Source organism: Streptomyces sp. NBC_00271, from assembly GCF_036178845.1.
GTDB lineage: Bacteria > Actinomycetota > Actinomycetes > Streptomycetales > Streptomycetaceae > Streptomyces.
Genome location: NZ_CP108070.1, coordinates 9,354,064 through 9,465,908, shown reverse-complemented (window position 1 = coordinate 9,465,908; position 111,845 = coordinate 9,354,064). Strand labels below are relative to the sequence as shown.

The 111,845-nt window shown below is 69.0% G+C and carries 108 protein-coding genes, 1 tRNA gene and 12 pseudogenes (2 of these 121 only partly in view); 59 read left to right on the top strand and 62 right to left on the bottom strand.

The features are described 5' to 3' along the window. Window positions 1–626, bottom strand: the start of a protein-coding gene (locus tag OG798_RS42985) for an amidohydrolase family protein (RefSeq protein ID WP_328758783.1). The gene continues 766 nt to the left of window position 1, outside the view; only the first 626 of its 1,392 coding nucleotides appear in the window; the start codon lies at window positions 624–626; its stop codon lies off the left edge, out of view. A gap of 83 nt (window positions 627–709) precedes the next feature. Beyond that, the gene (locus OG798_RS42980) at window positions 710–1,567 is read right to left on the bottom strand and encodes an Atu4866 domain-containing protein (protein WP_328758782.1); all 858 of its coding nucleotides are present in this window, start codon (window positions 1,565–1,567) and stop codon (window positions 710–712) included. 347 nt (window positions 1,568–1,914) lie between these two features. On the opposite strand from OG798_RS42980, the gene OG798_RS42975 reads away from it, so the two are divergent. Together OG798_RS42975 and OG798_RS42970 are read left to right on the top strand one after the other, a co-directional pair. Beyond that, window positions 1,915–2,181, top strand: coding sequence for an Atu4866 domain-containing protein (locus OG798_RS42975; RefSeq protein ID WP_054230195.1), 267 nt, complete (start codon window positions 1,915–1,917; stop codon window positions 2,179–2,181). 25 nt (window positions 2,182–2,206) lie between these two features. Further along, window positions 2,207–2,458 (top strand): hypothetical protein, encoded by a 252-nt coding sequence (locus OG798_RS42970; protein ID WP_267063473.1) that lies wholly within the window; start codon window positions 2,207–2,209, stop codon window positions 2,456–2,458. A gap of 1 nt (window position 2,459) precedes the next feature. Here the strand turns inward: OG798_RS42970 and OG798_RS42965 are convergent, their stop codons facing one another. The 6 genes from OG798_RS42965 to OG798_RS42940 all read right to left on the bottom strand — a co-directional run bounded on the left by OG798_RS42965 (window position 2,460) and on the right by OG798_RS42940 (window position 7,502). Then, complete coding sequence (locus OG798_RS42965) at window positions 2,460–3,371, bottom strand: helix-turn-helix transcriptional regulator (RefSeq protein WP_328758780.1); 912 nt, start codon at window positions 3,369–3,371, stop codon at window positions 2,460–2,462. Between the two features lie 120 nt (window positions 3,372–3,491). Next, window positions 3,492–4,370 (bottom strand): helix-turn-helix transcriptional regulator, encoded by an 879-nt coding sequence (locus tag OG798_RS42960; RefSeq protein ID WP_328758779.1) that lies wholly within the window; start codon window positions 4,368–4,370, stop codon window positions 3,492–3,494. A gap of 230 nt (window positions 4,371–4,600) precedes the next feature. Beyond that, window positions 4,601–5,041, bottom strand: coding sequence for a DUF5994 family protein (locus OG798_RS42955; RefSeq protein WP_328758777.1), 441 nt, complete (start codon window positions 5,039–5,041; stop codon window positions 4,601–4,603). A gap of 33 nt (window positions 5,042–5,074) precedes the next feature. Then, on the bottom strand, window positions 5,075–6,076 hold the full coding sequence (locus tag OG798_RS42950; protein ID WP_097224056.1) for an acyl-CoA desaturase: 1,002 nt from the start codon (window positions 6,074–6,076) through the stop codon (window positions 5,075–5,077). A gap of 218 nt (window positions 6,077–6,294) precedes the next feature. Continuing rightward, entirely contained in the window at window positions 6,295–6,921 is a 627-nt protein-coding gene (locus tag OG798_RS42945; protein ID WP_267063470.1) for a hypothetical protein, read from the bottom strand. A gap of 353 nt (window positions 6,922–7,274) precedes the next feature. Continuing rightward, on the bottom strand, window positions 7,275–7,502 hold the full coding sequence (locus tag OG798_RS42940) for a hypothetical protein (protein ID WP_267063469.1): 228 nt from the start codon (window positions 7,500–7,502) through the stop codon (window positions 7,275–7,277). A 533-nt stretch (window positions 7,503–8,035) separates the two neighbouring features. Between OG798_RS42940 and OG798_RS42935 the strand changes: the two genes are divergently transcribed. The 3 genes from OG798_RS42935 (at window position 8,036) to OG798_RS42925 (ending at window position 10,201) form a co-directional block, all read left to right on the top strand. Next, the gene (locus OG798_RS42935; protein WP_328758776.1) at window positions 8,036–8,434 is read left to right on the top strand and encodes an ANTAR domain-containing protein; all 399 of its coding nucleotides are present in this window, start codon (window positions 8,036–8,038) and stop codon (window positions 8,432–8,434) included. Between the two features lie 435 nt (window positions 8,435–8,869). Beyond that, window positions 8,870–9,688 carry a SigB/SigF/SigG family RNA polymerase sigma factor gene (locus tag OG798_RS42930; RefSeq protein ID WP_267063467.1) on the top strand — a complete coding sequence of 273 codons (819 nt, stop codon included), beginning with the start codon at window positions 8,870–8,872 and terminating at the stop codon, window positions 9,686–9,688. A 108-nt stretch (window positions 9,689–9,796) separates the two neighbouring features. Then, entirely contained in the window at window positions 9,797–10,201 is a 405-nt protein-coding gene (locus OG798_RS42925) for a DUF1003 domain-containing protein (protein ID WP_095851579.1), read from the top strand. Between the two features lie 13 nt (window positions 10,202–10,214). On the opposite strand, the gene OG798_RS42920 is transcribed toward OG798_RS42925, so the two are convergent. Next, window positions 10,215–10,736, bottom strand: a complete 522-nt coding sequence (locus OG798_RS42920) for an ANTAR domain-containing response regulator (protein WP_328760152.1) — start codon at window positions 10,734–10,736, stop codon at window positions 10,215–10,217. Between the two features lie 315 nt (window positions 10,737–11,051). Continuing rightward, the gene (locus tag OG798_RS42915; protein ID WP_121414384.1) at window positions 11,052–11,966 is read right to left on the bottom strand and encodes a helix-turn-helix domain-containing protein; all 915 of its coding nucleotides are present in this window, start codon (window positions 11,964–11,966) and stop codon (window positions 11,052–11,054) included. A gap of 96 nt (window positions 11,967–12,062) precedes the next feature. On the opposite strand from OG798_RS42915, the gene OG798_RS42910 reads away from it, so the two are divergent. Next, window positions 12,063–13,595: an alpha/beta fold hydrolase gene (locus OG798_RS42910; RefSeq protein WP_121414385.1), complete on the top strand. Its 1,533-nt coding sequence runs from the start codon at window positions 12,063–12,065 to the stop codon at window positions 13,593–13,595. A 359-nt stretch (window positions 13,596–13,954) separates the two neighbouring features. On the opposite strand, the gene OG798_RS42905 is transcribed toward OG798_RS42910, so the two are convergent. Continuing rightward, window positions 13,955–16,123, bottom strand: coding sequence for a hypothetical protein (locus OG798_RS42905; protein ID WP_328758775.1), 2,169 nt, complete (start codon window positions 16,121–16,123; stop codon window positions 13,955–13,957). A 305-nt stretch (window positions 16,124–16,428) separates the two neighbouring features. On the opposite strand from OG798_RS42905, the pseudogene OG798_RS42900 reads away from it, so the two are divergent. Continuing rightward, a pseudogene (locus OG798_RS42900) lies at window positions 16,429–17,265 on the top strand (RNA repair domain-containing protein); the annotation flags it as partial. Window positions 17,266–17,421: 156 nt separating this feature from the next. Here the strand turns inward: OG798_RS42900 and OG798_RS42895 are convergent. Then, window positions 17,422–18,288, bottom strand: a pseudogene (locus tag OG798_RS42895) (sensor histidine kinase); the annotation flags it as partial. A gap of 3 nt (window positions 18,289–18,291) precedes the next feature. Between OG798_RS42895 and OG798_RS56740 the strand changes: the two are divergent. Next, a pseudogene (locus OG798_RS56740) lies at window positions 18,292–18,483 on the top strand (hypothetical protein); the annotation flags it as partial. Between the two features lie 233 nt (window positions 18,484–18,716). Beyond that, on the top strand, window positions 18,717–19,955 hold the full coding sequence (locus OG798_RS42890) for a L,D-transpeptidase (protein ID WP_413253670.1): 1,239 nt from the start codon (window positions 18,717–18,719) through the stop codon (window positions 19,953–19,955). Window positions 19,956–20,413: 458 nt separating this feature from the next. On the opposite strand, the gene OG798_RS42885 is transcribed toward OG798_RS42890, so the two are convergent. Together OG798_RS42885 and OG798_RS42880 are read right to left on the bottom strand one after the other, a co-directional pair. Beyond that, window positions 20,414–20,498 (bottom strand) — tRNA-Leu (locus OG798_RS42885). Between the two features lie 206 nt (window positions 20,499–20,704). After that, window positions 20,705–21,166: a MarR family winged helix-turn-helix transcriptional regulator gene (locus OG798_RS42880; RefSeq protein ID WP_328758774.1), complete on the bottom strand. Its 462-nt coding sequence runs from the start codon at window positions 21,164–21,166 to the stop codon at window positions 20,705–20,707. A 61-nt stretch (window positions 21,167–21,227) separates the two neighbouring features. On the opposite strand from OG798_RS42880, the gene OG798_RS42875 reads away from it, so the two are divergent. Continuing rightward, on the top strand, window positions 21,228–22,163 hold the full coding sequence (locus tag OG798_RS42875; RefSeq protein ID WP_328758773.1) for an LLM class flavin-dependent oxidoreductase: 936 nt from the start codon (window positions 21,228–21,230) through the stop codon (window positions 22,161–22,163). Window positions 22,164–22,185: 22 nt separating this feature from the next. Here the strand turns inward: OG798_RS42875 and OG798_RS42870 are convergent, their stop codons facing one another. From OG798_RS42870 to sucC, 3 genes are all read right to left on the bottom strand, one after another. Beyond that, window positions 22,186–23,739 carry an aldehyde dehydrogenase family protein gene (locus OG798_RS42870; RefSeq protein WP_097224065.1) on the bottom strand — a complete coding sequence of 518 codons (1,554 nt, stop codon included), beginning with the start codon at window positions 23,737–23,739 and terminating at the stop codon, window positions 22,186–22,188. A 240-nt stretch (window positions 23,740–23,979) separates the two neighbouring features. After that, complete coding sequence (gene sucD / locus OG798_RS42865; protein ID WP_328758772.1) at window positions 23,980–24,879, bottom strand: succinate--CoA ligase subunit alpha; 900 nt, start codon at window positions 24,877–24,879, stop codon at window positions 23,980–23,982. A 14-nt stretch (window positions 24,880–24,893) separates the two neighbouring features. Then, entirely contained in the window at window positions 24,894–26,024 is a 1,131-nt protein-coding gene (gene sucC, locus OG798_RS42860; RefSeq protein ID WP_328758771.1) for an ADP-forming succinate--CoA ligase subunit beta, read from the bottom strand. 180 nt (window positions 26,025–26,204) lie between these two features. Here sucC and OG798_RS42855 point away from each other — a divergent pair, with 180 nt between their 5' ends. The 5 genes from OG798_RS42855 (at window position 26,205) to OG798_RS42835 (ending at window position 34,226) form a co-directional block, all read left to right on the top strand. Continuing rightward, window positions 26,205–27,890 carry a thiamine pyrophosphate-binding protein gene (locus tag OG798_RS42855; RefSeq protein ID WP_095851589.1) on the top strand — a complete coding sequence of 562 codons (1,686 nt, stop codon included), beginning with the start codon at window positions 26,205–26,207 and terminating at the stop codon, window positions 27,888–27,890. Between the two features lie 10 nt (window positions 27,891–27,900). After that, window positions 27,901–29,160 (top strand): formyl-CoA transferase, encoded by a 1,260-nt coding sequence (frc, locus tag OG798_RS42850; protein ID WP_054230194.1) that lies wholly within the window; start codon window positions 27,901–27,903, stop codon window positions 29,158–29,160. 3 nt (window positions 29,161–29,163) lie between these two features. Next, window positions 29,164–31,308 carry an acetate--CoA ligase family protein gene (locus OG798_RS42845; RefSeq protein ID WP_261686605.1) on the top strand — a complete coding sequence of 715 codons (2,145 nt, stop codon included), beginning with the start codon at window positions 29,164–29,166 and terminating at the stop codon, window positions 31,306–31,308. 124 nt (window positions 31,309–31,432) lie between these two features. Then, window positions 31,433–32,821, top strand: a complete 1,389-nt coding sequence (locus tag OG798_RS42840; RefSeq protein WP_328758770.1) for an OFA family MFS transporter — start codon at window positions 31,433–31,435, stop codon at window positions 32,819–32,821. A 1-nt stretch (window position 32,822) separates the two neighbouring features. Further along, window positions 32,823–34,226, top strand: coding sequence for an OFA family MFS transporter (locus OG798_RS42835; RefSeq protein ID WP_328758769.1), 1,404 nt, complete (start codon window positions 32,823–32,825; stop codon window positions 34,224–34,226). A 127-nt stretch (window positions 34,227–34,353) separates the two neighbouring features. Here the strand turns inward: OG798_RS42835 and OG798_RS42830 are convergent, their stop codons facing one another. From OG798_RS42830 to OG798_RS42735, 20 genes are all read right to left on the bottom strand, one after another. Then, entirely contained in the window at window positions 34,354–35,520 is a 1,167-nt protein-coding gene (locus OG798_RS42830) for a sugar phosphate isomerase/epimerase family protein (protein WP_328758768.1), read from the bottom strand. Window positions 35,521–35,675: 155 nt separating this feature from the next. Further along, window positions 35,676–37,076: a nucleotide pyrophosphatase/phosphodiesterase family protein gene (locus OG798_RS42825; protein ID WP_328758767.1), complete on the bottom strand. Its 1,401-nt coding sequence runs from the start codon at window positions 37,074–37,076 to the stop codon at window positions 35,676–35,678. Further along, window positions 37,073–38,242: a metabolite traffic protein EboE gene (eboE, locus tag OG798_RS42820; RefSeq protein WP_328758766.1), complete on the bottom strand. Its 1,170-nt coding sequence runs from the start codon at window positions 38,240–38,242 to the stop codon at window positions 37,073–37,075. Before eboE ends, OG798_RS42825 begins: the two co-directional genes overlap by 4 nt. Before the next feature lie 3 nt (window positions 38,243–38,245). Further along, a complete protein-coding gene (locus OG798_RS42815) occupies window positions 38,246–39,094 on the bottom strand; it encodes a TatD family hydrolase (protein WP_328758765.1) in 849 nt (282 codons plus the stop codon). After that, window positions 39,094–39,798, bottom strand: a complete 705-nt coding sequence (locus OG798_RS42810) for an EboA domain-containing protein (protein ID WP_323138768.1) — start codon at window positions 39,796–39,798, stop codon at window positions 39,094–39,096. The genes OG798_RS42815 and OG798_RS42810 overlap by 1 nt, the downstream gene beginning before the upstream one ends. Further along, the gene (locus OG798_RS42805; protein ID WP_267063451.1) at window positions 39,795–40,772 is read right to left on the bottom strand and encodes a sugar phosphate isomerase/epimerase family protein; all 978 of its coding nucleotides are present in this window, start codon (window positions 40,770–40,772) and stop codon (window positions 39,795–39,797) included. Before OG798_RS42805 ends, OG798_RS42810 begins: the two co-directional genes overlap by 4 nt. After that, window positions 40,769–41,857 (bottom strand): SCO3242 family prenyltransferase, encoded by a 1,089-nt coding sequence (locus tag OG798_RS42800; RefSeq protein ID WP_328758763.1) that lies wholly within the window; start codon window positions 41,855–41,857, stop codon window positions 40,769–40,771. Before OG798_RS42800 ends, OG798_RS42805 begins: the two co-directional genes overlap by 4 nt. Further along, window positions 41,854–42,987 carry an inositol-3-phosphate synthase gene (locus OG798_RS42795; RefSeq protein WP_179857252.1) on the bottom strand — a complete coding sequence of 378 codons (1,134 nt, stop codon included), beginning with the start codon at window positions 42,985–42,987 and terminating at the stop codon, window positions 41,854–41,856. The genes OG798_RS42800 and OG798_RS42795 overlap by 4 nt, the downstream gene beginning before the upstream one ends. 111 nt (window positions 42,988–43,098) lie before the next feature. Beyond that, window positions 43,099–44,442 carry a ThuA domain-containing protein gene (locus tag OG798_RS42790; protein WP_328758762.1) on the bottom strand — a complete coding sequence of 448 codons (1,344 nt, stop codon included), beginning with the start codon at window positions 44,440–44,442 and terminating at the stop codon, window positions 43,099–43,101. 15 nt (window positions 44,443–44,457) lie between these two features. Next, window positions 44,458–46,962: a PQQ-dependent sugar dehydrogenase gene (locus OG798_RS42785; protein WP_179857003.1), complete on the bottom strand. Its 2,505-nt coding sequence runs from the start codon at window positions 46,960–46,962 to the stop codon at window positions 44,458–44,460. A gap of 80 nt (window positions 46,963–47,042) precedes the next feature. Continuing rightward, on the bottom strand, window positions 47,043–48,047 hold the full coding sequence (locus OG798_RS42780) for a sugar phosphate isomerase/epimerase family protein (RefSeq protein ID WP_121414401.1): 1,005 nt from the start codon (window positions 48,045–48,047) through the stop codon (window positions 47,043–47,045). A 13-nt stretch (window positions 48,048–48,060) separates the two neighbouring features. Continuing rightward, entirely contained in the window at window positions 48,061–49,395 is a 1,335-nt protein-coding gene (locus OG798_RS42775) for a Gfo/Idh/MocA family protein (RefSeq protein WP_121414402.1), read from the bottom strand. A 52-nt stretch (window positions 49,396–49,447) separates the two neighbouring features. Further along, complete coding sequence (locus tag OG798_RS42770; protein ID WP_328758761.1) at window positions 49,448–50,506, bottom strand: substrate-binding domain-containing protein; 1,059 nt, start codon at window positions 50,504–50,506, stop codon at window positions 49,448–49,450. Window positions 50,507–50,526: 20 nt separating this feature from the next. Then, complete coding sequence (locus tag OG798_RS42765; RefSeq protein ID WP_267063446.1) at window positions 50,527–51,498, bottom strand: ABC transporter permease; 972 nt, start codon at window positions 51,496–51,498, stop codon at window positions 50,527–50,529. Window positions 51,499–51,634: 136 nt separating this feature from the next. Further along, window positions 51,635–53,176 (bottom strand): sugar ABC transporter ATP-binding protein, encoded by a 1,542-nt coding sequence (locus OG798_RS42760; protein WP_121414404.1) that lies wholly within the window; start codon window positions 53,174–53,176, stop codon window positions 51,635–51,637. A 119-nt stretch (window positions 53,177–53,295) separates the two neighbouring features. Further along, window positions 53,296–54,477, bottom strand: coding sequence for an ROK family transcriptional regulator (locus OG798_RS42755; protein WP_054230091.1), 1,182 nt, complete (start codon window positions 54,475–54,477; stop codon window positions 53,296–53,298). Window positions 54,478–54,706: 229 nt separating this feature from the next. Next, entirely contained in the window at window positions 54,707–55,381 is a 675-nt protein-coding gene (locus OG798_RS42750; protein WP_054230090.1) for a GntR family transcriptional regulator, read from the bottom strand. A 162-nt stretch (window positions 55,382–55,543) separates the two neighbouring features. Continuing rightward, window positions 55,544–56,491 (bottom strand): beta-ketoacyl-ACP synthase III, encoded by a 948-nt coding sequence (locus OG798_RS42745; RefSeq protein WP_095851608.1) that lies wholly within the window; start codon window positions 56,489–56,491, stop codon window positions 55,544–55,546. Between the two features lie 180 nt (window positions 56,492–56,671). After that, window positions 56,672–56,809: an MFS transporter small subunit gene (locus OG798_RS42740; protein ID WP_165853968.1), complete on the bottom strand. Its 138-nt coding sequence runs from the start codon at window positions 56,807–56,809 to the stop codon at window positions 56,672–56,674. Continuing rightward, entirely contained in the window at window positions 56,775–58,112 is a 1,338-nt protein-coding gene (locus OG798_RS42735; protein ID WP_095851609.1) for an OFA family MFS transporter, read from the bottom strand. Before OG798_RS42735 ends, OG798_RS42740 begins: the two co-directional genes overlap by 35 nt. A gap of 426 nt (window positions 58,113–58,538) precedes the next feature. On the opposite strand from OG798_RS42735, the gene OG798_RS42730 reads away from it, so the two are divergent. Continuing rightward, on the top strand, window positions 58,539–58,985 hold the full coding sequence (locus tag OG798_RS42730; RefSeq protein ID WP_413253607.1) for a pyridoxamine 5'-phosphate oxidase family protein: 447 nt from the start codon (window positions 58,539–58,541) through the stop codon (window positions 58,983–58,985). 136 nt (window positions 58,986–59,121) lie between these two features. Here OG798_RS42730 and OG798_RS42725 read toward each other — a convergent pair whose 3' ends face one another. Then, entirely contained in the window at window positions 59,122–59,892 is a 771-nt protein-coding gene (locus OG798_RS42725; protein WP_328758760.1) for a methyltransferase domain-containing protein, read from the bottom strand. Between the two features lie 78 nt (window positions 59,893–59,970). Here OG798_RS42725 and OG798_RS42720 point away from each other — a divergent pair, with 78 nt between their 5' ends. Together OG798_RS42720 and OG798_RS42715 are read left to right on the top strand one after the other, a co-directional pair. Beyond that, window positions 59,971–61,155 (top strand): IS701 family transposase, encoded by a 1,185-nt coding sequence (locus OG798_RS42720; RefSeq protein WP_328758759.1) that lies wholly within the window; start codon window positions 59,971–59,973, stop codon window positions 61,153–61,155. Window positions 61,156–61,374: 219 nt separating this feature from the next. Next, entirely contained in the window at window positions 61,375–61,767 is a 393-nt protein-coding gene (locus tag OG798_RS42715) for a hypothetical protein (RefSeq protein WP_121414408.1), read from the top strand. 18 nt (window positions 61,768–61,785) lie between these two features. Here the strand turns inward: OG798_RS42715 and OG798_RS42710 are convergent. Then, window positions 61,786–62,594 (bottom strand): IS5 family transposase gene (locus OG798_RS42710; protein ID WP_328758758.1). Its coding sequence is split into 2 segments (ribosomal slippage): window positions 61,786–62,244 and window positions 62,247–62,594, totalling 807 coding nucleotides; the frame shifts between segments, so codons are not numbered across the junction. Window positions 62,595–62,725: 131 nt separating this feature from the next. Continuing rightward, window positions 62,726–62,872: a hypothetical protein gene (locus OG798_RS42705; protein WP_183127057.1), complete on the bottom strand. Its 147-nt coding sequence runs from the start codon at window positions 62,870–62,872 to the stop codon at window positions 62,726–62,728. Between the two features lie 275 nt (window positions 62,873–63,147). Here OG798_RS42705 and OG798_RS56735 point away from each other — a divergent pair. Both OG798_RS56735 and OG798_RS42700 read left to right on the top strand, forming a co-directional pair. After that, window positions 63,148–63,369 (top strand): annotated as a pseudogene (locus OG798_RS56735) (helix-turn-helix domain-containing protein); the annotation flags it as partial. Window positions 63,370–63,576: 207 nt separating this feature from the next. Continuing rightward, complete coding sequence (locus OG798_RS42700; RefSeq protein WP_266937699.1) at window positions 63,577–63,879, top strand: helix-turn-helix domain-containing protein; 303 nt, start codon at window positions 63,577–63,579, stop codon at window positions 63,877–63,879. 133 nt (window positions 63,880–64,012) lie between these two features. On the opposite strand, the gene OG798_RS42695 is transcribed toward OG798_RS42700, so the two are convergent. After that, a complete protein-coding gene (locus OG798_RS42695; protein WP_328758757.1) occupies window positions 64,013–64,201 on the bottom strand; it encodes a hypothetical protein in 189 nt (62 codons plus the stop codon). A gap of 803 nt (window positions 64,202–65,004) precedes the next feature. Here OG798_RS42695 and OG798_RS42690 point away from each other — a divergent pair. Both OG798_RS42690 and OG798_RS42685 read left to right on the top strand, forming a co-directional pair. Further along, the gene (locus OG798_RS42690; protein ID WP_121414412.1) at window positions 65,005–65,328 is read left to right on the top strand and encodes a hypothetical protein; all 324 of its coding nucleotides are present in this window, start codon (window positions 65,005–65,007) and stop codon (window positions 65,326–65,328) included. Between the two features lie 208 nt (window positions 65,329–65,536). Further along, window positions 65,537–65,728 carry a hypothetical protein gene (locus tag OG798_RS42685; RefSeq protein ID WP_261692211.1) on the top strand — a complete coding sequence of 64 codons (192 nt, stop codon included), beginning with the start codon at window positions 65,537–65,539 and terminating at the stop codon, window positions 65,726–65,728. 13 nt (window positions 65,729–65,741) lie between these two features. On the opposite strand, the gene OG798_RS42680 is transcribed toward OG798_RS42685, so the two are convergent. Then, a complete protein-coding gene (locus OG798_RS42680; RefSeq protein ID WP_121414414.1) occupies window positions 65,742–65,999 on the bottom strand; it encodes a DUF6197 family protein in 258 nt (85 codons plus the stop codon). A 6-nt stretch (window positions 66,000–66,005) separates the two neighbouring features. On the opposite strand from OG798_RS42680, the gene OG798_RS56730 reads away from it, so the two are divergent. Beyond that, window positions 66,006–66,170, top strand: coding sequence for a DUF6896 domain-containing protein (locus tag OG798_RS56730; RefSeq protein WP_413253669.1), 165 nt, complete (start codon window positions 66,006–66,008; stop codon window positions 66,168–66,170). Window positions 66,171–66,232: 62 nt separating this feature from the next. Here OG798_RS56730 and OG798_RS42675 read toward each other — a convergent pair. After that, window positions 66,233–67,041 (bottom strand): IS5 family transposase gene (locus OG798_RS42675; protein WP_443054019.1). Its coding sequence is split into 2 segments (ribosomal slippage): window positions 66,233–66,702 and window positions 66,702–67,041, totalling 810 coding nucleotides; the frame shifts between segments, so codons are not numbered across the junction. A 127-nt stretch (window positions 67,042–67,168) separates the two neighbouring features. Here OG798_RS42675 and OG798_RS42670 point away from each other — a divergent pair. The 4 genes from OG798_RS42670 (at window position 67,169) to OG798_RS42655 (ending at window position 68,918) form a co-directional block, all read left to right on the top strand. Next, window positions 67,169–67,432 carry a hypothetical protein gene (locus OG798_RS42670; RefSeq protein ID WP_328758755.1) on the top strand — a complete coding sequence of 88 codons (264 nt, stop codon included), beginning with the start codon at window positions 67,169–67,171 and terminating at the stop codon, window positions 67,430–67,432. After that, entirely contained in the window at window positions 67,429–67,863 is a 435-nt protein-coding gene (locus OG798_RS42665) for a hypothetical protein (protein WP_147474143.1), read from the top strand. Before OG798_RS42670 ends, OG798_RS42665 begins: the two co-directional genes overlap by 4 nt. A gap of 118 nt (window positions 67,864–67,981) precedes the next feature. Next, window positions 67,982–68,572 (top strand): hypothetical protein, encoded by a 591-nt coding sequence (locus OG798_RS42660; RefSeq protein WP_328758754.1) that lies wholly within the window; start codon window positions 67,982–67,984, stop codon window positions 68,570–68,572. A gap of 112 nt (window positions 68,573–68,684) precedes the next feature. Then, a complete protein-coding gene (locus OG798_RS42655) occupies window positions 68,685–68,918 on the top strand; it encodes a hypothetical protein (protein WP_121414418.1) in 234 nt (77 codons plus the stop codon). Between the two features lie 646 nt (window positions 68,919–69,564). Here OG798_RS42655 and OG798_RS42650 read toward each other — a convergent pair. Then, window positions 69,565–69,693, bottom strand: a complete 129-nt coding sequence (locus tag OG798_RS42650; protein WP_328758753.1) for a hypothetical protein — start codon at window positions 69,691–69,693, stop codon at window positions 69,565–69,567. A 566-nt stretch (window positions 69,694–70,259) separates the two neighbouring features. Between OG798_RS42650 and OG798_RS42645 the strand changes: the two genes are divergently transcribed. The 4 genes and pseudogenes from OG798_RS42645 to OG798_RS42630 all read left to right on the top strand — a co-directional run. After that, window positions 70,260–70,700, top strand: a complete 441-nt coding sequence (locus OG798_RS42645) for a hypothetical protein (RefSeq protein WP_328758752.1) — start codon at window positions 70,260–70,262, stop codon at window positions 70,698–70,700. Window positions 70,701–70,716: 16 nt separating this feature from the next. Next, entirely contained in the window at window positions 70,717–71,034 is a 318-nt protein-coding gene (locus OG798_RS42640; protein WP_261692214.1) for a hypothetical protein, read from the top strand. Then, window positions 71,010–71,630 (top strand): hypothetical protein, encoded by a 621-nt coding sequence (locus OG798_RS42635; RefSeq protein WP_261692215.1) that lies wholly within the window; start codon window positions 71,010–71,012, stop codon window positions 71,628–71,630. Before OG798_RS42640 ends, OG798_RS42635 begins: the two co-directional genes overlap by 25 nt. Window positions 71,631–71,742: 112 nt before the next feature. Further along, a pseudogene (locus OG798_RS42630) lies at window positions 71,743–72,267 on the top strand (IS110 family transposase); the annotation flags it as partial. Window positions 72,268–72,340: 73 nt separating this feature from the next. On the opposite strand, the gene OG798_RS42625 reads toward OG798_RS42630, so the two are convergent. Further along, complete coding sequence (locus OG798_RS42625) at window positions 72,341–74,152, bottom strand: reverse transcriptase/maturase family protein (protein WP_328756053.1); 1,812 nt, start codon at window positions 74,150–74,152, stop codon at window positions 72,341–72,343. Window positions 74,153–74,686: 534 nt separating this feature from the next. Here OG798_RS42625 and OG798_RS42620 point away from each other — a divergent pair. After that, window positions 74,687–75,133, top strand: a pseudogene (locus tag OG798_RS42620) (transposase); the annotation flags it as partial. Between the two features lie 10 nt (window positions 75,134–75,143). Here the strand turns inward: OG798_RS42620 and OG798_RS42615 are convergent. Then, the gene (locus OG798_RS42615; RefSeq protein ID WP_147474145.1) at window positions 75,144–75,683 is read right to left on the bottom strand and encodes a hypothetical protein; all 540 of its coding nucleotides are present in this window, start codon (window positions 75,681–75,683) and stop codon (window positions 75,144–75,146) included. Between the two features lie 155 nt (window positions 75,684–75,838). Between OG798_RS42615 and OG798_RS42610 the strand changes: the two genes are divergently transcribed. Then, window positions 75,839–76,129 (top strand): RRQRL motif-containing zinc-binding protein, encoded by a 291-nt coding sequence (locus tag OG798_RS42610; RefSeq protein ID WP_328758751.1) that lies wholly within the window; start codon window positions 75,839–75,841, stop codon window positions 76,127–76,129. Window positions 76,130–76,227: 98 nt separating this feature from the next. Continuing rightward, window positions 76,228–76,719: a hypothetical protein gene (locus tag OG798_RS42605; RefSeq protein WP_328758750.1), complete on the top strand. Its 492-nt coding sequence runs from the start codon at window positions 76,228–76,230 to the stop codon at window positions 76,717–76,719. 139 nt (window positions 76,720–76,858) lie between these two features. On the opposite strand, the gene OG798_RS42600 is transcribed toward OG798_RS42605, so the two are convergent. Then, complete coding sequence (locus tag OG798_RS42600; protein ID WP_328758749.1) at window positions 76,859–78,061, bottom strand: IS110 family transposase; 1,203 nt, start codon at window positions 78,059–78,061, stop codon at window positions 76,859–76,861. Window positions 78,062–78,970: 909 nt separating this feature from the next. Between OG798_RS42600 and OG798_RS42595 the strand changes: the two genes are divergently transcribed. Continuing rightward, window positions 78,971–79,426, top strand: a complete 456-nt coding sequence (locus OG798_RS42595; RefSeq protein ID WP_121414423.1) for a Pycsar system effector family protein — start codon at window positions 78,971–78,973, stop codon at window positions 79,424–79,426. Continuing rightward, on the top strand, window positions 79,423–79,779 hold the full coding sequence (locus OG798_RS42590; protein WP_183127061.1) for a hypothetical protein: 357 nt from the start codon (window positions 79,423–79,425) through the stop codon (window positions 79,777–79,779). The genes OG798_RS42595 and OG798_RS42590 overlap by 4 nt, the downstream gene beginning before the upstream one ends. A gap of 133 nt (window positions 79,780–79,912) precedes the next feature. Here the strand turns inward: OG798_RS42590 and OG798_RS42585 are convergent, their stop codons facing one another. Both OG798_RS42585 and OG798_RS42580 read right to left on the bottom strand, forming a co-directional pair. Further along, window positions 79,913–81,196 carry a hypothetical protein gene (locus tag OG798_RS42585; protein ID WP_328758748.1) on the bottom strand — a complete coding sequence of 428 codons (1,284 nt, stop codon included), beginning with the start codon at window positions 81,194–81,196 and terminating at the stop codon, window positions 79,913–79,915. A 169-nt stretch (window positions 81,197–81,365) separates the two neighbouring features. Further along, the gene (locus tag OG798_RS42580) at window positions 81,366–82,610 is read right to left on the bottom strand and encodes an IS110 family transposase (RefSeq protein WP_267060515.1); all 1,245 of its coding nucleotides are present in this window, start codon (window positions 82,608–82,610) and stop codon (window positions 81,366–81,368) included. A gap of 321 nt (window positions 82,611–82,931) precedes the next feature. Here OG798_RS42580 and OG798_RS42575 point away from each other — a divergent pair. Continuing rightward, window positions 82,932–83,910: pseudogene (locus OG798_RS42575) on the top strand (AAA family ATPase). Window positions 83,911–83,987: 77 nt separating this feature from the next. On the opposite strand, the gene OG798_RS42570 reads toward OG798_RS42575, so the two are convergent. Continuing rightward, window positions 83,988–84,500 (bottom strand): GNAT family N-acetyltransferase, encoded by a 513-nt coding sequence (locus OG798_RS42570; protein ID WP_328760151.1) that lies wholly within the window; start codon window positions 84,498–84,500, stop codon window positions 83,988–83,990. Here OG798_RS42570 and OG798_RS42565 point away from each other — a divergent pair. Continuing rightward, the gene (locus OG798_RS42565) at window positions 84,478–84,660 is read left to right on the top strand and encodes a hypothetical protein (RefSeq protein WP_328760234.1); all 183 of its coding nucleotides are present in this window, start codon (window positions 84,478–84,480) and stop codon (window positions 84,658–84,660) included. The two genes, OG798_RS42570 and OG798_RS42565, sit on opposite strands and share 23 nt — an antisense overlap. Before the next feature lie 95 nt (window positions 84,661–84,755). On the opposite strand, the pseudogene OG798_RS56725 reads toward OG798_RS42565, so the two are convergent. The 3 genes and pseudogenes from OG798_RS56725 to OG798_RS42555 all read right to left on the bottom strand — a co-directional run. After that, window positions 84,756–84,848, bottom strand: a pseudogene (locus tag OG798_RS56725) (hypothetical protein); the annotation flags it as partial. Between the two features lie 304 nt (window positions 84,849–85,152). After that, the gene (locus OG798_RS42560) at window positions 85,153–85,854 is read right to left on the bottom strand and encodes a hypothetical protein (protein WP_143687667.1); all 702 of its coding nucleotides are present in this window, start codon (window positions 85,852–85,854) and stop codon (window positions 85,153–85,155) included. 11 nt (window positions 85,855–85,865) lie between these two features. Then, window positions 85,866–87,557, bottom strand: a complete 1,692-nt coding sequence (locus tag OG798_RS42555) for a polymorphic toxin-type HINT domain-containing protein (RefSeq protein ID WP_328758747.1) — start codon at window positions 87,555–87,557, stop codon at window positions 85,866–85,868. A gap of 139 nt (window positions 87,558–87,696) precedes the next feature. Between OG798_RS42555 and OG798_RS42550 the strand changes: the two genes are divergently transcribed. Then, window positions 87,697–88,104 (top strand): hypothetical protein, encoded by a 408-nt coding sequence (locus OG798_RS42550; protein ID WP_121414427.1) that lies wholly within the window; start codon window positions 87,697–87,699, stop codon window positions 88,102–88,104. A 178-nt stretch (window positions 88,105–88,282) separates the two neighbouring features. Here OG798_RS42550 and OG798_RS42545 read toward each other — a convergent pair whose 3' ends face one another. Beyond that, window positions 88,283–89,497 (bottom strand): SMI1/KNR4 family protein, encoded by a 1,215-nt coding sequence (locus tag OG798_RS42545; RefSeq protein ID WP_328758746.1) that lies wholly within the window; start codon window positions 89,495–89,497, stop codon window positions 88,283–88,285. A 297-nt stretch (window positions 89,498–89,794) separates the two neighbouring features. Continuing rightward, complete coding sequence (locus OG798_RS42540; RefSeq protein ID WP_121414429.1) at window positions 89,795–90,286, bottom strand: hypothetical protein; 492 nt, start codon at window positions 90,284–90,286, stop codon at window positions 89,795–89,797. A 319-nt stretch (window positions 90,287–90,605) separates the two neighbouring features. Between OG798_RS42540 and OG798_RS42535 the strand changes: the two genes are divergently transcribed. Both OG798_RS42535 and OG798_RS42530 read left to right on the top strand, forming a co-directional pair. Then, window positions 90,606–91,274, top strand: a complete 669-nt coding sequence (locus OG798_RS42535) for a hypothetical protein (RefSeq protein ID WP_121414430.1) — start codon at window positions 90,606–90,608, stop codon at window positions 91,272–91,274. After that, complete coding sequence (locus tag OG798_RS42530) at window positions 91,271–91,474, top strand: hypothetical protein (RefSeq protein ID WP_095857276.1); 204 nt, start codon at window positions 91,271–91,273, stop codon at window positions 91,472–91,474. The genes OG798_RS42535 and OG798_RS42530 overlap by 4 nt, the downstream gene beginning before the upstream one ends. Before the next feature lie 76 nt (window positions 91,475–91,550). On the opposite strand, the gene OG798_RS42525 is transcribed toward OG798_RS42530, so the two are convergent. Beyond that, entirely contained in the window at window positions 91,551–93,887 is a 2,337-nt protein-coding gene (locus tag OG798_RS42525; protein WP_220788817.1) for a helix-turn-helix transcriptional regulator, read from the bottom strand. A 420-nt stretch (window positions 93,888–94,307) separates the two neighbouring features. On the opposite strand from OG798_RS42525, the gene OG798_RS42520 reads away from it, so the two are divergent. Continuing rightward, entirely contained in the window at window positions 94,308–94,784 is a 477-nt protein-coding gene (locus OG798_RS42520) for a DUF6294 family protein (protein ID WP_121414431.1), read from the top strand. 141 nt (window positions 94,785–94,925) lie between these two features. Here OG798_RS42520 and OG798_RS56720 read toward each other — a convergent pair. Both OG798_RS56720 and OG798_RS42515 read right to left on the bottom strand, forming a co-directional pair. Next, window positions 94,926–95,000: pseudogene (locus tag OG798_RS56720) on the bottom strand (DUF4240 domain-containing protein); the annotation flags it as partial. Between the two features lie 348 nt (window positions 95,001–95,348). After that, window positions 95,349–95,528 (bottom strand): annotated as a pseudogene (locus tag OG798_RS42515) (IS630 family transposase); the annotation flags it as partial. Window positions 95,529–96,076: 548 nt separating this feature from the next. On the opposite strand from OG798_RS42515, the gene OG798_RS42510 reads away from it, so the two are divergent. The 4 genes and pseudogenes from OG798_RS42510 (at window position 96,077) to OG798_RS42495 (ending at window position 100,767) form a co-directional block, all read left to right on the top strand. Next, complete coding sequence (locus OG798_RS42510) at window positions 96,077–96,544, top strand: hypothetical protein (RefSeq protein ID WP_121414433.1); 468 nt, start codon at window positions 96,077–96,079, stop codon at window positions 96,542–96,544. 491 nt (window positions 96,545–97,035) lie between these two features. Further along, window positions 97,036–97,509, top strand: a complete 474-nt coding sequence (locus tag OG798_RS42505) for a hypothetical protein (RefSeq protein ID WP_121414434.1) — start codon at window positions 97,036–97,038, stop codon at window positions 97,507–97,509. 79 nt (window positions 97,510–97,588) lie between these two features. Further along, window positions 97,589–97,999, top strand: a complete 411-nt coding sequence (locus OG798_RS42500; protein ID WP_328758744.1) for a hypothetical protein — start codon at window positions 97,589–97,591, stop codon at window positions 97,997–97,999. A 1,524-nt stretch (window positions 98,000–99,523) separates the two neighbouring features. Then, window positions 99,524–100,767: pseudogene (locus OG798_RS42495) on the top strand (IS110 family transposase). A 5-nt stretch (window positions 100,768–100,772) separates the two neighbouring features. Here OG798_RS42495 and OG798_RS42490 read toward each other — a convergent pair. Continuing rightward, window positions 100,773–101,363 (bottom strand): DUF6461 domain-containing protein, encoded by a 591-nt coding sequence (locus OG798_RS42490; protein WP_328758743.1) that lies wholly within the window; start codon window positions 101,361–101,363, stop codon window positions 100,773–100,775. 33 nt (window positions 101,364–101,396) lie between these two features. On the opposite strand from OG798_RS42490, the pseudogene OG798_RS42485 reads away from it, so the two are divergent. Next, window positions 101,397–101,981 (top strand): annotated as a pseudogene (locus tag OG798_RS42485) (ISL3 family transposase); the annotation flags it as partial. A gap of 51 nt (window positions 101,982–102,032) precedes the next feature. Continuing rightward, window positions 102,033–102,464, top strand: a complete 432-nt coding sequence (locus tag OG798_RS42480; RefSeq protein WP_121414435.1) for a DUF4259 domain-containing protein — start codon at window positions 102,033–102,035, stop codon at window positions 102,462–102,464. 251 nt (window positions 102,465–102,715) lie between these two features. On the opposite strand, the gene OG798_RS42475 is transcribed toward OG798_RS42480, so the two are convergent. Together OG798_RS42475 and OG798_RS42470 are read right to left on the bottom strand one after the other, a co-directional pair. Then, on the bottom strand, window positions 102,716–103,111 hold the full coding sequence (locus tag OG798_RS42475) for a hypothetical protein (RefSeq protein WP_328758741.1): 396 nt from the start codon (window positions 103,109–103,111) through the stop codon (window positions 102,716–102,718). A gap of 162 nt (window positions 103,112–103,273) precedes the next feature. Beyond that, complete coding sequence (locus OG798_RS42470) at window positions 103,274–103,822, bottom strand: DUF4262 domain-containing protein (protein WP_328758740.1); 549 nt, start codon at window positions 103,820–103,822, stop codon at window positions 103,274–103,276. 356 nt (window positions 103,823–104,178) lie between these two features. Here OG798_RS42470 and OG798_RS42465 point away from each other — a divergent pair, with 356 nt between their 5' ends. The 9 genes from OG798_RS42465 (at window position 104,179) to OG798_RS42425 (ending at window position 108,986) form a co-directional block, all read left to right on the top strand. Continuing rightward, the gene (locus OG798_RS42465; protein WP_328758739.1) at window positions 104,179–104,856 is read left to right on the top strand and encodes a GGDEF domain-containing protein; all 678 of its coding nucleotides are present in this window, start codon (window positions 104,179–104,181) and stop codon (window positions 104,854–104,856) included. Then, window positions 104,853–105,143 carry a hypothetical protein gene (locus OG798_RS42460; protein WP_328758738.1) on the top strand — a complete coding sequence of 97 codons (291 nt, stop codon included), beginning with the start codon at window positions 104,853–104,855 and terminating at the stop codon, window positions 105,141–105,143. Before OG798_RS42465 ends, OG798_RS42460 begins: the two co-directional genes overlap by 4 nt. A 40-nt stretch (window positions 105,144–105,183) precedes the next feature. After that, a complete protein-coding gene (locus OG798_RS42455; protein ID WP_328758737.1) occupies window positions 105,184–105,726 on the top strand; it encodes a WhiB family transcriptional regulator in 543 nt (180 codons plus the stop codon). Next, entirely contained in the window at window positions 105,726–105,971 is a 246-nt protein-coding gene (locus tag OG798_RS42450; protein ID WP_328758736.1) for a hypothetical protein, read from the top strand. The genes OG798_RS42455 and OG798_RS42450 overlap by 1 nt, the downstream gene beginning before the upstream one ends. Continuing rightward, window positions 105,968–106,441 carry a MerR family transcriptional regulator gene (locus OG798_RS42445; protein WP_328758735.1) on the top strand — a complete coding sequence of 158 codons (474 nt, stop codon included), beginning with the start codon at window positions 105,968–105,970 and terminating at the stop codon, window positions 106,439–106,441. Before OG798_RS42450 ends, OG798_RS42445 begins: the two co-directional genes overlap by 4 nt. 285 nt (window positions 106,442–106,726) lie before the next feature. Beyond that, window positions 106,727–107,278 (top strand): hypothetical protein, encoded by a 552-nt coding sequence (locus OG798_RS56715; protein WP_443054009.1) that lies wholly within the window; start codon window positions 106,727–106,729, stop codon window positions 107,276–107,278. Between the two features lie 73 nt (window positions 107,279–107,351). Beyond that, a complete protein-coding gene (locus OG798_RS42435) occupies window positions 107,352–108,455 on the top strand; it encodes a class I SAM-dependent methyltransferase (RefSeq protein WP_267063966.1) in 1,104 nt (367 codons plus the stop codon). A 103-nt stretch (window positions 108,456–108,558) separates the two neighbouring features. Continuing rightward, window positions 108,559–108,687, top strand: a complete 129-nt coding sequence (locus tag OG798_RS42430) for a hypothetical protein (protein WP_257016486.1) — start codon at window positions 108,559–108,561, stop codon at window positions 108,685–108,687. 92 nt (window positions 108,688–108,779) lie between these two features. After that, the gene (locus OG798_RS42425) at window positions 108,780–108,986 is read left to right on the top strand and encodes a hypothetical protein (protein WP_267063445.1); all 207 of its coding nucleotides are present in this window, start codon (window positions 108,780–108,782) and stop codon (window positions 108,984–108,986) included. A 352-nt stretch (window positions 108,987–109,338) separates the two neighbouring features. Here the strand turns inward: OG798_RS42425 and OG798_RS42420 are convergent, their stop codons facing one another. Then, window positions 109,339–109,956 carry a TetR-like C-terminal domain-containing protein gene (locus OG798_RS42420; RefSeq protein WP_267063444.1) on the bottom strand — a complete coding sequence of 206 codons (618 nt, stop codon included), beginning with the start codon at window positions 109,954–109,956 and terminating at the stop codon, window positions 109,339–109,341. Between the two features lie 68 nt (window positions 109,957–110,024). Between OG798_RS42420 and OG798_RS42415 the strand changes: the two genes are divergently transcribed. Together OG798_RS42415 and OG798_RS42410 are read left to right on the top strand one after the other, a co-directional pair. Then, window positions 110,025–111,359, top strand: a complete 1,335-nt coding sequence (locus OG798_RS42415) for an alpha/beta hydrolase (protein WP_328758734.1) — start codon at window positions 110,025–110,027, stop codon at window positions 111,357–111,359. 164 nt (window positions 111,360–111,523) lie between these two features. Then, on the top strand, window positions 111,524–111,845 hold the start of the coding sequence (locus tag OG798_RS42410; RefSeq protein ID WP_121413298.1) for an IS5 family transposase. It continues 530 nt past the right edge of the window; 322 of the gene's 852 nt are visible here — the first part of the coding sequence; its start codon is at window positions 111,524–111,526; its stop codon lies off the right edge, out of view.

Below are 111,845 nucleotides of genomic sequence, written 5' to 3'. Positions count from 1 at the left end.
GTCGCCAGGCGCAGCGTGAGCAACTGGTCGTCGCTGCTGAAGTACTGGTCCTTGATACGGGCCAGGTCGCCGGGCCACTGCCGGTCCCACTCGCCGAAGTGCGGGCCCATGGAGGCGTGCACGCCTCGGATGCCGGTGTCGCGGAGCGCCCCGATCGCGGCGTCGGAGTGCTCGCGGGTACGGGAGTTGTGGGAGAAGTCGAGCATGGTCGTGATGCCGCTGTCGATCGCGGTCAGGGCGGCCAGCCGAGTGCCGATGTACATGTCCTCGGGCCGGTAGACCGTGGCGTAGCCGGCCAGGGTGGCCATGACGTAGCCGCCGAGGTCGTCGACGTCCGGCATGATCCGGCGCAGCTGGGCCTCCCAGGCGTGCCGGTGGGTGTCGACGAAGCCGGGGGTGAGGATCGTGCCGGTGGCGTCGACGACCACCGCACCGTCAGCGGTCAGGTTCGCCCCGATCGCGGCGATGGTGTCACCCTCGACGAGGAGGTCGCCGCGGTCGATGACGCCGAGGTCGGGGTCCATGGTGACGATGGTGGCGCCGGTGAACAGGATGCGCCGCCGGTCGGCGGGCCGACGCCGGAGCTCTTCGAGCACGGCGGCGCTGGTGGTGTCGTTGACGTTCATGCGGGGCCTTCTTTCGGTACGGCGGAGGGGGCAGCGGAGACGGAGAGGGCAGGGGATGAGGGTGGGGGCGGGGGCGGGGAAGGTCAGCCGAGCTTCATGACGTAGCCCGCGTGGTGGAGTTCGTCGCCCTGGAACTCTCCGTAGGCCCAGAAGCCGAGGTCGTCCAGGTAGTCGATGCGGTCGCCGTCGATCCAGTACCGGCCCTGGTAGGCGTGCGGGCGGCCGCCCCGGGTCTCGTCGTAGCGGCCGTCGGCGGTGAGCTCCTGGTGCAGGAAGTCGTGTCTGTCGATCCAGACGCCGACGCGCGGGCTGCCGGTCAGGTCATCGGAGGCCGGGATGCCCGCCTCGGGGGCGGTGGCCCGGCCGGGGGCGTCGGTTCCGTCCCACAGGACGGGCCGACCGGCCGCGACGAGTGCGCGGACCTGTTCCGGCCGGGTCATGAGTGTGGCCACCGCGCTCGGCACGTCGGCGGCGAGCTCGTCGGGCACCACCAGGAAGTCGGGGGTGTTGCCCGGGGTCAGCGTCGCGACGTACTCCGAGCGGTGGCCGCGGCCGCCGGCCAGCGCGACGGTGTCCACGACCGCGGGGGCGATGGTCATGCCGGTGCAGTCGACGACGATGGCGTTGTCGTCCTGTGCCGCGGTGACGATGGCGGGGCCGACCCCCACGACCAGGGAGCCGACGAACAGCAGGTCGGCGCCGGTCATGGTCCCGATCAGCGGGTCCATCGTCAGGATGCGGGCGTTGGTGAACAGGACGGGACGCCCCTCGTCGTTCGAGAGGATCACGCCGAGCGCCTTGCGGTTCCAGCTCACCGTGTCGTTGTCGGTGTCGGGGTCAGTGCCTGTGCCGGTCGCGATCTCGGTCTCAGTGCCGGTGTCGGTGCCGGTGTCGATCTCGGTCTCAGTGCCGGTGTCGGTGTCGGTGTCGGTGATGCTCATTGCGTGCTCCTCGGTGGAGTCGGCTCATCGGTCCGCCCGATGCGCGAAGCGAGCGCCGGTGCAGGTCCGAGGTGGATGTCCGGCAGCTACCGCGGCTGCCTGACCACCAGGTTCGTCGCGCGGCGGAGTCGGAACCAGGCCGCCGTGTCCCCAGGTGTCGGGCACCCACCCTCCGTCCCGCCGCGTGCGACGGAGGGGGCATGCGGCGGTCTCGGACGGCCTGCGCCGCAGCCGCCCCGCACCAAGGACTCAGCCGCTCGCGATACCGGGTGCGCGGCACCCAGGAAGCCCTCACCTGGGGAGACGGCGGCCTGGTTGTCACCGGCCGCCGGGCGGACCGTAGAGCCATGACCAGCAACGACACGCCTCGCGACCCCCACCCGTACGTCGGGATGTGGGTGACCGCGGACGGCTTCATCCGCCAGGAACTGCTGCCGAACGGCCGCTACGACGAGGCCCGCGGCAACCGCCGGAGCGCCTACACCGGCAGCTACACCGTCACCGGCAACCACCTCGACTACGTCGACGACACCGGCTTCACCGCGACCGGCGACGTCCGCGACGGCGTTCTGTTCCACGAGCACCTGGTGCTCTACCGCGAGTCTCGGCCATGACCATGTCCGCCAGCCGGAGCCGGTCATGCGGACCCAGCACCACGGGCACTTCATCAACGTCGCCTTGATCGGCGCCCACCAGTTCTCCCCGGGCGTGATCGAGTCCGACCTCGCCGAGTCCGTCTCCGACCCGGAGGGCCGCGAGAGGATGCGTACCTACCGCAGTGTCGCCATCCCGGCCTCGTCCGTCGCGGCGGCGATCGCGTTCGCCATGGGCCAGCACTGCTGGTGTCGACGTCGGCGAGATCATCGTCCGTCCCACGGCCGCCGGACCTGAGTCATTCGGTTGTCCCGTCCCCTCCGAGCGATGGGGACGGGACGGTGTCATCGGCTCGCGCGGGCATCGGGGCCTCGTTGTGCCCGGGCGCCGGACGGGCGGCCCGGGAACGGAGGTCCGCGAAGGCAGCCGCGGTGGAAGAGGCGGGCTCGGCCTGGTAGACGACCAGTTGCTGATGCGGAGCACCGTTGACCGTGAATGCCGAGAACTGGATCTCCAGAGCGCCGACCTCGGGATGTGCGAGGTTCTTGGCCTGCTGGGTCTTGCCCTTCACCTCGTGCCGTGCCCACAGCTCGGCGAATTCCGGGCTCTTCGAGCAGAGCGTGTCGACGACCTCGGTGATCCGTGGGGAATCGGGGTCGTATCCGTAGGCCGCGCGGATTTCTGCGACGCAGGAGTGCGCGGCCCTCTCCCAGTCCCGGTAGAAGCCGCGCCCGGCCGGGTCGAGGAAGACCATGCGGGCCAGGTTGTCGAACCGCTGGAATCCGCTGTGCAGGGCCGCGGCGAGCGCGTTGTGCGCCAGGACGTCCAGGGCAGGTCCCAGAACGAAGGCGGGGGTGTCGGGCCAGTTGTCGAGCAGTTGGAGGAGCTGCGGGCTGATCCTGTCGTGACCGACGGAAGTGCTACGGCGCTCCTGAGGTGCCCTGGCGAGTCTGCGCAGGTGGTCGAGTGCCTCGTCGTCGAGGTGGAGGGCGGCGGCGACCGCGTCGACCACCTGCGGCGACGGGCTGATCTCGCGGCCCTGTTCCAGGCGCATGTAGTAGTCGGAGCTCACACCCGCGAGCATGGCGACCTCCTCGCGGCGCAGCCCCGGTACCCGCCTGCGGCCGTGCTCCGGCAGCCCCACGTCCTGCGGCTTGAGCGCTTCACGCCGTGCCCTGAGGAACTCTCCCAAAGGAGTGCCGTCGCTCATGAACCCCACCTCGTCATGATCCGGGTCATGGCCTCATTCTCCTTCGCGTCCGCCCGGGTGGGGAGTCGTGATCCTGGCCCTGGCACACCCAGGACACACCGGGCCGGCTCGTACGCGGTCTCAGTCGGTGCCCATCGTGGTGTCCTGCGCGGGCACGGGGCCGGCGCTGAGCGAGCCGAGCAGGGCGAGGGCGTCGGCGGACGTGCTGCCCGGTTCGGCCTGGTAGACGATGAGCTGCTGGGTAGGGGCGCTGTTGACGGTGAACGCCTCGTAGTGCAGTTCCAGGTCGCCGACCTGGGCGTGGTGGAAGAGCTTGGCCTCGCGGGTCTTGCCGCGTACGTCGTGGCGGGCCCACAGGACGCGGAAGTCGACGCTCTTCACGGACAGTTCACCGACGAGCTCCCGCAACCGCGGGTCCTCGGGATCGATGCCGGCCGCCCGGCGCAGGGTGGCCACACTCGATTCGGCGGCCCGGTCCCAGTCACGGTAGAAGTGGTGCGCGGCCGGGTCCAGGAACGTCATGCGCAGCAGGTTGTCGGAGTGGGTGAAGCCGGCGTACAGGGCGCCTGCGAGCCGGTTGCGGGCCAGGACGTCCAGGGCGTGGCCCAGGACGAAGGCGGGCGTGTCGCTCCAGGTGTCGAGGAGTCGCCGCAGGTGCGGGGCGACGCGTTCGACGCGGGGCGCACGGCGCGTACGGCGGGCGGTCGGGGTGGCCACGCGGTACAGGTGGGCCACCGCTTCGTCGTCCAGTCGCAGGGCTCGCGCGACGGCTTCGAGTACCTGCTGGGACGGGTGCCGTTCGCGGCCCTGTTCCAGGCGCATGTAGTAGTCGGTGCTCACACCCGCGAGGGTGGCGACCTCTTCGCGGCGCAGACCGGGCACCCTGCGGCGGCCGGTGGTGGGAAGTCCCGTGACTTCGGGGCGCAGTTGGGCACGCCGTGCGCGGAGGAAACCTCCCAGCGCGTTCTCGGCGGCAGGGTCCTCCTTGTCTGTGCCCATATGTCGAGGGTCCATGTGTCGCGGGTCCATATGTCGAGGCTAGGGCTCCGCGGCGCCTTGTCGCGGGGGTGAAGGGGGGCGCGCTTCACCTGGGAGTCGCGCACCCTGGACAACCGCGACCTGGTTGTTTCACCGGCGCCTCACCACGGTGGACACATGTTCCGCATGGCCACCCTCGCGCCGACCGGCGGGCTGGTCATCGCCGCCCGGGGCTGGTCCGGCAGACGCCGTCAACGGACAGCGGTTCCCAACCCCACGCCGTCCTTCACGACGGTGTCCACACTGTCCATGAGCCGCATGGCCTCCGCCTCCGTGGCCGTGGGCGGGACCACCAGCAGGTCCCACCGGCCGCGGCCGGGCGCCAGCAGGCAGACGGTGGACGGGGTGCGCTGCTGGGTGTGCGTCCGGCTCAGGCGTACCACCTGGTCCGCGACGAGCTGCCGCGCCGGGAACGGGGACCACACGGCCCCGTCCACCAGAACGCTGCTGACCTGCCCCCAGGACTGCGGCAGTCCAGCCAGCAGCCAGGGGAGTTCGGACGTCAGGTCGGGCGAACGGGGCCACCAGGCGCCGTCGATGCGCCGGGGCATGTGGCCCTGTGCCGGCTGGGCCACCAGACGCAGGCGCGCGGCGGACGATGAGGAGAGCCTGGGCGGCGGCGCGAGTGTCATGAGAACTCCTGAAGGGGACGCGGTCGATCGGGTTCACGCGCGGCGGGCAGCGATACGGTCCGGGGTGGGCCAGCGCACGTCCCTGACCCAGCCGAGGCGTTCGAAGAGGCGGATGACGGCGGCGGACGGGTCGAGCTGGCCGCGGTCGACGCCGTGCCGGGCGCTGGTGGGGTCGGCGTGGTGGAGGTTGTGCCAGCTCTCGCCGAAGGAGAGCAGAGCCAGGGGCCACAGGTTGGTGGCGCGGTCGTGGCGACGGGTGCGGAACGGACGCTCGCCGATCACATGGCAGAGGGAGTTCACGCTCCAGGTGACATGGTGGAGCAGGGCGATGCGGACAAGTCCCGCCCACAGCAGGGCGGTCAGGGCGGACGTCCAGGTGCCGCCGATCAGCCGGCCCGCGACGAAGGGCAGGGCGACCGTGAGCACACACAGGGCCGGGAAGGCCCGGGACACGGCCCGGATGTCGCGGTCGGCGACGAGATCGGGGGCGTAACGCGCCGTGGACGTGGGGGCGTTGCGGAACAGCCAGCCGACATGGGCGTCCACCAGACCCCGCAACTGGCCGCGCACAGACGTGCCGTAGCGGTACGGAGAGTGCGGATCGCCCGGCCGGTCGGTGAAGGCGTGGTGGCGACGGTGGATGGCGACCCAGCCGATGACGTCGCCCTGGAAGCTCATCGACCCGGCCACCGCGAGCGCGATGCGCAGCGGCCGTACGGCTCGGTAGCTGTTGTGGGTCAGGCCCCGGTGGAAGCCGACCGTGACGCCGAGGCCCGTGACCGTGTAGAGCACCACGGCGAGCAGGACATCGACGGGTTGGATCAGGCGCCCCCACAGCAACCAGCCGGCCAGGCCGAGAGCCAGGAACGGCAGGAAGACGATCAATGCCGTGATCGCCAGGGACAGCCGCTCGCTGCCGGTGCGCTCAGGCGCCGTTCCGTCTCGCGGGAAGGGTGCCGTCCCGTCGTACTCCGGGGGCGGCAGGGTGCTTTCCGGCGCGGCGGCGGACGGGGAACGGAGGGACTGGAAAGACATGGGCGGTCCTTGACCTCGGTGACGACAGTGCGGCCGGGGTCTGGGGCTGCGCCTCTTCGACGGTGGATGCGAACGGCATCGCTGAGAGCGGATGCGTGTCGCACGGGCAGTGGATACATGGGGCGTACGGGGGGGGCTTACGTGGGGCTACGACTGGCTTCGACGTGTCCACTGGTCGAGCTGCTGAGCACGCGGTGCGTGTTCGGTGTTGTGCGACATCAGGTGCTGCTTCCCTTCGCATGACGGCGGGTCGTCAGTGGCCACGGCGCGTGGCCCTGGCCGTCGGGGGACGGCGGGCGGCGCCGGTCCGGGTCGACCTGTCGTTCGGCGACAAGTGCCTCGAAGAGGCCTCGGGCTTCGACCATGGCCTCCCGCATTTCCTCGGTGCCGCTCCGGTCGCGGGCTGCCGCGTGCATGCTGCGGTAGCCCTGAACGAAGTAGGCGTGGTGGACGGAGAGGGCAGCCAGCTGCTCCTCGAACTGCTCGCCGTCCGGGAAACCACGATCCCTCGCCAGGCGCGCCAACAGCGCATCCGCCTCGGTGACGGCCTTCTGCGGTGAACCGACGAACCGCTCCTGGACTGCGTCCCACTGAGCCACGTACTGCTCGCGGACCTCGGGCGACAGGGGCTGTTCCTGGAGGGAGCCGTGGCGTCGCACGCGCTCGCCGAGTTCCCGCTCCGCTGCCCGGGCATCACCGTTTTGACGGGCGACGGCAGACTCGTACTCGGGCCCGAACCGCCGCTTCAGCCCGCGTCGGCCGCTGCCCCGGGCTCGCCCACGCCCGGTGTAGCGGAGAGTGACCAGGACAATGACGAGCACAGCGACGACTACGACGGTGATCATGACTGTCTTCCTTGGCTTTCGGTTCGCAGGAAGGTGTGCTTCATTGCCGTCAATTCCCGTCGGTTCATCGAGCGTCGATGCCTGCCCGGTGGCACCCACGCGACCCGCGGGGTGGGATCGGGCCCGGAACATGGATTACGTGCGGTGGTGCCGGTGACCGCCACGGCTGCGCCCACGCCGACGAAGCCGACGATCCCGAAGACCGGCGGAAGAAGAGAGATCCAGAGCGGCATGGCCGGGCCTCCACACGGTCACAGGGACAGATCCTGCGTTCCGCGGGGGCCGGGCGAAGCGGAAGGTGAAGGCCTTGCCCGGAGATATCCGGAGCGACGCAGCCCCACACCTGCTGTCAGTCAACGCCTGGCACCTTCCTTTGTCAACGTCATGTCGACTCGGGTGAGTTCTGGGTGCTGGGCAGTGGCCGTTGGGGTGGACAGAGCCTCGGCAGGGGCTTCGACCGGTTCGGCGGGGACGTCGACCGGCTCGGCCGACGGCAGGACATGGTCCTCCCACCAGGACAGGCCCATGACGGTGGCGAGCAGGACGAAGGGGGTCGAAGCCGGAACGATCAGCGCGTACATGCGTACCGCCTGCGGTGAAATGCGTGCGACGCGGCGGGCAGTGGGGCGTTGCCCGCATGGGGCGCATCGAGGCTGCGCCGGGATCGCGTAGCGACGGCGAGTAGCGGGAGCGTCCCGTTAGTGGCGGGGCAGGTTCCGGCACTGATGCGCGAGGTGCGCCCTCGAAGGGGCGCGAGAGGTGATCGACGCTGCCGGGGTCATGGGCCGCACCAGGCACGCTAGCCCTCGCCGCACTCCCTGAACAGACGTCAAGTGGCCATCCTGTTCCGGTGGAAGGCGCTGGCGTGGGGTGCTGTCCGCAACCTCTGGGCAGGGATAGGCTGTTCGAACAGGTCCCGGCCCCCGGCAGTGATGCGTTGTTCCGCCCCGGGAAGGCCCGCCGTGTTCGTCTCGCTTCTCATTCTCCTCATGGCCCTGTTCGACTTCGGCCTCCTCCGCCCCATCTCCCGACATCCAGGGGCTCCGGGACAGGTTCAGCCCAGCCGGTGGCGCGACTCACCACCAGCAGACGAGCCGTCGAGAAGGAGAAGGCCATGATTCACGCAGTCGATGGTGTCGATGTCCGCGAGTGGCGCAACCTCGACGACGTGCTGCCCGAAGATCAGTTGTTGTTGACGGCCGTGGCCTCGGCGCGGGATACGGATTTGGCAGCCGAAGTCCTTGAACTGCGGGCCATAAATGAACAGTTAAAGCGGGCGCTGGGGAGCCGTGCGGTGATCGACCAGGCGCGCGGCATGGTGATGGCCCTGACACCATGCTCCAGCGCGAGGGCCTGGGATCTGCTGGTGGACGTGTCGCAGCACTGCAACGTCAAACTGAGGGACGTGGCCGCGGCCCTGGTCGCCACGGCGAAGGGCGAGGCGCTCCCGGAACAGCTGCAGCGGGAGCTGCGGCGAGCGCTGCGGCGTTCTCATGCCGCAGACCGGCGGTGACACCGGGCACGCCCAGTGGACGGCACCGGGAGCTGCGGGCTCAACCCTCCGGTGCCTTCGTCCAGGCCGGCCGTCGGACGCACCTCCTGTGTAGCCCGTCTCGTGGCTCTCAAACACCGGCCTGTCTCTCCCGTGCTCCCGCAGCTGTCGACGGCCAGGTTCCGCAGTGGACCGGGACCTGGATGAGGTACGGGCCCTCCGTCGGGTTCTCTCGTACGGCCGAGTCCATGCCGCGCCCTGCATGTTCTCTGCCCGCGCCCCGTAGGGAGCCCTGCGTAACGGAAACCCTGTTTGAAAGTGGGCTGTCCGGGGAGCCGTCCGGTGTGCTTCAGACCGGAGGCACGCCCGTGGGAGCAGCTTTGGCTGCTCCCCAGTGCGCTGCGGTCGACCGGCTCCCACGGTGAGTGATGCCACTGATCAGGGAGGCCCGTACCCATGACGTACCAACGCACGCGGAGCCCAGGAAGCACGCGTCCCTACGACGACGCACCGGACACCGACGCCGCGTTCCGCCGTATCGCCGCCCTGCCGGACGGCCCGGAGAGGTCCGCGCTGCGACAGGAGGTGGTGTGCGCCTGGATGCCGATGGCCGTACGGCTGGCCCGGCGCTTCCGCCATCACGGTGAGACCTTCGAAGACCTCAAACAGGTCGCGCAACTGGGCCTGGTCAAGGCGGTGTCCCGCTTCGACCCGAGTCTCGGCACCGCCTTCCAGGGCTTTGCCATACCGACGATCCTCGGCGAGGTGAAGCGGCACTTCCGTGACGAACTCTGGGTCGTGCATGTGCCGCGGCGCGTACAGGAGCTGCGCAGCCAGGTCCGCTCCGCCGACCATGAGCTGTGCTCTTCGCTGGGCGGAGGTACACCCGCAGTCCACGAGATCGCCGCACACACCGGGCTGACCGAGGCAGAGGTACGGCTGGGCCAAGAGGTGCCGGAGCCCTTCACCGCCCGGTCCTTGGACGCCGTGCCCGGCCGCTCCGAGGGCCACCCTCTGGCCGACACCCTGGGTGGCATGGAGCCCGGCTTCGACCGGGTCGTGGACCGTGAGGCGCTCCGACCCCTGCTGCGGGCGCTGCCCGAACGCGAGCGGCAGATCCTGTACATGAGGTTCTTCTGCGAGATGACACAGGCCCGCATCGGCCTTCAGCTCGGTGTCTCTCAGATGCACGTCTCTCGTCTGATCACCCGCACCTGTGCACGTCTGCGCGACCAGGTGACGGCCGACGTCCACGATCCCAGGAGGGCATCGTGACGACGTCCCGGCTGCCCGGGCGACAATCGGGCTGACGGGGCCCTACGAGGCCACTGTTGCCGTCGGTTGACTCCGAGGGCACTCCAATTCTGCGAGAGGCGCGTTGCGATGAGCGAGCAGGACAACCAGGCCGTACACCATCCCGCGGTGGTCGCGCACCACCAGAGCCGTGCCGGGGACGTCCAACTGCGTGTCGCCGATGCCATCACGAAGTTCGCCGGTTCAATGCCGTTCGTCTATATCCACGCGGTCGCTTTCGCGTTGTGGATGCTCTTCTTCGAGGCCAACCCCTGGCCCACGTTGACGCTCGTGGTGTCACTGGAGGCGATCTTCCTGTCGGCGTTCGTCATGATCGGCCAGAACCGGCAGGCTGCCTTCCAGCAGATCAAGGCCGATCATGATTTCGTCGAGCAGGAGTTGGAGCTCAAGACCAACACCGAGCTGACCCGTGCGATCCATGCCATGACCACGGAACTCCACAGCCGTTTGATCGAGGACCGCGCGGAAAAGTAGCGGGCCCGGGTGGTCAGGCGCCCAGGCCGGGGAGGGGTTCGGAGTCGTCGATGAAGGCGCGGGCCACGTCGGACAGGCGCCGGTTGTGGGAACGGGCATAGCCGCGCAGGGCGGTGAAGGCCTGTTCCATGTCGATGCCCCGGCGTTCGGCGAGTTTTCCCTTGGCCTGCTCGATCAGTACGCGGCTGTTCAGCGCCGTCTGCAGCTGTTCGTTGAGGACGGTGCCGCGCCGGCTGGAACCTTGTTGTAGCAGGCTGATGGTGGCGACATCGGCCAGGGCCTGGGCGAGCGGCGTCGCAGCCGGGTCGAAGGGGCCGGGGGTCGCACGGAAGAGGTTCAGGGCGCCGACGGTCTCGTCCCGCAGGCGCATGGGCAGGGCCTGGACGGCCCCGAATCCGCTGCGGTGAGCCGGCGTGACGTCATGGCCGTCGCGGCGCGTGCGCGCGAGGGGGCCGTCTCCGGGGCCCCAGGAACAGGAGCTGGTCCTGGTTCGCCACTGGTGACGATCACCGTGCTGTCCCCGACGGCAGACCAGGCGAAGCGGACTGTATGCCCCTCGACATGCCCCTCGACGACCAGATCGGCGCGGGGTCTTGTCCCCATCCGCAGGACCGCGGTGCCGGAGAGCACCTGCTCACTGCTGGTGTCCGCCGGGAACATGGCGGGGATCATGGCGACTCATTCTCTCCCGTCCGCCTCCGCGAGTGAGATGTCGCCCTTCAGTTGATGGATTGTGCGTCCTGGTCGGCGGGCCCCGCAGGGCGCCCGTGCCGACCGTTGCCCGGGACGGGCGAGGCCCTGCTCTCCGGTCGCCAGGGGGAAGGCATCCGGTGGGGGAAAGGCACCCGGTTCAGTCCGCCGGCCCGGCGGTCTGGGTGTCCAGCGCGGCGCAGAGCCAGTCGTGCGCGGCGCCGGCGGTCGGTTCCGACGGGCCGGACAGTTCGGCGGTGAGTTCCCAGTAGCGGTCGATACGGGGATCCGCGGCCAGCAGGCGACTGAGTCCCCGGCGGAAGGCGGGAGTGTCCCGCGTGCCGCGTGAGCGGGCATAGGCGGAGACGAAGCAGTCGAGTGCTTCACCCTCGTGTGGTGGCCGCTGCGCCCGCAGCCGCGGCGATGCCAGCGCATACGCCTCGACGAGACCGTCGTAGAGCACGGCCGGGCGGCCCCCGTCGGGCCCGTGTGCCGCGGGCTGGCCGTGACCGGTGCCGGGGCAGGGGGCGGACACGAGGGCGTGCAGCCGGGTGAAGGCCAGCACCTGGGCCGGCGTCGGGCCTTCGGGGAGCTGTGGAACCGCGTGTTCGACGATGGCGGAGACCAGCCGGGCCGGGAGCCGCGGCGGCAGCCAGCGCCGCCAGAAGCGTGCCAGTGCGGCCGTGCTGGGCGGGACGGACACGGCGCCGATCAGCCGCAGCCGCTCGGCGCGTTCCTCGGGGGCACAGTCCTGGAGCAGCTGGAGGGCTGCCTCCTGCCAGCGCAGGGCAGCCAGCCGCGAGCCGATCTGCCGCAGCTGCCCCGCGACGACGTCCTCCAAGGTGTCCTCCTGGTCGAGGACCCGGCCCACTTCGGGCACCGGCAGGTCGAGGGTGCGCAGGGAGCGGATCAGGTGGAGCCGGTCGAGTGCCTCGGGGCCGTACCTGCGGTGGCCGCCTGCGCTGCGGGCGGCTTCGGGCAGCAGACCGCGGTCCGAGTAGAAGCGGACGGTCTTGACGGTGACGCCCGCGTGCTCGGCGAGCTCTCCGATGCTCCATGTGCTTTCAGGGCCCACGACTTGAACCTCCCTCAGGGGGAGTTCCTACCGTACCCACGAGCGCGGACGGCCGGTACGGACGGCCCTGCGACCACAGTGTGCGAGGAGACATCGATGACGGCATTCATCCTGGTGGCGGGCGCCCACACCGGCGGCTGGATATGGCAGGCGGTGGCCGATCGGCTGCGGGAGTCGGGGGCACAGGCGTATCCGGTGACGCTCACCGGCATGGGTGAGCGCGGCCATGCGGCGGGGCCCGACACGGACCTGGAGACGCATATCCACGATCTGCTGCGGGTGATCGACCGGACGGACGCGGCAGAGGTGGTGTTGGTCGGTCACTGCTACGGCATCTACCCGGTGCTCGGCGCCGCCGACCGGCGCCCGGAACGGATCGCCCGGATCGTCCACCTGGATGCGGGCATGCCCCAGCACGGCGACCAGGCCCTCACCCTGGTGCCCGACCAGGCGGTCCGCGACCGGCTGCTGCACCGAGCCGGGCCGGCCGATGACGACTGGCGGATTCCCCCGCCGCCACTTGAGGAGTGGCAGCGCTGGGGCAGCGTCGCCGGCCTCCCGCCCGCCGTGCTGGCTCGGCTTGCGGCACACGCCGTACCGCAGCCGGTGGGCACGCTCACCCAACCGCTCCGCCTGTCGAAAGCGGTCTCCGAGCTGCCGAAGACCGGCGTCCTGTGCACCGCCAACGGTTCGAGCATCGCCATGGTCGAGGCCCTGGTGGGGATGGGGGACCCGCGCTTCCAGGTGCTCACCGACCCGCGGGTGAGCTTCTTCGAACTCGACACCGGGCACTGGCCGATGCTCTCCCGCCCCGACGAGGTGGCCGAGACACTGGTGCGGGCCGCCGCGGGAGAAGGGCACCGGGTGACCGCGAAGGTGAACGAACAGCCGGCACACCTTCGCCCCTTCCTGATGGATGTATCGGAGCGGCCTCGCGAGCGGGTGGGACGGGTCGATCTATACCTCCCCGACGACCTTCCCGACGACCTCGCTCAAGCCGACCATCCGCGGCCGGCGGTGGTGTTCGTCCACGGTGGCCCGGTCCACCCCGACGTGCGGCCGACTCCCCGGGACTGGCCGGGCTTCGTCGGCTACGGCCGGTACGTGGCGGGTTTGGGGGCCGTCGGCGTGACGCTGGACCATCGGCTGCACGATCTCGCCGACTACGGTCGGGCCGCCGAGGACATAGCCGAAGCGGTCGACCTCGTACGGGCCGATCCGCGCGTCGACGGGGACCGCGTGGCGCTGTGGCACTTCTCCAGTGGCGGGCTGTTGGCGGCGGACTGGCTCGCGGCGCCCCCGCCGTGGTTGCGGTGCGTCGCGGCGAGCTATCCGATACTCGCGCCGCTGCCGAACTGGGGGCTCGTCGATGCCCGGTTCCGCCCGGCTGACGCGGTGCGTACCGCGGGACGACTGCCGATCGTGTTGACCCGGGTGGAGCTGGAGCGCGCGGAGATCGCGGTGACGGTCGAGGAATTCCTGGCCGCCGCCGAGAAGTGCGACGCCGATGTCGAGGTGATCGACGTACCGCTCGGCCACCACGGTTTCGAGACGATCGACCATACCGAGCAGGCGCGCCACGCCGTGGAGCGAGCGGTGCGATCCGTCCTGGAGCACCTGCGGCGCTGAGACATCCCTCGACGAGCCGACCGAGCCCACGGAATGCGTGTCTCACCGCGGTACTTGAGCTATCGGTATAGGGCACATAGCGCTCGGCGCATTGAGCTTGGACGCCGGTCGACATCCCTCACAGGGGTGGTGCTCTCGGGTTCCAGCCTTGTCGAGGGGCGGGGTCAAGGGCCCTGTTGATTCCGGAGCACGAATCCCTCCCTCTTCGGGACATTTTTCACCGATGACGTCGACTCCCAACACTTCGGTGGTGAAGGGCACGGTAACGAGGTCGCTGAGCACGGCATGGAATCCGGTATCCCTGTCATGCGGTCACTCTGCCGCCGACCTCGCCCTTGAGCGCCAGGAGCGCCAAGTCCTCAGCGGGACCGCCTGCCGCCCCGGCTGCCGTTCTCTCGGTGGCCGCGCTGCTGAACGAGGCCGACGTGGGCCTTGCGCTCCCGGGGCCCACGCTCGGCGAGGGCCTGAAGGTCCGCGAGGCCCTCCCGGTCCGGGTGACCGGAGGCCAGAGCCGCCCGGAGGGCCTCTTCGGCCTCGCGACCTTGTTGGCGTAGTACTTCCCTCACCCCGTCGGCGCCGGTCGCCTCACAGAGCTGCAACAGGCTCTCAGCGACCATGAGCAGGCTTTCCGGCTCCGTGAGGTCCTCGGGGGTGAGAATCTCCCGGCGTGCCAGGAGGCTCAGCGCGGTGGGAGCCAGCCAGGAATCCGAACGCAGGCCTCGCAGCAGGAGCTCCCCGTCGCCGAGCGATGAGACGAGGACGTCCAGCATGGCCTCGGCCCGGGTACGGAACGGCATGGTCCGCACCGCGTGGACGAGCTGCTCCAGCGCCGCGGACCGGTCGCCGTGGACGGCGATCCACGCGGCGAGCTCCGCCCGGGCGGACTCTGGATCGTAGTGATCGGCGAGGACGCCCAGCAAACCGGCCGGCGAGGCCTGGGCAAGCTCGCCGATCAGGGGTGCGTCCCGGCCTTCGGCCAGCAGCCGACGGCGCACGGAGTCCGTTCCGAGGTCAGTGAGACGGATCAACTCGACCGGGCCCGAGCTCAGTTCGAAGTTCAGTTTCCGGGCCCGCTGGGTGTCCTCGTCATCCAGCTGAGCGTCCCTCAACAGGGCGTCACCCGACAGGGTCTCGTCCGGCAGGGCGTCGTTCAGCAGCCCGGCAAGTCCGGTCGGCATCCCTGGCAGTATGCCGGACGGCGTCGAGAGGTCGTCATCGCCCTCGGTCGGTATTCCGGCCCACCCCTCGAGGTCGTTCTCGCTCATCGCGAGATCCGCAAAGACGTGGTCGGCCATCCCCTGGTGGCACTCGATCGCCCCCAGGTCCTCCAAAACACCCAGCACGGTGCGTAGATCGTCATCGGCCTGTTCGAACCCGATGGAGTCCGTGGCGAAGACCTCGAGCAGGGAACTCGAGCGGTAGGCGAGGTGGACGCTGTCCCGCAGCCCGGGCCAGGGCATGGGGTACGGCAGGCTGTAGAGGGTTGCCAGTACGTCGGGCAGGACGACGTCGCACATGTCGTACTCGACGAACAGCACGGATTCTCCGTACCTGCCGCCGCGCCCGCGCCTCACTGGGCTGGGCAGCTCGCGGAACGCGTCGAACGCGCGCCGCCACAGTGCAAGCGGGTCGTTCAGTACAGGCTCAGCCTTGGCCACCGCGTACAGCCTCCCCTTGGCGACTCGTATCAGCCTGGCTGTCTTCGCCCACTCCACAAGGAGGTTGAGGCGCGGCAGGTCCGCGGACGAGCGGACCGAGTCCGTGTCATCTCCGGTGTTCAGCCGCTCTACGAGTTCCCGGGCATCTGATAGACGCAGCCTGCCGGAACCGGTGAGCGTTCTGCGGTCGCGCCCGGCCCACTCGGCCAGCTCGCGCAGCTGCCGCAGGACCGGTGACCGGCCGGCCTGCTCCCGCAGGACATCGTCGCCCGGGAGCGCGACCGGGAGCTGAGGCTCGGACCGTACCGGCCCGGAACTCCGCGTGTGCCGCTCGACGATGGTCTGAAGCACCTCCGAGTCGTAGGGCACCTCGCCGCCCTGTGCCCGCCCCACGAAGTCCTGCAACTCCTGCTCGTCGTGGACGTCGACGCCCTGCTCCGCGGCGGTGGTGATCCAGAACTTCGCCAGGCTCCAGAGGCTGCGGTCGGCCATCGCCTCCGCGTAGCGGGGCGCCGCCGCGTCGACGGCCTCCAGCACCTCGGGCAGGGACGCCCCTCGGGGATCGGCAAGATGGACGTCGTCCAGATACCGCAGCAGGCACCGCAAAGTGCCTGGCGCATCGGCGGGCTCCTCGTCGGGAAGTACGGTCACCGTCCACGGAACCCAGTCGAGCAGGAACTCCTCGATGTGCGGCTGGTCCCACAGTCCCAGCCTGCCGTCCGGCGTACCGAGATGGCGGTAGTCCAGCGCGGCTTCGACGACGAACGGATCGGCGTCGATCCCGTTCCGTCGGGCCCACTGTTCGAACCGGTGGACAAGAAGACCACAAACCGCCTGGTACTCGTTCTCCTCCGCGGGATTGAAGATCATCCGCATGGTTTCCCGCTCTTGTCTTTCGCAGGGCTCTGTCTCGTTGCCCACGCTACCGGCCGCGACGAACAGGCCGGTCCCAGAGCCGCGACGAACAAGCCGGTCCCAGAACCGACAGGACGCCGGGAAGAGGTACGGCCACGCTGCCGCGGGTGCTCACCGCACACGCGCACCGGCTCTCCTTGCCGTCCCCCCGTCAGGCGCACCGCACCTGATGCGTCGCGGTGCGAGCGGAACAACCGTCGAAGGCAGGGTGGGCGGCACCCTGGAGGAAGAGAAGGTGTGAAGGCGGGCGAGGAGGCGTGATGCGGACCAGCGACGAGATCTATCACCGGGTCCGCTGGGACCCGCGGTTCGACCCGGGCCGGTTCGTGCTGGGGATCAGCCAGCGCGGAGATGCCCTCAAACGCATCCCGCTGTCTTCCTTCGTGCCCGGGGGCGACTTCCCGTGGCACCGGGTGGTGTTCATCGAGGCGGACGGCGAGGTGGTCTGGGACCGGGCCACGGGTGTGGACCGCATCGACGCTTCGGGCGCCGGCCGGGTGCGGGACCCGCAAGCGGACCTGAGCTTCGACACGAGCTCCGGCAGGCGCGAGCCCGCCGGCGTCCTCGACGTGTCCCCGACGGCCCGCACTGCGGTGGCCTGGGTCCCGCCTGCGGAGCTGTGGCCGCCGATCCAGGACATCCGCCGGGACTACGATCCGCAGATCCACCGCTGGCCGCCGCACGTCAATGTGCTCTTCGGCTTCGTGCCGGAGTCCGACTTCGAGCGGGCGGCCCCGCTGCTCGCCGCGGCGACGGCCGAGACGCCGGTCTTCACCGCCCGACTGGACGGGGTGCACACCTTCCAGCACAGGGCGTACTTCACTGTGTGGCTCGACCCGACGGCGGCCGGCACGGCGCCATGGGCGGACCTGCACCGCGTACTGCGGCAACGGTTCCCGCGCTGTCGTGGGCCCTCCAAGAACTTCACCCCACATCTGTCCCTGGGCCGGACCCGGGATCCGCGGCGCGTCACCGCCGACTGCGCCACCCGGTTCGACGCCATGACGGCGACAGTCTGGGACCTCGTCCTGCTCTCACGCAGGGGCGACGGGCCGATGCGGCCACGGGCCACGGTCGCCCTGCGCACGGGAGAGGTCCGCCGGCTGCCCGAGCCCGGCCCCGAAGCGCCGGGCCCGGAAGACACGGCCTGGCTCTCCGAGATCACCGACAGGTGAGGCACATGGCCAGGTGAGACAAAGTCTCGACGACGGCCGAACGCTGGCTCAGTCAAGCCTGCGCGTCCTGTACGCCGAGAACGGCCGTGAAGGCGTGGAGGCAGCCGCCTCCCCGGGATCGGCGGCGGTGTCCACCCGGACGGGCGTGCGGACCCCGGGCAGGTCGGCGACGGCACTCTCGGTCAGCAGGGACAGCGGCCCTCGTGGGCGGGCCTCGACGACCAGCACGCGGCGCCCTGCGGGTGGCGCGCCGTGGGTGTCCGCGGCGAGGCCGGCTTCGCCGTGGCGTCCCAGGCTGCCGGGTGCGGTGCCGCGGCGGTCGCGTGGCTCGGCGCCGGGCCCTGCCGCCGCAGGGGCTGCGGCGGCTGCCGGTGGGGCCGCCGTGTCCTGGACGGCGGGGTGCGCGGTCGGCAGGTACAGGGTGAAACAGCTGCCCTCGTCTTGGGTGCTCTGGGCGTGGATGGAGCCGCCGAGCAGGTAGGCGATCTCGCGGCAGATGGACAGGCCCAGGCCGGTTCCTCCGTACTTGCGGCTGGTGGTGCCATCGGCCTGCTGGAAGGCACCGAAGATGTTCTCCAGGTGCTGGTCCGAGATGCCGATGCCGGTGTCGCTGACCCGGAAGGCCAGGGCGGGGCTGCCGCGGCGGACGGAGTCGGGCAGGCCGGCGGCGGCCCTGTCGACGGGTTCGATCCGCAGCTCGACATGGCCTGCCTCGGTGAACTTCACCGCGTTGGAGAGCGGGTTGCGGAGTACCTGGCGCAGCCGGGACTCGTCGGTGACCAGTTCGGACGGGACCCCAGGGGCCGTGACGACCCGGAACTCCAGTCCTTTGTGGGAGCTCAGGGGGCGGAAGGCGGCCTCCAGGTAGTCCAGCAGCTGACGCAGCCGGAAGCGCTCGGGGCTGATATCCATGTTCCCCGCCTCGACCTTGGACAGGCCGAGGATTGTCAAGCGCTTCGGCAGTTCGCCAACGGCATCGACGCCGCGAGCCAGCGCGTACACAGGGCCTTCCTCGCCTCCGGGCGGGTCCTCGGGGAAGGCGTCGACCTCACCGGCGAGCGCGGAGTGAAGGCCATCTACTTCGCCGACACCCGCGGCCCCCAGGTCGAGATCATGCAGAACATCGGCCGGGCGCTCCGCCCGGAACCGGGCGCCCCCCGTCATGACCGGCTCCGGGCGGCGAGAGCGGATCGACTACGCGCCATCCGTCAGCCGAGCAGGGCCTCGGCGACGAGCTCAACGGTGCGTGGCCTTCACCACAGTTTGCTCATTTAAGGGCGGATAAACCCATATAAAGAGTTTTATAGCTAGCTGCACTCCCTCGGCATCCAGCTCCAGGGATTCAACGACCAGTGACACGGGAGAAGCACTTGATCACGGCACGTAAAGGACGCACCCGGCTGGTGGCTGCGGTCGGTGTACTCGGCGGTGTGCTCTCGCTCACGGCCCTCGGCGGTACCAGCAACGCTGCTACCAGCGGTAATGACGCCGGGAATCACCCGAAACCGCAGGCGTCGGCGGATCGGGCGGCCACCCAGGAGGCTTCCGACGCCCGAATAAGGATCACGCCCAAGCAAGGTGCCTACGACGTCGGGATCAACAACTCCGTCAAGGTCACCGTCAGCAACGGCAAGCTCACCAAGGTGACCATGACCGCCGTCGCGACCGGTGCCGAGGTTCCGGGCACCCTGTCCGCCGACGGCACGTCCTGGAAGCCGAACGGCCGGCTGGAGCGGGCCACCAAGTATCAGGTCGCCGCGGAGGCCATGGACGCCAAGGGCCGCTCCGTCACCGGGAACGCCACGATCACCACGGTCTCCCCGGCGAACAACTTCATCGGGCACCTCTCCCCCGAGGACGGGTCGACCGTCGGCGTGGGCATGCCGGTGACGGTCAACTTCGACAAGGCGATCAACAACAAGGCCGCCATGGAGTCGAAGATCCAGGTCAGCTCCAGCAGCGGCCAGCAGGTCGTCGGCCACTGGTTCAACAACGACCGCCTGGACTTCCGCCCCAAGAACTACTGGAAGCCCGGCTCCACCGTCACCGTCACGCTCAACCTCCACGGCATCCAGAAGACGGTCACGTTCGAGATCGGCCGGAGCCAGATCAGCACGGTCGACGCCAAGACGAAGCAGATGACCGTCGTACGGGACGGCAAGACGATCAAGACCATCCCGATCTCGTCCGGCAGCACCGAGCACCCGACGTACAACGGTCAGATGGTCATCTCCGAGAAGTTCAGGCAGATCCACATGAACGGTGCGACCGTCGGCCTCACTAAGAAGGACGGCAAGCCCTCCTACGACATCGAGGCCGTACCGCACGCCATGCGCCTGACCGACTCGGGCACCTTCATCCACGGCAACTACTGGGGTACCAACGCGGTCTTCGGCAAGGTCAACACCAGCCACGGCTGCGTGGGCCTGAAGGACGTCAAGGGCGGCGGCGATGGCAGGAAGCCCGCCGCGTGGTTCTTCGACAACTCGATGATCGGTGACGTCGTGATCGTCAAGAACTCCGAAGACAAGACCATGTTGGCCCCCGACAACGGCCTCAGCGACTGGAACATGCCGTGGAGCGAGTGGGTCGCGGGCAGCGCGACCGGCTGACGCCACGTCACTCCCCAAGCATCTGAATACCTGAATCCCTTCCGCCAGGCGGCGGGCGACACGGTGTCGCCCGCCGCCTGCGGCGTCAGGACGCTCGAGCACCTTGCCTCGTGTGGGACCGCGGTAGCGTCACGTCGCCCAACAGACGACCGATGTCGGCGGACCGGTGGGCTGTTCGACACCAGTACTGTGCGCCCATCGCCCGCCAGTCCCGCTTGGCACTGGGCCGGAAGAGGCTGATCGCGAGCAGCACGGTGTTCAAGATCACCCGAGGCCAGCCGACCTCGCCGGCGTCACCCAATGGATCAACCACGCGCAGAGAGACAAGGAAGCGGCGCGGAAGAAACTCGACGCGCTCCGGCATCACCATCAATTACGAAAACGCAACAAGGACCGCGACCGTAAGGTCGAGGCCCTCATCACCGTATCGTCAGTGATCTTCACTGGTTGTAACGTTGTGTCCGAGGGGGGACTTGAACCCCCACGCCCGATAAAGGGCACTAGCACCTCAAGCTAGCGCGTCTGCCATTCCGCCACCCGGACCAGGTGTCTGCCGCCTGGCCGGAGGTGTTCCCCGCGGCGACATGGACAACAATACCAAGGTTTCGGAGTGCCTTTCACCTGCATATCCGGGTCCTGGGAGTGGCTGTACGGGGCCGAAGGTGGGGGCGCCCGGCCGATCACAAAAGGTGACGCGTAGATCACCCAGGGTCCACGCGGAGGAGCCGAGGAGCCCCGGACCCGCACCCTCACTCCGCGATCCGACTCTCCTCCAGCACCAAGATCTGCAGGGCCCGCACGAGCGCGGCCGCCGCCTCCTCGCCCAGTGGGTCGAGGAACCGCCGCTCCATCGCGAGGCGTGCACGCTCGGCCCGGTCGAGGCAGTTCCGGCCCGCGGGCGTCAGCTCGACGATGTTCTTGCGCCGGTCCTGAGGACTGCGGCGCCGCTCGACCAGTCCCTGGTCTTCCAGGCCGTCGACGAGCGCGACCATCGTGGTGCGGTCGACGCCGAGCCGTCCGGCCACCTCGACCTGCGACAGCGGGTACTCGGCGGCGAGCACCGCCAGCACCGCGAGCTCATGGCCGTCGATCCCGAAGGGCGCCAACGCCTTCGCGGACGCCCGCGCCAGCTGCTGCTGGGCATGCTTGAGCAGATAGCCGAGCCGGGACTCGAGGGGTACGGGAGGTACGGGAGGGCGCTCACCGGTCATGCCGGGAACTGTACCTAAGACTGATTGTCAGCTGAGCTGATGATTATCTAGGCTGAGCAATATGAGCGATCGACGCGTGCGCTTCGGTATCAAGACCACCCCCATGCACGTCTCCTACGACGACATCCGCCGTGTCTGGCAGGAGGCCGACGCCCTGCCCGAGATCGAGGACGCCTGGCTCTGGGACCATCTGCTTCCGCTCCGCGGCCCCAAGGACGGCCAGGTCCATGAGGGTTGGACGCTGCTCAGCGCCCTGGCCGCGCAGACCGAGCGGCTGCGGCTCGGGCTCCTCGTCACCAGCAACCGCATCCGCCCGCCGGCCGTCCTCGGGAAGATGGCCTCGACCGTGGACGTGGTCTCCGGCGGTCGGCTGGTCATGGGCATCGGTGTCGGCGGCACCCACCAGCCGCCCGACGCGGGCGGGATCGCCGGCGAGAATCCGGCCATCGCCGAGTACGAGGCGTACGGGCTCTCCCTCGTCCCGCCCGGCGAGGGGGTCGCCCGGCTCGGCGAGACGGTCGCGATCCTGCGCCGGATGTGGACGGAGGACGACCCCTTCGACTTTGAGGGGCGTTATTACCGGTTGCGGGGCACGCGGAACGAGCCCAAGCCGGTGCAGCGGCCCGGGCCGCCTCTGCTGATCGGCGGCTGGGGGACTCGACTGCTGCGGCTCGTCGCCGAGCAGGCCGACATCTGGAACATCCCCGGACCGCCGCACAACAACGTCGCGTTCGTCGCCGAGCGTGGTCGGGTGCTGGACGCTCACTGTGCGGACATCGGACGGGATCCATGTGAGATCACGCGTTCCGTACAGGTCGTCGTCTCGTACGACGATCCCGCCGCCACCCGCGCCACCGTCGCCGACCTCATCGGCATCGGCGTGAACCATGTCGTGCTCAGTCTGCCCCAGCCCTACCCACCAGGTGTCGCCCGCTGGCTGGTGGACGAGATCATCGCAGGAGTCCGCAAGGGTCCGAGAGAGCAGGCGGCGCCCTGAAGCGGGTACCGCCCGCCCCACCTCACGGAACGAGCTGGTACTCGGGGAAGTTGCCCGGCAGCCGCTCCCCCGCCGGCCCCTGCGTGACGGCGCGCACGAGCAGCTCGCCGCCGACGAAGGCGCCGCGCCAGGACGCGCCGAGGCCGCCGAAGAGCTCGTCGCGGTCGCCGCGGGAGCGGGGCTTGCCGCGGCCGACCTTGAACGCGCGGATCTGCGGGGCCAGTCGGGCGTACGTCGCCTCGTCGTCCGTGGACAGCGTGGCGACGAGCGCGCCGTTCGACGCGTTCATCGCGGCGAGCAGCTCCGCCTCGGTGTCGACCAGGACGATGGTGTCGACCGGGCCGAAGGGCTCCGCGTGGTGCAGCGGTGAGGACGGCGGCGGGTTCAGGAGCGTGACCGGTTGGACGTACGCCGCCGTGTCCTGGCCGGGCAGGAAGCGTGCGTCGGTCAGCTTGCCGCGGTGCAGCGGGACGGCGCCGCGGTCGATGGCCTCCGCCACCTGGTCGTGCAGCTCCTTTGCCTTGGCGGCGTTGATGACGGGCCCGAAGTCCAGCGCGGGGTAGGGGTCTTCGGGGTGCTCGACGGCCAGCGGGTGACCGACCCGCAGGGTGCGGACGGCGGGGAGGTAGGCGGCGAGGAACTCGTCGAACAGCGTGCGCTGGACGACGAAGCGCGGGTAGGCGGTGCAGCGCTGCTTGCCGTAGTCGAAGAGCTTGGGGATGACGGCTGTCAGTGCGTCCCAGTCCGTGTGGTTCCAGATGCCCCAGGTGTTGAGTCCCTCCTGTTCGAGTACATGCCGCTTGCCCAGGTCGGCGACGGCGGTGGCCACCGCGGCACCCGTGTCACGGCCGCCGACGAAGGAGACGCAGCCGATCTCGGGCGCGCGGACCAGCGCCTCCGACAGCTCGCCTCCGCTGCCGCTGACGAGGGTGACGGGGATCCCTTCGCGTGCGGCGAGCGCGCCGGCCAGGGTGAGGCAGGCGACGCCGCCGTCGGTCGGGGTCTTGGCGATGACCGCGTTCCCTGCCAATGCCTGTACCAGCATTGCGTGAACGAGCACGCTCATCGGGTAGTTCCAGCTCGCGATGTTGGACACGGGCCCCTCGAGCGGAGCCCGGCCGTCCACCATGGGCTCGATGCCGTCGACGTACCAGCGCACGCCGTCGATCGCCCGGTCCACGTCGGCCTGCGCGAGTCGCCAGGGCTTGCCGATCTCCCAGACGAGGAGGAGGGCGAGCAGCTCGCGGTGCTCGGTCAGGGCGTCGAGGGTGGCCGCGACGCGCGCCCGTCGTTCGGCGAGCGGGACGTGGCGCCAGGCCCGGTGCTGGTCGAGTGAGGCTCGTACGGCCTGGTGGGCGGTTGCGGCGTTCAGGCGGGGCGGGCCCGCGATGGGGCTTCCGTCGACCGGACTGGTGGCGGGCAGTGCCCGGCCGTCCGCCCGCCAGGAGGCGTCCCAGAGATTGAGGACGCGGTCCTCCTGGAACGCCTCGGGGGCCACGGCGAGGCAGCGCTGCCAGGCGTCGGCCCAGGACGTACCGGACTTCAGGACGAGGGGGGTGTTGAGGGTGGATGCCATTCGGATGTCTCCGCTCTCGGTGCACAGTCGGGGGCGGGAGGTGCCTGGCTCCTGCCGAGCTGCATGGTGCACGGGCCCGGACGAGGAGTGGTCGCATCCGTGCGGAGGAGGACGGTGGTCGCGTCCGCACGGAGGGAAGGGTCCGTACGCGGGAGGGTGGTCGCGTACGTACGGAGGAAGGTACTGAGGAGGCTCCGCTCGTGACAGTCACCTCACATCAACTATGAGTGACGTCTCATCTCACTCCTGTGCGGCGACACGCTCCGATTCCCATCGGGTCAGCACCAGCCGGGCCGTCTCGGTCGGTGTGCCGCCCACCCGTACTCCGGCCGCCTCGAGGGCCATCTTCTTGGCCTGCGCGGTGCCTGACGAGCCGGAGACGATCGCGCCCGCGTGGCCCATCGTCCTGCCCTCGGGCGCGGTGAAACCGGCGATGTAGGCGACGACGGGCTTGGTGACGTGGTCCCGGACGTACGCGGCGGCCCGTTCCTCGGCGTCGCCGCCGATCTCGCCGATGAGGACGACGAGTTCGGTGTCGGGGTCCTCCTGGAAGGCGGCCAGGCAGTCGATGTGGGTGGTGCCGACGACGGGGTCGCCGCCGATGCCCACGCAGGTCGAGAAGCCGATGTCGCGGAGTTCGTACATGAGTTGGTACGTCAGCGTGCCCGACTTGGACACCAGGCCGATGCGCCCCGGCTTGGCGATGTCGGCGGGGATGATGCCCGCGTTCGACTGCCCCGGAGTGATCAGGCCCGGGCAGTTGGGGCCGATGACGCGGGTGCCCTTCGTGGCGGCGTACGCGTGGAAGGCGACGGAGTCGTGGACGGGGATGCCCTCGGTGATGACGACGGCGAGCCCGATGCCCGCGTCGGCGGCCTCGATCACCGCGGCCTTGGCGAACGCGGGCGGTACGAACACGACGGTGACGTCGGCTCCGGTCGCCGCCATTCCCTCGCGGACCGAGCCGAAGACGGGCACCACCCGGTCGTCGAAGTCGACGGCCTGTCCCGCCTTGCGCGGGTTGACCCCGCCGACGACGTCCGTGCCGGCGGCGAGCATCCGCCGGGTGTGCTTCATGCCCTCGCCGCCGGTCATGCCCTGGACGAGAATCTTGCTCTCCTTGGTGAGAAAGATGGCCATGTCCTGTTCCTCCTTCAGTCGGCGGTGGCGAGCCGGGCCGCGCGGTGTGCGGCGTCGTCCATGGTGGTGGCCTGCTGGACCAGGGGGTGCGCGCGGCCGTCGAGGATGGCGCGGCCGCGGACGGCGTTGTTGCCGTCGAGGCGGACCACGAGGGGTTTGGTCAACCGCACGGTCTCCAGCGCCCGCACGATGCCGTCGGCGACCGCGTCGCAGGCCGTGATGCCGCCGAAGACGTTGACGAAGACCGATTTCACGGCCGGGTCGGAGAGGATCACGGAGAGGCCGTCGGCCATGGTCTGGGCGGAGGCCCCGCCGCCGATGTCGAGGAAGTTCGCGGGACGGGCGCCGCAGCCCGCGACCACGTCGAGTGTCGACATGACGAGGCCCGCGCCGTTGCCGATGATGCCGACCTCGCCGTCCAGTTTGACGTAGTTGAGGCCCTTGGCCGCGGCCGCCGCCTCCAGGGGGTCGTCGTGCGCGGCCTCCTGCTCACCCCAACGCGCCTGGCGGAAGCGGGCGTTGTCGTCGAGGGTGACCTTGCCGTCCAGGGCGAGGATCTGTCCCCGGGCGGTGCGTACGAGGGGGTTCACCTCGACGAGCACGGCGTCCTCGCGGGTCAGCACCCCCCAGAGGCGTACGAGAACGTCGACGGTCTCCGGGGGCAGCCCCGCGGCCTCGGCGATCTCGGTCGCCTTCGCCGAGGTGACGCCCACGGCCGGGTCGACGGGAACACGCGCCACCGCCTCCGGGCGGCTCGCGGCCACCTCCTCGATGTCCATGCCGCCCTCGGCCGACGCGATCGCGAGGAAGCGTCCGGCGGCGCGGTCGAGGACGTAACCGACGTAGAACTCGCTCTCGATGTCGACCGGTTGGGCCAGCATCACCTTGCCGACCGTGTGGCCCTTGATGTCCATGCCGAGAATCTGACGTGCCGTGAGCTCGGCGGCGGCCGGGTCGGCGGCGAGTTTGACGCCCCCCGCCTTACCGCGCCCACCGGTCTTCACCTGGGCTTTCACGACGACTCGGCCGCCGAGCCGGCGGGCGATCGCGCGTGCTTCCTTGGGCGAGTCCGTGACCTCGGCCCTCGGCACCAAGATGCCGTGTTCCTCGAAGAGTTCCCTTGCCTGGTGCTCGTACAGGTCCATCACCGGCTCCTGACTGCTGTGTCTGTCTGGGGAGCGACCCCCAGACCCCGGGAAAATGCCGCACGCCCCCTGGACACCACCCACCGGATGCGGGATAACAAGCTTCATACAGTATTCGTCGACTGTATGCAATGTACCGCGAGAGCGTTCCAACCCCCTACGAAGGGACAGGACTTCGCCATGCCCGACGACATCAGCCAGGACTTCATCTCCGGTGGGCATCTGGTCGCCAAGGCACTCAAAGCCGAAGGTGTGGAGGTCATCTACACCCTGTGCGGCGGCCACATCATCGACATCTACGACGGCTGCGTCGACGAAGGCATTGAGGTCGTCGACGTCCGTCACGAGCAGGTCGCCGCCCACGCCGCCGACGGCTACGCACGCATCACCGGCAAGCCCGGATGCGCCGTCGTCACGGCGGGTCCCGGTACGACCGACGCCGTGACCGGCGTCGCGAACGCCTTCCGCGCCGAGTCCCCGATGCTGCTCATCGGCGGCCAGGGGGCGCACACCCAGCACAAGATGGGGTCCCTGCAGGACCTGCCACACGTCGACATGATGACGCCGATCACCAAGTTCGCCGCGACGGTGCCGGACACGGCGCGCGCCGCCGACATGGTGTCGATGGCGTTCCGGGAGTGCTTCCACGGCGCGCCCGGCCCCTCCTTCCTGGAGATCCCACGCGATGTCCTGGACGCCAAGGTGCCGGTGGAGAAGGCCCGGATCCCGGCCGCCGGCCACTACCGGGCCTCGACCCGCTCGGCCGGTGACCCCGAGGCGATCGAGAGGCTCGCCGACCTCCTCGTCCACGCCGAGAAGCCGGCGATCCTGCTGGGCAGCCAGGTATGGACGACGCGCGGCACCGCGTCCGCCATCGAGCTCGTCCGCACCCTCAACATCCCGGCGTACATGAACGGCGCGGGACGCGGCACGCTGCCGCCCGGGGACCCGCACCATTTCCAACTCTCGCGCCGGTACGCCTTCTCCAACGCCGATGTCATCGTCATCGTGGGTACGCCCTTCGACTTCCGCATGGGCTACGGCAAGCGGCTCTCCCCGGACGCGACCGTCGTGCAGATCGACCTCGACTACCGGACCGTCGGCAAGAACCGGGACATCGACCTCGGCATCGTCGGCGACGCGGGTCTGATCCTGAAGTCGGTCACCGAGGCGGCCTCCGGGCGCCTCAACGGCGGCGCGTCGAAGCGCAAGGAGTGGCTGGACGAGTTGCGGGCCGCCGAGCAGACGGCCCTCGAGAAGCGGCTGCCCAGCCTGAAGTCGGACGCCTCGCCGATCCACCCGTACCGCCTGGTCAGCGAGATCAACGACTTCCTCACCGAGGACTCGATCTACATCGGGGACGGCGGCGACATCGTCACCTTCTCCGGGCAGGTCGTCCAACCCAAGTCACCCGGGCACTGGATGGACCCGGGCCCGCTCGGCACGCTCGGCGTCGGTGTCCCGTTCGTGCTCGCGGCCAAGCAGGCACGGCCCGACAAGGAGGTCGTCGCCCTCTTCGGGGACGGCGCCTTCTCCCTCACCGGCTGGGACTTCGAGACCCTCGTCCGCTACAACCTCCCCTTCGTCGGCATCGTCGGCAACAACTCCTCCATGAACCAGATCCGTTACGGCCAGGCCCAGAAGTACGGCCTGGAGCGCGAGCGGGTCGGCAACACCCTCGGCGACGTCCACTACGACAAGTTCGCGCAGATGCTGGGCGGTTACGGCGAGGAGGTCCGCGACCCCGCCGACATCGGCCCGGCGCTCCAGCGTGCCCGGGAGTCGGGCAAGCCTTCGCTGATCAACGTCTGGGTCGACCCGGACGCGTACGCCCCCGGAACCATGAACCAGACGATGTACAAGTGAGGTGCCCCCGATGACCCCGATCACCCCGATCACAGGAACGTCGACCAAGGCTCTCGAAGGCGTCCGTGTCCTCGACATGACGCACGTCCAGTCTGGCCCGTCCGCCACACAACTGCTGGCCTGGCTCGGCGCGGACGTCGTCAAGCTGGAGGCGCCGACCGGTGACATCACCCGCAAGCAACTGCGCGACCTCCCCGACGTCGACTCCCTCTACTTCACGATGCTCAACTGCAACAAGCGGAGCATCACCCTCAACACCAAGACCGAGCGCGGCAAGGAGATCCTCACCGAACTGATCCGGCGCTCCGACGTCATGGTCGAGAACTTCGGACCGGGCGCGGTCGACCGCATGGGCTTCACCTGGGACCGCATCCAGGAGATCAATCCGCGGATCGTCTATGCCTCCATCAAGGGGTTCGGGGACGGCCCGTACACCAACTTCAAGGCGTACGAGGTCGTCGCGCAGGCCATGGGCGGGTCGATGTCGACCACCGGTTTCGAGGACGGGCCGCCGCTGGCGACGGGAGCCCAGATCGGTGACTCTGGCACGGGCGTGCACGCCGTGGCGGGGATTCTCGCGGCGCTGTACCAGCGGGAGAACACCGGGCGCGGGCAGCGGGTCAACGTGGCCATGCAGCATGCCGTGCTCAACCTCTGCCGGGTGAAGTTGCGCGATCAGCAACGACTGACCCATGGCCCGCTCGCTGAATATCCCAACGACGACTTCGGCGTCGAGGTTCCCCGCTCCGGCAACGCGTCCGGCGGCGGCCAGCCGGGCTGGGCGGTCAAGTGCGCTCCGGGCGGCCCCAACGACTACGTGTACGTCATCGTGCAGCCCGTCGGCTGGAAGCCGATCACCGAGCTCATCGGACGGCCGGAGCTGGCGGACGACCCCGAGTGGGCGACCCCGGAGGCCCGGCTGCCACAGCTCACCAAGATGTTCCAGCTCATCGAGGAGTGGTCGGCCACGCTCCCCAAGTGGGAGGTGCTGGAGAAGCTCAACGCCCACAACATCCCGTGCGGCCCGATCCTGTCCACCAAGGAGATCATCGAGGACGAGTCGCTGGTCGCCAACGAGATGGTCGTGTCGGTGCCGCACCCCGAGCGGGGCGAGTTCGTGACCGTGGGCAGCCCGCTGAAGCTCTCCGACTCCCCCGTGGACGTGACCAGTTCGCCACTGCTCGGCGAGCACAACGAAGAGGTCTACATCGGCGAACTCGGCCTCGGCGACGAGGAACTTCGCCTGCTCAAGTCGAACGGGGTGATCTGAGTGATGGCCGAAGACCGGATGCTCAGGGTGCGCACGCTCCTCGACGCCGTGCGGGCCGAGGGGCGGACCGCACTCACCGCTCCCGAGGGAAAGGTGATCGCCGACGCGTACGCGATCGCCGTCCCCGGGGAGGAGCTGGCGACGGACGTCGACGAGGCGGTGGCGTACGCGGCGCGCTTCGGCGGGCCCGTCGTGATGAAGATCGTCTCGCCGGACATCCTGCACAAGACCGACGCCGGCGGCGTGATCGTGGGCGTGGAGGGCGCGGCGGACGTACGCGCCGCCTTCCACAAGATCGTCGAGAACGCGCGGGCCTACGACCCGCGGGCCCGCATCGAGGGCGTCCAGGTCCAGGAACTGCTCCCCCAGGGGCAGGAGGTCATCGTCGGGGCGGTGACCGACCCGACCTTCGGGAAGGTCGTCGCCTTCGGGCTCGGCGGGGTGCTGGTGGAGGTCCTGAAGGACGTCACCTTCCGGCTCGCCCCCGTGGACGCCGACGAGGCGCTGTCGATGCTGGACTCGATCAGGGCGGCCGAGATCCTGCGCGGGGTGCGCGGCGCGCCGCCGGTGGACCGGTGGGCGATCGCCGAGCAGATCCGGCGGGTCTCCGAACTCGTCGCGGACTTCCCCGAGATCGCCGAGGTGGACCTCAACCCGGTGATCGCCACTCCGGAAGGCGCGGTCGCCGCGGACATCCGCGTGATCCTCGCGGACTCGGTCCCCAAGGAGCGGCGCAAGTACACGCGCGAGGAGATCCTCACGTCGATGCGGCGGCTGATGGAGCCCTCGTCCGTGGCCGTGATCGGTGCCTCCAACGAGCAGGGCAAGATCGGCAATTCGGTCATGCGCAACCTCGTCGACGGGGGCTTCGCCGGCGAGATCCACCCGGTGAACCCCAAGGCCGATGACATTCAGGGCCGCAAGGCGTACAAGAGTGTCACCGACGTTCCCGGTGAGGTGGATGTGGCGGTCTTCGCGATCCCCGCCAAGTTCGTGGCCTCGGCCCTGGAGGAGGTGGGACGCAAGGGGATCCCCAACGCCGTACTGATCCCCTCCGGGTTCGCGGAGACCGGCGAGCACGAGCTCCAGGACGAGATCGTGGCCATCGCCGAGCGGCACGGGATCCGGCTGCTCGGGCCGAACATCTACGGCTACTACTCGACGTGGCAGGACCTGTGTGCCACGTTCTGCACACCGTACGACGTGAAGGGCGGCGTCGCGCTCACCTCGCAGTCCGGTGGCATAGGGATGGCCATCCTGGGCTTCGCGCGCACTACGAAGACGGGTGTTTCCGCGATCGTCGGGCTCGGCAACAAGTCGGACCTGGACGAGGACGACCTGCTCACCTGGTTCGGCGAGGACCCGCACACCGAGTGCATCGCGATGCACCTGGAGGACCTGAAGGACGGCCGCGCCTTCGTGGAGGCGGCGCGTGCGACGGTCCCGAAGAAGCCGGTCGTCGTCCTGAAGGCGGGGCGTACGGCCGCCGGGGCGAAGGCCGCCGGCTCGCACACCGGCGCGCTCGCGGGCGACGACGCCGTGTACGAGGACATCCTGAAGCAGGCCGGCGTCATCCGGGCTCCCGGGCTGAACGACATGCTGGAGTACGCGCGCGCGTTGCCCGTACTTCCCACCCCCAAGGGCGACAACATCGTCATCATCACGGGTGCGGGCGGCAGCGGTGTGCTCCTGTCCGACGCGGTGACGGACAACGGCCTGTCCCTGATGGAGATCCCGCCGGACCTGGACGCGTCCTTCAGGGCGTTCATCCCGCCCTTCGGGGCCGCGGGCAACCCGGTGGACATCACCGGGGGCGAGCCGCCGTCGACGTACGAGGCGACGATCCGGCTGGGCCTGGAGGACCCGCGCATCCACGCGCTCGTCCTCGGCTACTGGCACACCATCGTGACCCCTCCCATGGTCTTCGCCGAGCTCACCGCGCGTGTGGTGGCCGAATTCCGTGAGCGCGGCATCGAGAAGCCCGTGGTGGCGTCGCTCGCGGGTGACGTCGAGGTCGAGGAGGCCTGCCAGTACCTGTATGAGCGGGGGGTCGTGGCGTACCCGTACACGACGGAGAAGCCGGTGGCCGTGCTCGGCGCGAAGTATCGCTGGGCGCGGGCGGCGGGCCTTTTGGGGGGCGGTTCATGAGGTGAACCAGGGCGGGGGCGGCCGACGGTGCGCGTCGGCCGCCCCCAGGACCCGTGCGCACACGAAAGGCATTTGGACAGGGGGCGCTGGCCAGATCTTTCGACGCAAGGGGTGCTGAACCGACATGACAACCACCGACGTATCGACATCCGTCCCCTACAGGGAGGTGACGGATCGCAACGGCCGCCTGTACCGCATCGGTGAGACCGATCGGGACATCATGGGGCGACCACGCTGGACCATGGTGCTCTTCCCCTGGATGGGGATGCTGGGCATCAGCTCCTCGGAGTACGCGTTCACCTCCGCCGAGGACACCCTGCACGACGCCCATCTCTGGGGCAGTGGGCATATCTTCTGGCTGATGGGCGTCTGGATATTCTTCCAGGCCGCCGTCGCCTTCCCGGCCGGCCAACTGCGTGAGAGCGGACGGCTGCCCGCGCGGTACGCCATGATGCTCGGCGCGCTGGGCACGGTCCTGGGCTACCTCTCGCTCGCGTTCGCGCCGCATGTGACCGTCGCGTACATCGGCTTCGGCATGTTCAGCGGGATCGGCGCCGGCCTGGTCTACGCGACCTGCGTGAACATGGTCGGCAAGTGGTACCCGGAGCGCAAGGGTGGCAAGACAGGCCTGGTCAACGGCGGTTTCGCCTATGGCTCGGTGCCCTTCGTGTTCCTGTTCGCCTCGTACATGGACCTCGGCAACTACCAGGGCGTCCTGGTGACGGTGGGCCTGGTCTGCTGTGCCGTGGTCGCCTTCGCGGGCTGGTTCTTCAAGGACCCGCCCAAGGGCTGGTGGCCCCCGCACGTGGACCCGCTGAAGGTGTCCGACGACCCGAGGATCCGCCGGGCGCTGGAGAAGAACCCGCCGGCGGTGAAGCAGTACACCCCCAAGGAGGCCGCCCGCACGCCCGTTCTATGGATGATGTGGTTCTGTCTGCTGTGCACCGCCGGGATCAACATCTTCGGCATCGCCTTCCAGGTGCCGTTCGGCAAGGACATGGGGTTCGCGGGCGGGATCGTGGCCACCGCGATGTCCCTGAAGGCGATCGTCAACGGCACGGGGCGCGGCGTGATCGGCTGGATCTCCGACCGGTTCGGACGCCGCAACACACTGATCATCGTCTGTCTGGTGCTGGGCTCCGCCCAGTTCGGGGTGCTGGTCTCCGGCCAGATGGGCAGCATGCCGTTCTTCCTGTTCTGTTCCATGGTCTCCGGATTCGGCGGCGGGGCGATCTTCCCGCTGTTCGCGGCCATGACGGCGGACTACTTCGGCGAGAACAACAACGCGTCCAACTACGGCATGGTCTACAGCTCGAAGCTGATCTCGGGCCTCGTGGGCTCGGGCATGGGCGCGGTCGTCGTCGGCGCGTGGGACTACCACGGGGCCTTCGTACTCGCGGGCTCCATCGGCCTCGCCTCTGCTGTGCTGGCGCTGTTCCTCAAATCACCGGACCGGCCGAAGGCCCAAAGGATCGTCCCCAACCCGCAACCGCTCGGCGAGGAGATGGCGTGACATGACGACAGAACCCATCGCCCCCCAGGGCGCTTCGGCCACCGCCGACGCCTCGAACCGCTCGTACCGCGAAGTCACCGACGCCCGGGGCCGTGTCTACCGGATCGGTGAGACGGACCGCGACATCCTCGGCCACTCCCGCAAGTTCATGGTGTATCTGCCGTGGATCGCCATGATGGCCATCAGCGTCTTCGAATACGCGTACGGCTCGGCCGAGGACACCCTGTCCCACGCCCACGGCTGGACGCAGAGCAACACCTTCTGGATATTGAGCGTCTGGGTCTTCTTCCAGGCCGGCATAGCCTTCCCGGCGGGCTGGCTGCGGGAGCGGGGCATCCTCACCGCCCGCAGGGCCATGTACATCGGCGCGGTCATGTGTGTGATCGGCTTCCTGGCCCTCTCGCACCTGAGCAACGTGCTGCTGGCCATCCTGGGCTTCGGCGTCATCGGCGGCCTCGGCTCCGGCCTGGTGTACGCGACCTGCATCAACATGGTCGGCAAGTGGTTCCCCGAGCGGCGGGGCGCGCGGACCGGATTCGTCAACGGCGGATTCGCCTACGGCTCCCTGCCGTTCATCTTCATCTTCAACTACGCGTTCGACACCGGGAACTACCACCGTGTCCTGGACCTCATCGGCTGTTACGTGATGATCGTCGTGCTGTCCTGCGCGTTCTTCTTCAAGGACCCGCCGAAGAACTGGTGGCCCGCGGACATCGACCCGCTGACGTACGGCGGCAACAGCAAGACCTCCGCCGCCCTCGCCAAGAACCCTCCCGCGGTGAAGCAGTACACGCCCAAGGAGGCCATCAGGACGGGTGTGCTGCCCCTGATGTGGATCACGCTGGTCATGACCGCGGGCGTGTCGATCTTCGGGATCTCCTTCCAGGTCGACTTCGCCAAGGAAGTGGGCTTCGGCCCGCTGGTGGCGGCGTCCTCCATGGGCATCATGGCCGTCATCAACGGCATCGGCCGGGCCGTGGTGGGCTGGCTGTCCGACACCTGGGGCCGCAAGCTGACCCTGGTGTTCGTCATCGTCGTGCTGGGGCTCGCGCAGTTCGGGGTGATCTGGGCCGGTGACATCAAGAGCGAGTGGCTGTTCCTGTTCTTCGCCTTCCTCTCCGGGTTCGGCGGCGGCGCGTTCTACCCGATGTTCGCGGCCCTGACACCGGACTACTTCGGCGAGAACTACAACGCCACCAACTACGGCCTGGTGTACAGCGGCAAGCTGATCAGCGGCCTGTTCGGCGGCGGTCTCGGCTCGATGGTGGTCGCGGCCTGGGGCTACAACGGCGCGTACGCACTGGCCGGCGGTATCTCGATGCTGGCGGCGGCGATCGCGTTGCTGCTGAAGCAGCCGGGGCGCGACAGCGACGTGCGCACTCCTCAGCCGCAGCCCGCGAGCTGAGAGGTCTCCTGGCCAACAGGCTGAAAGGTCTCCTACCGGCACAGAGCACCGAGCACAGAGCACCGATCGGGCGGCCCTCCCCACGTGGCGCGTTGTGGGGAGGGCCGCCCGGTGCACTGCCGCGAAGCTAGTGACGCCGCTTGCGGAGGGCCGCGAGATTGTCGTAGCCGATCTTCGCGTGCGTGAGTGACTGCCCGGCGTCCGTCGAGCTCGGGGCGTTGTCCTGCTCGACCATCGGGTTGTGGTAGTTCCGGTCACCGACGCGCGAGAAGAACGTGGTGTAGTCGATGACGCCGGTGCCGAACGGCACCATGTCGTAGCCCATGCCGTTCGTCGTGTTGACGACGCCGTCCTTGGCGTGGAAGAGCGGGTAGCGCTTGTTGTTGCGGACGACAAGCCCGGCGGGATCGAAGACCTTCTCCCGGGTGGAGCCGTCGTGGGCCGTGTACGTGTGGAACTTGTACTGGGCCACGTGCGCCCAGAAGATGTCCATCTCCAGCCAGACCACCTTCGGGTCGGTGATCTTCAGGAAGTACTCCAGCTTGCGGATGCCGGAGCTGCGGGTCGGGTTGCCCTGGGCGTCCAGCGGGCCCCCGTCGAGCAGGAATCCGTACGCCGCGTCGTGGTTGTGGGTGTACAGCTTGAGTCCCTCGCGGCGGGCGATCTGACCGAGCGCGTTCCACTTGTCGGCGGCCGCGTCCCAGTCGGCGCGGTAGGCGCTGCCGGTGGGGTCGCCACCGGTGCCCATGTGCGCCATGCCGAGGATGTTGGCGATCTCCAGGTGCTTCTTGAAGGTGTCCAGGTCGGCCGTGGTGAGGGGCCAGGACGGGGGTATGAAGCCGTGGTTGCCCTGCGCCCGCAGCCCGTACTCGTCGAGCCAGGAACGCAGCAGCTTGGCGCCCTGCACGGACTCCAGGCTCGCGCCGCCGGGAGCGTTGGCGTGCTGGCCGTATCCGGCGAACTCCACCTGCCGGTAGCCGAAGCGCGAGAGCTGCTTGAAGACCTCGCGGAATCCGGAGGGCAGGTCGGTCGCGAGCGGGTCGCGGCCCGTGGCGTCCCGGACGGTGTAGAGGATGATGCCGCGCTTGTTCGCGGGGACGAGGACGTCACCGCCGTGGTCGTGGTCGTGGCCTCTGCCCCGGTCCTGGGCCAGGGCGGGCGAGGCACCGAGGACGGGTGCCGCGATCGCCGCGGTCGCGGCGGCGGTGCAGGTGCTCAGAAAGCGGCGGCGGTTGAGGCCGAGAGCGCGGCGCAGGGCTTCGCCGGTCGCGGGTTCGTCGTGGAAGGCGGTCACGGTTTCTCTCTTTCGGATCGGTGTACGGCTTTGACGGGTGCCGTCGGTCTGCCGCTCGTGCGCAGGTCAGAGGCGTGCGAAGCGCTCGCCGGACGCGTTGTCAGTGGCGCGTGCTTCACTTTCCGTAGTTGCTCGTCACGCCTTGTCAGGTCTCGTCAGGTGAGGCCGGCCAGGTCGAGCAGCAGGGATTTCACTTCGGTGGCCGCGATGCGGCCGGGAGCGGTGCGGGGGGTGGAGCAGATGAGGAGCGGACCTTCGTCGTCGCTCGTGGGAAGGCGGCCGTGGCTGCCGCGAATAGGTGAGGGGTCCAGCGGCACGACCGCCATGCGGTAGCGCAGGCCGAGCTTCTTGCGCGCCAGTGCCGTGGCCGCCTTCACCTTGACGTAGGGGTCGAGGGGATCCATGAAGAGTTCGACCGGGTCGTAGCCGGGTTTGCGGTGGATCTCGACGAGCTGCGCGAAGTCGGGCGCGCGGGCGTCGTCGAGCCAGTAGTAGTACGTGAACCAGGCGTCCGGCTCCGCGACGGCGACGAGTTCGCCGGAGCGCGGATGGTCGAGGTGGTGGGTCTTCTTGCCCTCGTCGTCGAGGAGTCGCTCGATGCCGGGCAGGTCGGCGAGGGCTGCCTTGGTGACCTCCAGGTCCTCGGGGCGGCGCACGTAGACATGGGCGATCTGGTGGTCGGCGACCGCGAAGGCCCGGGAGGCCATCGGGTCGAGGTACTCCATGCCGTCCTGCGTGTGCACTTCGAGGAGTCCGGCGCGGCGCAGGGCGCGGTTGATGTCGACGGGGCGGTCCGCGCGGGTGATGCCGTACTCGGAGAGCGCGACGACGGTGCGGCCTTCCGCCTTCGCGTCGTCGAGGAGGGGAGCCATGGCCGCGTCGAGGTCCGCGGCCGCCTGGAGGGAGCGCGGGTCGTCGGGGCCGAAGCGCTGGAGGTCGTAGTCGAGGTGAGGGAGGTAGCAGAGGGTCAGGTCCGGCCGGCGGGTGCGGTTGATGTGGCGGGTCGCGTCGATGATCCAGCGGCTGGAGACGAGGTCGGCGCCGGGACCCCAGAAGTGGAACAGGGGGAACGTGCCGAATTTCTCGGTGAGTTCGTCGTGCAGGGCCGGGGGCCGGGTGTAGCAGTCGGGTTCCTTGCGGCCGTCGGCGTAGTAGACGGGACGGGGAGTGACGGTGATGTCGGTGTCGGCGCCCATGGCGTACCACCAGCAGATATTGGCGACCGTGTAGCCGGGGTGCGCGCGCCGGGCGGCGTCCCACAGCTTGTCGCCGGACACCAGGCCGTTGTGCTGCCGCCACAGCAGTACGTCGCCGAGCTCGCGGAAGTACCAGCCGTTGCCGACGATGCCGTGCTCGGAAGGGTGGGTGCCGGTGAGGAAGGTGGACTGGGCGGCGCAGGTGACGGCGGGCAGGACGGTGCCGAGCGGGGCACGGAAACCGGACTGGCCGAGGGCCTTGAGGTGAGGCATGTGGTCGAGGAGACGGGGGGTGAGGCCGACGATGTCCAGGACGAGGAGAGGAGTGGGGTCGGCCGGCTCCTGTGGTGGTGGGGTCACGGCAGCTCCTTGAGGCCGAGGTCCGTCAACAGGTCCCGGGCGAGGGTGAGTTCGGCGGCGATGCCGTCGGCGAGCTGGGCGCGGGCTCGGGGGCGCAGCTCCGGCGGAAGTGCCTGCCAGGTGTAGGTCTCGACCTCCAGGTGGTGGGTGAGGGGGTGCGGGCCGCCTACGAGGCGGGTCAGTGCGGCCCGCAGGACGGGGAGTGTGGAGGTGAGGGGTGCGGCGGGGGCCGCGTGCAGCGGGACGTGGAAGTGGGCGCGCCACGGGGAGGCGTCGGGCAGGGCGTCACCGGCGAGGGCCTCGCCGAGGTCGTCGGTGCCGCGCAGACCCGCGGCGGTGAGGGTGCGGGTCTGGTGCAGGAAGCGGGGTTCGTCGAAGGCGGCGAGGGCCGCCCGGACTTCGGGGAGATGGGGGTGTTCGGCGTGCAGGGCGGCTGAGAGCTGGGATTTGACGATGGGGACGCGGGCCTGTGCGAGCGCGTCCAGGGCGGTGTGCGGGTCTTCGAAGGAGGTGGCGAGATGGCAGGTGTCGACGCAGATGCCGATGCGGTCGCGACCGATCGCGGTGAGCGGGGCGAGGGCGTCACGGGTGGTCTCGACGGTGCAGCCGGGTTCCGGTTCCAGGCCGATGCGCAGGGAGCGGCCGGTGAGCTCGTGGAGGGCGTCGAGGCGTTCGGCGAGCGTGGTCAGCGCGGCGTGCGCTGCCGTCGCCCGCTCCTGGTCGTATGCGGTGCGCCAGGCGAGGGGCAGGGTGGAGATGCTGCCTTCGGTGACGTCGTCGGGCAGGAGCTGGGCGAGGACTCGGGCCAGGTCGGTGGTGTGGGCGAGGCGTTCGGGGTCGGCCCAGTCCGGCTGGTAGACGCGGTACTTGACCTCTTCGGCGCCGAAGCCTTCGTAGGGGAAGCCGTTGAGGGTGACGACTTCGAGGCCGCGGTGTTCGAGTTCGGTGCGCAGGCCGCGCAGCGCGGAGGGGTCGGTGACGAGGGCGTGGGCGGCGTCCCTGGCCAGCCACAGGCCGATGCCGAGGCGGTCGCGGCCGAGGCGGCGGCGGACGGGTTCGCAGTGGTCGCGGAGTTGGGCGAGGACGCCGTCGAGGGTTTCGGCCGGGTGGACGTTGGTGCAGTACGCGAGGTGGACGGTGGAGCCGTCGGGGTGGCGGAAGCGCATCGCTCACTCCCCGCCGCGCAGGATGGAGTTGCCTTCGTGGGTGACGTCGGGGGTGATGACGTCGAGGCTCAGTCGGCCGCTGAGGCCGTAGAAGGCGACGGGGTTGCGCCACAGCACCCGGTCGACGTCGTCCTCGGTGAACCCGGCGGCCAGCAGGGCGTCGGCGACGCGGCGGGCCTTGAGGGGGTCGCTTCTGCCCCAGTCCGCGGCCGAGTTGACGAGCACCCGCTCCGGCCCGTGCTCCGCCAGGACGGCGACCATGCGTTCCTCGTCCATCTTCGTGTCGGGATAGACGGAGAAGCCCAGCCAGCAGCCGCTGTCCTTGGCCTCCTTGACGGTGTTCTCGTTGAGGTGGTCGACCAGGACGCGGTCCGGGGACAGGGCGGACTCCCGGACGACGTCGAGGGTGCGCCGCAGGCCGGCCTGCTTGTCGCGGTGCGGGGTGTGGACGAGCGCGGGGAGCTCGTGGTCGGCGGCGAGTTGCAGCTGGGCGGCGAGGGCGGTGTCCTCGGCGGGGGTCATCGAGTCGTAGCCGATCTCGCCCACGGCCACGACCTGGTCCTTGACGAGATAGCGCGGCAGTTCGTCGAGGACCGGGACGCAACGGGGGTCGTTCGCCTCCTTGGGGTTGAGGGCGAGCGCGCAGTGGTGGGCGATGCCGTACTGGGCGGCGCGGAAGGGTTCCCAGCCGAGGAGCGAGTCGAAGTAGTCGAGGAAGGAGGCGACCGAGGTGCGGGGCTGGCCGAGCCAGAACGAGGGCTCGACGAGGGCGCGGACACCCGCGGTGTGCATGGCCTCGTAGTCGTCGGTGGTCCGTGACGTCATGTGGATGTGGGGGTCGAAGATGCGCATCAGGACTCCTTGCCGGATGTGCGGGAGGTGCCGCACGGGCCTGCGGGGGCGGCGGTGGGCTCGGTCAGGGCCAGGACGCGGTGCAGGTCCTCGGGGACGGGACGGTCCGCGGCGGTGCGTTCCCGCGCGTAGTCGCCGAGCATCCGGGCGAGTTCGGCGTCCGCGTGGGCGCGCGGCGCCAGGTCGGCCACGACGTCCACGGGTACGCCGGTGAACAGGCACTTCAGGACGGCGTGCCGCCAGGTGTGGGCGTCCAGGTGGCGGGCGGCGTACGGGCCGAGGGCGGCGGCGACGAGCCGGGTGTCGTTGGTGCGCAGGGCGTCCTCGACGAGGGGCAGTGCGTCGGGGCCGGGCACGAGGTGGGGAAGGGCGTGCAGGACGGCCCGGCGTTCGGCGGCCGTGCCCTGCCGGTAGACGCGGGCGAGTGAGTCCGGGTCGGCGCGGGCGGCGTGCAGGAGGAGCACGCGGGCGGCGTCGGCGTGCTCGGGGCCGCAGCGGCGGGCCGCCTCCGCGATGCGCAACTCCCAGACGGAGATGGGTCCGTGGGTGCCGGGATGGTCGGCGGCCTCGTCGAGGGCCTGGTCCAGCCAGACGCGGGCGGACGGAGCGAGGGAGGTGTTCAGACGGGCGTGCAGGGCGGCGAGGGCGGGTTCGGCCGGGTGGTTCGCCGTGCTGCCGTGGGGTGGGTGTGGGTGGTGGTTCACGGGGTGCTCCCTTCGGCGCCTGCGGGGATCGCCCGGGCCGCGCGGTGGAGGAACGGGAGGGACTGTGCGGCGAAGTGGGGGCCCGCGTGGGAGTGGCGGGGCAGTTCGACGACGGTCAGCGCCTGGTAGCCGGTGGCGGCCAGGGCTTCGAGTACGGGCGGGAAGTCGATCTCCCCGTCCCCGAACGGGAGGTGTTCGTGGTGGCCGCGGCGCATGTCCTCGATCTGGACGTGCCGGAGCCAGGGGGCGGCGGCGCGGACGCAGTCGGCGGGTGGCAGGGGTTCCAGGCACTGGCAGTGGCCGATGTCGAGGGTGAGGCCGAGGGCGGGCGGGTCGCCGAGGATGCGCCGCAGGTGGTGGAAGTCGGCGAGGGTGGCGAGGAGATGGCCTGGTTCGGGTTCGACGGCGAGCGGGACGCCGGCGTGGGTGGCCGCGTCCAGCACGGGGGTGAGTGCCTCGGCGAGGCGCTTCCAGGCGGTGTCCTCGGCCGGGTGGGCCGTGGCGACGGGATGGGCTTGGTCGGCTGGGTTGGCCAGGTGGGTCGGGTCGGCCGGGAGTACGCCGCTGAAGCAGTGGACGGCGTGGGCGCCGAGGTCGGCGGCGATGCGGACGGCGCGGATGAGGAGGTCGACGCGGCGGGCCCGGTCGGCCGGGTCCGGGTCGAGGAGAGAGGGGCCGTGCTTGCGGCGCGGGTCGAGCACATAGCGGGCGCCGGTCTCGACGGTGACGCCGAGTCCGAGGGTGTCCAGCCTGCGGGCCACCTTCCGGGTGCGGGCGGCGACGTCCGGGGCCAGCGGGTCCAGGTGCATGTGGTCGAGGGTCAGGCCGACGCCGTCGTAGCCGAGGTCCGCGAGAAGGCCGAGGGCGTCGTCGAGGCGGAGGTCGGCGAGACCGTTGGTGCCGTAGCCGAAGCGGAGGGGGTTTGCGTTCGTGGCGTGGGACCGGGGGTTCGTGCGGTGGGGTGTCGGGGTCATGTGACGCTCACCTTCCTCGCGAATCTGCGGGCCGCCGGGGCGAGGGCGGCCGTGAGGAGGGCGGAGGCGAGGGCGCCGGAGCGGGCCGCGAGGGCGGCCTGGAGGGGGATCATCGCGCGGATTCCGCCGCCGACGGCTCGCTGGGTGAGCGGGGGTGAGGGGTTGAGTGCGGCGTGGAGGAGGGGGCGGCCCGAGGTGGTGATGAAGGCGGCGGCGAGGACGGTGCGCAGGGAGGAGGCCGCCGCGGGGTGCCGGGAGAAAACCGGGGCGGGGTGCCGGGAAGGGGCCGCGGCGGGGTATCGGGAGGGGGTCGTGCCCGGGGCTCCCGGGGGTCTCGTCAACGTCCAGGCGAGCGTGCCCGTCGTGGCGAGCGCGGCCAGCGGTGCGAGCGGCGAACCGCCCCGGGTCTCATCGCGGGACACCGTGGTCACCGCGAGGGTGTGGGTGGCCAGGGTCAGGGCGGCGGGCAGGGCGGGGCGGGCGCTGCCGCCGGTGGCCGTCGCGCCGAGGAGCAGGTCCAGGCCCCGCGCGGTGGCCATCGCCGCCGGCCCGGCGGGGGTTCGCTTGAGCGCGAGGTCGTACGCCCAGACGGTGGCCGCGAGGGGGGCCGCGACGGCGAGGGCCGGGCGTCCGGCGCGTGCTGCCAGGGCCAGGCCCGCCGCCGTGAGGGCGCCTGCGGCGACGAGGGCCGCGGACGGGTGGATGCGTCCGGAGGGCAGTGGGCGGTGTGGGCGTTCGAGGGCGTCCTCGGTCCGGTCGGCCCAGTCGTTGAGGGCCATGCCCGCCTCGTACAGACAGAGGGAGGAGGCGATGGCGAGCAGGGTGCGGGGGTTGGGGCGGTTGCCGGTGGTGGCGGCGCCGGCGAGGGCGTCGCCCGGGACGGTGAACAGGGCGGGGAGCCGGAGGAGTTCGGCCCAAGCCCTGGCTCTGGCTCCCGTTCCCGCTCCTGCTCCGGCCCCGGCCCCGGCCCCGGCCCCGGATGTTGTACCCGCCCGCGGGCTCTGGCTCCGGCTCTGGCGCGGGATCGGGCTCTGCGGTGGGCTCGTCGTGGTCGGTCGGTCCGGCCTGGGCGAGAGCGGCGTCATCGGGTCCCCCCGGGGAGTGCGCGGAGCCGTCGCGCGAGCCCCGCCAGGGCCGCGTACTGCTCACCCAGCGCCGCGGGCCCGTCGCCCACCGGGTCCTTGAAGTAGAAGCCGAGTTCGCTCAGGGGGCCCGAGAGACCGGCCTCGTGCGCGCGGGACACCAGGCGCGCGAGGTCGAGGACCAGGGGCGCCGCCAGCGCGGAGTCGCAGCCCTGCCAGGTGGTCTGCAGGATCATCCGGGTGCCGAGGAAGCCGTCGAAGGCGATGTGGTCCCAGGCGGTCTTCCAGTCGCCGAGGGCCGGTACGTCGTCGATGTGGACCTCGCCCTGCGGGGCCCCGCCCAAGGTGTCCGCGAGGACCCGTTCCTTGCCGGCGTTCTTGGCCGCTGCGGCGGCCGGGTCGGCGAGGGAGGCGCCGTCGCCGCCGCCGAGCAGGTTGGTGCCGGACCATGCGCGGACCGCCAGCGCGCGCTGCGCGAACATCGGGCCGAGCACCGACCGCAACAGGGTCTGGCCCGTCTTGCCGTCGCGGCCGGCGTACGGGAGGCGGCCGGCACGTGCCGCCGAGGCCAGCGCCGGGTGGTGCAGGCCGGTGGACGGGGTGAAGTTCACGTAGGGGCAGCCGGCCGCCAGCGCCGCCGCCGCGTACAGCGAGCTCGGGGGCAGGGCGGAGCCCACGGGTGCGGGTTCGGTGGAGGCCACGTTCAGCACGACCGCACGGGTCAGGCCCCGGCGTCGTACGAAGTCGCGCAGATCGGCCGCGAAGGCGTCCACGAGCTCGGAGTCGTCCCGTGTGTCGCCGGGGGCGGGGCCGCCGGGGCGGATCTCCGCGTCGGCGGCCTCCAGTTCGGCCGCGATCGCCGAGGGGAGGCCGGGGGGAAGCACACCGCCGGCAGCCAGGGCCTCGGCCCGTTTCGGCAGGGGGCAGTCCACGGTGTCGTGGCCGCCGAAGACGAGGGAGGACAGGGTGGGCAGGCCGCACTCGGCGAAGAGGGATGTCTCGGTGACCATGCCCGTCGGGGGGTGCAGGCCGGCGGTGAGGGCCGCGCAGCCCGCGATGACGGTGGTGGCGACGGAGCCGCGGGCTCCGATCAGCCACACCCCCACCCGAGGCTCGGAAAGGGACGCGGGCATGGGGGACATGGGCAGCCTCCTTGTCGTACGTCAGCCACACAGGGGAGAGGAGAAAGAAGAGGGGTGGGCGAGACGGCGGGCGGGGGTACGGCGTCCCCCGCCCGCCGCCGGTCAGTCGCCCTTCGTGGGCAGTTCCTTGATCCGGACGTCACGGAAGGACACCTGGTCGTCGGCTCCGTGGTTCTGGAGGCCGATGTGTCCTTCACGCAGGCTTCGTACCGGATCGGTGTTGGTGAAATCGTTGATCTTCACGCCATTGAGCCAGACGCGGAGGCGCTCGCCCTCCACGCGGATCTCGTACGTGTTCCACTCCCCCGGCGGGTTCAGCGCACGGTCGCGCTTCTTCAGGTCGGCGGACTGGAAGCTGTACACGGCCCCGGTGGTGCGGTCGGGGGCGTCGGTCGCGTCGATCTGGATCTCATAGCCGTTGTTGACGGCCGACCAGGGGTCGTCGGACTCCGGGAACCCGACGAACACCCCGGAGTTGTCGTCCCCGGCCACCCGCCAGTCCAGCTTCAGCGAGTACGAGCCGAACCCGGAACCGGCGTACCAGAGCATCCCCAGGCCGTCGTGCGACGTCAGCGTGCCGTCGTCGCTCAGCGAGAACGAACCCGGGCCCGCCTGTTTCCACGCCGCCAGCGACCCGGCCGTGCCGTCGAAGAGCGGCCGGTAGCCGTTCTCCGGGCGGCAGTCGGCCTGGGCGGCGCCGATGGCGTACCGGATGCCGCCCAGCAGGTGCTGCCGGAAGGCGGGTTCGGCGTAGGACTCCTTGGTGTGGCCGCCCCCGGTGTAGAAGGCGCGGCCGCCCCGGTACTCCTGGCACCAGGCGATCGGATGGTCGCCGCTCATCGTGCCGCCGGTGTACGAGGACTCGTCGAGCGAGGCGAGGACGTGGGCCCGGTCGCGCGGATTCGAGCGGTAGTTGTACCACTCGTCCGTGCGCTCCCAGGATCTCGGGAGCCCCGAGGTCGCCGGGTGGGAGCGGTCCTCGACGGTGACCGTCGCGGGCTGGATCGCGGGGTGCGACTGGAAGTACGCGCCCGCGAGACCGCCGTAGAAGGCCCAGTCGTACTCGGTGTCGGCGGCCGCGTGGATGCCCACATAACCGCCGCCCTGCTTGATGTACCGCTCGAAGGCGGCCTGTTGGGTGGTGTCGAGGACGTCACCGGTCGTCGAGAGGAAGACGACGGCGTCGTACCGCGCCAGGTTGCGTGCGGTGAAGGCGCCCGCGTCCTCCGTGGCGTCGACCGCGAAGCCGCCCGTGGTCCCGAGCTCCCGTACGGCCGCGATCCCCTCGGGGATCGAGTCGTGCCGGAAGCCCGCGGTCTTCGAGAAGACCAGCACCCGGCCCCTGTCGGGGCCGTCCGCGCCCTTCGACGCCGCCGGTCCCGACACACACCCGAGGAGCAGGGCGGCAGCGGCACCCACGGTCAGCATGCGTAGCGATGTGCGCATGACCGTCACCCCCCGTCAGCTCGTCGTGAAGGTGAAGTCGTCCACGTCGTAGAGCGCTCCGGTGCCGCTTCCCTTGAAGACGAGGTAGAGCGTGGTGGTGCCGCTCGGGGCGTGCGCGAGATCGGCGCTCACGTCCTGGAAGGTGTCCCAGCCGCCCGTCACCGGTACGGTCGCCCGGCCCAGCGTGCGGCCGGTCGGGGAGCCCGCGCGGATCTCGAGGGTGCCGCCCGCGCCGGCGGAGGAGACGCGTGCCGTGATCTTCTGGGCGTCGCTCAGGGAGTAGGGCGTGAAGGAGATCCAGTCACCGTTGTCGATGTCGCCGACGGTCTTGCCGCCGTGCGCGGTGGTCTTCGACTGGACGGTGATGCCGGAGGCCTTGCCGTAGTGCTCGGCCTGGCGGTGCTTGGGCTGGAGCACGTTCTGGTCGTGGGTGGTCAGCGGGGCCTGGCCGCCGCCTCCGCCGTCGGTGTACTCGGCGTCGAGGACTCCGAAGATGTTGGCGTCCTGGTCGTGGCCGCCGTCGGCGCTGGTCTGGAGGGTGCCGGAGCAGCCGTTCGCCGAGGTGAGCGGGTGGCCGTGGCTGTCGTGGCCGAGGATGAAGGTGACCTTCACCTTGGCGCAGTCGATCGCTCGGCCGTCCTCGGGGTCGGTGACCTTCACCTTGAACGGCACGGGGTCGCCGAAGCTGAACAGCTGGCCGTCACGCGGTTGTTCGACCACGACCTTGGGTGCGGTGTTACCGACCACGATCTGCACGCTCGCGCTGCCGGTGCGGCCGGTCGCGTCCTTGGCGGTCACCGTCGCCGTGTAGGTGCCGTTCGTCTTGTACTTGTGGGAGGGGTTCGCCGCCGTCGCCGTACCGCCGTCGCCGAAGTCCCAGCTGTAGGTGAGGGCGTCGCCGTCCGCGTCGGACGAACCGGCCGAGGAGAAGCTCACCTTGAGCGCGGCCTGTCCCGAGGTGCGGTCGGCCGCGGCCTGCGCGACGGGCGAGTGGCCGTCGGTGGCGTTCTCGATGCGGTAGAGGCCCGAGTTCTCGTCGCCGCCGAACCAGGCGGTGCCGTAGTCGAGGACGTACAGGGCGCCGTCCGGTCCGAAGGCCATGTCCATCACCTGCGTGCCGGTCCACGGAACGGAGTTGATGGACTGCACCGTGCCGGCGGAGTCGCTCGCGATCCGCTTGATCCAGCGGCGGCCGAACTCACCGGCGAAGAAGTTCCCGTCGTACGCCTGCGGGAACTTCACGGGCGAGTCGAGCGAGGCGTCGTAGTGGTAGACCGGGCCGCCCATCGGGGACTCCGAGCCGCTGCCGAACTCCGGGACCGAGGCTCCGTCGTAGGGGATCCAGGCGGGCTGCGCCGGGGGCAGGTCCGTCAGTCCCGTGTTGTGCGGGGAGGTGTTCTTCGGGGCGTTGCAGTCGAAGGCGGCGCCGGAGGTCTTCGTCGCGAAGTCGTAGTCCACGTAGGCGTCGTTCTTGCCCGTGCAGTACGGCCAGCCGAAGTTGCCGGGGCCGGTGACGCGGGCGAACTCGACCTGGCCGCCGGGGCCGCGTGCCGGGTCGGCCGCGCCGGCGTCGGGGCCGTAGTCACCGACGTAGACGATGCCCGTCGCCTTGTCGACGCTGAAGCGGAACGGGTTGCGGAAGCCCATCGCGTAGATCTCAGGCCGCGTCTTGTCCGTGCCGGGCGCGAAGAGGTTGCCGTCGGGGATGGCGTACGAGCCGTCGGCGTTCACCTTGATGCGCAGGATCTTGCCGCGCAGGTCGTTGGTGTTGCCGGCCGAGCGCTGGGCGTCGAAGACCGGGTTGCGGTCGGGGCGCTCGTCGATGGGCGTGAAGCCGTCGGACTGGAAGGGGTTGGAGTCGTCCCCGGTCGACAGGTACAGGTTGCCCGCCGCGTCGAAGTCGATGTCGCCGCCGACGTGGCAGCAGATGCCGCGGGTGGCCTGGACGTCGAGGATCTTCTTCTCACTGGCGGTGTCGAGGGTGCCGTCCGTCTTGAGGACGAAGCGGGAGAGACGGTTGACGCCGTCGAAGGGCGCGAAGTCGGCCGCCGTGCCCGTCTCGGGGGCATCGCCCGCCGGGGTGTTCAGGGGCGGCGCGTAGTAGAGGTAGATGAAGCGGTTGTCGGCGAAGCCCGGGTCTATGCCGACACCTTGCAGGCCTTCCTCGTCGTGCGTGTAGACGTCGAGTTTGCCCGCGAGCCTGGTGTTTCCGGCCGCGTCGGTGAGGCGGAGTTCGCCGTCGCGCGAGGTGTGCAGGACCGAGCGGTCGGGGAGCACGGCGAGCGACATGGGCTCGCCGACCTCGGGCTCGCCCTTGGCGAGGGTGACCTGCTGGAAGTCCTCCGCCGCTGCCGTGTTCCCCGGGTCGGCGACGGCTGCGCCGGCCGGGGGTGCGGTGAGGGTGAGCGAGGCGGCCGCGAGCAACGCGCCGCTCAGCAGCGCGAGCGCTCGACGGAATGCGGGGCGTCCTCTGTGGGTCTCGGTTCTGTCGGTGCGGGTGGCGCGGTCTTTCCCGTGCACGAATGCCTCCAGAAAGGGGCTGGTTGTACGAGCGGGTGCTTGCGCCGGGGTGCGCCGTCACCCCGGAGACACAGGAGAAGTCAGTCGTTGCCGCCGAACGCCGCGTCGAAGGATGCCGACGGCGGCTCGAAGTCGTACGCCTTGAGACGGGTCAGGGCCTCGGGTGCGCCCTGGAGCCGGTCCATGCCGGCGTCCTCCCACTCGACCGAGATGGGGCCCGTGTAGTCGATGGAGCGGAGCATGCGGAAGACGTCCTCCCAGGGGACGTCGCCGTGCCCGGCCGACACGAAGTCCCAGCCGCGCCGGGGATCGCCCCAGGGCAGGTGCGAGCCGAGGCGGCCGTTGCGGCCGTCGAGCCGCTTGCGGGCTTCCTTGCAGTCGACGTGGTAGATGCGGTCGCGGAAGTCGTAGAGGAAGCCGACCGGGTCCAGGTCCTGCCAGACGAAGTGGGACGGGTCGAAGTTCAGTCCGAACGCCGGTCGGTGGTCGACCGCCTTGAGCGCGAGCTGCGTCGTCCAGTAGTCGTAGGCGATCTCGCTGGGGTGCACCTCGTGCGCGAACCGCACGCCCTGCTCGTCGAAGACGTCCAGGATGGGGTTCCAGCGCGTCGCGAAGTCCTCGTAGCCGCGCGCGATCATCGACTCGGGGGCGGGCGGGAACATCGCGACCAGGTGCCAGATCGCCGAGCCGGTGAAGCCGACGACCGTGTCGACGCCGAAGGCCGCCGCGGCGCGCGCGGTGTCGGCGATCTCGGCGGCGGCCCGCTGCCGTACGCCCTCGGGTTCGCCGTCGCCCCAGATCCGGGCGGGCAGGATCGCCCGGTGCCGCTCGTCGATGATGGCGTCGCAGACGGCCTGGCCGACCAGATGGTTGGAGATCGCCCAGCACTTGAGGCCGTACTTGTCGAGGAGCGCGTGCCGGGAGTCGATGTAAGAGGGGTCCGCGAGCGCCTTGTCGACCTCGAAGTGGTCGCCCCAGCAGGCGAGTTCGAGGCCGTCGTAGCCGAAGTCACGAGCGAGGCGGCAGACCTCTTCGAGGGGCAGGTCGGCCCACTGGCCGGTGAAGAGTGTGAAGGTGCGCGGCATGTCCGGGGCCTCCTCAGACCGCGATGGGTGTGTAGACGGAGTTCTTCTGGGCGCTTTCCTCCACCGCCGCGAGGACGCGCTGTACCCGCAGCCCGTCGGCGAAGGACGGTTCGGGGCGCCGGCCGACGGCGATGGCCCGCACCAGGTCGCGGGCCTGGTGGGTGAAGGTGTGCTCGTAGCCGAGGCCGTGGCCCGGCGGCCACCAGGCTTCCAGGTAGGGGTGGTCGGGCTCGGTGACGAGGATCCGGCGGAAGCCCGCGTGCGTGCCGGGTTCGGTGTGGTCGTGGTACGAGAGCTCGTTGAGCCGTTCCAGGTCGAAGGCGAGCGAGCCGCGCTCGCCGTTGAGTTCGATGCGCAGGGAGTTCTTGCGCCCGGTCGCGAAGCGGGACGCCTCGAAGGAGGCGAGGGCGCCGGAGGCGAAGCGGCCGGTGAACAGGGCGGCGTCGTCGACGGTGACCGTGCCGACACCCCCGGCCCGCGGGCTCGTCTCCGATACGGCGGACAGTCCGCTCGACGCTCCGGCGGGCAGCGGGCGCTCCCGTACGAACGTCTCGGTGAGCGCGGAGACCCCGACGACCGGCTCGCCCGCCAGGTACTGGGCGAGGTCGACGATGTGGGCCCCGAGGTCGCCGAGCGCACCCGACCCCGCGAGCTCCTTGCGCAGCCGCCAGGTGAGCGGGAACTCCGGGTCCACCAGCCAGTCCTGAAGGTACGTCACCCGTACGTGCCGCAGGGCTCCGAGCCGCCCCTCGGCGACCATCCTCCGGGCGAGTGAAGTCGCGGGCAGTCGACGGTAGTTGAAGCCGACCATGGACATCTGACCGCGGGCGAAGGCTGCCTCGGCGGCCTCCGTCATCGCCTCCGCCTCCTCGACCGTGTTCGCGAGGGGCTTCTCGCACAGTACGTGTTTGCCGGCGGCCAGGGCGGCGAGGGCGATCTCGGCATGGCTGTCGCCGGGGGTGCAGATGTCGACGAGGTCGACGTCGTCCCGGGCGATCAGGGCCCGCCAGTCGGTCTCGGCCGCCGCCCAGCCGTGCCGGTCGGCCATGGCCCGCACCGCGCTCGCGTCCCGGCCGCAGACGGCGGCGAGGACCGGGGTTCGCGGCAGGTCGAAGACGCGGCCCACGGTGCGCCAGCCCTGGGAGTGGGCGGCGCCCATGAAGGCGTAACCGACCATGCCCACCCCGAGCGTCGGCTTGCCCGCCTTCACCCCGGCCGCCTCGGCCCCGGGACCGGAAGCGAGCCCCGCCTCCAGCCCGGGCCCGGAAGCGAGCCCCGCTTCGGCCCCGGGCCCGGCAACGAACCCCGCCTCCACCCCGGCTGCCTCGCCCTGGTGCGGCTGTCCCATACGGATGTCCTCCTCGTCGTCGTGACGCTGTGGGGGGTGTGAGCGGGGCGGATCACCTGAAGCCGGTGGCCATGTACTGGCCGACGTTGTCCTTGTCGACGACGGCCGAGTAGAGCGTGAGCGAGACCGGGATCTCGAACTCGGAGAGCCCTCCGATGCCCTTGCCCTGGCCGAGCGCGCGAGCGAGGTCGATCGCGGAGGCCGCCATGGTCGGCGGGTAGAGGACGGTGGCCTTCAGGACGCTGTTGTCGGACTGGATGGCCTGGAAGGCGGAGAGCGCGCCCGCGCCGCCGACCATCAGGAAGTCCTCGCGCCCGGCCTGCTTGATGGCGCGCAGCGCGCCCACGCCCTGGTCGTCGTCGTGGTTCCACAGAGCGTCGAACTTCGGCTGGGCCTGGAGGAGTTGGGCCATCTTGGCCTGTCCCGACTCGACGGTGAAGTCGGCGGCCTGGCGGGCGACCTTCTTGATGTTGGGGTAGTTCTTCAGGGCCGCGTCGAAGCCCTGGGTGCGCTGCTTGGTGAGTTCCAGGTTGTCGAGCCCGGCGAGTTCGATGACCTTGGCGTCCTGCTTGTCCTTCAGCTTCTCGCCGATGTAGTGGCCGGCACTGAGGCCCATGCCGTAGTTGTCGCCGCCGATCCAACAGCGGTACGCCTGCGGGGTGTTGAAGATCCGGTCGAGGTTGACGACCGGGATGCCCGCACGCATCGCCTTCAGGCCGACCTGGGTGAGCGCCTTGCCGTCGGCGGGCAGCACCACCAGGACGTCGACCTTCTTGTTGATCAGTGTCTCGATCTGGCCGATCTGCGCGGCCGTGTCGTTGGAGCCCTCGGTGATCTCCAGCGTCACGTCCGAGTACTTCTTGGCCCGGCTCTTGGCGTTGTCGTTGATCGCGTTGAGCCAGCCGTGGTCGGCCTGCGGACCCGCGAAGCCGATGGTGATGTGCTTGCCGGGCTTGTCGTCGCCGGCCGGTTGGCTGCTCGCAGCCGCCTTCTCATCCTTGGTGTCGTTGCTGGTGCAGCCGACCAGGAGGGCGCCGGCCGAGGCGGCGGCGGTCCCGAAGAGGAGTCCTCTGCGGCTCGTGAAGCTGGTGGAGCTCGTGGATTCTGGCATGGCGGTGGGGCCTTCCCGTGTCAGGTGCTGCTTGCTGCCGTACGCCGCTGGACCAGGACCGCGGCGACGATGATCGCTCCCTTGGCGATCTGCTGGACGTCGCTCTGCAGGTTGTTCAGCGCGAAGATGTTGGTGATCGTGGTGAAGATCAGGACACCGAGCACCGAACCGGTGATGGTGCCGCGGCCCCCGCTGAGCAGGGTCCCGCCGATGATCGCGGCGGCGATGGCGTCGAGTTCGTACAGGTTGCCGTTGGTGTTCTGGCCCGAGCCGGACAGGATGATCAGCAGGAAGGCGGCGATGCCGCAGCACAGTCCGGAGAGCAGGTAGAGGTACAGCCGCTGGCGCCGCACGTCGATGCCGGCCAGCCGGGCCGCCTCCGCGTTGCCGCCGACGGCGACCGTGCGGCGGCCGAAGGTGGTGCGGTTGAGAATCAGCCAGCCGATGATCGTGACGACGGCGAAGACCAGGACCAGCGGTGGGATGCCGAGGATGTACGAGTCGCGTTCGCCGAGCTTCAGGATCCCGTCGATGGTGACGATCTGGGTCTTGCCGTCGGTGATCTGGAGGGCGAGGCCGCGGGCCGAGGCGAGCATGGCGAGCGTCGCGATGAACGGGACCATCCCGCCGTACGCGATGAGCAGGCCGTTGACCAGGCCGCAGCCCACGCCGACGAGCACCGCGGTGAAGAGGATGCCCGCGAAGCCGTACTCCTGGGTGGCGACCGTCGTGGCCCACACCGAGGACAGCGCGACGATCGCACCGACGGACAGGTCGATGCCGCCGGAGGTGATGACGAAGGTCATGCCCACGGTGACGACGCCGATCACCGAGGCCTGGGTGAGGACGAGTTGGAGGTTGCGGGTGTCGAGGAACTCGTCGGGCTTGGTGATACCGCCGATGACGATCAGGGCGACGAGCACGCCGAGCAGCGAGAGGGTGCGGACGTCGGCGCGGGCGGCTAGAGCACGCAATGGGCCGCCGCGGGACACCGCGCGATCGGACTTCCGTGCGGCCGTTGATCCTGGCGGGTGCAGTTTGCTGAGCACGGGCAACTCCCGTCGTGAACGCCGCTAGATTGGCAAGTGCCTTCAGGCAACGGTCAGGGCTTGACCGTCATGAGGCCGGTCAACGGCCGATTGAGAAGCCACCTCCTTCGGGAAACGGCGGAGTCACGACAAGGTCGAGTACGCGAAACTCGTCCAGTTCCCGCGAAGGGCCGGAGTGGATCACCCGGCCCTCGCGGAGAATCATCACCCGGTCAGCCAGCCCCAGAACTTCGGGAATCTCGCTGGAGACCAGAAGTACGGCGAGGCCTTCGTCGGCGAGGCGACGGATGACCGCGTACAGCTCGGCGCGGGCGCCGACGTCGACACCGCGGGTGGGTTCGTCGAGCAGCAGGACGCGGCAGCCGCGCAGCAGCCAGCGGGCCAGGACGGCCTTTTGCTGATTGCCGCCGGACAGTGTCCGGATCGGGACGGACGGGTTGTCGGGGCGCAGCGACAGCTCACGTGTCGCGGCGCGGGCGGCGCCTCGCTCGGCGCTCCGGTCGATCCAACCCCCGTGTGAGAAGCGGGACATGGAGGACACGGACACATTGCGGGTGACGGACTCCAGCATCAGCAGGGCCTGCGCCTTGCGCTCCTCGGGGGCGAGTCCGAGTCCGGCGCGGACGGCGGCACGTACGCTGCCGGTGCGCAACGCCCGGCCATCCACACTGACTTGGCCGGCGGTCGGCTTGCGGGCCCCGTAGATCGTCTCCAGGATCTCGGAGCGCCCGGAACCGACGAGCCCGGCCAGGCCGACGATCTCGCCGGGGCGCAGTTCGAGGTCGAGAGGTTCGAACTCGCCCGCGCGTGCCAGCCCTTGGACCCTGAGCACCGGCTCGGACGAGGGGCCTCGCGTGGGCCGTTCCGGGAAGACGTACTCGACGTTGCGGCCCGTCATCAGCGCCACCACCTCGCGCGTGGGGGTGGACTTCGCGGGCAGTCCGCCCGCCACCGCGCGGCCGTCCTTCAGTACGGTCACCCGGTCGCCGATGCGACGGATCTCCTCCAGCCGGTGCGAGATGTAGACGACGGCGACGCCGTCCGCGGTGAGGTCGCCGACGATACGGAAGAGGTTGTCGACCTCGTCGGGGTCGAGGGCGGCGGACGGTTCGTCCATGACGATGAGGCGTACGTCGTGGGAGAGTGCCCGCGCCATGGAGACGATCTGCTGCTGGGCGGCCGACAGCTCACCGACGAGGCGCGCCGGATCGATCTCCGGATGGCCGAGTCGGCGTAGCAGCTGCGCCGTTGACGCCTTGGCCGCCTTTCCCCGTACGACGAAACCGGCGGCGGTGGGTTCATGGCCGAGGTGGACGTTCTCGGCCACCGACAGGCCCTCCACCAGGTCCAGTTCCTGGTAGATGGTGGCGATGCCGAGGCGCATGGCGGCGATCGGGGAGCGGAGCGTGACGGGTTCGCCGCGCCAGCCGATGGTGCCGCCGTCGGGCTGGTGGGCGCCGGCCAGGACCTTGATGAGGGTGGACTTTCCGGCCCCGTTCTGGCCGAGCAGACAGTGGACCTCGCCGGCCTGGACGTCGAGGTCGACGCCGTCGAGGGCCCGGACTCCGGGGAACGACTTGGTGATGCCGGACATGGTGAGCAGCGGTGGTTCTGGTGCCATGACGGTTCCCCTTGGCGGGCGTGCGGGCCGGTTTCAGGGCAGGGCGAAGCAGGGCGCTGTACGGGGGGGTGACCTTGGGTGCGGCTCTGGCAGGAGTGTTTCGTGCGGCTCTGGCAGGGTTACGCGGGCGAGAACAGGTGGTCGCTGATGAGCCGGGCCGCGCCGATGACCCCGGCGGTCGGCCCCAACTCCCCGAGCACGATGGGTAGGTTGCCGGTCGCCAGCGGCAGCGACTGGCGGTACACCTGCGTGCGGATCGCGGCGAGCAGCGTGTGGCCGAGGCCGGTGACGCCGCCGCCGATCACCACCAGGCCGGGGTTGAAGAACGAGACGAGGCCGGCGATGACCTGCCCGGTGCGGTTGCCGCCCTCGCGGATCAGTCCGAGGGCGGTGGCGTCGCCCGCGGCGGCCGCGGCGGCGACGTCGACGGCGCTCAGCGTGCCCGCCGCCTCCAGCCGCGCGGCGAGCTCCGCCGAAAGCCCCTGCTGGGCTGCCTCGGTGGCGTCCCGGGCGAGCGCGGCGCCGCTGAAGTGGGCCTCCAGGCAGCCCCGGTTGCCGCAGGCGCACGGACGCCCGTCGGGTACGGCCTGGATGTGCCCGATGTCGCCGGCGCTGCCCGTCGTACCGCGGTAGACCTCACCACCGACGACGATGCCGCAGCCGATGCCGGTGCCGATCTTGACGCAGAGGAAGTCGCCCACGGAGCGTGCGACGCCCGCGTGCTGCTCCCCCATCGCCATCAGGTTCACGTCGTTGTCGACCATGACGGGGCAGCCCAGATCCTGGCTGAGCGCCTCGCGGACCGGGAAGCCGTCCCAGCCGGGCATGATCGGCGGTGCGACCGGAACGCCCTCGGGGAAGCGGACCGGACCCGGGACGCCGATCCCGGCGCCGTCGAATTCCTCCGCGAGCCCCGATGACCTCAACTTGGCGGCCATGGAAAGGACTTGCTCGAAGACTGCGACCGGTCCCTCACGGACGTCCATGGGCTGGTTGATGTGCCCCAGGACCTCCAGTTCCGCGTTGGTGACGGCCACGTCGATCGAGGTGGCCCCGATGTCGACGCCGAGGAAGCGCAGCGCCGGGGCGAGCCGGATGTTGTGGGAGCGGCGGCCGCCGCGGGATGCGGCGAGGCCGTCGGCGACCACGAGCCCGGTCTCCAGGAGCCGTTCCACCTCGACGGCCAGTTTCGACCGGGAGAGGTCGATCTGGTCGCCGAGCTGGGCCCGGGAGTTGGGGCCGCCGTCGCGCAGCAGTCGCAGCAGTCGCGCCTGGTGCGCGTTCGCGGGTCGTGCCGTCATGCGTCTCACGAGCCCCTCCCCGCCTCAATCGGCCAGTGTCCAACGAGTTTTGGCCACATCACCGGTGGCTTGCTTTCGATGGGAACGTAGCAGCGACTGCCGGGGGTGGGAAGAAGTTGCGCAGACATTGCCATCAACTTTCTCCACTGAGTGGACAAAGAGAGACCCGGACGCGGCCGGTCCGGGTCTCAGGGGGGCGCCCGAATGAGGTGGGCTACTTCTCTATGGGCTACTTCTCGCGCTCGTGGTACGTCTTGCGCGTGTGCTCCGTGTGGGCGCGCATGACCTGGGTGGCGCGGGGTTCGTCGCGGGCGGCGATGGCCGCGATGAGGTCGCGGTGCTCGATCCAGGACTGGTGGCCGCGCTGCCGGGCGACCGGGGTGTAGTACCAGCGGACCCGGCGGTCGACCTGGGCGGCCAACTCGGCGAGGACCGCGTTGCCGGCGAGCTCCATGACCTTCGCGTGGAAGCGGGCGTTCATCGCGACCGCGCCGTCCACGTCGTCGGCGGCGACCGCGCGCTCACCCTCGGCGCACAGCTCCTCGAGCGCGGTGATGCCGGCGGTGCCCGCGTTGGCGGCGGCGAGCCGGGCGGCCTCGGCCTCCAGCAGCGTACGGACCGTGAGGAGCTGGTCGGCCTCCTCCTCGGTCGGCTCATGCACGAAGGCGCCCTGGGCGGGCCGAAGATCGACCCACCCCTCCGTGTTCAGCCGCTGGAGCGCCTCGCGGACCGGCTGCCGGGAGACGCCGAGATGCCCGGCGAGCTCGCTCTCGACCAGGTGCTGGCCAGGCTGGAGGGCGCGGGTCGTGATGAGTTCGAGCAGCGCCTCGTAGACGCGGTCGCGCAGCGGGCCTGGCCGTTCGAGCTTGGGCACCGCCCCCGGCGGCAGTCCTGTCGACAACATCGGGGTCCCCTCCTGCCGAGCCTTCCCGTCACCGTCACCGCCACCGTCACCGGAAAGCAGGTGTCAACAGACAGTATCGATTGTCTTTCGTCTACAGTCTACGGCGCACCATGGCCAGGCCCGGGGAGAGTCGGACACGTCACACCCCGTTGTCCGCGCACGTCAGGGGCAGCGGACGACCTGTCCCGCGTACGAGAGGTTGCCGCCGAAGCCGAACAGGAGCACCGGGTCGCCGGTGCTGATCTCGCCGCGTTCGACGAGCTTGGAGAAGGCGATCGGGATGCTGGCGGCGGAGGTGTTCCCGGAGTCGACGACATCGCGCGCGACGACGGCGTTCACGGCGCCGATCTTCGCGGCGAGGGGTTCGATGATGCGCAGGTTCGCCTGGTGCAGGACGACCGCGGCGAGGTCCTCGGGCGCGAGCCCGGACCGCTCGCAGGCCTGCCGGGCGATCGCCGGGAGCCGTGTCGTCGCCCAGCGGTAGACGCTCTGTCCCTCCTGCGCGAAGCGCGGGGGCGTGCCCTCGATGCGTACGGCGTGCCCCATCTCGGGCACCGATCCCCACAGCACCGGCCCGATGCCGGGCTCGGTGCCGGGAGCGGCGGCCTCGACCACCGCGGCCCCCGCCCCGTCCCCGACCAGGACACAGGTCGTACGGTCGCTCCAGTCCGTGACCTCGGACATCTTGTCCGCGCCGATGACGAGGGCGCGAGTCGCCGCCCCCGCGCGCACGGCGTGGTCGGCGGTGGCGAGCGCGTGCGTGAAGCCCGCGCAGACCACGTTGACGTCCATGGCGGCCGGGGAGGGCACGCCGAGGCGGGCGGCGACCCGAGCCGCCATGTTCGGGGAGCGGTCGATCGCCGTGGAGGTCGCGACCAGCACCAGGTCGATGTCGCCCGCGGTCAGACCGGCCGCCGCGAGCGCCTTGGCCGCGGCGTGCGCGGCCAGCTCGTCGACGGGCTCGTCGGGACCGGCGATGTGGCGCGTGCGGATGCCCACCCGGCTCGTGATCCACTCGTCACTGGTGTCGACCAGGCCCGCCAGGTCCTCGTTGGTGAGTACCTTGGCGGGCTGGTAGTGGCCGACGGCCGCGATGCGTGAGCCGTTCATTGGGGGGTCTCCCTCGTTGCCTTGGGTAGGGGGATCCTCCAGTCTGATCAGTGACTCACGGGTACGACGGCAGGTGTTGCCACAGGAAAGCGGCGTCAGGCTTGTCGGCTTCTGTCAGACCTTCGGACGCCCTACCAGCGTCCGCACACCTGCCCGGCGCCGCAGTCCGTACGCCGGGCGTTACCCGGTGAACAGCTGTTTGGCCTTCAGGACGAGCTCGTACAGGCCGTAGCAGAGCGGCGCCCCCACCCACAGCCAGGCGAAGGCGATCAGTGGACGGCGGTCAGGCGGACTGCTGGGGCTGGACGGAGTCGTCATCGGCGGCCTCCCTCGGGGCGGGGATGTGGTGGCGGGCGTGGACGGGTCGCACCAGCTCATTGGCGACGAACCCGACGACCAGCAGCCCGATCATGATCAGGAACGAGGTGTCGTAGAGCGCGGCGCCGTGCTTGCCCGCGTCCTTCTGCCGGTCCGCGATCCAGTTGACGATCAGCGGGCCGAGAACGCCCGCCATGGACCAGGCGGTGAGCAGCCGGCCGTGGATGGCGCCGACCTGATAGGTGCCGAAGAGGTCCTTCAGGTAGGCGGGAATCGTCGCGAAGCCACCGCCGTAGAAGGAGAGGATCACCAGGGCGCAGATGATGAACAGGGGCTTGGAGGAGTCCCCGAACTGCGAGATCAGCAGATACATGATCGCGCCCACGCCGAGATAGACGCGGTAGATGTTCTTGCGGCCGATCAGGTCGGACGTGGAGGACCAGCCGATCCGGCCCGCCATGTTCGCGGCCGAGAGCAGCGCCACGAAGCCCGCGGCGGCGGAGACCGACACCGGGGTGGAGGTGTCCGCGAAGAAGTCCGTGATCATCGGGGCGGCCTTCTCCAGGATGCCGATGCCCGCGGTCACGTTCATGCAGAGCACGACCCACAGGCACCAGAACTGCGGGGTGCGCACGGCGCTGTTCGCGGACACCTGCACCCCGTCGAGCGGCGCGGGTCCGGCCTTGACCGGCGGTTTGTCGCCGCGCGGCACCCGCACCAGCAGGACGCCGAGCGTCATGAAGACGGCGTACGACAGCCCGTGCACGAGGAAGGCGAGCGCGATGCCGGAGGAGTCGGAACCGAAGGACTTCAGCATCTGCGCGGACCACGGCGAGGCGATGAGCGCACCGCCGCCGAAGCCCATGATCGCGATGCCGGTGGCCATGCCGGGCCGGTCCGGGAACCACTTGATCAGGGTCGATACGGGTGAGATGTAGCCGATGCCGAGGCCGATCCCGCCGACGAAGCCGTAGCCGAACACGATCAGCCAGTACTGCTCGGTGGCGGCGCCGAGCGAGGCGATCAGGAAGCCGGTGGAGAAGCAGACCAGGGCGACGGTCATCGCCCAGCGCGGTCCGTTGCGCTCGACGAGGGTGCCGCCGAACGCGGCGGACAGTCCGAGCATGACGATGCCGAGCTGGAAGGGCAGCGCGCTCTGGGTCCCGCTGAGGCCGAGCGCGGATTCGAGCGGCGGCTTGAAGACGCTCCAGGCGTACGCCTGGCCGATGGAGAGGTGGACGGACAGTGCGGCGGGCGGGACGAGCCAGCGGCTCCAGCCGGGTGGCGCGACAGGGGGACTCATGATCCCGGACGATAGGAAGCGGTTGCCCGGTTGTGAAGCCGTTCGACACCAACTCGTCGACGGTATGCGGTGAGCGGTATCCATCACGCGACGAACGGTCGGCCGGCCCTCACGGTGGCCCACGGTGATGTGACCACGAGCGGTGGTCGGCGAGCCAAGCGTTGATGGGTCCGGGTCCTGGCGCCGTGCCGATTCCTTGTTGGCGAGTTCGCCGATTGGTAGTTGGCGAACGGGGAGGTGGTGCGGGGCTCGGGTGGGTGACGGGCCCTGGTGTCCGCTTCGTTGCCCGTTGGTGCGGTGCCCACGGCCCGCGCGTGTTCGACTGGGCCCGCGTCGAGTCTTCTCACCAACAAGATCCACTTTCGAAAACGCGCCCTAGGTCGGAGGTCGGTAGGAAAGTGACGCGTGAAGCCGGAACATGGGGCTGTGGCATCTCGTGATTTCGACGTGGACGCGTTCCTGCGGCGGCCGCTGACTGCTCGCATGGCGACCAGCGGGCCCACGGTGCGTCCCGTCTGGTTCCTGTGGGAGGACGAGGCCTTCTGGGTGCTGACGGGCCCGTGGGCCCGTTTGTTCGACCGGGTGAAGGATGATCCGAAAGTCGCTCTCGTGGTGGATGAATGCGACCTCGCGACGGGACGTGTTCAGCAGGTGATCGCCCGAGGACGGGCTGAGCTCGTGCCTTTCGACGTGCCGAGGGGCCGACGTAAGCTGTCCCGCTATTTGGGCGCGGACGAAGCTGTTTGGGATGAACGGTTCGTGCGCTATCTGTATGACGATCCGGGCGAACGGGGCACGATGTGGCTCCGCTTGGAGCCTGTCTCGCTGACGGCCATGGACCTGAGCTACTCCGTCGCTTCGTCTGGAAAATGATGCCTGCCCAGGCAGGAGCTCATGCCGTGTCGGGTTGCTGGGTTCGGTCGAAGACAGTCGGCCAACTGTGGTGTCTCAAGGCGTTGGTTCCACGAAGTTCTCGAACGGCTTCCGATGCAGGCGGCCGGACGGCACTTCAGGCGGAGGCGGAGGCCACGAAGAACGGGATGGCGACGAGGAATCGGCCGGCCTCGGCGCGTCGGCGCTGTTCGGCAAGCCACTGATCCGCCTGGTCACGGCCGACGGCGCCGCCGGCGCAGGCCGACTCGGCGAGCCTCGCGAGCAGCGACAGCGTCGCGGGGTCGGTGAACACGCTGGTGTGCACCTCGACCGTGACATCGTCGAAGCCACCGGCCAGGAGCAGGCTGCGGTACTGACGGCCGGCGCGGGGCGTGCCCAGGAGGTCGGCGCGGGCGTGCACGATCGTGCGGGTGAGCGCCGCGTCATCCGAGTCGATCATGATGGCGTCCCAGTCCTGACCGATCAGGACGATTCTGCCGCCCGGGCAGAGGATCCGTCGTGCCTCCGCCACCGCGCGCCCTGGCTCCTGAAGTACGTGGAAGACCTTGTCGGCACGGTAGCCGCGCACGCTTCCGTCGGCGAACGGCAGATCCTCCGCCCCCGCCTCCAGGAACTCGGCCTCCGGCCACCGCTCCTGGGCCGCGGCCAGCATCCACGGGCTGGGGTCCACGCCCACCGCGTGGATGCCGCGTTCGGCCAGCTCGGCGACGGCTCGTCCGGCGCCGCAGCCGACGTCCACTACGGTCGAGTCCGGGACGAGAGACAGCAGTTCGTAGGAACGGGCCCGCAGCCGAGTGGCGCTCGGCATCTGGTCCGCAGCGTCGAGGACGGCCAGCAGGGCTTCGGTGCCGCGGTGCTCTTCCACCGCTTCCTGATTCTTGGACATGGACGTCATGCTGCGACTTAGTTAGTACTGCAACGGTCTTTGCCGTGACTGCTGGCCAGTTCGGTCGTTGGTGTGGTCATGGGTGGGGACCTTGCTGATGTCAGGCTGTGGGCGGGTGAACTGAAGGCTCTGCATGAGCGGTTCGTGCACCGGTTCAATCGGGAGGAGCCGCGCCAGTCGGCGTTGACCTATATGCGGGGCCTGATCGCTCCGCTGCAGCGCAAGAACGGCTGGACCCTGGCTGAGGAGGCCGGCCATGCCGGGCCGGATCGCATCCAACGGATGCTGAACCGGATCGAGTGGGACGCCGACGAGGTCCTCGACGACGTGCGCCGATACGTGGTCGACAACCTCGGTGACCGGGATGCGGTGCTCATCGTCGATGACACCGGCTTCCTGAAGAAGGGCACTCGCTCGGCTGGGGTGCAAAGGCAGTACTCCGGCACTGCGGGCCGCACGGAGAACTCCCAGATCGGCGTCTTCGTCGCCTATGCCACTGGCCGCGGACGCACGCTGATCGACCGCCGTCTGTATCTGCCCACCTCATGGACGGACGACCGGGAACGCTGCCGGCGGGCCGGCATCGACGACAGTGTCGCCTTCGAGACGAAGGTGGCCGTGGCCAAGGCGATGGTCCGCCGGGCCATCGCCGACCGGGTCCCGTTCGGGTGGGTGACGGCGGACGCCGCTTACGGCTTCAGCAAGGGCTGGAGGTTCGAGCTAGAGCAGGCCGACGTCTTCCATGTCATGGCCACCACCCGGCACGACACCGTCGTCACCCGCTGGTCCATCGACCACCCCGTGCACGAGCTGTTTCCCGGACTGCCACGGCAGAAGTGGAAGCGCCGCTCGTGCGGGCAGGGAGCCCACGGCCATCGGATCTATGACTGGGCCCGCGTCGAGGTCCGGCCCTGGCACCGCGAGGACCGCCGCCACTGGGTTCTCGCCCGCCGCAGCGTGAGCAGGCCCGAGGAGATCTCCTACTACATCGCCTACTGCCCGGCCGGGACCACGCTGGACGAGCTGATCCGCATCGCCGGAAGCAGGTGGGCAGTTGAGGAATGCTTCCAGACCGCGAAACAGGAATGTGGCCTCGCCGACTACCAGGTCCGCCGCTACCCCGGCTGGCACCGCCACATGACCCTGGCCATGGCCGCCCACGCCTGCCTGACCGTCCTGCGGGCCCGACAACTGGACATGGAGAAAGCAGAAACGGATCCTCCCAGCTCATCCACCTCAGCCTCGCCGAGATCCGACGCCTGATCACCCGACTCGCCAACCGCCGCCCCACCCCGGTCAACCACATCCTGCACTGGTCACACTGGCGACGACGACGCCAGCACCAGGCCCGCATCAGCCACTACAAACGACGCGGACACAGCCCCTGAAAACTGCCCACCACTCAGCACAAACACCGTTGCAGTATTAGACGCCGTTTATTTTGGTGGCTGCACGACGAGCGGGGCTGCCACAGTGATCGGTATGGAGCTGCCTCCCGACACCGTGCTCATCTTCGATCGCGACGAGGACCTGCTCGTCTTCGAGTCCTACATTCACGCTACGAACTGGATTGAGGCGATTGACGTAGATGAGGGTGAGTACAGAGCGGCGTACTCACCGGACGGTGGCGTGTTGACGCTCACTGCCCCCGAAGGGCCGGAGGGGGCGGTCGTTCTGTCCAGGACCGGCAGCGTTGACCTGGGCGATCTGGAGCGGAGGGTGGCCATCTACTGGCACCGCCACCAAACGGGCCAGCCCCCGCGTGACCCGCTGCAGACAGCGCGCTTCTTGATTGGCAGGGACAACCAGCCCAGCAGAGGGTGGCTAGGCCGGGTCACCGACTTGCTGCGACGCGACCGTGCTGGGGACGAGTAGGCGTTATGAGGCGCTGCTTCATCTGATGAGTCGGCGGTAGCCGATGAGGGCTGAGGCTATGCCGACGAAGGCGAGGAAGTGCTCGGCCTTGCGTTCGTAGCGACGATGCAGGCGGCGGCATCCGGCGAGCCAGGAGACCGTCCTCTCCACGACCCAGCGGTGGCGGCCCAGCCGTGTGGAGGACTCGATGCCCTTACGGGCGATGCGGTGGCGGATTCCGCGCTTTCGTAGCCAGCGGCGCAGGTGGTCGTAGTCATATCCCTTGTCGGCATGGAGCTTGGCCGGACGTCGGCGGCGTGGTCCGCGTCGGGAGCGGATGAGCGGGATCCCGCGCACCAGCGGTTCCAGGCCGAGGCTGTCGTGCATGTTGGCGCCGGAGATGCCCAGCGACAGGGGCAGCCCGTTTCGGTCCGTGATCAGGTGGATTTTCGATCCGCTCTTGCCGCGGTCGGTCGGATTCGGTCCGGTCAGTGGCCCCCTTTTGCCGCCCGGACGCTGACGGAGTCGATCGCGCACCGCGACCAGTCCAGCTCACCGCGGGCCCCGAGTTCGTCGAGGACGACCCGATGGAGCCTGGCCCAGACCCTGGCCCGGCTCCACTGGGCGAAGCGCCGGTAGACCGTGGGCCAGGCCGGCCCGAACACGGGCGGCAGTTGCCGCCAGGTGCAGCCCGAGGTGGCCACGAAGATGACCGCCGCGAGGGTCTCGCGGTCACCGGCGCGCCGCCGGCCCCCGCCCTGCGGACGCCTCACCTCCGTCGGTGGTACCACCCGCCAGAACAGCGCCCACAACTCGTCCGGCACCAGCCGCTCAACCAGATCCGCCATGCACAGTTCAACGAACAATCACGCCAAAAGAAACGACGCCTTAAGTACGTTCAGCCGTACTTCCCCGGCTCCTGTTCCAGAACGGCGGCAGGGGGACGACGCCCGTGACGCCGTCCCCCTGCCGCCGGGCCTCAGGCTCGCCGACGCAGTGCGCCGCGCTCAGTACAACAGGTGAGTGCCACCGCACTGGCAATCGCACTGAACAGACCAGTGCATGCGGCGATCTGCACGGCGGGCAGGACCAGGGACAGGCCCACGACCACGATGACGATCACCACGAGGACGCCAACCTCCTTGGATCCCTTGCGCGCCCAGGGGCGCCATGGGAGACGATGCGAGAGCGACTGACCCATGCGGTCACGTCCGTTCTGCCGACAACGTCGGCTGGCTGGGCCGCCAGTCGTCCTCTTGAGCTCGGAGGCAGGGGTCGCTGGCGGCTGGTCAACTGTTGCTTTTCCAGCATGTGTTGCCCCCTGACCCTGTTCAATTGGTCGAGACAATACGAGCACAATCTGCGCTCTATACACGACAACAAACTGCAGATGGGGTGGTCATGCCGAGACGGCCCTCGCACCTGGCGCCATCAGACGGTCCCCTCGCGCGCTTTGCGCTCAAGCTCCGAGCGTTGCGTGACGCCGCCGGCTTCGAGGCCCCCAGCGTGGATCAAATCGCAGCGCGGACTCATATCCCTCGTTCCACACTCTTCGCGGCGCTGCGGGGACGGCGCCTGCCTACCCGCTCCGTGTTAGGAGCATTGGTCACAGCTTGGGGCGGTGACGCAACGGAATGGCTCACCCGGCGCACCGTTACAGAAGCCGAACTGGAAGAGCTACGTGCTGCTCGGCCCTCCAAAGGCCGCGTGACCCCGACAGCAGAGCCGAAGGCCACACCAGCACCAGCCCTAGAACAAGCACCGAAGGCCACACCACCACCAGTCCCAGAACAAGCAGGCGACGAAAGGCTCCGCTCGGCAGTGCAGGACATGGCCGAACAGCTCAGGAGGCTCCGCGTCGAAGCTGGTGCACCCACGTTGCGCCAGCTCTCGAAGAAGATCGAGGAGAACCCCGAGTTTCCAGGAATTGCCAGTCCCTCGACGCTCTCCGACCTGTTCAGCGGGAAGCGACTGCCGAAGTGGCCGGTCCTTGAGTCCGTCGTTCGCGCGCTGGACGGCGACGAGAGGCAGTGGCTGCTCACCTGGGAAAAGCTCGTGATGCTTCGGGAAGTCCAAGCGCTCACCACAGCGACGGACCCGACCCGCCCCTGGGCGCCTTACCCGGAAGAGTGACTTTCTGGTGGTGTGGCCTTCGGTGATCTCAAAAGGTGAAGGAGGGAGCGGTTCTTTGCCGATGCGCGGCCACCAGCCCTGGCCTGTTAAAACGGGGGTTCGTCCGGCCAGGGATCAGCGAATTCGATGCCGATCACGCCACCAGGTCGTGGCATGACTCGTGGACGTAGTTGGCGGGATCGGCCGGGGTGCCGTCGTGGCACTCCAGGCAACTGCCGAGAGTGCGCAGCGGCAGACAGTGGTGATACCGGCGCCGACACTTGGGGCAGCGCGTCCGTGCCTCCATCGCCCGGTCCAGCGCCCGCTCCTGAGCGAGAGTCATCGGCCGGACAGGCTTGGCGCGGTCGATCCGGTACAGGTAGGTGGGCCTCGTGCAGACGCGGCCCGGCCAGTACCCCGCACGGCCGGCACCTCAGGATGATCGGCTCCTGCCCTGCGGGACGCTGGCCGAGAGCGCGTAACTGGCGGCGCGTAGCGAGCCCTTCGGGCGCGGTGCCCCAGCCGTACGCCTCCAGCAGCACGTCTCCGTTGAAAGTGGGCTTTGTCCATCACCGGCTCCAGGCCTGGGCGATGCGGGCGGGGCGGCGCGGGTAGCGGGGGCCGGGTCGCTGCGGGCGGGGCCGGCCTATCCGGCGGCGCGGGCGGGGGATGAGCACGGGCAGGTCCTCCAGATCGCGGTGGGCAGACAGGACTGCGCCCCGCACCGCAAGGAGCGGGGGAGCGGGGCGCAGGAGGTGTCGGGTCAGACCGGGCCGGGGTCGGTGCGCGCGTGCTCCGGGCCCCGGCTGGGGGTGTCCGGCTGTGATGCCGGGGCGCGTGCAGGTGGGTGCCGATCCAGTAGCCGACCAGCAGGCCGACCACCAGCAGCACTTTGTGCCGGTTGGCCTTCCACCAGGTCGGTTGGGGCGGTTCGGTCAGCACACCTAATCCGTAGTCAAGGGCATTCCGAGGGGGCGCAAGCCTCTACGGATGTTCGAGTAGGAGGGCTGCGACGCCTCCGGCGAACCGGGTCTGCTGAGACCTCCGCATAGAGCGGCGCGCGGTCCTCGGGGTGGTGGCAGATGCGCGGGCGCCTGACCTGCGGCTACCTTGCTCAGATCACCCACAGCAGTCGATCATTCAAGGATGAGACCCGAAGTTCAGGCCTTCGTCGCCGATGGCCCCCTCCCCGACTGGGACACCGACGACGAGGAGCTCGTTGACCGCCGATTCCGGCAAATCGAGGCCATCTCCGCGCCAGTCACACCCGACGAGGCTCATGCTCTGGCTGGCTGCTTCGGCCCCGATGACTGCTATGGCGTTGCCTGGTCGCTGCTGCACCTGATCGAGACCAGCTCAGGACCACTGCCAGCCGTGAAACGCCCGGGACCCGACGCCGACGACTGGCATCGCACGCTCTGGAATCGCTGGGGAAGCCACGGACTCACCGACGAGGACTTGACGCGTTAGAACCCTGAGGTGTCCATGACGGCGGGACCCTTTGCCACGACTCATCTCCTTGGATGTCGGTGGGTAGTGCTGAGGCCGGGCGGCCTGCCCCGCGCCCGCCCGCTGTAGCGGCCTACGGGCGTGAGGCAGGTGGTCCGGGGATGGTCTGTTGCTGCGGTGCGGTGGTGCGTCACGCTGGGACGGCCACGAAGGCGTAAGGGGGAGCAGCGTGATCGAGTTCGATGCGGTGATCGACACCGAGGGCTACACGTGGCAGGCGACCACGGACGAGAACGGGGTGCTGTGGCTGGTCGCTGACGAGACGGTGGAAGTCGTCATCAACCGCGCGGTCGTCGGCGGCTACGTGTATCCGGCGTACGTCAACGACGCCGGGCAGCTGATCATCGAGTGGGAAGACTGACCCGCCCTGTCGGTCAGATGCCTCGCGCGTCTGCGGATGAGGCTGCCTCGTGCAGCATCCGGATCGACGCACGTCCGTTGGCCCACGCGTCGTTGAACGCGGGCACGGACTCCACATCGCCGAAGCGACGGCGGATGGTGTCGAGCAGGACGGCCGCAGCGTCGGCCTCCAGGCCTCGGTCCCCTCTCGCTGCCTGACGGATCGCTCCGAGCAGACAGACCGCGCCCTGTTCGTCGGTGAGGGTGCCGGCGCACCATCCAGCGGTGTCCATCAGCTGGTGTGCGCGGGGTGCCGCTTCGTTAGCGACAACGGCACTGAGGTCGATGTGGACTTTGCAGCCGACGGGAGCGAAGTCTTCGACCTGTGGCGGCTGCGCGGGTATGGGCTGAGTCTGCCGGAGCCTCTTGACGTCACGGATCAGGAGATGCGGTCCGCAGTGTAGTCGCTGCAACCGCTTCTGAACGAGGTGCGGCCGGGGTGGTTCGGCGTAGCCAACTGATCGTCTCAGGATGAGGCTCGGAGACGGCGAAGGCATATGAGGCCGCAGGCCAGTTTGAGCAGGCCCTGGTGGAGATCTGCGCGTCGTTCATAGCGGGTGCGGAGCCGTTTGAACTGGTGCAGCCAGGCGAAGGCGCGCTCGACAACCCAGCGCACTTTGCCCAGTCCGGAGCCGTGGGCAACGCCGCGTCGGGCGATCATGGGTTTGATGTCGCGCTTCCACAGCAGGCGGCGGTACTTGTCGAAGTCGTAGCCCCGGTCGGCGTACAGGCGCCGCGGTTTGCGGCGGGGGCGTTCCCGCAGTCCCCGAATCGATGGGATGGCGTCCAGCAGGGGCAGGAGCTGGGTGACGTCGTGCCGGTTCCCGCCGGTGAGCGTGACGGCGAGCGGGGTCCCGTGACGGTCGACGATCAGGTGGTGCTTGGAGCCGGGGCGGGCACGGTCGACGGGTGAGGGGCCGACGTGATCTCCCCTTTGAGAGCCCGGACGTGCGATCCGTCCACGGAGCAGTCGTTCAGGTCCAGCAGGCCCGCGTGACGAAGCTCGGTCAGCAGCGCGGCGTGCAAGCGTGGCCAGACGCCGGCCTCGGTCCAGTCCCGCAGTCGCCGCCAGGCCGTCACCCCGGAGCAGCCCACCGTCTCCACGGGGACATCACGCCATGCGACACCGGTCCGTAGCACGTACATCACGCCGGCGAGTGCCACTCGGTCGGGAACGCGCAACCGTCCCGGATGCCCACGGCGGCGCTCGGGAGTGGGCGGCAGCAGCGGGGCCACCCGCTCCCACAGGTCGTCAGGAACAAGATCAGCACGCACTCCGACACCATGCCCACCAAGATCGTCGAGCACAAGACACGCAGCTCAACTCATTCTGAAACGATCAGTTGGCTCGCGGCGGAGCCGCTGGACGTCGTCGTCTTTGGCCGCCAGTGCCGACAGAGCCATGCTCACCGGCGCGGCCATCAACGCGTCGACGCACGCTGCGATCGACCGCGGAGCCGTTTTGCTGTGGCCGGTGAAGAAGACCGACAAGACCGGCTACATCGAGCACTGCAAGGCCGCCCGCGTCGACGACGACGGCAAGGCCACCTCGGAGCTCACCGGGCTGGGCAGCGCGTGGATGGAGCTGGACGTTCTCTGCACCAAGCGGCGTTTCGCGAATCGAATAGGTAGCAAGCTGACGATATGGAGTGGACAGCACCAGTGAGTACCGCGATCGGCGGTTTGATCGCTCTGGGATCTTCGTTTCTAGTGGATCGCCACCGATCGCGTAGAGATCGGGAGTTAAACAAACGGAGCGAACTGCGGTCGGCTTACGCGGCTTTTCTGCAGGCGACGGCAGAAGCGAGTGAGATCTTATGGAACATCAGCCAAGGTCACGACAACGATGAGACTGCGCGAGCCCGTGCATTGACAGTGCTTCGGGACAGCAGTGTGCTTGCTCGGCGCTTCGAGCTCTCGTTGGTGACGAGCGATGAAATGACGGTTTCTACGAGCCAATTGATCAAACTCTTGATCGCCTACCGCGACGCAGTAGGCCGGGGCATTCCGTACAACGACGAAGAGCTCAGCCGTCCGCGCAAGGAATTCAGCCGCGAACGCGAACGGCTGATACGCGTGATGCGGGAGACCCTCTGACCGCCACCAGGTTGAGCCAGCCGTTGGTGCAGTCAAGTGACCCGGCCCTGCACCGCGCCATCGGCACCGGCGCCGCCGCCGTCACCACCTGGCTCACCACCCGCCCCGGCGCCTGTCGGTGAGCCGCACCCGGCTGGAGCGCGTCCGCGCCTCCGTGGACACCGCCCGACTCGCGCTCCAGCAGATCCAGGACGACCTCGCCGCCGGCGAAGTCATCCTCCAGGCGCTTCAGCAGCTGCTCACCGCCGTGCCCAAGGTGCAGGTCGGCGTCGACACCTCCAGCGGCGTGTTCGCCGTCGTCGACCAGCCGGTGCGTACGTACATCGCATCGCACGCCGCCGGCCTCGCCGTCGAAGCCTCCACCGTCTACACGCTGTGGCTGCTCACCGGCATCGTCGGCCTGGTCCTCGGCTACCTCTCGCGGAACAACGGAGTGCGCGCGATGTGGACCGCGTGGGGCGCGGCCACCGTTTGGATGGTCTGGACGGCCACCCCGGCAACCAGCCGCCCCGTCGCGGCCGGGCTCGCCGTCCTCGCCTGGACGTTCCTGTCCGCGTTCGCGATGCGCGGCCTGACCCTGCGCCGCCCCGTCGGCCGCCCGGCACGCCCGGCGAAGGTCGCCGTCCGGCCCGAGATCCACGTCCACGTGCCCGCCCAGGCCACGCCCGCCGACCAGCACCCGCACAACAGCTGCGCCTTCCGGGACTGACCTCCGGTCGCTCCGCCTGGCCCTCGCCCACCCGTCCCGGGTTGGCGAGGGCTGGACAGGCCGACCGGCCCGCGCACCACCCCAACGCCGCGGATCCGCAAGGAGGTTCGTCATGCCGCAGAACACCCCGCCGAAGCCGGTGCAGGGCTGGTTCATACCCACGCAGCCCACCGCCCCCGCCAAGCCGAAGATGCCGCTCCTGATGCGTCTCGTGCTGATCGCCGCGGCCATCCTCGCTGTGGTCCTCGGCTCCCACGCCAGCGCGGACGGGCAGGCCAACACCCCGTCCCAGAGCCCGTCGGCCACGACGTCGCCCACCACGGCGGCCCCCGACGACGCCCCGTAGCCGCGGCCCACCAGCCGCACAGCACCACCGCGCCCCGCCGGACAGCAACACCGCCGACGGGGCGCGGCCGTCCCTGCCACCGACCTGCTGGAGAACCTGCCCGTGCTCATCCCCCGCCCGCGCCGCCGGATAGGCCGGCCCCGCCCGCAGCGGCCCGGCCCCCGCTACCCGCAGCGCCCCGCCCGGCTGCCCGGCACCTGGAGGCAGTAATGCCGCACGCCAGGAAGCGGCGCCGCCGCGAGGTGAGGCGGGTGACGCGCAGCGAGGCCCTGCTGGCCGTCCTTGGAGCCTGGGAGTACCTCGCCTCGCTCAGCGAGGTGACTGAGCAGGAGGTGAAGGCAGCGGCCGTCAACTACTCGGTGTTCACCTCACTGCGCTCGCTGTTCCGAGCCCTGCGACGCGAGCGTCGAATCTTCCGCGATCCGGCCAGGAACGTGCATCTCACCACCCCAGTCAGGGTCCCCCGGCCCATTCCATCGGACCGGCTCAGAGGACTGCTGAACCAGGCCTGCGGCGCCAAAGACAGACTCGCTCTCGTCCTGATGGCTGTCTATGCGGTTCGTCCCAAGCAAGTCGCCGAAATCCTCCTCGACGACCTCGACCGGTCCGCAGGACGACTACGCATCCGCAGGCCAAACCGGCTCGATCATGAGATCTGCCTTGGCCGGGCGGCGGAGCCCGCAGGCTGGAGCCATCCTTCCAGGGGATCGAGCAGGGCGGCGCCGGTGATGGCGGCCCCGGCCAGGGCACGGGTCGCCGCGCGTCGGTCCATCACGAGATCGCTCCTCGTCAGGTTCGCGGCCAGGTCCACAGTGGCATCCGGCCGCCAAGGGACCTCATTGGTGCTGGGCCGCTCGCCCTCCGGTTCCGCCGAGGACCCTCTGCTCCGAACGTGATCGCCCGTACGAGGATTTCCCGGACGTGAACACAGCCTTCGCCTTGTCCTGTGCTCCGACCAAAGAGGCACCTGACCAGTACGAAGGCCGTCGGGCCATCGCGGTCATACCGGGGCTTGCCGCTCGCTGACACGTACTGGATGTCGCCGACACGAGCCCTGGGGCCAGTTCCGGGTGTGTGGATGGACTCTGGCCACCGCGTTGACACCCGCGACTCGGCCCGACAGGTCCCGAACCCAGGGCTTCACGCCGAAGCTCTGCCCCGCCGACTCGTGGTTGACCTCCCTTTGTTCACCTTGTTCATTTTTTGACCATGTTCCGAATTTCAGTAATCACCTGTGACCATTGGGAGTTGGTCATAGTCTCCTAAGCAGCTACGAGGGGCTCGCCCGGCCAGGGGCAACTACTCCCCTCGTGTCGAAACGGGGAAACGGGGAACCTATTCATGCGTACACGGATGAGAGCTGCCGCGTTGTTTTCGCCGCTCGCTCTCGGCATCGTCGTTGTCGGACCGGCACCGATGGCTGTGGCCGCCGAGGTCGGCCCACTTCATGTAATCACCTGCTCGTGGGACAAGAACGTGGGAACACCGTGGGCGCCGAACAGTGTGACGGTGAAAGGTTTCGTCCGGGTCAGGTGCACGGACAAGCTTGACGAGGCCAACACGCAGGCGCACATTCAGATCTATGACCGCTCATGGAAGGACCGTGGCGACCCGATCGTCAGCCACAACAAAGGTCCGGTCATCCAAGTGAACGATGACACCCTGAAGCGGCCGGGCACCTGGAAGTACCGCACCAAGGGCACCCACTTCGGGCAGCATGGCAACATATGGTCGCTGCCGACATACTATTCGCCGGTCCGCACGCTGACACGAGTGCACTAGGGGCGCAATGAGACACATGACGGCCGATGCGCGCGACCTCATGGTCACGGCTCAGGAGGTCGCCAGGCTTCGGGACGCAGAGCAACTCGAGGTCAGAGATGTCGCGTTGGCCGCGCTGATCCTTCACTTCCTCCGCTCGGAGGAGGAAGTGGAGGACTCGGCGGCTGTGTCGCTCTCACCGGAGATGCTACCGATGGCCGACGAAGTGCAGGAGATCATGACGTCCGGAGAGGGTGCCCTCCGGAATTCCGAACTGGTCGAATTGGCGCGGCGCGAAGAATCCGAACTCTCCGAGTATCTGGGGCCTGTGTGGCGGGCAATGAAAGGCTACTGACCTGCCTCGCTCTGTCGCTTTGTGCAGTTTCGGTTGCGGTTGCGGGCTGCTCCGTCAAAACCGCCGAATCCGCCGAGCGGTCAATGGCTCAGGAATTGGCGGCAACCGGGTGGGTCGAAGAACCAGTGATCGAAGGTATGGAATCCCAGACCCGGGATATCCGCCCGGTGGCATGCCAGGACCTGTTCCAGCTGCTGAACCAGGCCAACGGCGCCGATGCGCGCTCGTTCGGATTCCGTAATTCCGCAACCGGCTCCTACCTCTTGGTCATCGACCAACCCGATGTCCCGGACCCGGGCAACCTCTCTTCCCACCTGAAGAACGCCGCGGAAGCCTGCCCCCGCCTCACCATGGGATACGACTCGACATCGTTGGAGTATGACGTCACGGTGGCCGACACCCGGTCAGGCAGAACAGAGATACGCCTCAATGGAGTCGAGCAGGTCGGCGGGCAACAGGGCGAGCAGGTCGTCGACATGATCGTGAGCGGCGTGAAAACGGATTCAGGAGGACGGCTGATACGCGTCATGAGCAGCGACACGGGTATCGGCCCGACGGAGGAGAAGGCCGCCGAGATCGCGGCTGTCCATCCCTGACGTGACCGGCCCCGCTCCGGCACCACTCGACGGCCGCGATGTCGGCTGGCGTGAGGACTTCGCCAACCGGATCGGTTCGCAGGTCCACTCCATGTCGAAGGCCGGCCCGATTACAGGATCGACTGCGAGAAGGCCAGGCCCTGGGGATTCTTCCCCCACCGACGCCCTCGAAGAGCGCCGCGACCACTACCGGGGCGCCGACCGCGCCGGGGTGCGTTCCCGTGCTCAGCAGGACTCGTTGTGGAACCGGCAGCAGCTGTCCAACCAGCTCCGTTCGCTGCTGCGGGAGTACTACCCGGCCGCCCTGGCGGCCTTCGAGCCCTGGCGCAACGGCCTGTGCCGGCCGGAGGCCCAGGAGCTTTTGAAGACGGCCCCGACTCCGACCCGGGCCGCGCGGCTGACCCGCACGCAGTTAGAGGCTGCGCTCAAGCGGGCCGGCCGCAAGCGCGGCATCACGGCCGAGGCCGAGCGGCTCCGCGACGTCTTCCGCGAGGACTACGCTCACCAGCCGCCGCTGGTCGAGGACGCGGTGGGCAAGCAAATGCTCGCGCTCCTGGTCCAGTTGGAGGCCGCCTGCACCGCTGCTGACGACCTCGCTGAGGCGGTCGAAGAGGCTTTTCCTCAGCACCCGGACGCTGGTGAAGTAGGCCGCCGACGAGGTACCCATGGCTCGGGTCCTTTTCCGACGGCCCCTTCCCGAACCGTGCGGACTAGTTTCCCAGTACACGGCTCTCCGGTGATCGATTCCGAGTGGAGACTGTGGCCCGTCCCGCGTGGATGCGCTGGTGGCATTTTTGGCAAACCACGAGGGTTTTGCGCCTGCGTTCTGCCATCTGGCGAATCCACGGACCCGGGTCCGGTCGGCCTGGTCGCTTGAGGTCTGCGAGCTTCCTGACGTGGTGGACTTGCAGCCCTGTCGTTGCCTCGCACATCTCACAGCGTCCGGCAAGGAGCCGACGAATCAGCTCGTTTTTCCGATTCCCCATGACCGGCTGGACGTCGGACATAACGGTGGTGTGTTGCCGCCGCAGAGTGACTCCGCCGAAGCGGGCGACCAGTGGCTTCCTGCCGTCCTCGCGCTGCACCACGACTGCGAAGCACCTTCTCGGTCCGTCAGGAGTATCGACGGTCGCCTTGTACTTGCGCACCATCTTGTTGACGGTGGAGTCGTGTTTCGCAGCCAGGGTCCTGAGTAAGGAAACTGTCATGACCCAGCGCAGGCGGCTCAGGCGGCACACGTTCTGTGCCATCAGGTAGTACTGGACGATGCCCCGATACTCCGCTCCGTACTTGTCGACGATGGTGAAGTCGGCATCGTGCAGGAGCATGTTGCGGTGCCAGGGCTTGCCCCGCTGCATATAGCGAGCACACCGATCCCGGATGACGGCCATCGGCACGTAGAGCCCAATTTCGCCGTTCACCGCTCGGCGTCCGGCGGTGATCTTCGTGTCGGCATGCTGGGATTTGACCTCATAGCCGAGGAAGTGTGCCGCCTGGCTGGAGGCATGCGTGATCAGCGTCTTCGACTCAGAAAGTTCCAGCCTGAGTTCGTCACGCAGGAACGTACGGATCTGGGACTTGATCTCCTCGGCCTCGTGCTTGGGACCGGCAAACCCCAGGAGAAAGTCATCGCAGTACCGCACGTACCGAAGGCGCCGGTAGCCGGGATCGTCCGGGTCCTGGCTGGGCAGGAGACGGCGCTCACGCCGAAGCGCGTGCAACGTTCCCAGGTCCCCACGCCGTTTCGCCGTGTCGATCCGGTTCTCGATGTCTCGGTAGGGCGGATAGGGACGACGACGCCTCCCGCGGGTGTAGTCCGGGATCAGATGCTGTTCCACGAACTGGTCAAGTCGGTCCAGGTAGATGTTGCACAGGACAGGCGAGGCCACCCCGCCCTGTGGGGCGCCACTCAAGGTGGCGTTCCACTTCCAGTCCTCCAGATACCCGGCCTTCAGCATGTGACCGACCAGCCGCAGGAACCGGCCATCGTGGATCTTCTCCGCCAGGATCGCGAGCATGACCTCGTGGTCCAGGCTGCCGAAGCAGTCGGAGATGTCCCCTTCGATGAACCAGTGCGTCCCCTTCCAGGTATTGACCACCTCGCGTAACGCGGTGTGGCATCCCCGGCCGGAGCGGAATCCGTGGGAATGATCGGAGAACTGGACGTCGTAGTAGGCGTCCAGCAGGAGCCGCACAACCTCGGCGACCAGCTTGTCCGACCATGGAGGTAGGCCCAGAGGCCGCCTCCCGACTTTCTTCGGTATATAAACCCGCTTCACCGCCGACCAGCGATACGACTCCGAGCGTAGGCGCCCGATGATCGCGTCTATTTTGGCCAGCGACATGCCGTCCACGGTTTCTCCGGTGACTCCCGGCGTCATCGCCCCTCTGTTCGAGTAGATGCGCCCGTAAGCCATCAGGAATAGCTGCGGGTTGAACAGCTTCCTATACAGCCTTTCCAGTGGCAGTCCCTTCCTGCCACGCTCTCGAATGACGTCCAGTACCGTTTCGGCATTCTGCATTACGCATACCTCCCTTCACTGGACATCCCTTTCACCTGTGCCCCTTCGCCTTGTGCTCCGGCTTTCCCGGGCTCCTTGGCGGATCGAAACTTCCGCGACTACTACGGGCACTCCGTCACCATGGGGCGCGCGCCCTGTAGGTGATCCCGTGGTACGTCTTCGCTGTACGTGTCGAGCACGACGTAGGCCGCCCACTCATCTCCTTGACCACCCTCGTTGGGCGGCGCCCCGCGCCACAGAGGCTGCCTCAGCCTGATCTCTATGCCGGGGCATGGCGCGGCGTCGGTAACAGGCGTTGTTCCGGCGGGCGTGACAGCTTTACACCTCTTTGGAGATTGGACTTCAAGCAATCCAGCCTTGGCCATATCGCGCGGGTCTCGCGGCACCTCACCCTGAACGCCTCCAGGTGACCACCGCTTTCCTGGCATGCGATTGTCCCCTCGCGCTTTCGCGTCCAGGTAAGCCAGGTGACCCAAGAACATTCCTCTGAGTTCCTCCCAACTGCGTCGGGGATACAACGAAGCGCCTCACGGCGCACAGATCATCCTCAGCTTTCCCGGCCTCGGCGTCCAGCTCGGCGCCCGGGTGCTCGCCGAGATCGACGACGACAAGGCCCGCTTCGCGGACGCTCGCGGCCTGAAGGCATACGCCGGCGCCTCGCCCATCACCAGGGCCTCCGGCAAGAAGTCGAGCATCACCCGGCGCTGGGTGACGAACGACCGGCTCAACCACGCCGGTTACCTAATGGGATGTGAAGGGCGGACCGTCCTCTGGGCCTTCGCCTCCATAACCGCCTCACCCGGCGCCAAGGCCCACTACAGGCGCCGCCGTGACGACCACGGAGACTGGCACGCCGCCGCCCAGCGCAACCTCTTCAACCGCATGCTCGGCCAGCTCTACCACTGCCTCCTGCACGGACAGCTCTTCGACGAGGCCGTCGCCTTCCCTTCGGCACCACCCGCGGTCGTCGAAGCGGCCTGAACGCGGGAACTCACACGAGTCCGGCAGCCTGCCGAAGCTTCGCTCGATCGTCAGGACGGGGCAGTTCCTCCGCCAACATCGCCACTACGCTCGCGTGCTCCGTAAACACAGCCCGGCACTGTTCACGCTCGGGATGATCGCTGTCACTGCCGAACCAGCGCACCATAGCTTCGTTGCGTCCGTCGATCGGCTCGGAGAATCCAGCGATCGAGACCAGGAGATCCAGCAGGCCGGACTGCACAGGAACCCGCGGGTCGCCTGCAAGACGGAACAGGAACGGCAGCACTGTCGGCACAGCCAGGTTCATCTCCCTGACGCTGTCGAGAACCGAGTTGGTGAGTACGCGCTTGGCCTCTGGCGCGGCATCCTGATCGAGAAGACCGTGCAACAGCACCGGGATCGCTGCCGGGCACTCCGGGAACTCGGACCAGCGGACATCCTCACACCCGCGGAGGGCGGGATGACCACGGCCAGCCTCGACCGCCTGCGGGTAGTCCTGAAGGAATCGAGTTATCGCCGTCTCCTTGGCGGCCAGATCCGTGCTGCACACCTGTCTGTCCCCGTCCTGCCGCAACAAACCTTGAACTGCGCGTCAGTCGAACTTTTGCGCGATCAGAGATCCACGCGCAAGCCAAGACAACGAACCGATGGTGTTCGATTCCCCAAGCACCCACACAGCGCGGCTTGACGAGTTGGATGCCTGAGGTGTCTGCGCTGCAAGTACTGCTCGTACAGGCCCGACCAGGCGTGCACCACCCCACACGGGGCTTCCTGCTCCGTGTCGATCTGGCAACGCCCAAACGCATCCCGACGCTCCAGGAGCAGGCCCTGGACCAGGCGATGGCCGCAAGGAGCACATGTCCCCGGTGCAGGCGCCGGTACTACTTCTGCCTCCCGCTGCGGACTCAGGGCGTGTGCGACCCGTGCCACCAGGGCTTCGAGCCCAGCCCCGACACCGTCATGGCCTCCCCGGCCACGCACCGTCTAGCCGCCTGACGGCTCCCCGTGCCGCCCCGACCAGCCTGTTGCGCTGGCCGGGGACGGCGCGGAGGACCGGACAGCCCGGTCGCCCGGAACACCCGAAGGAGCTGCACGTGACCGAGACCTTCACCCCGCCCACCGTCGCCGCCGGCGCGGACTCGCCGCTCGCCGTCCTCTTCGACCTCGCCCTTGCGATCGGCACGGTGGGCGAGGACGAACAGCGCGACGATGCAGAGACGGCCGCCCTGGACCACGTGTGGAGCGTCTACCCCGACACCCTCGGCAAGGTCCTGGACCACGACGACTGGAGCGGCCGGCCCGCCTTGGCCGGAGCCGGACTGGAGCCGTGCGCCGTCGCCTATCTGGACGGCAGCCTGTGGCTGCACCACTCCAGCGACGGCGACCAGGAACAGGGCGTCCTCACCCTCATCGCGCCCTGCACCTGCGGAAACGGCTACGTCGACACCGCCCTGGACGGCGAGCAGGACCTACTGCAGGTCCTCAACGACCTGCGCGCCACCGGCGGGCGTTTCCCGCACGACAGCGGCTGGCCCGACTGCGACAGCCAGCGCCGTCTGCGCGCCTGGGGCGACGCCCGGCCGTGACAGCACAAAGGGGCGGCCGGCGCGCTCGAACCGCGCCAGCCGCCCCAACTCCCCTCGGCCTCATACCAGGCCACCGCCCCAATTCAGGCCGTCCAACACGACGGTCCCGCCCACCAGCAGGAGAATCTCAATGATCGTGTCAAGCCGCCTGCGTGACCGGCGGGGCGGAGGTGAACAGTCTCTTGTCACGCAGCAACGCCCACAGAACGTCGACCCGGCGCCGGGCGAGCGCGAGCAGGGCCTGGATATGCAACAGTCCTTCGGCGCGCTTCTTGAGGTAGTAGTCCCGGGAGGGGCCGGGTCGCATCATGGCGGACTGCGCGGACATGTAGAACAGCCAACGCAGGCGCCGGTTGTAGCGTTTGGGCCGGTGATAGTTGCCGGTGCGGCGGCCGGAGTCGCGGGGCACCGGTGCCAGGCCGGCGTGCGAGGCCAGGCGCCCGGCGTCGCGGTAGCCGGACAGGTCACCGACGATGGCAACGAACTCGGCACCCAGGATCGGGCCCATGCCGGGCATGGACTCGATGATCTCAGCGCGGTCGTCGGCGCGGAAGGTCTCGCGGATCTCCCGGTCGTTGTCCTTGATCCGCTCGTCCAGGGCCAGGAGCTGGTGGGCCAGGTCGCGCACCAGCTTGGCCGCCCGGGCCTCCCCGGGCAGGGCAGTGCTCTGGGACTGGGCAGCCTCGACGGCCTTGACCGCAACGGCGTCGGCGCCGCGGACCTTGCGGCGTTCCAGCCAGGTGGTCAACCGCTTGGCGCCGGTCCGGTGCAGAGCAGCCGGGGTCTGATACTCCGTCAGCATGACCACCGGGCCCTTGGCCGCGGAGTAGTCGAAGGCCCGCTCCAGCGCGGGGCAGATGCCGACCAGCAGGTCACGCAGCCGGTTGATCAGCCGGACCCGGTCGGCGATCAGGTCGCGCCGGTAACCGGTGCGCAACTGGAGCGCGGAGACCAGTTCTGGAGGAGTCTCAATCGGAGCGAAGTCCCGGCGCATGCGGGCCTGGTCGGCGATGACCAGGGCGTCTTTGGCATCAGTCTTGCCCTCACCGCGGTAGGCGCCGGTCATCCGGTTGACGGTGCGGCCGGGCACGTAGACGACCCGCTGCCCGTGCGCGATGAGCAAGGCCAACAGCAGGGCGGAGGCCCGGCCGGAGATGTCCACCGCCCACGCCACCTCGTCGGCCTTCTCCCGGGCCGTGTCGATCAGCGTAAGGATCTGGGCCTCGTCGTTGATCACCTTCGTCGAGAACAGCGTCTCACCGTCGGCGTTCACCGCCACCGCCCAGTGATGCCCCTTGCCGGCGTCAATGCCGACCCATATCCGCGCGTGAGGCGTGCTCAAGCCCGTCGCTCCGTTCCACCGTGACCAGCACTTCCGTGGCCCGGGGAACACTCCGCCGACAGGTCCTTAACCAGCGATGACCGCAGTTCTCAATCAGTGGTCGGAGCATCCCGGAGGACCGGGCGGCCATTCTCCTGGAGCCATCAACAGCAAACACATCATCAGCCACACCCGGTCCTCCCGGACCGCCCAACATTCTTAAGGAACCCACATGACCACCGTCACGACCACCGCCGACGACATCATCCGCCGCTACGCCGACGACATCGCCTACGTAGCCGAGAAGGACAAGGACCAGGCCACCGACATCGGCGTCCTCGCCGATCAGCTGGACACCGCGGCCCACAACTTCTCGATGGCCGGAACAACGGTCACGAGGACCTGGAGACCGCTTCGACCTTCCTCGCCGAGGCCCACCACTCGACCGACAACGTCGAGCGCACCGTGTTCCTCCGTAAGGCCGACAAACTCCTCCACCCCATCGTCTGGGACATGACCCAGGAGTACCGCGACATGGTCGGAGACGACGAGGACGACGACTGACGATCAGCCCGCAGAAGAGCCACGGCCTTCCCAGGCCGGGGCTTTCGCTTCGGGTACGGCGCGGGCGACGCAGCCGGTTCCGGCTGCATCTGTCGGCAGCGTCGACCGCATGCCGCACGACAGCGGCCGGCCCGACTGCATCAGCATCCGCCGCATCCGCACCAGGAGCAGCAACCGCCGTGACAGCCCGGGCGGCGAGATGTGCTGGTGCTGGGACCGCCCCGCGCGGACCTTCCGGACTTCTGCCCGTCCACGGCCCCTGGCCGGACGAACCGCCGTTCTGACACCCGACGCACCGAAGCCACCCCGGGCGGCCCGCACATCACGCGGGCCGCCCTCTCACGTTCGCCAAGGAGAACCCCGCTCATGCCGACCTTCACGGCTCCAGACTTCGTCACCGACAAGAACCTGGACACTGCCTGCGCCTCCGTCGTCAACGAGATCGGACGCACGGACGGCAAGGCGTCCTTACTGCTCGCCTTCAACCGTGCCGTCCTCGCCGGCCTCGCGTCCGTCGCCGACAAGGACCTGTCGCCGGTGACGAAGGCCTTCGGCGCGCTCGCCCTGGGCGCGGCCGCCGTGCTGCTGCTCCTGGTCGTCAGGCCCCGCCTGCGCGGCGACGACCGGGCGTCCTTCCCCCACTGGGCACGCCTGGACGAAGACGAGATCCGCGCCTGCATGGACGGCGACACCCACGCCGCCCGCATCCGGGTCCTGTCCGCCCTCGCCGTACGGAAGTTCATCCACCTGCGGCGCGCGGTCGACCTGTCCCTCGCCGCCCTGGCTCTGCTCGCGCTGGCCGCCGTCGGCCTCGCGCTGTGACGGCGGCCGCGCAGGCCCGCACGCGTCTGGAACGCGTCCGCGCCTCGGTCGCCATCGCCTCCCTGGCCCTCCAGCAGATCGAGGACGACCTCGACGCCGGCGATGTTGACCAGGCGGAGCTCGCCGCGATCCTGCGCGAGCTCATCGAAGACACCGACCCGCCCGGCGGCTTCCTCCCCTCGCTCGCGCAGCTGCTCACCGCCGCCGCGCGCCGGGCCGAGCAGATCGAACCTGACCGCGACGGCGACGCCTCGTGCCCGCTGCACGAGGCCGCCGCCCTGATCACCGACAACGCCGGGCAATGCCTGATCTGGGCGGCCCAAGCCCTTGACCCGCAAGGAGACTCCGCATGACCTCGCTGACCTACCCGGACTTGCCGGCTACTGGTAACCCGGGCTATTGGAAGTTGCGGAATCGCCGATCTTCCTCGGTCTGGCGGAGCTGCTCGTGGGTACGAGTCCTGGAGCGGACGTCGGCCGGCTCAGGTTAGTTGGCCTCCCCCAGGTAGCTCAGGGCTTGGCGGAAGTCGTCGAGGGCGGGCCCGAACTCGCAGGCGGCGGTGTGGAAGGTCGATCGGTCGATCAGGATCCTGGCCAGTGTTCGCGTTCCGTCTGTCGGATCGTGCTGAGACAGCCGACGGGCCAGACCCACTCCGTCGTCGAACAGCGAGCGCACTCGCTCCGCGAACAGATGGGTACGGTTCTCCCAGTAAACGGCGGAGCGGACGGTGAGGACCCGATGCAGCCGGACCAGTTCGGCCAGATGCTGGTCCGGATCCTCGGTGGCTCGCGCAGCAAGAGTGTCCACCTCTTCACGGAGGGCATGACGGCTGTCGAAGTAACGCCGCTTGGCATCGGGCGACCACCGCATGGGCGCCGCCCCCGAAAGCGAACGCGGTCCATCGGGCGCAGGCCGATCGCTTTCAGCACCGGAGAGCATCAGCAGCACCGCCCAAAACGACGCCTGATAGCCACTCCAGGACTTCCGCTCACCGGTATCGGCCAACTCCGTCAGCAAGGCGAGTGCCTCTTGCCGCACGAGGGCCGCCTGCCCTCCTCGGCCGTGGATGTCGAGCATCCGCGCGTACCCAATGAGCGAGTAGAGATGGCAGGCCATCGGGCCGCGGTCATTCGCGGCTTCGGCCGCTTCCATACTGACGAGTGTCTCGAACGCGGCGAGCGCTTCGCCGGACCGGCCGGCGTCATGGAGAGCGGCGATCCACTCCAGCAGTGACCAGGCGAGACCCCCGCTGGCGGGCCCATCGGGCAGGATCGCTGAGACCAACTCGGTCATGGCATCGGCAGCCTCGGTATACCGGCCTTCCTCGGAAAGACCGGCAGCCCATACACGCAGTCCTTTGACCACGGAGTCTCCGGACAGTTCGGCCTGCGCACGCCCAATGGCGAGCATCTCGGCGCGCATGGCCAGCCCTTCGGCGCGTCGCCCCAGGTCGTACAGCTCTCTCTGGCACGTGTTGAGAGCCTCGTACAGAACATCCGCACGGGCAGGTTCGGCCGAATCGATGGACCGCGCCACGGCCACCGCCTCCTCGCACAGCGCGAGGCAGGCCGCATGCTTCTTGCCGGAGCTGGTGTCGTAACTCAGACGTTGCAGCGCCCTGGCCAAGAGCGGCAGGTACGAGGCGGGGCTGACCTGGGCGAGTACTCGGTACGCGTCGACTTCCTCGCGCGGCGTGCGGCGACCCGATGCGAGCAGCACATTCCGCGCTCGCACGATGTCGTCCTGATCGACTTTCCCCGAGTGATTCATAACGGAGATTCTGGGTGCCCCAGAGAGGGCCGAACAAGGCTCGTCACCTGTGCCGTTCCTCCTACGAAAACGACCTCTGACGCGTAAATAGATCCTGGTCAGGATGGGTGTGGGCAGGGCTGAGTGCCCGGTGGTCGCGGTGGGTCGCCGGGTGTCTGGGGCTGCCGGGTCAGGCGGGGTTCTCCCTCGGGTTGAGGGTGACGGTGTAGCCGAGCTGGTTGAGCTGGTTGACCGCGCGGCGGGTGGCGCGTTCGGGGTCGCGTTGGGTGAAGTAGGTGCCGCCGAGTTCCTGGTAGGGCACGTTGTCGGTGAGCATGTGCCAGAGCGCGGTGATGATCGAGTGCTCGACGGCGACCAGCGCTCTGAGGGGGCCGCGGCGGGCGGTCAGGCGCTTGTAACGGGCCTGCAGATAGGTGTCTTTGGTTCTGACCGCGCCGAACGCGGCGAGGCCGAGGGCGCCCTTCAGGTAGGGGTTGCCGGGCCGGACTTTGGTGCTTTTGGTGCGGCCGGCGGACTCGTGGTGGCCGGGGCAGACCCCGGCCCAGGACGCGAGGTGTTTGGCGGTGGCGAAGCGGTTCATGTCGCCGCCGGTCTCCGCGATGATCACTTCGGCGACGGCCCGGTTGATCCCGGGGATGGTGTCGAGCAGGTCGAGGGCGCCACGAAAGGGTGCCATCGCCTCCTCGATGCGTCCGGTGAGCTGGTCGATCATCGTGGTGAGCTGGTCGTAGTGGTCCAGATGCAGGCGGGCCAGGAACGCGTGGTGTTCGCGGAAGCGTCCGGTCAGGGCCTCGGTGAGTTCGGGGATTTTGTTGCGGAGCCTGCGTTTTGCCAGGTCCGCGAGGACCTGCGGGTCACCTTCGCCGCGGATGAGGGCTTCGAGCATGGCCCGGCCGGAGACGCCCATGATGTCGGAGGCGACTGCGGAGAGTTTGATGCCGGTGTCCTCCAGCAGCTTTTCCAGCCGCTGGACCGCCCGGCCGCGTTCACGGGTGGCGGTGGTCCGGGCGCGGGTGAGGTCCCGTAGTTCGCGGACCGGCTCGGGCGGCACGAAGGAGGGCCTCACCAGGCCGTGGGCGCCGAGCTGGGCGAGCCACGCCGCGTCCGAGACGTCCGTCTTGCGGCCGGGCAGGTTCTTGACCTGCCGCGCGTTGACGAGGATCACGTTCAACTCGCAGGCCAGCACGTAGTAGAACGGTTTCCAGTAGTCCGAGGTCGCCTCGATCACCACCAGCGTCACCCGTGCGGCGAGCAGATGATCCCGCAGGGCGAGGACCGCGTTCGTCGTCGATCCCCACGTCGTGGTCTCGGTCGTGAAGGACCCCCGCCGCTTCGTACTCGGGGTGCGGACGCACGCCTTGGCGTCCTTCTTGCTGATGTCGAGGCCCACGCAGCGTTCGTGCAGCACGTCCATGACCTTGCTCCCTCCCTGGCGACGGACCTGTCGTATGCCGTTCCGGGAGGGCCAGGGTGAATCAGGAATTCTGACGCACGTGCTTCGCAGCAACACTCCACGGTTCCCGTGGACGGCCCCCAGCACCACGCTGACCTGCGAGCTCACCAGCATCACAGAAGTATCGGTTTCGGCCGGAACGAACCCCTCCAGCGTCTCGGACCGGCATCAGCCCACGTCAGGGCAGACAGAAGCACCTCCAGCGCGCGCGATGGCATTTACCACGCCCCCGGCGCGCACCGAAGGTGCGCTGGACCGCTGACCTGTCATGATGGGTGTGACATCACTTTCCCGGGGCGCAGCTGCTTGGTGGTCCTCATCGGTGCGTCGGGCGTCGGGAAGAGCACGCTGGCCGGCACCTGGCCCGCCTCGCAGGTCCTGTCACTGGATGCGATGCGCGAGGCGGTGAGCGACGACGCGGGCGACCAGGAGGCGACTGCCGACGCGGTCGACGCCCTGCACCTGGTCCTGGAGCGCCGGATGGCGCGGCGCCGGTTTACGGTCGTCGACGCCACGAACGTCACCAGGGCTGCCAGGGAGCCGCTGGTCGCCGCCGCCAAACGGCACAACGTGCCCGCCATCGCGGTCATGGTGTCCACCCCGGCCTCCGTGTGTGTGGAGCGCCAGGGCCCGAGGCCCGCCAACCGGGCCGCGCCGGACGACACGGTCCTTCAGCAGCACAAGGCGATGGTCCGCTCCCACCCGCAGCTCAAGGCGGAGGGCTTCAACGAGGTCGTCTTCTCCGACAGCCTCTACCTGTTGCTGCCGTACCTGGAGCGGCTGAGCGAGTCCCGGACCGCCGCCCCTCGGGCTGGACGGCGGCGACGGGCTGGGTGGCCTGCTGCTCGTACGCCGCACCTTCGGAGCGGAGATCGTGCCGCTGTGGCGGTGGAAGCCCGGCTCGAACGTCGCTGGCGGCGACCGCGTCGCGGAGATCCGCCTCGGTCAGATGTACCTCACCCTCGCGCTCCGGCAGAACGTCGACGGCGAGGGAGACATCGGGTTCGACGTGATGCTGCCGTGCCCGCACGACGACGAATGCACCGCCTACGTGTGGGCGCCCGCCTACAGCATCACCAGCCTGTTCCAGGCGCTGAACGGCGACCTGGACGGCCACGAGGACATCGTCTGCACCTTCCACGGCAGCTGCGACGACGTCGACCAAGAGGCCGACGACCATGCCAACAACAGCGGTCAGGAGGACGACCCCGAGGGGCACGCCGACCTTGAAGCACAGGCGAGGGAGGCAGTCCGGGGATGACCACCGAGCAGCGTCCTGGTTGGCCGGACGGGGCGAGCGGTTCCGCAACCGAGGCATCGCCGACTGGAAGCGGAAGCTCAGAGCGGGGCGAGGATCATCAGGATCTCGTCGCGATCGTCCCCTGGGGCGAGCCGGAGGGCGCCCGGCCACCGGCCGACTTCCTTCCAGCCGAGCCGCCCGTAGAAGTCTTCCAGGCCAACGTCACCGCGGGCTGCGAGGTGCAACTGTTCCAGCCCCATCTCGTCCCGGGCGATCCTGTGCACTTCATTCATGAGTGCGAGTCCGATGCCGCGCCCGCGTACGGCGGTGCGGGTCTGGACGTGGTGAAGGGTGCCCCAGTGTGCGATCAGCTCGAACCGGTCGCGGCGGAGGTTAAGCCAGCCCGCGAGTTCCCCATCCAGGGTCGCCGTGAGAAGTCGGTTGGTGTCCGGGGAGAGCAGGTCGATGATCCGGACGAGGGTCGGAGCCACCATGGCGGCATCGACCGGCGGAAAGGGGAAGCCAGCTGCGCCGCCGGCGTTGGTGACCTCGACCCAGCACTCGGCAAGGGCGCGCTGGAGCTGGGGCGTGACGTCGAGAACAGGCGGCAAGCACCGCGCAAGTGGTCTCACCGAACTCCTTGCCCGAGCACTTCGCGGCCGCGGCCGCCAGGTCGAAGTCGAACACCTCCACGTCCACTTGCCGCGCGTGCTCAAGACGCCCGCCGACGGCACCGCCCACCCCAGCCCCATGCAGGAGGCCACCCGATGAAGCGTCTCTTCCGCCGCTGCGGCCACGCGCCCGGCGCGCTCAGCCCCGAGACCAGGCCGCCGTCGACCAGTTCCGCGCGCTGCTGCGTAGGAGGCGAGGTGCCCGGCGGTGCGGAAACCGCTGCCGTCACCGATGGCGACGATCACGGCGGCCGTGGTCCTGACGCCCATGCCGGGAAATGGCGTCAGGAGGTGGAAAAGAGGGACGGCCTCCAGCAGGGCCGCGATCTCCTGCTCGGTGGCCTGTCGCTAGGCATGGGCGGCGGCGACCGGGGACGGCAGTCAGCGGTCAAGCGGTGCCCCGAGGCCCGGCGGCAACACCCCCCAGGTCATGCCTGCGACAGGGGGCAAACAGCCATACCGGACCCGGGGGCCAGGCGCCCCGTTGCGGGGCCACGAGAAAGGTATCGGGGTGTCACGTGGGCGCCGGATCCAGGACGGACCACAGGGGCGGGCGGACTTGTGTCTGTCCACCCGCCCCTGTGCCACGGCGTCAGTCGGTCCGGTCGTTGAGCCCTTCAGGTACGACCCATTCCGGGTAGTCGAACCGCTCACCGAGGGCGACGAGACCCGGTCTGTCGGCCGGTACGTGGTACGCCTTCATGGCGCGCAGGAACAGCCGGTAGCCGAGATCCGCGCACGACTCGGTGACCACCCGCTCCAGCGCGGGGACGAGGCCGGTCACCGGAGTGCCGAACGGGGGGTTCTCGACTGCGAGGCTCAGTTGTTCCGCGACCGGGCGGATCACCTGGAGGACGGCCCGCCGAAGTTCCTCGTCCACCACGGGTCGCGGCGGCGGGGGGACGAACGCGGGATCGTTCTGGCGCACCCGGGCAAGCCATGCCTCTTCGGCCTTCTGCAGCCAAGCGCCGGCGCTCATGCCGTACTCCCCCGGATCGAAGACCCCGTGGGTGGCGGCGAGCCAGACCGTGCGGATCGTCTCGTCCGTCAGCGGAGAGCGCAGCAGCCGCTGGACGTCCTGACCGAGCTGCACGGCCTTCGAGCGGTCGAACTCGTCGACCGACGACTCCGCGATCTTGAGCCACACCACGGCGGGGCCCTCGTCAGAGTGAGACTGGACGTACTTCCTGTAGAACTCCTCCAGCACCTCCCATTGCGAGGCCAGCCAGGTCAGCCCGATGTCCGTCGTGTAGACGCCCTCGAGGAAGTCTCCCTCGGCGTCGCTCTCAGGCACGTGTGCCATCGTCAGCCCTCCAGATAGGAGGTGTACACGACCCACTTGCCCTGCCGGTGCTGAGCGACCTTCTTACCGATGTACTTCAGCTGCACGATGACCCACTTGGACGTGACTTCGCTCTTCTGGGCAGTTTCGCCGGTCTTCACCCACTTGTGGCCCAGTGGTTTGCCCCCGGTCTCGATGTCCCTGACTTGCCAGCGGATCGTCTTGAGCTTCGTGGGCAGCTTGCGCCCCATCCTCTGCGCCTGCTCGGTCTCCCAATCGGTGAGCTCCTTCAGGTGCTTCGGGCTGCGCTCGAGCCACTGTGTCATGGCCTTGTTGACGGCGTCCCGGGCGATGTCGGTATTGAACCAACGGGTGGCCACACCCCCTGTGGTCCTCGGGTCGAGAGCCTTCGCCTCCATCTGGGCGTCGGTCTTGTTCACGTGCTCGCTGATCGTGTGAGCCCCTTCGATGTCCTCGTCGGCGACGATGTCCTCGCAGTTGTGGACGAGGACGCTCTGCGGGTGGGCGCCTTCGGTGCTGACGTAGAACGTGTGGATGCCGTCGACCGTCAGGTCGAAGACGTCCTGGGGTGTCAGGCCGGCCCGGTCCTTGACGGCCGTGACGGTGCGGAACGTCCCGTCCGGCGTGCGCAGGCTGTCGCCCATGTGCAGGGCGGAGACCAGGGTCCAGCCACGGCCCTCGACGAAGAACCGGTGGCCAGGCGTGCTGGACAGTCTCCCGTCGGCCACCGTGATGTCGACGAGCCGCCGGGTGTTGTGCCGCAGGGTGTCGGTCACCCGCCGGACCGACGGCCGGCCGGTCTCCGGGTCTGTCGCGCGGACCAGGTCACCGAGGCGTATGTCGCGGATCGCCTTGTGGCTTCCGTCCCCCATGAGGACCTGGGTCTCGCCAGGGAAACTGTTCCTGGTGCACGCGGTCGTCAGGTCCTCATAGAGTTCGACCTCCCTCTCGATCGCGGCGACCGCCGCCGTGTCTATGCCGTCGATGGCCTTGAGCGCTTTGAACGCGTCCCGGACTCCGATGCCGGTGGCGAACGCGGCGTCCACGGCGCGCAGCGCTTCCGCGATGGGTCGGATGATCTTGCCCGCGAAGAGGCTCGCGACGTCCAGGGACGCCCAGGCGCAGCCGCCCCAGCTGCCGCTCTCGAAGCCGGAGGTGAACTTCTGGGCGCACTTGATCCAGCTGCCGAAGAGGATGTCGATGGGATCGACGCCGTCCTGCCACTCGGCGATCGTGATGGTGTGCGTGAACTCCTGGGACAGTTCGTCGGTCTTGACCTCGCCCAGATACGTCGTGGCATCGGTCGGGCACATGAGCTTCTGCGGGTCGATGCCCTCGGCGGCGCACAGGTACAGGCTGAGAACGGCCTTATACCGGATCTTCGAGGTGATCGTGCAGTTGCCCCGGTAGGCGAGGTGGTCCCACCAGTGGTCGCAGCCGCCCGACTTGGTGACGACCTCCGGCTCGCCGATCTTCTCGATGTGGTCGACGACGTAGAAGACGTTGCCGATGGAGCCGCGCTCGTCGGTGATGGTTCCGTCGTCGATCTGCTTGGCCTTGCCCGCCTTCTCGGCCCGATCGGCCGCGTCCTGAGCTTCCTCAGCGAGGAAGACGGCACCCGCCGCACCCCCGACCTCGACGACTGCCGCCCGAACTGCGTCAACATCGCGCGGACCGATCGCGACATCGAACACGTCATCGTCCAGATCGAGCGGCTACGACCGCTCGTCGACGACCCGCTGGCTCCCGCCTTTCGCCACGCCCGCGAACAGCACGAACTCGACCGCCTGGAACGCATCGTCACCGCCCACGACTCGACCGGAGAACCGCACGATGGCCACTGACCACGACGACGAACGCGACGCCATCACCGCAACGATCCAACGGCTCCTCGACGGCCGTCCAACCCGGTCCACCGGGGCACTCACCACGCTGCAACTCGCTGCCGAGGCAGGCGTCAAGCGCTGGGTCCTCACGCACAAGCACGTCGACCTCAAAGAAGAATTCGTCCGCCGAAAGTCCGAAGCGAACGGCATCCCACCCGCGTTCCAGCATCTGCACGCCCGCGCCATCGACGCCGAAGCCGTCGCCCAGGCCCTGCGGGAGGACAACGGCCGGCTTCGCGAGCGCGTCGCCGTCTATGCCCAGGTCATCCATGAACTCCGGGCCGAGCTGGACCGGCGCACCGACAACAACACCCAGCGCAGTCCCGTCCGGAGCCTCCCCACCAGCATCACCTGATGCGCGGGAACGGCAGATGAACGGTGATCGCTTGACGGCCTTGTGCTCAACACGGGTGTGTCTGGCCCAGAACTACACCGTCCGCACCACCGTCGCGTTCTTCGCCCACGGCCTCAAAAGCCGCTAATGGCCCTAACGCAACGGTGCTGAGGCCCCAGCCCGTGGTGACGAGGGGCCTTCACAACGGCGCGCCCGGCCCGAACGGTTCGAAGAACATGACGTCCAGCGGATGCAGGTCCCGGCCGGTCAGACCGGGGAAGCCGGATTCGGCGGGGCCGCCGCGCAACCACGTGAGCAGGGTTGCCGTGAAGTCGCCTGGCAGGGGCGGTCCTTGGTCGCAGTGGCGTGGGTTGACGGCTACGCGCCATGTCTCGGGCGGGCCGTCCGCGCACCAGCCGATCTGGTCCCCGTCGATCGTCGACGCGAACGGCAGGAAGCCGCCGGGCTCGGGCCACGCGGGCATCGGGTAGTACTGGGGATGGGCGGCGCGCAGTTGGCGGTATCCGTCAAGCATGCCCTCGACGGTGGCCGCGAGCCCCTGCTCCCGTGGCCGGTCCAGGGACAGTGGGGCGCTCATGTCCAGCCACCAGCTCCAGTTGCCCGCCCCGTACCGCTCCGCGAGCGCCACGAAGTCCGGCGGCAGCCGGGTGCCGAGCCGCTCGAAGACCTGCTCCCATGTGCCCTCGCCCAGGTACGGCTCCAGGGGCGGTGGAACCAGCGCCATGACGGCGTCGAGGCCCGAGCCCTCGGTGAGCGCCGCGTGCTGCCGCGCGTCCACGGCGGTGCCCGCAGGCGGTGGCGACCAGGGTGCGGCCCCGGCCAGCGGCGGCCAGACCCGTATCTGTGAGGACAGCGGGCCCAGCAGCCCGCCGGGCTCGCCCGGGTGCGGCACGCCGGTGCGCAGCAGCGTGAACAGCAGCTCCAAGAACGGGACTTCGTAGTCCACCCAGGGCTCGCTCACCCCGACTGCCACATTCGTGGTCATGAGCGTGACCGGCCACTCGTCGGGGTCGTCCGACGCGCCCGTGTTCCAGAAGAGGTGGTCGCCGCTCCTCGTCGTGGCGAAGGCGAGCAGGCCGCCCTCCTCGGGCAGGAAGGGGCGCCGACGCGCGGTGAACATGCCGGGCCGGATCGCCGAGTGCCGGTGCGTCTCGACGATCCATGCTGCGTACTCGAAGCGGCCGTCGGTGCTGACGCACGGGGGGTGCAGCCGGATCGCCGCACCCGGGCCGCCTATCTCGGCCGCACCGTACGCCGACACGAGCGCCTTGTAATCACCGGGCAGCGGGGTGCCGAGCCAGCCCTCGACCGCCGCCCAGTCGACGGCGGGCGCCGGGCCGGGCGGCGGCCCGACGAGACCTGTGAACGCGGTGATCCGCGCAGAGTGATCCATGGAGCCGAGGATGACATCCCCCACCGACATTGAGACTGGGACCTGGCACCGCTCGGGGGTCTGACCCGCCCACTGACTGACGCTTCGGCTGTCCTCGGGTCGAATCGCTCGGCTCCCGGCTGGTGCCACAGCGCGCGTGACCGGCCGGGCTACCGTGACCTCATTGCCTCGCCCAACCCCCTTGCCCCGCAGATCACAGCGTTAACGCAACGGTGTGGGCCTTGTGCTCGTGAAGTTCCGGCCAGGGGACACGTTTCCTGGCCGGAGCTTCACGAGCACAAGGCCCACTCGCTGGCCCTACTTCTCGATGACGAAGTAGATGGCCCGGTGCTCATCCACCTTCTCCAGCAGGCCACTGTCCGCCAGTCGTCGGTACACCTCTCGGATGTACTTCTCGGAGGGGTGGTAACCGGCGTCCCGCAGGGTCTGCATTCCGCGGCTCGGGTCCCAGGTTCCGCCGAGCGCGCGAACGGACTTCTCCAGGGACTCTCGCTGGGTGTTCTCAGCCTTCTGCACCTTGGCCATGTGGTTGCGGATGCTTTCAGGGGCGCCCTTGTAGTCGCAGTGGTCGCACTTCTTCCAGGCGCCCGCTTCGACGGCTGCGTCGGTGACGGGGTTGTCGGGGCCGTAGCCCTGGCTCTTGAGGAGTTCGGCGACGGAGCCGTTGTGGTGGACGGCGAGGTAGGCGGCTTCGGCGATCTTGTCATGACCGGCGGCGAATGTGCGTCCGTAGCCGATGGAGGTCTGGCAGCCGCAGTAGCAGCGGTTGGTGGTCGCGGTGTCTGTCATGCCGTCAGGTTAGCCACCCCGGATACTCCTAGCAAGGCTTGGAAATCCTTGGATTTCTAGGGTGACAGAAGGTGGGTGGCGCTCCGTGCCCCACGCTGGGCGCTACATGTCCATTGGCCGGCTGGAAGCAACAACTCGCAATGGGCGAGAGAACAGGAGGCCGGCACCGTGCAAGCAGCCTCACCGAAATCCTTGCCCGCGAGCTCCGTGACCGAGGCCGCGAGGTCGAAGTCGAGCACCTCCACGTCCACTTGCCGCGCGTGCTCAAGACGCCCGCCAACGGCGCCGCCCACACCAGCCCCATGCAGGAGGCCACCCGATGAAGCGTCTCTTCCGCCGCTGCGGCCACGCGCCCGGCGCCCTCAGCCCCGAGGACCAGGCCGCCGTCGACCAGTTCCGCGCGATGCTCGCCGCCCTGCGCGACCCGGGGCCCTGGACCCCCGGCCAGTGCCAGGACCTCGCCGTCCGGGTCGGCCCGTTCGTAGAGCGTGCCCACCCGCGCCCGGGCGACGACCACGGGCCCGACATCATCGCCGTGGCCCTGCAACACCCCGGCGGCTCGTACACGCCCTACGGCGCCCGCTACCGGAAGCTGGGCTGGCTGCGCTGCGAGACGGACAAGATCCTCGGTGCGTGGAAGCCGGCCTACGAGCCGCGCACCCACGCCGCGGCAGGCCTGGACCTCCCCGACGACGTCGGCATGGCCCCGGCGAACTACGGCGTCCACGTGGAAGCACGCCGCAGCGACGGCACCGGGTACACGCTGCTCCGCCTCGGTCCCTACTTCCAGACCTGGCTCGCCGGCCGCGACGCCGACCGCCTCAACACCGAGTTGGCGGGCAAGGCGGCCACCGTCGTCCCGGGGTTCACGGTCACCGCGAAGGCGGCGCCGTTCGACGTCAGCGACCACGAACGCTACGACGACCCGTACGCGACCGACGCCGCCGTGCTCCTGGCGGCCGCGATCGCCCGGGAGGTGTCGACGTGACCGCAGCCCTGTTCGAGATCGAGACCACCGAGGCTGCCGACGGCACCACGCACCCCGCCGAACAGATCTGGAGCCCCGGCGAGGACGCCAAGGAGCACGGCTTCCTCGCCTACAGCGGCCTATACATCACCGGCATCGGAGGGCCGGGCGACGACGCCTACCCGGCCGCTTTTGTCTTCCTTGGCAAGTCAGCGTGTTGAGTCAGGTCTCGGAAAGAGCCGCAGATCAGCAGCTCGGGTGACCTGCGACGTTAGACGTCAAGCTGAGAGTGCGGAATCAGCTGTCCAGGAGCAGTGCGGCCAGCTCCCTCCTGTTGGTGATGCCGAGCTTGTTGCCGATCCGGTAGAGGTGGCCTTCAACCGTTCGTACGGAGACGATCAACCGATCGGCGATCTGTTGATTGGTCAGGCCCCGGGCCGCGAGAACTGCTATTTCACGTTCCCGCCGGGTCAGTGGCACGGGTCGGGCCGCCTCCAGCAGCGCGGGCGTGCGGACCCCCTGGCACGTCTGAGCAAGCCGGTGGGCCCGGGCTGCCGCGGCATGGGCCTGGGCTCGCTCTCCGCGGCGCAGATGCGTGCTCGCGGACTGTGCGGCGGCATCTGCGGCAGACAACAGGTCGCCCGTTTCCTCCCATTGGGCCGAGGCGGCGCGCAGCCCCTTGCCGTCTCCGGTGCTCAGCGCCGCCGCATGGGCGGCGGCCGCCCACACTCGCGGACCGTCGACCAGGCTGGTCAGCTCGGCCAGCCGCCCGGCGACCGAGGCGTCCCCCAGACAGACCGCGGTCTGCAGGGCCAGTACCTCGTGCGCGTACTGGCCGCGCCGGGCCGCGCTGTCGGCTCCCTCGTGGGCCAGTTTGATTGCATTGCTGAGCGCCCCCTCGAGGCTGGTCACCCACGCCCGTACGAGGGCGAGTTCGGGATCAAAGACGGCGAGCGATGGGCTCCGCTCAGCCTCCAGCTCGGTCAAGGAGTTCCGAGCGCCCGGCAGGTCACCGGCAAGGGCCAGGGAGCGGGTCAGCGACAGCAGGCAGAAGTACACGAACCCGCCGGCGTTGCCGTGTTCCCGCAGGCCCATGAGGGCCTCCCGGAGCCGATGCGTGGCGTCGGCCACGCGGCCCCGAGCGAGTTCGATATCGCCCATGATGAAGCTGCTGAGTTCGTTGCCGAACTCCTGGTCCTTGGCCTCTTCCCGGAACCTGGCCACGAGGTCCTCCGCGTCCCTCAGGTAACCCGCCAGGCGCAGCCCCGTCGCTTGGGCCATAGTCAACGGGGTACGCAAGAAGCCGAGTTGACTGGATCGAGCGGCTGCCTCATGGCCGCGGGCGGCGGCCGGGGCGATCTCGTCGGTGCGGCCCGTCACTCCTAGAGCGATCACCAGCCCGACCGAGGCCAGGATGACCGGCTCGACTGGCAGGTCCTGCGCGTCCAATGCGGTGGTGGCGCACTCGAGGGCGCGAGCCGGACGGCCCTGTGTCGCTTCGGTGTAGGCGCGCAGCGCGGTCAACTGGAACCTGTAGCCTTCCTGCTCGACGCGTGACTCCGCGTCGTCCAGCACGGCTTCCGCCTCGGCAGGTCCGCTCGTCACGTACGCCAGAGCGGGCACCCTGACGAGGGTCGCCCGTACGAGTTCGGCATCCGTGGTAGCCATGGCGGTGAGGACGGCCAGCTCGTCCTCGATGTCCTCGTGGCGGTTGGTCGCGGCGAGGGCGGTTGTGACCAGCAGCTGTGCCTTGAAACCGGCGCCGGCGGCGACCGCTGCCCTGGCCAGCCGTTCGACCAGCGACATGTCCATGAGCAGCGCGGCGTGTGCGGCCGCCTCGGTGAAAAGCGCCGCATCCGGCGGAAGGTCCGAGTCCACGGCGAGCACGGCCCGGCGCAGCGTGTTGTCGCCGTGGTGTCCGGGGTGGTCGGCCAGCGCCGTCGCCATCCGGCCGCGCAGCCGGCGGGCGCGCAGAGCGCCGAGGGCCACGCGGCGTGCCTCGCCGTAGAGGGGGTGGGCGAGTCCGGCCCACAGGGTGTCTCCCGCCTGTTGCACTGTCACCAGCCCCCGCGCCTCGGCCTCCTCGATCGCGGCCACGGCCGCCAGTTGGGCGAGAAGCGCGATGTCGATGGGTTCGCTGAGTGCGAGCAGATCCACCACGTCCTGTACGGGGCCGGAGAGTTCGCCCATGCGCGTTGCGACCAGGTCCGCGAGCGCCGGTGAGACGGATGGCGTCCCGGACCACCGCCAGGTCCCCCGCACACAGCGCAGGTTGCTCGCTTCCAGCTCGCTTTCGACCACATGCCGCAGGAGCAGAGCGTTGCCCTGGGTCAGTTTCCACAGTCGGCTTGCGGAGCTGCGGTCCACGGGCCCGCCGAGAACCGCTTCGAGCACGGCGGCGGTCTGCGGTTTGGACAACGGCTGCACTTCCAGTCGTTCCAGGTACCCATCCTTCCACACTGCTGTCACGGCGTCCGGGGCCGGGCAGCCGGACCGCACCGTGATCACGACCGCAGCCGCCTGCCGCAGCACCAACTGGTGGACCAGCAGTGCGGAGAGGTCGTCGAGCAGGTGCGCGTCGTCCACCGCGACCACCGCTCCCGCCGGCCCCGCGCCGTGGAGGAGCGCGTCCATGGTCCGGTTAAGAGTCAGGGAGGCGTCCCCACCGCCAGGTTCCGTCCACGTGGCGAAGGCCCCCAGCGGCAATGCCCTCGCTGAAGCCGTGCCTGTCGCCCATCTGGTTAAGGTCCCGCGTCGCACGGCCGCGGCGACGGCTTCCCGGGCGAGCCGGGTCTTGCCCACCCCAGCCGCTCCGGAGAGCAGCACGCCACGCGTGCCACGACCGCTCCGCCCCGCCCTGTCGATGAACCGCAGTTCTTCCGTACGGCCGGTCAACGGCCATTCCCATCCCAGTTCCCACCCCACGCAAGGATCCTACAAACCAGGACATCCATCCCGAAACCCAAATCGAGTAGCCAACTACTCGCGACCGCCCGTACCGACACTGTGATCCTGGTCCAACACCCCCACCAACGGTGATGAAAGGAACATTCCGTGAACGTCAACTGGAGCACCGGCGAGAAACGTCGGCCCTGCAAGCTCGTGGCCACCGCCGTCGCCGCCGCCGCTTTGGCCGCCGGCGCCGTGGTCCCCACTGTGGGAACGGCCCACGCCACGGTCCGTGCGGCGGCCTCGAAGACCTTCACGTGGAACACCCTGCACAAGGGCGACTGCACCATGTTCTCGGGCGCGAGGTGGACCGTATACCCGAACGGTACGGCTTACTTCCGGGCCACGGTCACCAGCAGCGACAACAACGACGCCTGGTTGATGCGAGCACGACTAAAGGACGGGAACGGAGCCGTTCTTACGGCTCTGCGCAACGCCGCCATCCAGGACCCGGCGAACCCGACCAAGTTCGTGAAGAACCTGCCCGACCACACCCAGCGGTACGTGTGGACGGCGAAGGGCACCTTCGACCGCGGCTGGTACGACGACATCAAACAGATGTCCCTCGTCAACAGCTGCTGACGGGCCACTTGGCTCGAAGAACCGGCGGCCTCTCACACGCTACGACGTCGGCAAGACGACCAAACGACCCGAGAGCATCACGCAGACCTGGAACTGCACGATCTCCGTCAACGGCCGCTGTGACAATGCGCCGCGCAGCCATGCAGGTCGCTCGCCCCGGCCATGCGCCTGCTCTCGGCACCCCTCGATGAGCTCCCAGAAGGAATCAGCGTTCACGGGGGCACTGTGTCAGGCGGCACTGACACTGCCTGGCGCGCCACTATGTTCTGGCCGTGGAGAACGAACAGATCACGTCGGACCGAACGTCCGCGACCTGGACCGTCCCATCGGCCTGTCACGAGATGAAATCGTGAGTCGCGGCAGCGATACCTCACAGACATCGCACTACTTGCCCCGAGAAGATCGAGACGCAGCCATCGTGCTCCAGAAGGACTGAGACTCCCCCGGGTCTGCTGAGACACCGCACAACCGCTTGTGGGCTGCTGGGGGAAAAGGCCGAGTACCGTTCGAGCCCTATTACGGCGTAATAGCCCGACGTCAGGACAGCCGCGACAACGACGTCCTCGTGTCCTCGTCGGCCTGGACCAACTGCGCGACCACAGGAACACGGTTCCCGCCGACGGACGCCAGCAGCATCATCGCCCAGCGACAGCGGACCGAGCTGATACTGCCCCAGCGCACGATCTGCTGCAGCTTCTGCCCTTCCCGATCGGTCAGTCTGCCCACCCGCACAGGCTCGGCCACCACACCTCCGGCGGTCGGAACAGACGTCACCGTCTATCCAACCGCTCCAACCACCACCCCGGGGAACCTACGCGGTCACAGCACACTCTCGCCGCACTCCCCCGTACCCGGATCGCCCGAGTCGGTGCGCGGCCGCAGCGGCAACCTGGCAGAAGCACTCCCGTAGTGCGTCGGACGATCCTCGCGCCCGGCACTCCGGCGGACGCCCCGGAGCCGGTTTCTCTTCTCTTCTGCGTCCGCTGCATCGAACGTCAAGGGCGCCAGCTATTACGGCGTAATAGTTCGTGGGGCCTACGAGGGCGGCAGACGCCGTTGCGCAGCCACCAGGGACCAGGTCAGCGTCCAGCGGAGGCTGGCCCAGGAACCCGACAGCTGCCGTATCCGGGCCACCAGGCTCTGATCTGAGTACCGCTCACAAACGATGGCACCGACCTGACCGATCCTCGCCTGCGGTACGTCGCACCGAGCCCAGCCGGTGAGAGCGGCCTGTCCCCCGCGGAATCCTGCGCCGTGACCTGCCGTGGTGGCTGGCTGGGAAGCCTGCAGGGATGAACGGAATCCTCACGAGCCTCATCGCCGTGTTCGCAACGCTGGCAGGCTCAGCGCTCACCTTCCTCTTCCAGCGACACGCCGCGCAGCAAGCCGAGCAGTTCTCCCGGGAGCAGCGTCTGTGGCACGAGAGGATCGCTGCCTACAGCGACTTCGCCGCAGCTGTCACAGACTTCCGCCGCAGCCAGAATGACCGTTGGCACGCAGAGCAGGCGGATCCCCGAAGTCCTCAAACTGTCGCGGCCTCCGAGGCGTCCTACCAGCGCAGGGCGGATGCCACAGGAGCGTTATGCCGGGTTCAGCTTGTCTGCGGCGAGCCGGAGCTCAGCCGTCTGGCTCAAGAGGCCGTCGACGCGACGACCCACATCCACACGGCGCACGACGAGCGGGACCGCGCGGGCCGAGGTGAAGAGGCTCGTCTGGCCCTCCAGCGGTTCCTAGCCGCAGCCTCACCTCACGTCCGCTGATTGAGTCACTGTGATCCGAGTGCGGGTCTTGCTTCATCAACACCATGGCTAGGAAGGCTTCCAGCGAGCCGTCCCAGGCTGTGCGCCAGGATCATCAGCCAGCGGAGGCCGAGGACACCCTGGACAGGACGCGCGCGGACGAGGGTGATGGCACATTGGCGTCCATGGCGATCCGAGCACAGATGAAGGCGGTGCAGGGCCGTGCGAGGACAGGCCCTGCAGACGCGCGCCCGCTGTCCGAGGGCGGCCCAATGCCAGTGAGCGTGGCGGGCCGACGATCGGTTCCCAGGCGAGGTCAGTCCGCCAAGGGAGGGGCGGGGTACCGTCCGAGCACTATTACGGCGTAATAGCTCGACGTCCCTCCTGGACAGCCGCGACAACGATGCCTTCGCCGGTGTCCTGTCTCATCCAAGCGAGTCGTTTTCTCAACGAACAGAGTCGTTCGGGCTTCTGTCTCACCGAACCTCGTCGCGCGGCCAAGTGCGCTGGGGGTGCTGGATGGTTGTACCGGCTGGGGTGGATCAGGCGGGCTTGAACGTCGAGTTGTCGTACGCGGACGCGGTGCCTATCCGGACGCGCGCAAGATCTACTTCACCTGGCTGCAGAGCACCGCTGACCTGTTCGACTTCCTCCAGGGACTGCCGCCCACGTGGCGCGAGGACCTGTTCACCAGCAGCCCCCACTCCCCCGCCGCCACCCGCCGGACGGTCCTGGAGCTCCCCGGACCGGAGACCGCGCCGTACGACCCGCTGGACTGGGAGAGCTGCCCAGCCTGCGCCGAAGCCCAGGACCAGTGCCGCTACCACCACGGCGTCTTCGCCGGCATGGAGTACCAGCGCGCCCTGATCACGACAGCCCTGACCGACCACACGGCCATCGACCAGCTCCAGCAGCGCCACAGCGAACTCGAGGCGACCACCGTGCGGACAGCGGCCGCCGATACGAGCACCTCCACCACCCCGTGACCCCCAGGGCGGCCGTCGGCCTGCGAGCCCGGCACCCCCGGCACCCCATAACCCCGACATCCCAGAGACGAGAAACTGCATGAGTGCCCGCGAATTCTGGAAGAGCGTCCGCCGCTTCACCGCCAGCGGTATCGACGGATACGTGCGTGACCGGGAGGCCGAACGCCTGCAGCGGCCGAAGATCGTCGTGCTGTGCGGGTCCACCAGGTACTGGCAGGAGCTCGCCGAAGCCAACCTGTACGAGACTGCGGCCGGCCGGATCGTTCTCGCGCCCGGCTGCAACCTTAAGCAGCCCCACCCGCTGTGGGCGGCTCCCGCCCAGGCTGACCGCCTCAAGCAGGTGTTGGACGCACTGCACCGCCAGAAGATCGACCTCGCCGACGAAGTCCTCATCGTCAACCCCGACGGCTACATCGGCGACAGCACCCGGAGCGAGATCGATTACGCGCGAGCCTGCGGCAAGCCCGTTCGCTACACCCACCCCGTCTGACACCACGACAACGCCCCGGTCCCGTGACTCAGTCAGGGGACCGGGGCGTTGTCGCGTTCCGGGGTCAGAAATTTCTGACCCCGGTTAGACAACCGGATGCTGTACGAGCGCAACATCGGTCGCTTTGGGACTGCTGGCGAAGACATCTCGCTTCGTCTGCCGCCCAACGAGGGAACCGCCCCAGTCAGGCTGGACCTATACCGCAAAACCGTAGGCCGCCGAAGAGGAAGAGCGATCCTTCCGCCAGGCCAGGGGCTTCATCCGACAGCGGATGTTAGGCCGTCGGTTCGTCTGGAGCTGACCCGATGTCATCGCCGCATTGAGGAAGGAGGGTACGAGGCGGCGCTGGCCGGCTCCTGTGCAGCCGGGTCCGGGTCTTCTCGAGCCCGAAGCCCACACCGGCAATGAGCGCTGCGGCGATCACATGGCCGCCCACGTCATGCAGCAGAAAGCTCAACACTTCTGTCATCACGCACCTTGGTTCACTGGCTCGAAGCCAAGCAACGACGGATTTTTTTAATCCGCCCCGACCCAGGTAGGTGGCAGAAGCTCCAACCAAGTTAGCGCGACAGGGTGCGCGGGCGCCGGTCTTCTTCCGAGTTTCTTGGCGCTGTAGCGGTTCTGGGGTCGTCAGATGAGGCCGCGCAGGGCATGTTCTTCCTCTTCGCGCCTGCGGTCTGCGGCGACGTCAGCTGCGAGGTTCATCCAGAGGTCTTCGTGGGCCCGGCGCGCCGCCGTCCATGCACTGCTGGAAGCCGGGCACAGCCGCCGCTCGATCCAGCGTCAGCTCGACATGACCTGGCGGACCGTCAAACAGCTCGCCGAGGCTGCGGCCCCGGAGGAGCTGTTCACTGGCCAGTGGCAGAACCGGCCCTTGGTCCTCGATGACTACAAGCCCTAATGGGCAGTGACAGGGCGACTGAGACCCAACCAAGACCAGGGCCATCGAGCTCTTCTTCCAGACCGGTCTGGTCGCCCCCGTCACTGTTGAAGCGGCCGCAGATCCGAGGTCTATACAAGCCCAGGGCCCCGAGCCCCCAAGATAGGCGGACCCGGTTCTGCGTACGGCAGCTGCTCCACGGTTGCCGCCGCGGGCACAGGACCGAGGTCTATACATCACCAGAGCAGCAAGCTCCGATCCCAGGCCGGCCCGATCCTGTGCCCAAAAGCTCATCCGTACTACCTGCTGCGGTGGTGGCGGTCGGTGCCGGGGAAGTCGCAACACGCCCCCGGGACTTCGAGCCCTCGGTCAAGAGCCGGCCCCCGGTTCCGTCCACTGCCACCGCAGCGCATCCAGTCTGACGATCAGATCGTTAAAGCCCGTGGTTCGAGCAGTTCGCAGGGACCACCTTTGACTGAACCCGGAGCCGCCGAGCTCTTCCACAGACCGAGGGCCCTGCGGACAGCTGGGGTCACGAACGGCTAATCGGATGCAGGGCCACCGAGCCCTTCCATTAGGGAGACGCGTGCCCCCGCGCGGCTGCGACCAGCAGCAACCTCGACCGAGAGGAACCGAACAGCACCATGAGAGTGTTCTGCGGCATCGACTGGGCCAGCGACCACCACGACGTCGCCCTGATCGACCACGACGGAGCCCTGGTGGCCCGAACCCGGACCGGAGACGACGCAACTGGCCTGCAACAGCTGCTTGTTCTCCTGACCGAGCACGGCGACACCGAGAACTCCCCCATCTCCCCGTGGCCATCGAAACGTCCCGCGGCTTGTTGGTCGCCTGCCTCCGCGCCACCAGACGCCCCGTCTTCGCCATCAATCCGATGGCCGCTTCCCGCTACCGCGACCGCCATGCAGTCGCCCGCAAGAAGTCCGACCACCTCGACGCCATGGTCCTGGCAAATATCCTGCGCACGGACCGGGCCGCCCACCGGTCACTGCCCGACGACAGCGAACTCGCCCAGGCCATCGCCGTCTTGGCCCGCGCCCAGCAGGACGCGGTCTGGAATCGTACCCAGGCCGGCAACAAGCTCCGCTCACACCTGCGCGAGTACTTCCCCGGCTTCCTCGCCGCCTTCCAGCACACCCGCGAAGGACTGTGCTTACCCATCGCGCGCGTCGTCCTGGCCGCCGCTCCCACCCCGGCCCACGCCGCCAAGCTCACCCGCGCCCAGCTGCGGTCGCTGCTGAAGAAAGCCGGCCGCCATCGTGGCATCGAAGCCGAGGCAGACCGGCTCCGCGAAGCCTTCCAGATCACCCAGATGCGGCAACTACCCAAAGTCGAACAGGCCATGGGACACCAGACCCTCGCACTGCTGCGGCAACTCGAAGCCGCCTGCACCAGCGCCGATGACCTCACCGCCGCGGCAGTGACGTCATTTGACACACACCCGGACGCCGAGATCATCACCAGCTTGCCAGGGCTCGGATCACTCACCGGTGCCCGGGTGCTCGCCGAAATCGGCGACGACCGATCCCGCTTCACCGACGCGAAAGGACTCAAAGCCTTCGCCGGGGCCGCACCGGTCACCCGGGCATCCGGCAAAAGCCTCGCCGTGATGGCCCGCCGGGTCAAGAACCAGCGGCTCGCCGCCGTCGGCTACGTCTGGGCCTTCTCCGCGCTGTCCTCACCCGGAGCCCGAGCCCACTACGACCGCCGACGAGAAGCGGGAGACCGTCACACCGCCGCCCAACGCCGCCTCTTCAACAGACTGCTCGGCTGTCTCCACCACTGCCTCACCAAACGCACCGTCTATGACGAGGGCACAGCCTTCCCGTCCTCTGAAACTCCTGTTCTGAAGGCGGCCGCCGCTTGAGGCATTTAGTCCGGCAGGGGAAGCAGCTTGCCGCTCCAACGCTCGTCGTCAACCTCATCGGGTTGCGTCAGGCCGATACCAAAAGCGTCCTCTACCAGTGCCAGGACGCTGTGAACAGGCGCGACCTGCCCAGGGGCGAGCCCAAGGGGTCTCATGGTGTCATCAAGTCTTGCCGGGTTCTGCCCGGTCGGTTCGATCGCCTGGAGAGTGTGGAAGTCGACGATGATCTTGCCTCCGACCGCGTACTTGAACCAGTGCATCGGCTTCTCGTTGTAGTGGAGCACCACGGCCTCAGTCCCCATGGAGACGGCGCTCAAGATCCTCTCATCGAGTCCGTGCACGCCGCCCTGTTCCCATGCCCACGTCCACGACCCGTCGATGCCGCTGGTGACGACCGGTTCTTCATCGTCGAAAAGGTCGTCGCCCAAGTCATCCGACAGGTCTATGGCGTTGCGAAGCGCCAAGGTCTCCGGATCTACCCCCATGCGGGTGAGCAGCTCAGCGGGGGGAAGGTCCCGCACGAAGGTCAGCGTGTAGATGGGAAAATCCCCCTCCCGGAACAAGTCCAAGCCGCGGCCCATCTCTGTACTCGTCATGCCGCGGATGCTGCCACACACCACTGACACCCCTCCCGGACCTCCGTCCTTGACAGATCAACTGCATCGGATGTCTATCTGGACGACCGGTGGAGCGAGGGTTGTACCAACGCCTGGAAGCTACGGGAGGAGATCATGCCGCTCGGCTACAAAGGCAGCTACCAGCGCGTCCGCGCCTACCTGCACAAGAAGCGCACCTCCCCGCGGCCCGTGACCACCCGGCCGCCCTCGCCCCGGACGGTCGCGGGATGGATCCTCAGCCGCCCGGAGACCCTCACCGAGCCCGAACAACTCCACCTCAAGACCGTCCGCGCCCACTGTCCCGAGCTCGATGCTCTCACCCGGCACGTCCGCTCCTTCGCGGTCGTGCTCACCGAGCGCCAGGGCGAGCGTCTCCCGGACTGGCTCGACGCCGTCCGGCAGGACGACCTGCCCAGTCTCCACACCCTCGCCGCCGACATCGACCGCGACCTCGACGCCGTCACCGCCGGATTGACCCTGCCCTGGAGCTCAGGCGCGGTCGAGGGGCATGTCAACCGGATCAAGATGCTCAAGCGCCAGATGTTCGGGCGTGCTGGCTTCGCCCTTCTGCGTAAGCGAGTACTGCTCGCACAGTGATCGCAATGCCAGCGGCTGATGCGAGGATCCCGGCGACACGAGGAGATCAACATGGGCACCTGGGACACTGGCCCCTTCGGCAACGACACGGCCGCGGACTTCGCCAACACTCTCGACGACGCCAAGCCCGAGGAGCGCGAGACGCTGATCCGTGGCGTCCTCACGCGCACCATCGACGCCATCGGCTGGCTCAGCGAAGGAGAAGAAGCGGTGGCCGCCACCGCACTGATTGCGACCCAATGTCCAGGCGGCGACCCAATCGACACACCCTACGGCCCTGAGAAACCCATGCCCGCCTTTCCCAACGATCTTCGGACGCTCGCGGACGAGGCCCTCGCCCGCGTCATCAGCGACGAGGCCGGGCCAGCCTCGAACTGGGTCGACCCGGCAGACTGGAAGCAGTGGCGAGCCAACCTCACCCGCCTCCGCACAGTCCTTGCCCCGCCTCCACCGTCCATCCCGCTGTTCGATGTCGAGCAATGACAGAACGTCACCCGCCACAAAACCTGAGCCAGAACCCGAGAACGGACAGCAGATGTTCACGGCTACGGGAGGCGTCAGAGCACACCGAGGATTCGAACGCGGCTTGAGTTTCGACCCGAGAGGCGTCGCCCGGTGCTTGGCAGGCGGTGTGCGGTGGCCCTGCCGGCATCCGTCCGAACATAGTCGCGACGTTCCCGCCAATTAGTGTGCGGCGCCGGCTGTGTCAGAGTCGCACGGGCGGCCTGGACGGCTCAGTGGTCGCCCATGGGTGGGGGCACGAGGCGTGGCAGTGGCTGATGCCAGTCGCCCAGCCTCGTGAGGAGAAACTGGCGAGCGAGAGAACGAATGTCGTCCCACGCCGAATCTGTGGCCAGAGCGTTGTCCCAGGGGCCGACGCGGCGGGTGGCATCGATCTCGCCGATACGACGGCCGATGGCCCGAAGATGACGCTGATCCTCAGGCTCGAAGGCTCCGCGCTCCGCGAGCCCTTCGGACACGCGGCACATGAGCTCCACCTCTTCAACGACGTCCTTCGACTCCAGCTCACGCTCGCCCAGCCAGGCAAGTTGATCTCGGGTGTCGGCCGCTAGGAGGGCCGTAACGCGCAGCGTCCAGGTGCGCAGGTTCGCGTCGCCGAGATGGTTCATGCATGCAGGATCGCATCCAGCTCCCGCAATCGTGTTCGGGGGCCCGGAGGGCGGCAACGGCCTGCGTGGCGGTCCCGGAGGGTTGAAGCGGAATTACTACTGATCTTGCTCCTGTAGTTCCTCGCAACAGAGTTGGCCTCTCGCTGGTCAGCACGTTCGAGGTCAGAGTTCGGTCGTCCAGACCCCGACAGGGTGCTCACTCGGTCGCAGCCACAACTGAGGCTGCGACTCCCGATGCCTCTCATCAGCCTGTTCTTCCCAAGGGAAGCGGTCATCCACGTCGGGCCAGGCAACTTGCAACACAGGAAAAGGAGGCCGCCGGTAGAACCCGATGGCCTGCCCGAAGAAGGTCCGGTACCAGCGGAGATCGACCTGCCTGAGCGCGACTTGGTGGCCAACGGCAACGTCAAGATGCCTCTGGCCGTCAGCCAGTACAGCACCCTCGGCGGACTTCGCTCCGAGCCTGTTGAGCATGCGGTGCATGGCGTGGACATTGAGTCCGAACATGGCGAGGTCAGGTACGCCGTGAGTGTGCGAGAGGCCGATCGTGTAGGCGAATCCAGGACCGATCTCGTCCTCGGGAACCATAACGACGTGCCATCCGTGCTGCTGCACATTCTCGATGATCGTCAGATCCACGCGGTCCGCTTCGTTTCGGTCACCGTAGTCATGGCAGAGGACGCAGCGGCACTGGAACGGATCATCAGTCATGCGCGGAGGCTACGAGGTGAGCGTTTGAGTCAGGCAGCCGGGGTTCGTGACAATCCTTTCAATCGAACGACATCGTCACCCTCCGCGACGGCTCCCCAAGATCTGTGCCAGAACCGGGATCCGTGAATAGAGCCACGGTAGAGGGCCCCGGGGACGGCCGCAGCATCCGTTAAGGCGCGTTGACCGCCCCGAGCGCTCCCATTCCCCGTCACGAGATGGAAGCACTATCCAGCATGCCCGACCGCCTGGTCAGGGCGGAATCGAATGATCAAAGCAAGAGGCGCACCCCCACGGCCTGGACAGCTCGGGGTGCGCCTCTCTCATGCCCGCCCCGAGGGGCGAGAACCGGAGTCATCATGCCCGCCACAACAGTCTTACGTCCGCGGTCCCGCACATTGATCATCGCGGCCACCGTGCCGCTCGCGCCGGCCGCGCTGCTCGCCGACGACGTCCGCGTGCGCCGCCAGCGGGACGCCGCCCGCAAGGATCCGCTGACCGGACTGCCCGGCCGCGACGCCCTCACGCACCGCACCGAGCGTCTCGCCCGTACTCACCGCGAGCAGCTGCACGTCCTGGTCGCCGACGCCGACGGCCTGAAGGCCGTCAACGACAGCCTCGGGCACGCGGCCGGCGACGCCCTCATCGCCGCCATCGGCCACCGGATCGGGACATGGGCCGCCGCCCGCGGCGGGCTCGCCGCACGCCTCGGGGGCGACGAATTCGGCGCCGTTCTCCTGCTTCCGCCCACCGCAACGCTCCGGGAGACAGCGGCGCTGCGCGAGCAGCTGGAGCAGCCTGTCGACCACAACGGGCACATCCTGCGCCCGGCGGTGTCCATCGGCACGGCCCGCGCCGTCGACCTGCCCGACGCGGCCGGAGCTTCCCGTCTTCTGCGCGGTGCGGACATGGCCATGTACCGCGTCAAGACCGGCGAGCAGCCGCATGGCTACCTGGCGACGCGCCACGACGCCTACACGCCCACGGTCCACGGGCGCCGCCCGGGCCGCCCCGGCACCCACCTGCCCGTCGGATGAGTGCGCCCGCCCGGCGCCGCCGCAGCAAGGCGCCGCTGTGGGAGGCGGGCCTCATCCCGGTTCCCGGTGGCCAGGACTGGCGGGATGCCCGGCATTTCGACCGCTGGCAGGACCTGCCGTGCGTGCTGTGCGGTGCCCCCACGCCGATGTGCTCCCACTACGGCGAGCCCGCGCACAAGGTCTGCGCTGAGGACTGGATCAGCGCGAACCCCACCGAGGCGCGCCTCGGCAGGTTCGCCTCCGACGCGAAGCCCAAACGCGTAAGCGACTACGACGACCACGCCTGAACTTCCCCTGCATTCATCACTCCGCGAGGAGGGCTCACCCATGAGCCGAACTGCCAAAGCCCCGGCCACGATCGAGGCCGACCTTCGGATCCCTTTTCCCCACACCGACGCCCCGCTGGCGTGCCGCACGAACCCGGAGTGGTTCGCCCACGAGCACGGCCAAAACAGCAAGGACGACCTGGCCCGCATCGAGCGCGCCAAAACGGCCTGCAGCGGCTGCCCCATCGCCGCCGGATGCCTCAAGTGGGCGCTCGCCAACCGCGAGCTGACCCCCACCGGCATCTGGGCGGCGACCACCGCCCGGCAGCGCACCGGTCTGCGTCAGCGGCTCCAGCTGCGCCACGGGCTCGACTGGGTCGGCGTCGTCGCCCAGGCCGACCGCGAACGCGCCCGCTACAGCGAGGCTCGCCCGCCGACCCCTGACCCGGTCCAGGCCGCCAGCCCCATGTGGTCCAGCCACTACGAGCCCTGGACCGAGCCGATCACCACCGGCCAACAGCAGCGCAACTGCGAGCTCTTAGACCTCGCGCAGCGCACCACCCGCACCCGTTGCCCCACCGGGACCCTGGCGGAGGTCAGCTGATGGACACCACCCACGTCGCCGTCGATGGCTGGGTCGACGCCATCCCCGCCCCTGGCCCGCGCGGCACCGCGACGTTCGACCTGATCGTCCGCCCCGCCGACGCGGACACCACCGCCACCGACACCCCTGACACGGTCGTCTCCTGCACCAGCGGAGCCCCCCAGATCACCCACGCGTTGCTGACCGACATACAGCCCGGCGACCTGCTCCGTGTAACCGGCAACCTGGTCTTAATGTCGGCATGAAGTCAAGCGGAGACGGCGGCGCCGGCACGTTGAGCATCGGCGCCCTCGCGGCACGGTTCGGCCTGGCCACGCACGTGCTGCGACATTGGGAGGCTATGGGCCTGCTGCACCCCGGACGGGACGTCGGCGGGCGCCGCCGTTACGGTGCGGACGACCTCACCCGCGTGGCGACGATCCTCATCTTGAAGGAGGCCGGCCTTGGTCTGAACACCATCAGGAGCCTGTCCGCAACCGTCGACCGCACCACCCGGCACGAGATCCTGCATCCCGCGGCTGAGGAACTCCGGTCGAGAATCGCAGCGGCCCAGGCCTCGTTGGAACTCATCGAGGACGGCCTGAACTGCGAGTACGAGGACGTCACCCAGTGCCCGAACTACCGGCGGCTCATCGCCGAGCGGGCCGGCCATCGAAGTCCGGCCGGAGAGCCGGTGACCGAGGCCGAGGCCGTGGCCGTGGCACCAACCTCGTGAGACGGCACGGCTCACTCAACCAGGGTGTTCTGCGGCGGACTTGGCGCTAGGGCGCGTATCGAGTCGTGATCAACTGGTGGTCCGGACGAGGTGGCAACGACCGCGTAAGCGAGTTCGCCTGAGCAAGAACCCCACCAAGCCCAAGACCAGGATCCTTGCCACCGGAAACGACGCCGTCCGGCTCCTGGAACACCTCTACCGGCACGGAGTGGACCGCACGTCCGGTCCTGCTGGAAAGGGTTCTCCGTTCACCTGACCGAGACCTGTGCTCCCGACGGCCCCAACGTGATCACGGACGTGGCCACCACCGCGGCCATCACCCACGACAGCCAAGTCCTGCCCGGCATCCACACCCGCCTCTCCCGCCGCGGACTCCTGCCCGCCGAGCACCTGGTCGACGCCGGCTACGCCTCCCTGCCCCACCTGGAACAAGCCACCCGTGAACACCAGGTCACCGTCTCTGGACCACTGCGGAGTAACCCCCACCCGTACCGTCCCGCCGGATTCCGACTTCCCCTAGGACTGATCGACGACTCTCGTTCCCGCGTCCTCGTGACGCTCGGCGCCGCCGACACCGATGTGGGGGCGCGCTTCCTGGGCGGGTGCCTGGCATCCGTGCGCGAACGGACCGACCGGCTGCAGGAGGTGATCGTCGACCCGGGTCGCGCGCTCGGCGCCGACACCCACGACAAGGACGTCCTCGTTCTCCCCTTCGGTCCCTCAACTCCCGCTCCAGGAACGGGTGGACGCGGTAACCTGCCACGCCAGTCACAACAACACCATGTGCGAGGCCCTCTGGCACGCCGTCCCCCTCGTCGTGGCTCCCATCCGCGATGACCAGCCGGTCGTGGCCGGACAGGTGACCGACGCGGGCGCGGGCGTCAGGGTCCGGTTCGGCCGAGGAGGACCAGTGAGCAACGACCACAAGAACCGCACCCACGAGTACGAGCCCGTGTCCCCGGGCCGAGCCGAGCAGGTCGCAGCGCTGCGCCCGGTCTACCGGGCCGACCTCGCCGAAGGCCTGGACCGCTTCTTCGAACCCCGGCGCGACACCTGCCCGTGGTGCGGCTCGACCCGGTTGGCGACGCGGTTGCGCACCACGGACCTGATCCAGCACAAGCCAGGCCGCTTCGTCCTCGACCGGTGCGAGGGATGTCGGCACACCTTCCAGAATCCGCGGCTCAGCGAGGCCGGCCTGGAGTTCTATTACCGCGATTTCTATGACGGCCTGGGCGAGAAGCAGCTCGCCATGACCTTCGCAAGCCGGACGAAAATGTACGTGCAGCGTGCCGAGTCCTTGGTCCCCTTCGCCCCCACGCCCAAGGACTGGCTGGACGTCGGCACCGGTCACGGCCACTTCTGTGAGGCGGCCCGCACTGTCTTCCCGGATACAAGCTTCGACGGCCTCGACTTCACCGACGGCGCCGAACTCGCCGAGCGCGCCGGACGCGTGGACCAGGGCCATCGGGGCAGCTTTCCCGAGCTGGCTGAGCAACTCGCCGACGGCTACGACGTCGTCAGCATGTTCCACTACCTGGAGCACAGCACGGAACCGGCCCGCGAACTTCAGGCGGCGTACCGGGCCGTCCGACCCGGCGGCCACCTGCTGATCGAGGTCCCGGACCCCGACAGCCGCTATGCCCGCCTTCTCGGCCGCTGGTGGCTGCCCTGGCTGCAGCCGCAGCACCTGCACTTCGTCCCGGTCGAGAACCTGCGTGCTCGTCTCACGGATCTCGGCTTCACGGTGGTCGCGGAGCAGCACGCCGAACCCCACGACCCCGTCGACCTGCTGGCCGCTGTCTGGTTTGCCCTGGACGCGGTCGCACCGCGCGACGACCTGCCCTGGCTGCCGGTCCCGCCGTCCCGCCTTCGGCGCACACTGCGCGCCATGACAGTGATCGCCGGCATCCCGGCCTTGCTCCTGGGCAGGCTGCTGGACCGCCTAGTCTTCAAACGCGTGGCCCGGCCCCTGGGCCTTTCCAACGCCTACCGGCTGGTGGCCCGCCGGGACTGACCCCCGCGACGCGTACCGTCCTATGACGCCGTCATCGCCGGCCAGGCCCGCATGCGTCGGGACTGCGCCGCGCCGCGACTACCGCCTTGAGGCGATTCGCACGATGGACAGCCTCAACGCCGACCGACTCAACAACGCCCACGCCGAAGAGATCGCGAACGCCATCCACGGCAACACCGCGGCGCTGCTGCACGTCGCCGACACCATCGCCCGCACCAGCACGACCGTCTGAACACACTCCGCCGACACCACCAGCCACACAACCCGGAGCGCCGCGCGCCACCCTGCGGGCGCGGCGCTCCCCTTTTCGCCAAGGAGCCACAGATGCCCCTGAGCCCACCGGCACCGGCGCGAGCCCAGCAGCTGCTGGCGCAGCTGGAGCGGTACGGATCCCGCGAGAACGGGCAGCTCGCCGTCGGCCGACGCCTCCTGCAGGACCACCCCGACCTGCCGCTGACCGGCTTCGATCTCCCGCAGCATCTGCCCCGAGCCGGGCCGCCCCCTGCACAGCCTGATCCTGCGCGTCGGTGAACACGACACCGACGGCATCACCGCCTGGGCGCGCGCCCTGAGCACCGAGCCGGCCATCGACGGCGCCAGAGCGTACGTGCCTGCCCCTCACCCGCCTGCCGGCGCCAGTGGCCCGTCGACGACACCCCGAGCTCTGCGACTGCCGAGCACCACCAGGACCGCGCGGCCCTCGCCACCCGCTGACCCGCCCTCACCCTTGACGCGGCGGCCCGCACCGGTGTGGCCGGCCGTACGAGCCTGGAGACTCCGTGACGACCCCTGACGTGTTCATCGACTCCTACGGCGCCCGCCGGCAGGACGCTCCCCCGCCCCAGCAGGGACCGGGAGGGCCCGGATACCGGTCCTGATCCTGTCAAGGAGCGAGTTCGGCTTGGCGAAGGCTGCTGAACACCGCCGGGGTCGTCCATCCGCGCAACGTGGCGTGAATCGCCGATCGGAAGGCGGCCTCGGCCGTGGCGGCGTCGAGGGCCCCGGCCAGTTCGAGAGTCACGAGCCCGTGCAGGGTGGCCCAGATCGACAGGGCGATCGACGTTGCTTCGCCGACGAGGACGGACGCCGCCAACGCGCGATCGATCGCCGCGAGGAGCGGAAGGATCGGGTCACTGGCACCGACCTCCCCCGACGGGTCGAAGGACTGCACACCACCGAACAGCACCGTGTACAGGTGGCTGTGTCCGCGCCCCCAACGACGGTAGGCGACGGCCAGCCCGTAGAGGTCGGCGAGAGGGTCCGCTGAGGTCTGCGCCGCCGACAGGTCCTGGAACAGGCCGGCGACGGCTCTGTCGCGCACCGCACCGATCAGGCCGTCCTTGCCACCGAACAAGGAATACACCGCCGTCGTCGACGCCTCGGCAGCAGCGGCCACGGCGCGGACCGTGAGCAACTCCCGCGGACGGGTGGCGAGCATCTCGGTCGCGCACACCACAAGCCGCTCTTTGACGGCCTCGTCGTTTGTTCTCGGCCTACCCACGGCCAGCAGCCTACCCTCTTTGGTAACGTCGTTTTGAAACAGCGTTCTGAAACTGTTGGAGGTCCGCCGTGCCCACGTCCGCCATACGTCTCGTCCGCTTCACCGGACGCTTACTGCTGGCCCTGGCCGCCGTCGCGATGCTGGTCGTCGTCTTTCTCGCACTGATCGCCCTCACCGACGGGGCAGGCTCGGGGCTGGCCGCATGGTTGACGACCCTCGGAGTCGGGGCTGTCCTCGCGATGTGGCGGGGGCGGCGCCGCACTTGGCCGGCGCGGCTCGTGCCGTTCCTGCCGGTGGTTGTCGCGGCGGCATTGACGGCGGCGGTCTGCGTTCCGACCGTACCGACGGCCCGGCGGTACCCGCCCGCCCTGCCGTTCGTGACCACGCAGCACTGGAGCCTGTCCACCGGCAGCCGGGTCGCGGTGTATCACTACCCGCCCGCGAACCCCGGCCCCCGGCATCCCATCCCGTTCGTGTACCTCAACGGCGGACCGGTCCGTGGCATCTCGGTGCTCGACCACCGGTTCCTGCAACTCCTGGCACGCCAGGGCTACGACGTCTACGCCTACGAACAGGCCGGTGGCGGACGAAGCGACCTGCTCCCCATGGGCCAGTACACGATCTCCAGGTCGGTCCGCGACCTCGCCGCCTTCATCGACCGCCTGAACAAGGGCAAGGTCGACATCCTCGGATTCTCCTCAGGCGGGGCCGTGCTCACCCGAGCCCTGGCCGACCCGAGCGTCGCCGCACGCTTGCACCGGGCGATCATCGCCGAGCCCGGCCCCATGGACGGCCCCACCGCGCACATCACCGGGCACAAGGGCCGAAAATCCGCACGGGGCCTCGCGCCGGTCATGACCGGACCGCGATCGACGCACGTCCCTCGGTACGCCGTGGCATTCGGCCTCATGCGACTCGGACTCCTCACCCCCGCCACCGGACTGATCGGACAGGCCGAAGGTGACAACGCCTTCACCACCGCCGACCTCGGCGGTGACACCGCATCCGCCTACTGCGCGCGCGACGCGCACCGCATCCCCGCTGAGGACACCGCACAGAACTTCTCCTTCAGCCCCGCCGCCAGCCTCCGCGTCCAGCAGACGGTCAAGGACTCGCCCTCCATCGCACCGCAATTGCGCCAGTCCCGGACCCCCGCGATGCTGATGATCGCCGAGTGCTCCTCCCAGGTCCGTCAATGGGCGACCGCCATCCTTGCCAATGACCCCGCCATCCAACGCGCGCAGTACATGCCCGGAGTCGGACACCACATGTGGAACGGCCTCGACGACAACAACGACCGGGCCACCGCCGTCATCACCGCGTTCCTTCAGGACAAGCCAGCACCCCTGCCGAACTACCCGACCCGCGACGAGATCCCTACCTTCCTGCGCGACCACAAATGACGACGGTGCAGCCCGTCACCGGCAACGACGGGTGAACCCTCGAAGCCGTCCGGGCCCTGCGCCAGGTACAGCCAAGGACGACCTCTAAGAGGGCATCTGATCTAGGTAGTTGGTAGTTAGGGATGTTTTTGTGACTGTCGGGGATGGCTGTCGTTGAGCGAGGCGTGAACGCTCGTCGCCTGTACCGCAGTGATGTCTCCGATGCCCGCTGGGCCTTGATCGAACCGGTTTTCACGGCCTGGCGAGCCGGCCGGACCGGCCCCGGTACGGCGGCCCGGGTCCACGACTTACGGGAGATCGTCAACGCGATCCTCTACGTCAACCGAACCGGCATTCCCTGGGAGTACCTGCCGCACGACTTCCCGCCGTACAAAACCGTCTATGACTACTACGCGAAGTGGGAAGCGGATGGCACGACCCAGCGGGTCCACGACCTGTTGCGTGAACGGACCCGACGTTCCCACGGCCGCAACGCGGAGCCAACCG

Excerpts from the sequence above, each read along its gene's own strand:
- OG798_RS42800 (WP_328758763.1), bottom strand. The coding sequence starts at position 41,857 with ATGACGCCGCTCTCGCCCAGGCCGGACCGACCGACCACGACGAGCCCA.
- OG798_RS42755 (WP_054230091.1), bottom strand. The coding sequence starts at position 54,477 with ATGACGGCACGACCCGCGAACGCGCACCAGGCGCGACTGCTGCGACTG.
- OG798_RS42550 (WP_121414427.1), top strand. The coding sequence starts at position 87,697 with ATGGCCACTGACCACGACGACGAACGCGACGCCATCACCGCAACGATC.
- OG798_RS42645 (WP_328758752.1), top strand. The coding sequence starts at position 70,260 with ATGCGTACACGGATGAGAGCTGCCGCGTTGTTTTCGCCGCTCGCTCTC.
- OG798_RS42735 (WP_095851609.1), bottom strand. The coding sequence starts at position 58,112 with ATGAGTCCCCCTGTCGCGCCACCCGGCTGGAGCCGCTGGCTCGTCCCG.
- OG798_RS42640 (WP_261692214.1), top strand. The coding sequence starts at position 70,717 with ATGACGGCCGATGCGCGCGACCTCATGGTCACGGCTCAGGAGGTCGCC.
- OG798_RS42780 (WP_121414401.1), bottom strand. The coding sequence starts at position 48,047 with ATGCCGCGCACCTTCACACTCTTCACCGGCCAGTGGGCCGACCTGCCC.
- OG798_RS42655 (WP_121414418.1), top strand. The coding sequence starts at position 68,685 with ATGCCGCAGAACACCCCGCCGAAGCCGGTGCAGGGCTGGTTCATACCC.
- OG798_RS42480 (WP_121414435.1), top strand. The coding sequence starts at position 102,033 with ATGGGCACCTGGGACACTGGCCCCTTCGGCAACGACACGGCCGCGGAC.
- OG798_RS42870 (WP_097224065.1), bottom strand. The coding sequence starts at position 23,739 with ATGGCATCCACCCTCAACACCCCCCTCGTCCTGAAGTCCGGTACGTCC.
- OG798_RS42975 (WP_054230195.1), top strand. The coding sequence starts at position 1,915 with ATGACCAGCAACGACACGCCTCGCGACCCCCACCCGTACGTCGGGATG.
- OG798_RS42445 (WP_328758735.1), top strand. The coding sequence starts at position 105,968 with ATGAAGTCAAGCGGAGACGGCGGCGCCGGCACGTTGAGCATCGGCGCC.
- OG798_RS42840 (WP_328758770.1), top strand. The coding sequence starts at position 31,433 with ATGACAACCACCGACGTATCGACATCCGTCCCCTACAGGGAGGTGACG.
- OG798_RS42725 (WP_328758760.1), bottom strand. The coding sequence starts at position 59,892 with ATGTCCAAGAATCAGGAAGCGGTGGAAGAGCACCGCGGCACCGAAGCC.
- OG798_RS42965 (WP_328758780.1), bottom strand. The coding sequence starts at position 3,371 with ATGAGCGACGGCACTCCTTTGGGAGAGTTCCTCAGGGCACGGCGTGAA.
- OG798_RS42545 (WP_328758746.1), bottom strand. The coding sequence starts at position 89,497 with ATGGATCACTCTGCGCGGATCACCGCGTTCACAGGTCTCGTCGGGCCG.
- OG798_RS42470 (WP_328758740.1), bottom strand. The coding sequence starts at position 103,822 with ATGACTGATGATCCGTTCCAGTGCCGCTGCGTCCTCTGCCATGACTAC.
- OG798_RS42795 (WP_179857252.1), bottom strand. The coding sequence starts at position 42,987 with ATGCCCGCGTCCCTTTCCGAGCCTCGGGTGGGGGTGTGGCTGATCGGA.
- OG798_RS42690 (WP_121414412.1), top strand. The coding sequence starts at position 65,005 with ATGAGACCCGAAGTTCAGGCCTTCGTCGCCGATGGCCCCCTCCCCGAC.
- OG798_RS42770 (WP_328758761.1), bottom strand. The coding sequence starts at position 50,506 with ATGCCAGAATCCACGAGCTCCACCAGCTTCACGAGCCGCAGAGGACTC.
- OG798_RS42450 (WP_328758736.1), top strand. The coding sequence starts at position 105,726 with ATGGACACCACCCACGTCGCCGTCGATGGCTGGGTCGACGCCATCCCC.
- OG798_RS42835 (WP_328758769.1), top strand. The coding sequence starts at position 32,823 with ATGACGACAGAACCCATCGCCCCCCAGGGCGCTTCGGCCACCGCCGAC.
- OG798_RS42880 (WP_328758774.1), bottom strand. The coding sequence starts at position 21,166 with ATGACCGGTGAGCGCCCTCCCGTACCTCCCGTACCCCTCGAGTCCCGG.
- OG798_RS42535 (WP_121414430.1), top strand. The coding sequence starts at position 90,606 with ATGAAGCGTCTCTTCCGCCGCTGCGGCCACGCGCCCGGCGCCCTCAGC.
- OG798_RS42500 (WP_328758744.1), top strand. The coding sequence starts at position 97,589 with ATGAGTGCCCGCGAATTCTGGAAGAGCGTCCGCCGCTTCACCGCCAGC.
- OG798_RS42430 (WP_257016486.1), top strand. The coding sequence starts at position 108,559 with ATGGACAGCCTCAACGCCGACCGACTCAACAACGCCCACGCCGAAGAG.
- OG798_RS42790 (WP_328758762.1), bottom strand. The coding sequence starts at position 44,442 with ATGCGCACATCGCTACGCATGCTGACCGTGGGTGCCGCTGCCGCCCTG.
- OG798_RS42775 (WP_121414402.1), bottom strand. The coding sequence starts at position 49,395 with ATGGGACAGCCGCACCAGGGCGAGGCAGCCGGGGTGGAGGCGGGGTTC.
- sucC (WP_328758771.1), bottom strand. The coding sequence starts at position 26,024 with ATGGACCTGTACGAGCACCAGGCAAGGGAACTCTTCGAGGAACACGGC.
- OG798_RS42460 (WP_328758738.1), top strand. The coding sequence starts at position 104,853 with ATGAGTGCGCCCGCCCGGCGCCGCCGCAGCAAGGCGCCGCTGTGGGAG.
- OG798_RS42700 (WP_266937699.1), top strand. The coding sequence starts at position 63,577 with ATGGCCGAACAGCTCAGGAGGCTCCGCGTCGAAGCTGGTGCACCCACG.
- OG798_RS42745 (WP_095851608.1), bottom strand. The coding sequence starts at position 56,491 with ATGAACGGCTCACGCATCGCGGCCGTCGGCCACTACCAGCCCGCCAAG.
- OG798_RS42465 (WP_328758739.1), top strand. The coding sequence starts at position 104,179 with ATGCCCGCCACAACAGTCTTACGTCCGCGGTCCCGCACATTGATCATC.
- OG798_RS42510 (WP_121414433.1), top strand. The coding sequence starts at position 96,077 with ATGAACGGAATCCTCACGAGCCTCATCGCCGTGTTCGCAACGCTGGCA.
- OG798_RS42980 (WP_328758782.1), bottom strand. The coding sequence starts at position 1,567 with ATGAGCATCACCGACACCGACACCGACACCGGCACTGAGACCGAGATC.
- OG798_RS42680 (WP_121414414.1), bottom strand. The coding sequence starts at position 65,999 with ATGGACACCGCTGGATGGTGCGCCGGCACCCTCACCGACGAACAGGGC.
- sucD (WP_328758772.1), bottom strand. The coding sequence starts at position 24,879 with ATGGCCATCTTTCTCACCAAGGAGAGCAAGATTCTCGTCCAGGGCATG.
- OG798_RS42970 (WP_267063473.1), top strand. The coding sequence starts at position 2,207 with ATGCGGACCCAGCACCACGGGCACTTCATCAACGTCGCCTTGATCGGC.
- OG798_RS42455 (WP_328758737.1), top strand. The coding sequence starts at position 105,184 with ATGAGCCGAACTGCCAAAGCCCCGGCCACGATCGAGGCCGACCTTCGG.
- OG798_RS42815 (WP_328758765.1), bottom strand. The coding sequence starts at position 39,094 with ATGCGCATCTTCGACCCCCACATCCACATGACGTCACGGACCACCGAC.
- OG798_RS42595 (WP_121414423.1), top strand. The coding sequence starts at position 78,971 with ATGCCGACCTTCACGGCTCCAGACTTCGTCACCGACAAGAACCTGGAC.
- OG798_RS42525 (WP_220788817.1), bottom strand. The coding sequence starts at position 93,887 with ATGGACGCGCTCCTCCACGGCGCGGGGCCGGCGGGAGCGGTGGTCGCG.
- OG798_RS42740 (WP_165853968.1), bottom strand. The coding sequence starts at position 56,809 with ATGACGACTCCGTCCAGCCCCAGCAGTCCGCCTGACCGCCGTCCACTG.
- OG798_RS42425 (WP_267063445.1), top strand. The coding sequence starts at position 108,780 with ATGCCCCTGAGCCCACCGGCACCGGCGCGAGCCCAGCAGCTGCTGGCG.
- OG798_RS42925 (WP_095851579.1), top strand. The coding sequence starts at position 9,797 with ATGAGCGAGCAGGACAACCAGGCCGTACACCATCCCGCGGTGGTCGCG.
- OG798_RS42935 (WP_328758776.1), top strand. The coding sequence starts at position 8,036 with ATGATTCACGCAGTCGATGGTGTCGATGTCCGCGAGTGGCGCAACCTC.
- OG798_RS42670 (WP_328758755.1), top strand. The coding sequence starts at position 67,169 with ATGCTCACCGGCGCGGCCATCAACGCGTCGACGCACGCTGCGATCGAC.
- OG798_RS42855 (WP_095851589.1), top strand. The coding sequence starts at position 26,205 with ATGCCCGACGACATCAGCCAGGACTTCATCTCCGGTGGGCATCTGGTC.
- OG798_RS42940 (WP_267063469.1), bottom strand. The coding sequence starts at position 7,502 with ATGTACGCGCTGATCGTTCCGGCTTCGACCCCCTTCGTCCTGCTCGCC.
- OG798_RS42695 (WP_328758757.1), bottom strand. The coding sequence starts at position 64,201 with ATGACTCTCGCTCAGGAGCGGGCGCTGGACCGGGCGATGGAGGCACGG.
- OG798_RS42540 (WP_121414429.1), bottom strand. The coding sequence starts at position 90,286 with ATGACAGACACCGCGACCACCAACCGCTGCTACTGCGGCTGCCAGACC.
- OG798_RS42930 (WP_267063467.1), top strand. The coding sequence starts at position 8,870 with ATGACGTACCAACGCACGCGGAGCCCAGGAAGCACGCGTCCCTACGAC.
- OG798_RS42715 (WP_121414408.1), top strand. The coding sequence starts at position 61,375 with ATGGAGCTGCCTCCCGACACCGTGCTCATCTTCGATCGCGACGAGGAC.
- OG798_RS42950 (WP_097224056.1), bottom strand. The coding sequence starts at position 6,076 with ATGTCTTTCCAGTCCCTCCGTTCCCCGTCCGCCGCCGCGCCGGAAAGC.
- OG798_RS42750 (WP_054230090.1), bottom strand. The coding sequence starts at position 55,381 with ATGTTGTCGACAGGACTGCCGCCGGGGGCGGTGCCCAAGCTCGAACGG.
- OG798_RS42805 (WP_267063451.1), bottom strand. The coding sequence starts at position 40,772 with ATGACCCCGACACCCCACCGCACGAACCCCCGGTCCCACGCCACGAAC.
- OG798_RS42945 (WP_267063470.1), bottom strand. The coding sequence starts at position 6,921 with ATGATCACCGTCGTAGTCGTCGCTGTGCTCGTCATTGTCCTGGTCACT.
- OG798_RS42910 (WP_121414385.1), top strand. The coding sequence starts at position 12,063 with ATGACGGCATTCATCCTGGTGGCGGGCGCCCACACCGGCGGCTGGATA.
- frc (WP_054230194.1), top strand. The coding sequence starts at position 27,901 with ATGACCCCGATCACCCCGATCACAGGAACGTCGACCAAGGCTCTCGAA.
- OG798_RS42580 (WP_267060515.1), bottom strand. The coding sequence starts at position 82,610 with ATGGACGTGCTGCACGAACGCTGCGTGGGCCTCGACATCAGCAAGAAG.
- OG798_RS42475 (WP_328758741.1), bottom strand. The coding sequence starts at position 103,111 with ATGAACCATCTCGGCGACGCGAACCTGCGCACCTGGACGCTGCGCGTT.
- OG798_RS42955 (WP_328758777.1), bottom strand. The coding sequence starts at position 5,041 with ATGACACTCGCGCCGCCGCCCAGGCTCTCCTCATCGTCCGCCGCGCGC.
- OG798_RS42960 (WP_328758779.1), bottom strand. The coding sequence starts at position 4,370 with ATGGGCACAGACAAGGAGGACCCTGCCGCCGAGAACGCGCTGGGAGGT.
- OG798_RS42760 (WP_121414404.1), bottom strand. The coding sequence starts at position 53,176 with ATGGCACCAGAACCACCGCTGCTCACCATGTCCGGCATCACCAAGTCG.
- OG798_RS42625 (WP_328756053.1), bottom strand. The coding sequence starts at position 74,152 with ATGCAGAATGCCGAAACGGTACTGGACGTCATTCGAGAGCGTGGCAGG.
- OG798_RS42720 (WP_328758759.1), top strand. The coding sequence starts at position 59,971 with ATGGGTGGGGACCTTGCTGATGTCAGGCTGTGGGCGGGTGAACTGAAG.
- OG798_RS42845 (WP_261686605.1), top strand. The coding sequence starts at position 29,164 with ATGGCCGAAGACCGGATGCTCAGGGTGCGCACGCTCCTCGACGCCGTG.
- OG798_RS42585 (WP_328758748.1), bottom strand. The coding sequence starts at position 81,196 with ATGAATCACTCGGGGAAAGTCGATCAGGACGACATCGTGCGAGCGCGG.
- OG798_RS42490 (WP_328758743.1), bottom strand. The coding sequence starts at position 101,363 with ATGACGAGTACAGAGATGGGCCGCGGCTTGGACTTGTTCCGGGAGGGG.
- eboE (WP_328758766.1), bottom strand. The coding sequence starts at position 38,242 with ATGCGCTTCCGCCACCCCGACGGCTCCACCGTCCACCTCGCGTACTGC.
- OG798_RS42875 (WP_328758773.1), top strand. The coding sequence starts at position 21,228 with ATGAGCGATCGACGCGTGCGCTTCGGTATCAAGACCACCCCCATGCAC.
- OG798_RS42905 (WP_328758775.1), bottom strand. The coding sequence starts at position 16,123 with ATGATCTTCAATCCCGCGGAGGAGAACGAGTACCAGGCGGTTTGTGGT.